The organism is Rugamonas sp. FW305-51, assembly GCF_058786935.1.
Genome location: NZ_JBYSZG010000002.1, coordinates 170,789 through 286,131, shown reverse-complemented (window position 1 = coordinate 286,131; position 115,343 = coordinate 170,789). Strand labels below are relative to the sequence as shown.

The window sequence follows — 115,343 nt, the reverse complement described above, 5'->3', positions numbered from 1 at the left end:
GCCAATGCGGCGCTGGCGGCGCTGCGGGCGGGCAGTTTTGACGGCGCCGCCGTGCTCGCGCCATGAACCCGCGCATCCAGGAATTGCTGGACCGGATACGCCAGATCGAGGAAGAACTGGAGCTGGAAATGCAGCGCCGCCGCCAGGAGCTGCACGCCGATTTCACCCACCGGCGCGTGATGTTTACGCGCGACATCGTGGAGCAGCAGCGCCGCTTCAAGACGGGCCTGCTGACCTATGTGCTGCACGCGCAATGGCGCCACATGCTGTCAGCCCCCTTCATTTACGCCGTGATCGTGCCGCTGCTGCTGCTCGACCTGTTCGTGTCGCTCTACCAGCTGGTCTGCTTTCCCCTGTACCGCATCGCACGGGTGCGGCGGCGCGACTACTTCCTGTACGACCGCTCGCACCTGGCCTACCTGAACGCGCTGGAGCGCTTCAATTGCCGCTACTGCGCCTACGCCACCGGCCTGATCGGCTATTGCCGCGAGGTGATAGGGCGCACCGAGCAGTATTGGTGCCCCATCAAGCATGCGCGGCGGGTATTGCAGGCGCACGAGCATTATCATGGTTTCGTCGACTTCGGCAACGCCGCCGCCTTCCGCAAGGAGCTGGCCAGCTTGCGGGCGGAACTGACGCGGCTTGAGAACGAGGATTCGCCATGATGCACTTAGTTATGACCGTGGCGCGGTTGCGGGCCACGTTGCCGGCGGCGGCGCTGGCCGCACTGGCCGGCTGCACGGCCTTCCGCCAGGTGCCGCCACCGCCGGCGCCGCCGCCATTCGTGGCGCCGGCCGCCTGGTCCGGGGCGCCGGGCACGCAGCCTGGCCATCCCAGCCTGGCCGACTGGTGGCGGCGCTTCCATGATCCCGTGCTGGACCGTTTGATCGCTGACGCACTGCAGGCCAACACCACGGTCGCCGTGGCGCGCGCGTCGCTGCTGCAGGCCCGCGCCACGCGCGATATCGCGGCGGCAGGGCTGGGCACCACCGTCTCGGTGTCCGCTTCGGCCCAGCGCAGCAAGACGGGTAGCGCCAATATCTCCGACAGCTATGCGGCCGGCTTCGATGCCAGCTGGGAGCCGGACGTGTTCGGCCGCAACGGCTACGCGCTGGCGGCCGGCGTGGCCACGGTCCGTGCCAGCGAGGTCAGCCTGGCCGACGTCCAAGTGACGGTGGCGGCCGAAGTGGCCCGCAACTACATCGAACTGCGCGGCGCCCAGGCCAGGCTGGCGATCGCCCGCGACAACGTGGCCAGCCAGGAATCGACCATGCAGATCACGGACTGGCGCGTGCAGGCCGGCCTGCTCACGTCGCTGGAACAGCAGCAGGCGCTGTCGGCCACGGAACTGGCCAAGGCGCAGCTGCCCGTGCTCGAAACCAGCGTGGCCCAGCTGACGCACAGCCTGGCCGTGCTGTGCGGTGAGGCGCCCGCCACGCTCGACACCTTGCTGGCGGCGTTCGCGCCCATTCCGGACGGCGGCGCCGACCTGGCCCTGAGCCTGCCGGCCGACACCTTGCGCCAGCGGCCCGACGTGCGGGCCGCCGAATTCCAGGTGCAGGCCGCCGTGGCGCGGGTGGGGCAGGCCGACGCGGCCCGCTATCCATCGTTCCGGCTGGAAGGCTCGATCGGCTTGCACGGCCTGGGCGTGGGCGGCACCGGCTCGACCATCTTACGGGCCTTGCTGGGCACGGTGTCGGGCAATGCCTTCGACGGCGGCGCCAGCGTGGCGCAGCTCAAGTTGCAGCAAGGCGCGCAGGCCCAGGCCCACGCCGCCTACCGGGCCACGGTGTTGGCGGCGCTGCAGGACGTGGAGGATGTCCTGAGCGCGCTGGCCGGCGACCGCCGCCGGCTCGAGCATTTACATCGGGCCGCCGGCGCGGCCAACAATGCGGCGCTGCTGGCGCGCCAGCGCTATGCCAGCGGCCTGGTCGATTTCCAGACGGTGCTGGAAACCCAGCGCACCCTGTATGCGGCGCAGGACAGCGTGGCCGCAACCAGTGTCAGCCTGAGCGGCGATCTGGTGCGTCTCTACAAGGCGCTGGGCGGCGGCTGGCAGCCGGATGGCGGCGCCGTACCGGCCGTCGCCCCCGCGCGCGCAGCCGCTGCCGGTGCGCCATCTGCTGTACCCACTTCCGTACCCGCGTCCGTACCCACATCCGTACCCACATCCGGGCCCGCTGCCGCACCCCCATCCGGCGCCGCCTCCCGGCCACAACCTCCCAATGGACCTAACGCGTCATGAACCTGGCCGAACCTGACATGCGACCGGTAGCCGGCACGCCCCCGATTGAAACGGCCGTCTCCGGTCAAACTTCCGCGACTGCCTCCGCCACTACCGCTACCGCTGCCGCTGCCGTTGCCGCTACTGCTGCCGCCCAGACTGTCGGCGCGGCTGCTGCCTCTGCCGCCTCTGCCGGCGCGGCTGCCCACCCGGCCAACCCGGGCAACCCGGGCAAGGGCAGCGCGGCGCCGGCGCTGGATGCAACCGATCCGTTCGGGGCACCGGAGGCCCGCCAGCGCTGGCGCCAGGCTCTGGTGTGGACCCTGCTTGGGCTGCTGCTGGTGGCGGCCGGCGCCCTGTTTGCCTGGCAGCGCCACCGCGCCGCGGCGCAGACCAGCGCCTTCGTGACCACGCCCGTCAAGCGCGGCAGCCTGGTACTGAGCGTGACGGCCAACGGCACCTTGCAGCCCACCCGCGCCGTCAACATCGGCAGCGAGCTGTCGGGCACCGTGTCGCGCGTGCTGGTCGACATCAACGACCAGGTGCACAAGGGCCAGGTGCTGGTGGAACTCGATACGGCCAAGCTGAACGACCAGATCGTGCGTTCGCGGGCCGCGCTGGCCTCCGCCCGGGCTGCCGTGGCCGTGGCCGCCGCCACCCAGTCGGAGGCCAGGACGGCGCTGGCGCGCCTGGAGGAAGTGGCACGCCTGTCGGACGGCAAGGTGCCTTCGCGGGCGGAAATGGACACGGGGCGGGCCACCCTGGCGCGGGCCGAGGCGGGCGTGCTGAACGCCAGGGCGGCTGTCGACAGCGCCCAGGCCGCGCTGTCGACCGACATGACCAACCTGTCTCGCGCCTCGATCCGGGCGCCCATCGATGGCGTGGTGCTGAGCCGCAGCGTCGATCCCGGCAACGCCGTGGCCGCCTCGCTGCAAGCCGTCACGCTGTTCCAGCTGGCCGAGGACTTGCACCACCTGCGGCTGCTGGTCAACGTGGACGAGGCCGACGTGGGCGCCGTGCGCGTGGGGCAGGCCGCCATGTTCACGGTGAGCGCCTATGCCAACCGGCCCTATCCGGCCACCATCACGCGGGTGGCCTACGGTTCCACCATCACCGACAACGTGGTGACCTACGTGGCCTACCTGGATGTCGACAATGCGGACCTGACCCTGCGCCCCGGCATGACGGCCACCGCCACCGTGCGCGCCGCCCAGCGCGACAACGTGCTGCTGATCCCCAACAGCGCGCTGCGCTTTTCGCCCCACGGCGGCGGCAAGGGCGCGTCGGGTGGCATCGTGTCGTCGCTGATGCCGCGCCTGCCCGCGCGGGCGCCGCGCCAGGCCGGCGTGGTCGGCGGCGGGCAGAGCCAGCGCCAGATCTGGGTGCTGCGCGGCGACACGCCCCAGGCCGTGACGGTGCAACTGGGCATCAGCGACGGGCGCAACACCGAGGTCAGCGGCGACGCCATCCAGGAAGGCATGCAGGTCATCACGGACCAGCGGGCCGCCGCGCAATGAACGGGCCGGACCAATTGGCGGCAGGGATCACGGGCGCCACAGCGTCCGGACAGCCCGCGCCGCCCCTGATCCGGCTGCGCGACGTGTCCAAGCGCTACGGCAGCGGCGCCACGGCGTTGATGGCGCTGGACCATGTGAGCCTCGACATCGCGCAGGGCGAATTCGTCGCCATCATGGGCCCTAGCGGCTCGGGCAAGTCCACGGCCATGAACATCCTCGGTGCGCTCGATACGCCCACGGGCGGCCACTACCTGTTCCGCGACGTGGACGTGGGCGCCACCACGCGCGACCAGCGGGCCCGCCTGCGGCGCAGTTCCATCGGTTTCGTGTTCCAGGGTTTTAACCTGCTGGCCCGCACGTCGGCCCAGGAGAATGTCGAACTGCCCTTGCTGTACCGGGGCGAGAGCGCCAGTGTGCGGCACGCGCTGGCGGCGGGCGCGCTGCAATCGGTCGGACTGGCCGGCTGGGAAGGTCACACCCCGGCCGAACTGTCGGGCGGCCAGCAGCAGCGGGTGGCCATCGCCCGCGCCATCGTCACGCAGCCGGCCCTGCTGCTGGCCGACGAGCCGACGGGCAACCTCGATAGCCAGCGCAGCCGCGAAATCATGGAACTGCTGGCGGCGCTGAACCGCGAGCAGGGCATCACCGTCGTCATGGTCACGCACGAGCCGGACATGGCGCTGTATGCGCACCGCATCGTGCGCTTCCTGGACGGGAAGATCGACAGCGACAGCGTCAATCCCCAGCCGGTGGGCGCGGCGGCGGAGGTGGCCTGATGCTGCTCAATACATTGCTGCTGGCCTTGCGTTCGATCCGGCGCAATTTGCTGCGTTCCTTCCTCACCATGCTGGGCATCGTGATCGGGGTGGGCGCCGTGATCACCATGGTCACGCTGGGCAATGGCGCGACCCAGGCCGTGCATGACCAGATCGCCAGCCTGGGCAGCAATCTGCTGATGGTGCGGCCCGGCCAGCGCCAGGGACCGGGCGGCGGCGGGGGCGGCGCGCCCGCCTTCAAGGAGGCCGACGCGGAAGCCATCGCGGCCCAGATCGGCGGCATCCGCGCCGTGGCGGCCGAGTCGCGCAGCGGCCAGACGGTGGTCGCCAACGGCCGCAACTGGTCGAGCAGCGTGATCGGCGGTAGCGCCGACTGGCTGACGGCGGCCAACTGGACGCTGGCGGCGGGCCGGCCGTTCGACGACGGCGAGCAGCGCGCCGGCGCCGCCGTGTGCGCCGTCGGCGCCACCGTGGCCCGCGAGCTGCTGGGACAGCGCGATCCGCTGGGCGAACGGCTGCGCATCAAGCAGTTCTCGTGCGTGATCGTGGCGCTGCTGGCCGCCAAGGGCCAGGGCGCGATGGGCAACGACCAGGACGATCTGGTGCTGCTGCCGCTGCACACCTTGCAGCGGCGCGTGACGGGCAACCAGCGCGTGGGCACCTTGCTGATTTCGATGGAGGAGGGCAGCGACAGCATGGCCCTGCAGGCCCGTCTGAGCCAGCTGCTGCGCGAGCGGCGCAAGCTGAGCGTGACGGAGGAAGACAATTTCAATGTGCTCGATACGCGTCAGCTGGCCGACACCATGTCCGGCGCCACCCGCGTGATGACGACGCTGCTGGGCGCCGTGGCGGCGGTGAGCCTGCTGGTGGGCGGCATCGGCATCATGAACATCATGCTGGTCAGTGTGACGGAGCGCACGCGCGAGATCGGCCTGCGGCTGGCCATCGGCGCGCTGGAGCGGGAAGTGCTGCTGCAGTTCCTGATCGAGGCCATGGTGCTGGCCGCGCTGGGTGGCCTGACGGGCGTGGTGCTGGCAGCCGGCGCCACGGCGCTGGCGGCCAGGGCCATGGAGTTGCCTTATCTGTTCAACCCCGGCATCAACCTGCTGTCGTTCGTGTTCTCGGCCGGCATCGGGGTGGTGTTCGGCTATGTGCCGGCGCGGCGTGCGGCCCGGCTTGACCCGATCGAAGCGCTGCGCCACGAGTAGCGTGCGGCCGGCATCTGCAGGCGGCGCGCAACGCGGCCGTTACGGCGGCGGGGCGGCCAGAGGACACAGGCAACGGCGGGCCGGCATCGAGGCCGCCGCGCCGCATCGGTCACGGCTGGCTGCCGTCACGGCCGCCACAGCAGATAGGGCAGCCAGGTGGCCAGCACCATCAGGAGCAGGCCCGGCGCCACGGCCAGGAAGAAGCGCCGGCCGCCGCTGGCCGCCGCCAGCAGCTTGCTGACGCTGTTGGCCGACAGGGCCAGCAGGAAGGTCAGCACCATTTCCGGCGGCTGCAGCGTGCCGCTGGCGGCCAGCGACAGGATGGAACTGGCCGCCGCATGGACATCGGCCAGCGCGGCCAGCATGGCGCCGGCCTTGGCCGCCGTCGGTCCCAGGTAGGCATTGGCGTAGGAGACGATGCCGGTCGCTGCGCTCAGCAGGGCGGCAAAGATCACCGCCTGGCGGATGCTGAAGGCGCGGCCGATGCGCTGGCCGCGCTTGGCCGTCCCGTCCGAGGCCCGGTGCAGGCGCCACGCGCTCAGCAGCAGCGTCGCCAGCAGGGCGCTGCCCAGGCTGGGCGCCAGGTGGCGTATGTGGCCCGGTGCGATGGTCAGCGTCACCACCAGCAGCAGCACATAGGTGGCGATGTTGGACAGGGTGGCGGCCGTGGCCGTCACACCGAGCAGGGCCGGTTCGTTGCGGTAGCGCTGGCCCATGGTGGCGATGGTGGCCGTGCTCGAGACAAAGCCCGAGGCCAGCCCCGTCAACGCCAGGCCCATGCCGGGGCCGGCCATGCGCAGCGCGATATGGGCCGCCCCCTGCATCGCCATGATGACCAGCACCAGCCCCCACATGCGGCGCGGATTGGCGCCCAGCAGCCAGGCGTTGGCGCTGTCGGGCAGCAGCGGCCACACGATGAGGGCGGCGCCGGCCAGGATCAGGGCGTCGCGCAGTTCGCCGCTCTTGAGCGTGACGCGCACGAAATGGTGCAGGGGGCCGCGCAGGTTGAGCAGCGAAGCGACGACCACGGCCGCGCCGGCCGAAATGGCGGGATTGTCGATCGCATTCACGCCCAGCAGGAAGGCCAGGAACAGGGCCAGTTCCGTCGTCACGCCGGGATCGTCGGAGCGGTCGCGCCAGTGCGAGATCAGGCTCAGGGCCAGCACCAGCGCCGCCGCCGCCAGCACCAGGCTGGCCGACAGGGTCTGCGCCAGCCCGCCCGTGAACGACACGAGGGCGAAGCTGCGCACGCCCACGAAGGCCCGGGTCGGGCCGCTGCCCTTGCTGCGTTCGCGCTCGACCCCGATCAGCAGGCCGCAGCCGAGCGCGACACCGAGTCCGGTCAGGGTAGAGGTTGAAAAAGTCATGCCCTGATTCTGCCAGCCATTGGCGGTAGCCGCAATGCAACGTCCATCAAAGCCCTGTTGCGTTGAAATATTTTGCAGTTTTTTGTAGCTTGATTGAGAATTATCAACAACTTGATCCAGCGCAAGGTTTTGACGTGTAAATCCGCTCATATTGCTCTGCATGGCCGGGTACGCCGGCCATGCATAGGACTAAGAAAGAAGGCGAACATGAAACTGACATTCCTCGGCGCAACCGGCACCGTGACCGGCTCCAAATATCTGCTGCAATCGGGCGCCCGCCGCATCCTGGTCGACTGCGGCCTGTTCCAGGGCTACAAGCAGCTGCGGCTGCGCAACTGGGAAGACTTCCCCGTCCCGCCGGACGAGATCGAAGCCGTGGTGCTGACCCACGCCCACCTGGACCACAGCGGCTACCTGCCGCTGCTGGTCAAGAACGGCTTTCGCGGCAAGATCTACTGCAGCGAGGCCACCTACGACCTGTGCAAGATCCTGCTGCCCGACAGTGGCCACCTGCTGGAAGAAGAAGCCATGCACGCCAACCGCCACGGCTATTCGGGCCACGCGCCGGCGCTGCCCCTATATTCGGAAGCGGACGCGCTGCGCGCGCTCGACTACTTCCAGCCCATGCCGTTCGACGTGGCGTTCGGTGTAGTGCCGGGGCTGACGGCGCAACTGGCGCTGGCTGGCCACATCCTGGGCGCGGCCATCGTCACGATACGGTCGGCCACCACCCGCCTCACTTTTTCCGGCGACCTGGGACGGCTGCACGACGCCATCATGGTCGCGCCCAGCATCATCGAGGAGACCGATTACCTGGTGCTGGAATCGACCTACGGCGACCGCACGCACGATCCGGCCGATCCCGCCATCCTGCTGGGCCAGACCATACGCGAGACCTCGAGCCGCGGTGGCGTCACCATCATCCCCTCGTTCGCCGTGGGGCGCGCCCAATCGCTGCTGTACGAGATCTACAAGCTCAAGAAAAAGGGCGAGATCCCGGACCTGCTGCCCGTCTACCTGAACAGCCCCATGGCCACCGACGCCACGGCGCTGTACATGCGCTACCGCCACCAGCACCGCCTGAACCGGCATGACACGGAAGCCATGTGCCACGCGGCCAAGATCGTCAACAGCGTGGAGGAATCGATCGCCCTCAACCAGCGCCAGGTGCCGATGGTGATCATCGCCGCCAGCGGCATGGCCACCGGCGGGCGCGTGCTGCACCACCTGACGGCGTTCGCCTCCGATTCCCGCAACACCATCCTGTTCGCCGGCTTCCAGGCCGGCGGCACGCGCGGCGCGGCCATGCTCGATGGTGTCCCGGCCATCAAGATCCACGGTGAATATGTGCCCCTCAATGCCCAGGTACGCCAGATCGATAACCTGTCGGCCCACGCCGACGGTAACGAAATCATGACGTGGCTGCGCCACTTCCGCAAGGCGCCCAAGCGCACCTTTATCACGCATGGCGAGCCGCCGGCGGCCGACGCGCTGCGCCGCCGCATCAAGGAAGAGCTGCACTGGGATTGCCGCGTGCCCGAGTACCGCGACCAGGTGGACCTGGCATGAGCCGCGCCCATGAAGCATTGCAGCTGCACCGGCTGGGCATCGACACCTACCAGGAGCCGGTGGTGTTCCTGCGCCGTGATTGCCCGATCTGCCGTTCGGAAGGCTTCGAGGCCCAGTCGCGGCTGGAGGTATGGCGCGGCGAGCGCCACATCGTCGCCACCCTCAATGTGGTGCACGGCAACCTGATCGAACGCTGCCAGCTGGGCTTGTCGGAGGCGGCCTGGCGCGCGCTGGGCGGCGCCAACGGCGATGCGGTGCGGGTGCGGCACGCGCCGCCGCTGCAGTCGTTTTCCGCCGTGCGGGGCAAGATCTACGGGCGTCCGCTGAGCGCCGACGCGGCCAACAGCATCGTGCAGGACATCGTCGAGGGCAAATATTCCGACATCGAGATGGCGGCCCTGATCACGGCTTGCTCCGGCAACCGCATGGACGTAGCCGAAACCATCGCGCTGACCCGTTCCATGATCGCCGTGGGCCAGCGCCTGCATTGGGACAGCGAGATCGTGGTCGACAAGCACTGCGTCGGCGGCCTTCCGGGCAACCGCACCACGCTGATCGTGGTGCCCATCGTGGCCGCCTGCGGCCTGACCATACCCAAGACCTCGTCGCGCGCCATCACCTCGCCGGCCGGCACGGCCGACACCATGGAGACGCTGGCGCCGGTGGGCCTGGACCTGGCGAAAATGCGCCAGGTGGTGCAGCAGGAAGGCGGCTGCATCGCCTGGGGCGGCGCCGTCTCGCTCAGTCCCGCCGACGACTTGCTGATCCGGGTCGAGCGTCCGCTGGGACTGGACAGCGACGGCCTGCTGGTGGCCTCGGTGCTGTCGAAAAAGATCGCCGCCGGTTCCACCCACGTGGTGATCGACATTCCTGTCGGCCGCACGGCCAAGGTGCGGTCGGCGGCGGCGGCCGAGTCGCTGGCCAAGCGGCTGGTGGATGTGGGCCAGGCGCTGGGCATCGCCGTCAGCACGGTGCTGACCGACGGTTCGCAGCCGGTCGGACGCGGCATCGGTCCGGCACTGGAAGCGTGGGATGTGCTGGCCGTGTTGCGCAACGAGCCGGGCGCACCGGACGATTTGCGCCAGCGCGCCTTGCTGCTCGCGTCGCGCCTGCTGGAGCTGGGCGGCAAGGCGGCGCCGGGGCAGGGCATGGCGCTGGCCGAATCCGTGCTGGCCAGCGGCGCGGCCTGGACCAAGCTGCAAGCCATCTGCGCGGCCCAGGGCGGCATGCGCGAGCCGCCCCGCGCGGCCTACACGCACGAGCTGGCGGCCCTGCACCAGGGCCAGGTGGTGGCCATCGACAACCGCAGCCTGGCGCGCCTGGCCAAGCTGGCCGGCGCCCCGCTGGCGCCCGCTGCTGGCCTGGTGATGCATGCGTCGCTGGGCAGCCGGGTCGCCGTCGGCCAGCCGTTGCTGACATTGCACGCTGAATCGCCCGGCGAACTGGCGTACGCGCTGGCCTACGCCGAATCGCAGGAAAACCTGTTTACCATCGAGGAGCCCCAATGAGTCCCATGTTGTTGGCGTTGCCGGGCGCGCAGGCGTTCGCGGCACGGCTGGCGGCCTGCCTGCCATACGAGACGGGCGAACTGGAGATCCACCGCTTCCCCGACGGCGAATCGTGCCCGCGCCTGCCGCCCGGCGTGGCCGGGCGCGATGTGCTGCTGGTGGCCGCGCTGGACCGGCCGGACGAGAAGTTCATGGCGCTCTACCTGGCGGCCGGCGTGGCGCGCGAACTGGGTGCGCGCAGCGTGGGCCTGGTCGCGCCGTATCTGCCCTACATGCGGCAGGACGCCATCTTCGCGCCGGGCCAGGGCGTGACGGCGCGCCATTTTGCGCGGCTGGTGTCGGGCTGCTGCGACTACATGGTGACGGTCGATCCGCACCTGCACCGCTTCCACAGCCTGGACCAGATCTACACCATCGCGACGGAAGTGGTGCCGGCCGCACCGGCCATCGCGGCCTGGATCGCGGCCAACGTGGCGCAGCCGGTGGTGGTGGGACCGGACGAGGAAAGCGGGCAGTGGGTGGCGCAGGTGGCCGCGCTGGCCGGCTGTCCGTCCACGGTGCTGAGCAAGGTGCGCAGCGGCGACCGGGCGGTGGCGGTGTCGGCGCCGGCGGCGCAGCTGCTGGCCGGCCGCACGCCGGTGCTGGTGGACGATATCGTGTCGACCGCCCGCACCATGATCGCGGCCAGCGGCCAGTTGCAGCGGGCCGGCGGCATGGCGCCCGTGTATGTGGGCGTGCATGCGCTGTTTGCCGATGATGCCTATGCCGCGCTGCAGGCTGCAGGGCCGGGCCGCATCGTCACGTGCAACACGGTGCAGCACGTCAGTAACGGCATCGATGTGGCGCCGGGACTGGCGGCAGCGGCCGCGCGCCTGCTGGCGGCCCGCGGCTGACGGACGGGCGCTGCCTGCGGGAGCGCCCGCAGGCAACCGGATGGCAGCGGCGCTTAGTGCGCCATCAGCACAGGCAGCGTCATTTCCGCCAGGATGGTTTTGGTGACGCCGCCCAGCACCACCTCGCGCACGCGCGAGTGGCCGTAGCCGCCCATGACGAGCAGGTCGACATCGATATCGGCCGCCAGCGACAGCAGGGCGTTGCCGATGTCCAGTTCCGTCGCCTGCTGCAGCACTTCGACCTTGATGCCGTGGCGGGCCAGGTACAGCGCCATGTCGGCGCCGGGCTGGGCGCCGTGCGTGTTGTATTCGGCGTAGGGGTTGAACACGGCCAGCGTGACCTTGCCGGCCCGGCGCAGCAGGGGAATGGCGCAGGTGATGGCGCGGGTGGCTTCGGCGCTGCCGTCCCAGGCCAGCAGTACATGCTCGCCCAGCTTGTCGAACTTGCCCGCGTACGGCACTACCAGTACCGGCCGCGCACAGTGCAGCATCACGTACTGCGGCAGGTCGCCGGCGATATTGGGGGTGGGCTCGTCCGGGTCCGTCTGGCCCACGATCACCAGGTCGGCGTAGCGCGCCTGCAGCGTCAGGCCGCTTTCGGATTCGTCGTCGATGCGGCGGTGCTCGAACGACTTTACGCCCAGGCGGCTCACTTCCGCCTCGAATTCCGCCAGGGCCCCGTCGGCACGCTCGTTCAGGAAGCTCAGGTCGGCGGGCGCGACGGGCGCTTCGGGCGACATGGAGGCGCACTGGTAAATGAATTGCGACAGCCCCGTCATGGCGGCGCCCACCAGATGGGCTTCCTCGCGGTTGGCCAGTTGCGCCGCCAGGTTTACCCGGCCAGCGAGGTGTTTCGATTTTTCGACGTGTACCAAGATCGTCTTGTACGACATGACTTTCCCCCTTGCTAGTGTTATGTCCGCAGCTGCGGCTTATTTGGCTGCCGGTGCGTGGTCCATGCGGTCCATCATCATTTGCATCATCATCTGCATCATGTCCATGCGCTGTTCCAAGTCGCGCCCCGGGCCGCGGCGCTCACCCATCATGCCGGGACCGCCCTGTGGACCACCCTGCGGACCGCCTTGCTGGCCGCAACCTGGTGCGCCACCTTGGCCACCCTGAGAACCGCCCATCATGCCGCAGCCACCCATGTGGTTCATCATCGTCATGCTGTCCTGCATCAGCTTCATGTTTTCGTTCATCAGGGCGCGCCGCTGTTCCGGCGTGGCGCGCATCATCTTGTCGTGCAGGTCGCGCATGGCTTTGATCTGGGCATCTACATTCTGCGCCGGTTGAGCCTGTTGAGGCGCTGGCTTGGCCGGCGGCGCCGAGGCGGGCGGGGCGGCGTTCGCCGCGGTGGCCAGCAACAGGGAAAGGGCGAGCGGGAGGGCGAAATTCTTCTTCATGACAGCTCCTGGTGGGTGAAATGCGGCGCCTGTGGCGCCCGGCAAGATTGATAGTAGTGACATAGCCCGTAAAAATGATTGATCCAAATCAAAATCCCCAAATGTCATGCTAGACAACGCAACCATGTTAACGCATGCCGAAGCGGCGGCTGAGCCAGCTTTTGATGGCTTGCGTCAATACCAGGTAGCCGCCCAGGATGAAGGGCAGGATGGTCCAATAGCGTCCCGGCATGGGCACGAAGCCTAGCACGGGCCCCAGCGGCGAGGATGGCAGCCACAGGCCCAGCAGGCAGATGCCCGAGGTCGTCATCAGCAGCGGCAGGCTGGGACGGCTTTGCAGGAAGGGGATGCGGGCCGTGCGCAGCACATGCACCACCAGTGTTTGCGACAGCAGCGATTCCAGGAACCAGCCGGTCTGGAACAGGGCCGGCGCGCCGGCGGCGCCGCAGGCATACCACAGCACGGCAAAGGTGACGTAGTCGAACAGGGAGCTGATCGGCCCCAGGCTCAGCATGGCGCGGCCGATGTTGGCGATGTCCCAGCGGCGCGGCCGCTTCAGGTATTCGCCGTCCACGTGGTCGCTGGCCAGCGTCGTCTGCGACACGTCGTACAGCAGGTTGTTGAACAGGATCTGCACCGGCGCCATGGGCAGGAAGGGCAGCAGCAGGCTGGCGCCCAGCACGCTAAGCATATTGCCGAAGTTGGAGCTGGCGCTCATGCGAATGTATTTGCTGATGTTGCCGAACACCTTGCGTCCCTCGATCACGCCGTCCTTCAGCGCCAGCAGGCTTTTTTGCAGCAGGATGATGTCGGCCGATTCCTTGGCGATATCGACGGCGCTGTCGACGGAGATGCCGACGTCGGCCGCCTTGAGGGCGGCGCCGTCGTTGATGCCGTCGCCCAGGTAGCCGATCACGTGGCCGCGCGCCTGCAGGGCGCGGATCACGCGCGCCTTCTGCTGGGGATTGAGCTTGACGAACAGCGACGCCTTCTCGGCCTGGCGCGCCAGGGCCGGCTCGTCCAGCGCGTCGATCTCGGCGCCATGCAGGATGGTGTGCACGGGCAAGCCGACGTGGCGGCAGACGTTGCGGGTGACGGCTTCATTGTCGCCCGTTAGCACCTTGACGGCCACGCCGTACTGCTTGAGGGCGTGGATGGCTTCCGCCGCACTGTCCTTGGGCGGATCGAGGAAGGCGATGTAGCCGACCAGTGTCAGCCCGGCCTCGGCGCTGTTGTCGAAGGCCTGTTCCTGCGGCGCCAGTTCGCGGCAAGCCACGGCGATGACGCGGAAGCCATCCTCGTTCAAGTCCTGCACCACCCGGCCCAGCGCGGCGCCGTGGTGTTCCTCCAGCGAGACGATGGCGCCCTGGCGCTCGGCCTGGGTGCAAACGCCCAGCACTTCTTCCACGGCGCCCTTGCAGATCAGCACCCGGCTGCCATCCCGGCGCTGGACGATGACGGACATGCGGCGCCGCTCGAAATCGAAGGGCAGTTCGTCGACCTTGGTGAAGGCGGTGTCGGCCTGGATGTGTTCATGTACGTCCACGTACTTGAGCACGGCCACGTCCAGCAGGTTTTTCAGGCCGGTCTGGTAGAAGCTGTTGAGGTAGGCATATTCCGTCACGCGGGCCGAATCCACGCCGTCGATGTCGACGTGCTTTTCCAGGATCACCCGGTCCTGGGTCAAGGTGCCCGTCTTGTCCGTGCACAGCACGTCCATCGCGCCCACGTTCTGGATCGCGTTCAGGCGCTTGACGATCACCTGCTTGTCCGACATGGCCAGCGCGCCCTTGGCCAGGTTGATGGTGACGATCATGGGCAGCATTTCCGGCGCCAGGCCCACGGCCACGGCCACCGCGAACAGCAGCGCCTGCAGCCAGTCGCCTTTGCTGTAGCCGTTGATGAGGAACACCAGTGGCACCATCACCAGCATCACGCGGATCATCAGCCACACGAATTTGTTGACGCCCAGGTCGAAGCTGGTCAGTTCGCGGGCGCCGGCCAGTTCGTCGGCGATGCGGCCGAAGCAGGTGCGGCTGCCGGTGGCGATCACGAGCGCGGTGGCGCTGCCGCTGAGCACATTGCAACCCATGAAGGCGATATTGCCCAGTTCCAGCGGCGGCACGGTGGCCGGCACGGCCTGGGCCAGCTTTTCCACCGGCATGGATTCGCCCGTCAGGGCCGACTGGCTGACGAACAGGTCGCGGCAGGCCAGGATGCGCACGTCGGCCGGTACGATGGCGCCCACGGACAGCTGGACCACGTCGCCCGGCACGATCTGGTCCAGCGGCAAGTCCACCGCCTGGGCCCCTACGGCATCGCTGCGCAGCACGTTGACGGTGGTGCGCACCATCGAGCGCAGCTTTTCCGCCGCCAGGTCGGAGCGGTGTTCCTGGACAAAAGCCAACAGGGACGACAACACCACCATCACGGCGATCAGCGTGGCGCCCCACGCTTCGCCGGTGGCGAAATTGATGGCCGACAGGGCCAGCAACAGCAGCGACAGCGGGCTGGCCAGCAGTTTGAGGAAGCGGGCCAGCACCCCGCGACGGTTTTCGTGGGCGACCACATTGGGGCCGTAACGTTGCAGGCGTTCCCGGGCTTGCTGTCCGGTCAACCCGGCCGCACGGCTTTCCAGGCGGGCCAGGGCGGCGTCGGGGCTGTCGGCGGCCACAGCCAGCAGCGTCGCGTTGGTGGACGGATCGTTGCTTGCGTCTGGCTGGCGCGGATGCGCAGGGCTTGGGGGCACGATGACGGGTCTTCTCTCAGAAGTCAGGTTGCCCGGTACGGAGGCGCTCCGGGGACATGTTATTCAGAATAACAATGTCAAACTGAAAAATGTTTGATCTGTGTCAAGTATTACCAGTCCGGGCGGCTGATCGTCGCGTTGGGCCGGATCGCAAGGAAATGCATGTTGTTAGAGCTGCGCCAATGTTCTATGCCGGGCGGCATGGTATCGCTATGGGCTGGCGGCGCAGCTGCCGTGACCCGCGCGGCAGCCGGCGCCTGGGCCAGCAGCCACGAAGGAGACCAGTCAGATGGCAAACGACATGCAGGTGGACGATACGATCAGCGTGCAGCCGCTCGATTTCGATGCCGTCAAGGCGCGCGAACACGCATTGTTGGGGCTGACGGCAGGCGGGACGGACGCCGGCGCCACCCGCGGCGCCGGCCTGGCCCTGTCCGGCGGCGGCATCCGCAGCGCCACGTTCGGGCTGGGCGTGCTGCAAGCGTTGGCCGCGCGCGAGGCGTTGGGCCATTTCGACTACCTGTCCACCGTCTCGGGCGGCGGCTACATCGGCGCCTGGCTCAGCGCCTGGATACAGAGGGCAGGGCTGGAGCAGGTGCAGGCCGCGCTGGGCCGCTCCGGCAGCGGCGGCGGCCCGGCCCCCCACACGCTGGAACCGGAACAGGTGAGCTGGCTGCGTCGCTACAGCAATTACCTGACGCCACGGGTGGGCCTGTTCTCCGTCGATTCACTCACCCTGATCAGCATCTGGACCCGCAATGTGACGCTGAGCCTGATTATCGTGCTGGCCTTCTTCGCCGTGCTGTTGCTGCTGCCCCGGCTGGCGCTGCTGTATGTGACGGACGTGATCGATGCGCCGCCCGTGGCGCTGGGCTACCTGGCCGGCCTGCTGGGCGGGGGCATTTTCCCGGCCGTGCTGGTGGCCAACATGGTGGAACTGGAACGGCCGGCCGGCGTGGCCCGCTTCCGGCTGGCCACCACGCCGGCCGTGCTGTGGACCGTGCTGCTGCCCGGCATACTGGCGGCCCTTAGCGGCAGCTTCTGGCTGTTCGGCCCGGATCAGCCGGCGCTGGCGGCCAAGCGCGGCGTGGCCCTGTGGTCGGCCGCCTGGCTGCTGCTGGTGGGCCTGGGCTGGCTGGCCTGCAAGCTCTACCATGCGCTGCGCTACGCCGACGGTCGCGCGCGCGCGGGCCGGGTGCGTACGGCGTTGCTGGAATCGGCTGTGTTCCTGCCGTCCGGCGCGGCCGGCATCGCGGCCGGGATGGGTGTGCTGGCCCTGGTCCACGGCTGCGTGGGCTGGGGGACGGGCACGGCCCATGCGGCGGCCGTGCTGACCTTCGGGCCGGCCCTGTTCCTGCTCGTGTTCGGGGCCGGCGGTTCCATCTTTGTCGGCCTGGTGGGGCGCAACTACTTCGAGCGATCGCGCGAATGGTGGAGCCGGATGAATGCCTGGTTCCTCATCATCGGCACCGGCTGGCTGACCTTGCACGTGTGCGCCTTTTACCTGCCGGCGCTGGCGGAATGGGCCTACGTCAACGCCGGCCCCTGGCTGCGCGGCATGGTGGGGGCCGGCTGGCTGGCCAGCGTGGCCGGCCTGCTGCTCACGCCGCGCCAGGGCGACGCCGATCCGCGCCGCCGCCTGCGCTGGCTGACGACCGCCAAGCTGGCCGCCGCCCTGTTCCTGTTTGGCTTCGTGGCGGCCGCCGCCAGCCTGACGGACTTCCTGCTCGCCAGCGCGGGCCGGCTGGCGCGCACGGCCGTCCAACTGCCGGCCGCTGTGGCCGAGCTGGACTGGCACATGCTGGGGCCGGCGGGGGAGCTGAGCCAGCGTATCGACGTGCCGGCCGGCGGCGTGCCGGGGCTGGGCGCCTACGTGGCGGCCCGGCTGGCCGACTTGCACGGCTTGCTGCAGGCCGGGGCCGGTCCCGTGCCGTTCCTGTGGCTGGCCTTCGCCGTCACGGTGGCCGTGCTGCTGGTGTTCGGGCTGCGGGTCGATGTCAACAAGTTCTCGCTCCACAATATGTACAAGACGCGGCTGATACGCTGCTACCTGGGCGCCAGCAATCCCCGCCGCCATGCCCAGCCGTTCACGGGCTTCGACGATGGCGACGACGTGCCGCTGTCCAGCCTGGCCGGCGGGGCGGCCGTACAGCGGCCCATGCACATCATCAACGCCACCTTGAACCTGTCGCAAGGCAAGAACCTGGCGTGGCAGGAGCGCAAGGCCGCGTCCTTCACGTTGACAGCGCTGTACTCTGGCTTTGCGCTGGGCCACACCCAGGGCGTGTCGTCGGAGCAGCAGGCGCGGGCGCGGCTGGTGCAGCCGGAGCGGGCCCTGGCCGGGGACGACGATGCGCTGGCCGGCTACCGGCCCACCCGGCTGTACGCGGCCAGCAACGGCGAGACGCGGGAATTCACGCTGGGCATGGCGGGCGCCACCTCCGGGGCCGCCGCCAGCCCCAACATGGGGGCCGCCACCAGCCCGGCGCTGGCGTTTTTGATGACCTTGCTTAACGTGCGCATCGGGCGCTGGAGCCCGAATCCGGCCCGCAAGCTGTGGCAGCGGGCCAGCCCCCGTTTTGGCTTGCTGTGCCTGCTGCAGGAATTGTTCGGCTATTCGAACGACGAATCGTCGTTTGTCTACCTGTCCGACGGCGGCCACTTCGACAACACGGGGATCTACGAGCTGGTGCGGCGGCGCTGCCGCCTGATCCTGCTGGTCGACGCCAGCGAGGATGGCCGGCGCGGCTTCGACGACCTGGGCCGCGCCATCCGCCAGTGCCGTGTCGACTTCGGGGTGGACATCCGGATCGACCTGGGCGCCTTGCGCGCCGGTGCCGGCCCCGGCTTGCCCGCCTGCGGTTACGCCAAGGGCGAGATACTGTACGGTTCCGGCGCGGCTGAGGGCGAGCTGCTCTACCTCAAGCCCACGCTGTGCGCCCAGCGCCGGGAACCGGTCGACGTGCTCAATTACAGCAGCAACCACCCGAGCTTTCCCCACCAGTCGCCGGCCGACCAGTTCTTCGATGAAAGCCAGTTCGAGAGCTATCGCCAGCTGGGCATGCACATCGCAGGCGCCTGCCTGGACCAGCATCTGCACCTGCTGCACAACGCCAGCAGCCGGCGTTAGCGCAACGTCGATTGCCGCACGATACGCCTATTGGCGAAATTTGCATGTTTAGCGTTTTGATCTAGACTAAGTCTATGACATCAGTGCGAGCAGTCGCGCGAGGTCGCGCCTGCCATTGTGGGGGAGACGGTCATGGAACTACATATGCATACACACCGCTGGGAGGCGCGCCTGCCTGACTGGGCGGCGGCCACGGCGGCCGGTTTCGGGGCCGGCGGTATCTTGATGCTGCTGGAAATCGTCATGGCGGCGGCCACGGGCCGCGATCCCTGGCTGACGTCGCACATGATCGCGGCCATGGTGCTGGGCTGGGATGCGCTGCAGACGAGCGGCTACAGCCTGGGCATCGTTGCGTGGGCGCTGGCGATCCACTACGTGCTGGGGATGGCGTTCGGCGTGCTGCTGGCCGCCATCGTGGCGCCGTTCCGGCTCGATTCCAGCGCCGGCATGGCGCTGGCGGCCGGCGCCGTGTTCGGCCTGCTGCTCTATCTGCTTGATTTCTATGGCATGGCGGGCGCCTTCACCTGGTTCCGCGAACTGCGGGGCTGGTCCACCGCCATCGGCCACATCGTGTTCGGCATGTCGGCGGCCTATATTTATCTGAAGCTGGAACGGCCCGAACAGTCACGTTAGGGCCGGCGTTGGGGGAACGCCGCCGTCCGGCGGCGTGCTTGGTCGTATTCACTGAGCCGCTGGGGATGGCGACATGGCGCTCGCTTGGGCATTGATACTGATCGTGGCGGGCGCGGTGGCTTTCCATTTGGCAAGCCCGTGGTGGCAGACGCCCATCGCCTCCAACTGGCAGCAGATGGATGACGCGCTGATGCTCACGCTGGTCATCACGGCCGTCGCCTTCGTCGCCATCAACCTGTTCCTGGCCTACGCCATCATGCGCTTCCGCCACCGGGACGGCGTGCGGGCCGCTTCCGAACATGGCAACAAGGCGCTGGAAGGGTGGCTGGTGGGCTTGACGACGGTAGGCATCGTCGCCTTGCTGGCGCCTGGCCTGTCCGTATATGCCAAGCTGATCAATCCGCCGGCCAATGCCATGGTGTTCGAAGTGCTGGGCCAGCAATGGCAGTGGCACTACCGGCTGCCGGGCAAGGACGGCAAGCTGGGCCGCACGGATGTGCGCTACATGGACCCGGCCAATCCCTTCGGCGTCAGTCCCGACGACCCGAACGGCCAGGACGATGTGCTGGTCGATGGGCAGGAAATCCACATTCCCGTCAACCGCCCCGTCAAGGTGATGCTGCGGGCGCAGGACGTGCTGCATGACTTCTTCGTGCCGCAGTTTCGCACCCGTATGAACATGGTGCCCGGCATGGTGACTTCGTTCTGGTTCACGCCCACTACCGTGGGCAAGTTCGAAGTGATGTGCGCACAGCTGTGCGGCATAGGGCACTTCAACATGCGCAGCTACGTGGTGGTGGAGAGCGCCGACGCGTATGCCAAATGGCTGGCGATGCAGCCCGTCTTTGCCGGCCGCGGCGCCGCGGCGGCTGGTGCCGGCGCCATTCCCGTTGCGGGCGGCGTCGCGAACGTCGCCTCCGCTGCCGGCACCTCCGCCGCGCCGCTGGCCGTGGCCGCGGTGGACCCCGCACACCAGGGCCGGCTGCTGGCACAGGCGCGCGGCTGCGTGGCTTGCCACAGCGCCGACGGCAGCCCCGGCGTGGGCCCTACCTGGAAGGGGCTGTACGGCAAGCAGGAGACACTGGCCGACGGCAAGGCGGTGCAGGCCGACCCGACCTACCTGAAGCAATCGATCACGGACCCCGCGGCCCGCATCGTACGGGGCTTTGCGCCGGTGATGCCGCAGCAGCAGTTCAGCCAGGACGAGCTGGACGCACTGGTGGCGTACATCAAGACGCTGGGTGCGCCCGCCGTGCAGTAGCGGTGTGCCCGGATCGACGGCAACGGCACGTGATGGAATGCAGGACGAGCGTGGCATAAGGAGGTTGGCATGAGGAGGACAGCATGACATATGGCAGCGAACATGGTCCCCACAGCTTCTGGACCCGTTATGTGTGGAGCCAGGACCACAAGGTGATCGCGGTGCAGTACACCATCACTGCCATCGTAGTGGGGCTGGTGGGACTGGTGTTGTCGGACCTGATGCGGCTTCAGCTGGGCTTTCCGGGCCGGTTCGCCTTCATCGACGCGCCGCGCTACTACCAGTTCATCACCATGCACGGCATGATTATGGTGATCTACCTGCTGACGGCGCTGTTCCTGGGCGGTTTCGGCAATTACCTGATCCCCCTCATGCTGGGCGCGCGCGACATGGTGTTCCCGTTCCTGAACATGCTCAGCTACTGGGTTTACCTGCTGGCCGTGCTGATCCTGCTGGGCAGCTTTTTCGTGCCGGGCGGGCCCACGGGCGCCGGCTGGACCCTGTATCCGCCGCAAGCCATCCTGGCCGGCACGCCGGGCGTGGAATGGGGCATCATCGTGATGCTGATCTCGCTGCTGGTGTTCATCGTGGCCGCCACCATGGGCGGCCTCAACTACGTGACCACGGTGCTGCAGGCCCGCACCCGGGGCATGACGCTGATGCGCATGCCGCTCACCGTGTGGGGTATCTTCGTGGCCACCATCCTGGCGCTGCTGGCCTTTCCGGCCCTGTTCGTGTCGGGCGTGATGATGCTGTTCGATAAGGCACTGGGCACCAGTTTCTTCATGCCCGCCATCGTCTCCATGGGCCAGCACCTGGCGCACAAGGGCGGCAGTCCCTTGCTGTTCCAGCACCTGTTCTGGTTCTTCGGCCATCCGGAAGTGTATATCGTGGCCTTGCCTGCGTTCGGCATCATTTCCGACCTGATCAGCGTACATGCCCGCAAGTGCATCTTCGGCTACCGCATGATGGTGTGGGCCATCGTCGCCATCGGCGGCCTGAGCTTTGTCGTGTGGGCGCACCACATGTACGTCAGCGGCATGCATCCGTACTTTGGCTTCTTCTTCGCCACCACCACCCTGATTATCGCCGTGCCCACGGCGCTCAAGGTGTACAACTGGACGCTGACGCTGTGGCGCGGCGACATACACCTGACTGTTCCGATGCTGTTTGCCATCGGTTTCATCAGCACCTTCCTGATCGGCGGGCTGACCGGGCTGTTCCTGGGCAATGTGAGCGTGGACATTCCATTGTCGAATACGTATTTCGTCGTGGCCCACTTCCACATGGTGATGGGGGTGTCGCCTGTGCTGGCCGTGTTCGGCGGCCTCTACCACTGGTATCCCAAGGTGAGCGGACGCATGTACAACGAGGTGCTGGCGCGGCTGCATTTCTGGGTGACCTTCATCGGCACCTACCTGATCTTCTTCCCCATGCATTACCTGGGCATCCTTGGCATGCCGCGCCGCTACTATGCCTACGAGAACTATTCCTTCATACCCCAATCGGCCCAGTCGCTGAACGCGTTCATCACGGTGGTGGCGCTGGTGGTGGGGGTGTTGCAGTTGCTGTTCGTGTTCAACCTGGCCTGGAGCGCCTTCCGCGGCAAAGTGGCGGACGGCAATCCGTGGCGGGCCGCCAGCCTGGAGTGGCATACGCCGCAGACGCCGCCCGCGCACGGCAACTGGGGGCCGGCGCTGCCGGTCGTGTACCGCGGCGCCTACGATTACGGCCACCAGGATGGCGACAGCGACTATAGCGCCCAGAATTGCGGACCGGAAGAGCCGGAGCCGCCCGAAGATGTGGTCCTGCCGGGCACGTTGCCGCCGCAGGGGGAGGTGCCATTATGACGACAACAACCACAATGCTGCTCGCGCCGCTTGGTGCCCGCTGGGAGGTTGTTACATGACAACCCTTAGTCCATTGCCGCCTGCGGGAGCAGTCTGGCCCGGGCCGGATCGGCAAGCCGTGCGCCGGGTCGGGCTGTGGGTGCTGATCGGCGTCGTCTCGATGCTGTTCTTCCTGTTCGGGGCCGCCTACGTGATGCGCATGGCCGTCTCCGACTGGCGCCCGTTGCCGGTGGTGCCGTGGCAGCTGTGGTGCAGCAGCGCCTTGCTGCTGGCCGCCAGCATGGCCTGGCAACTGGCATGGCGGGCCGCGTCGCACGCTATGCGGGCCGAGGCGCAACTGGCCGGCACCGTCGCCTGCGCCAGTTCCGTGCTGTTCCTGGGCGCCCAGCTGTGGGCCTGGCAAGCCATGCGCGGGCTCGATCTGACGGTGGCGGCCAATCCGGCCAACAGCTTCTTCTATCTGATCACGGGCTTGCATGGCGTGCATGTAATGGGCGGACTGGTGGCCGCCGCGCTGGCCACCTGGCCGCTGCTGCGTGGCGGCAGCGTGCTGCGCGCGAGCGGCAGCATCGAGCTGTGCGCCCGCTACTGGCATTTTTTGCTGCTGCTGTGGCTGGCCATGTTCGCCATGCTGTACCTGGTGACGCCGGCCGTGGTGCAAACGATCTGCAGCAGTTTTTAGGGCGGCGACGCCAGCGGGGTGGGCCATGGAGCAGCACACGCAAGTAGACAGTCCTTCCGGCGCAGGCTGGCAGGGCATGGTGGCGGACTGGTCGGGCGACCGGGTGGCGTTCCATGTGCCCTGGGGCAAGGCGATGATGTGGATCTTCCTGCTCAGCGACACCTTCATCTTCGGCAGCTTCCTGACCGGCTACATGTCGGTGCGCATCGCCGCCACGGCCGCCTGGCCCAATCCCAGCGAAGTGTTCTCGCTGACCATAGGCCACACCAGGTTGCCGCTGATCCTGATCGCCATCATGACGTTCGTTCTCATCAGCAGCAGCGGCACCATGGCCATGGCCGTCAACTATGCCTACCGGCGCGACCGGCGGCGCTGTGCGGCGCTGATGCTGGCGACGGCCGCTTTCGGCGCCACCTTCGTCGGCATGCAGGCATTCGAGTGGAGCAAGCTGATCGCCGAAGGCGTGCGGCCCTGGAGCAATCCCATGGGCGCGGCCCAGTTCGGCGCCTGTTTCTTCATGATTACGGGCTTTCACGGCCTGCACGTGTCGGCTGGCGTGGTCTACCTGAGCACCATCGCGCGCCGCGTGTGGCGCGGGCGCTATGAGCAGGCCGGCAATTACGACATCGTCGAAATCGCCGGTCTGTACTGGCACTTCGTCGACCTCGTGTGGGTCTTCATCTTTGCGCTGTTTTACCTGTGGTAGGAGGCATCATGGACACGGCGGGCGGCCAGCAGCATCCGATCGGCCTGTATCTCAAGGTGTGGGTGCTGCTGTTTGTGCTGAGCACATTGTCTTACCTGGTCGATTACTTCCACTTCGTCGGCTATCTGCGCTGGACCCTGATCCTGGTGCTGATGATGGCCAAGGCGGGACTGATCGTGGCCATCTTCATGCACATGCGGTGGGAGCGGCTGGCGCTGATGGTCGCCATCCTGCTGCCGCCACTGTGTCTGTTGGTGCTGAGCGGCATGATGATGGTGGAGTCGGACTACACCTTCCTGACCCGGCTGGCCAACTTCCGCTAGCGGCCGGCGCCGTCAGCGTTTGAGCCAGCGGGCGAACGGTTGCAAGTCGCGTCCCGGCGGCACGAACCAGGCGCGCCGCGTCAAATCGTATTCCGCGCCCAGCGCCTTGACCTGTTCCTTTTCATGGAAGGTGGCCGTCAGGTAGTGGCGGGTGGGGGCGGCGGCCGGCGGCGTCTCGTTGCGGGCCAGGGCCGCATCGGCGGCGGCCGCGCTGTTGGCCAGCTTCATCTGGGCGATGAAGGGACTGCGGCGGGCCGCTTCGTCCGGCGACAGCAGCGTCAGCCGGGCCTTGGCGCGGGTGGCGCCCACGTAGAACAGGTTTTCCTCTTCGCCGAGCCCGCACAGGGGCTGGGGGAATTCGCCCGTCTCCAGGAAGGGCAGGATGACGTGGGCGAATTCCTTGCCCTTGGCGTTGGCCACGCATTCGATCAGCACGAAGTCGCGCTCGCGCTTGCGGCTGGCGAACGCTTCGCCGGCGTTGAGCCAGCTCCAGAATTGGCCCAGGCTCTGGCCGGACCGGGCCGCCGCGTTGAGCAAGCCGGCCACGGAACGGGCCACCACGCTGGCATCGTAGGGACGCACGAAGATGCGCCTGGCGGCCGCCTCCAGCTGCATGCGCTCGCAAACCTCGCGCAGCACCACGGCGGCCGGCGCCTCGGGGCCCACGCCATGCAGGTAGGCCACCGTGTCCGTGACCAGGCGCTGGGCCGATTGCTGCTGGTCGCGGTCGATATAGGCGCTGAAGAAGTCGCCCAGGATCTGCGGGTCCTTGCCGATGGCGTACTTGGCCTGTTCCATTTTCTCCGGCGTCAGTTCCACCTCGGCGAAGATGGCCAGCGCTTCCACGATGGCCGTGCGCACCTCGTAGGACTTGACGGCAGCGAGGTCCTTGAGGGCGATGGCGATCATGCCGCGCAAGAACAGGATTTCGTCGCGCTGCAGATAGCCGGCCATGTCCGGCGTACGGTAGCCGATGCCGGCGGCCATCAGCGCATTTTCGATGGCGACGGACTGGTGGCGGTCCCGTATCAGCACGGCGCAGCCATCGAGGGGCAAGCCTTCGCGTTTCCACTGGCCGATGGCGGCCACCACCAGCGCGGCGCAGTCGTCGGCGGCGTAGTGGGCCTGGCGGATGTCCGTGTGCAGAGGCAGGCGCGAATCGACCGGCTTCTGCTTGAACGCGGCCATGGCATAGGCCAGGTGCGGCCCGTGGCGGTAGCTGTAGGTGAGGGGATAGCGCACCAGCTGCGGGTAGGTTTCCTTGAAACGGCGGTTCAGGAACGCTTCGCTGGCGCCCAGCTTGGCGTGGATCACCTGGTCCTTGTCGCCGGCGCCGACGAAGTAGCACTGGGGCTGGGCGATCAGCGCGTTGAGGATACGGAACGCGGCCTCGTTCAGGTCGTGCAGCTCGTCGCACACTACCACCCGGTAGGCCGGCAAGGCTTCGGCGGCGGCGCCGCCCGTGGCCAGGGCACAGGCCAGGTCGTAGGTGGCATCGAACGGGCCGCGGAACAGGGCGCCTTCGCCGCTGCCCACGCGCAGCCGCTCATATTCCGTGGTGATCAGGTAGTCGGTGACAGGCACGGCGAGCAGTTCGGCCGCCTCTTCCACGCCCAGGAATTCCACGTCCGCTTCCAGCGCCATGGTCGCCTTCAGGCCCAGCTGGACATCGAGGAACTGGCTCAGCGCGATGTTGTGGGTGCGCAGGTCCAGCCCGTCCACGGTGCCCGCGTAGCGTTCTCCCACCCGCTCGATGGCGTGCAGCGCGTATTTCTTCAGCTGCCGGACGGTAGGGCAGCGCTTGACGTCGTCAAAATCGCTGGGCGCCAGCAGCTGCTCGGCGAAGTCCTCGAAGGTCAGCACGGCGATCCGGGCCGCCGTCGCATACGGTATGCCCACGTCGCGCAGGCGCTGGCGCATCACGTCGCGCGCTTCGGGCGTGAAGGTCAGCGCCAGGATCTGTTCCGGCGCCAGCTTGCGGGCCAGCGCTTCACCGATGCGGATGGCCAGCGTCGTGGTCTTGGCCGCTCCGGCGTTGGCGTCGATCAGGACCACCTTGCTCTGGGCCAACTGGATCGCCATCTGCTCGGGCGTGGGCTGCAAGCCTTGCGGGGTGAAGCGGGGGGGATTGGTGTCGTTCATCGGCGCCATTATAACTGGCGCTGGGACACGGCCTGACGCGGCGGGAGAGGGTGATTATTTTTAATGCATTCTTGGCATTGCAGCATGCAAACAAACAAACTAACATTGTTGTAAAATCATGTTATACTTTAGCTAAGTAACGATTTGTCTATGTTTTTTGGAAGATAGACAAAGGGCAAATTCTGCATCGTTCATCCACATTCTGGAACCTTATGAAATCATCGACTATTGCGAAACTCGTCACCGCGGGCCTGCTTGCCGCCGGCTTGTTCAACGCGTCGTCCGCCTCGGCTGCGGCAACGACCCTGGACCTGGGTGACGGTTATGCCACCTTCGGCCATAACTACACGACTTCCACGTCCCATTTCGACGATGAATACCTGTTCGACGTCAACGCGGGCACGCAGGCTTTCCTGGCGGGCACCTACACTGAAGGCAACAGCAATATCGGCGGCCATGTGCAAGCCAACGCGCAAATCCTGAACATCAGCTGGTTCAAGATCAATGACGACCACACCCGAACCAGCCTGGGCGGCAGCTTTGGCAGCGGCTCGTTCGGCCTGTTCGCACCGCTCACGGCCGGTCATTATGGTTTCGACGTCGAGGGGCGTACGCTGCTGGCCAACCGCGGCGGCAATTACTCGGGTACGCTGAGCGTGGACGTGTCGCCGGTGCCGGAACCGGACGCCTACTCGCTGCTCTTGCTGGGGCTGGGCCTGATCGTCTTCCAGCGCCGTCCCAAGACCAACCCCAAGCTGGGCTGACCCCCGTTTTTTTATGCCGCCAGCATGTCGGGCGGCAAGGGGGCGAGGCGGGCCGTGGCGCCCTCGATGAACTGGGCGCTGAAGATGCGGTCCCCGGCTTCTGTCGTACGGCTGTCGATCTGGGCCGCCAGCAAGTCGGCGGCGGCGGCGGCCATTTGCTGCATGGGCTGGCGCAGCGTGGTCAGGTTGTAGCTGAGCCAGTTCGACGGTTCCACCGCATCGAAGCCGGCCACCGATAGCTGGCCCGGCACCTCGATGCCCAGCTCATGGCGTGCGCAGTCCAGGCAGCCGATGGCCATCACGTCGCTGGCGCAGATGACGGCATCGGGCACCCGGCCCAGCTGGCCGATGATGGCGCGCAGGCCACTGCCACCGCTGGCGTAGTCGTACTGGCCCGTCACCACCAGAGGCGCTGGCAAGCCCAGCTCCGTCAGCCGCTGGCAGGCCCCGCGCCGCCGCTCCTGCGAAATGAAGGAATCGGTCGGCCCTTCGATGATGGCGAACTGCCGGTGGCCGGCCGCCGCCAGACGCGACACCAAGGTGCGCGCCGCCTCTACCTGGTCGCAGCTGACAGTGTGGGCTTGTTGTCCGCCCGCGCTGCGGTTGAGCAGCACCAGCGGCACGCCGCGGCGGCGGAATTCGGCGATTTGCCCGTCCGACAGGCTGGCCACGGAAATGGCGCCATCCACCTGGTATTGCCACACGTCGGCCAGAACACGCCCGACGTCCGTCTCGCGCACCAGCGAAAACAGCAGCACGCGCTTGCCATGGCGGGCAATCTGCTGGCTCAGGGCCGACAGCACTTCCGGATAGTGCAGATTGGAGGTGTCGCTGATCAACACGGCGACCATATTGCTGCGCCGTGTAATCAGGCTGCGGGCGGCCGCATTGGGAATGTAGTCGAGACTGGCGGCCGCCTTCATCACCCGCGCGTAGGTGGCCTTGGAGACGCTGGCGCCCGGCTTGAAGCAGCGCGACACTGCCGACTGCGACACGCCGGCCAGCAACGCCACATCATACGAGGTGACGCGGCGCGGCTCGTGCGCCAGGGCGGCGGAATGCGGGGCCGGTTCGGCGCCGGCGGGCGGGTGGGTTTTTGCCATAGTCTCGTTATGACCGCGCAGCTGGCGCTGATCGGGGCCGCTGCCGGCCGGATATTTCCTTTAAGCATAACTTAAGATCTTACCTCGTGGCAATACGACTGGCGGCAATTACCGTACATTGATCAAGTCCGGGCGCGATCAGTCGGGCTGGTTGCAGGCCTTCGTTCCATACGGACTGGGCTGGCCGGGCGGCGACACGTCACTGTTGTCCAGGTCGGCGCTCAGGGCCGGCAGCAGATAGTTCGCCTTGGCGACCGCTTCGGTGCCGCTGACGATGGCGCGGGCCGTCAGTTCCAGCACCAGCCAGTTGCCGCGGTCGCGCGGATAGCTGACCGTAAACGTGGTCAGGCCCAGCTCGTCGGTCGGGCCCTGGACCGTGACGGTGACGGGTATCCCCGGGTCCAGCACGCCATTGGCATTGGTATCGAGCGCCCGGTCATACAGGCCCTTGCGCACGCTGTCCTCGTTCGGGCAGGTGTAGCTCACCACGGGCACCCACATGCCGACCGTGCCGTCGGCCGTGCTGGGCGCCCGCCATTCATAGTGGCCCTTGCGGTAGCCGCTGGCCCAGGCCGTGGCGCTGATCTGCTGGCCGGCGACGGCATTGCCGGCCGCATCGGCCAGCAAAACGGAAAACTGCTGTTGCAGCAGGCTGGGCGAATATTCCGTGAGGCGGTTGCCGGTGCCGAACTGGATCGACAGCGCTTGCCGGCTGACGGTGAGGCGGGTGCTGGCGCTGGTGCGGGCACCGCTCTGGCCGGCGATGGTGGCCTGTATCGTCACCCCGTCGCGCCCGCTGTCGGCGCTGCCGGCCACATAGGTTGCCACAGCCAGGCCGTCGCTGCCGGTGGTGACCGTGGCCGGCTGCAGCAGCGTGCCGCCACTGGCGTCGGCCACGATGGAGAACACGACGCCGGCGTTCTTGACCAGGTTGTTGGCGGCCGTGCCGTCCCGCACCACGGCCTGCAGCGTGCTGCGCTGGCTCTGCTGGCCGGCGCTGTTGCTGGTCATGGCGGGATGGTCGGCTTGCACGGTGAGGGTGGCGGCCGGCGTGAGCGGCGCGACGAATTCCACCTTGCTGACGGCGCCGGGCCCGCCCGGCATGGCCGCTGTCAGCGTGGCGACGCCGGCGTAGGCCGACGCCACGTAGGCCCGTTGCATGGCGCCTCCGGTCACGGGCAGGGGCGCCGCCAGTGGCGTGCGGCAGGCACTGTCGGCGTACACGCCGCCACGCGATGTGCTGAGCAGGACGGTGGCGGCCCCTCCCGTGGCCAGCCCCGTGTAGTGCCCGTCGACGGGCTGGCAACTGCCCGTGGCGACCTGCTGCACCACTTCGGCGCCGGCGGCGTCCACCGTCACGGCCGGGGTCAGCGTCAGTTCGCCATCGGCGATGGCAAGGGCATGGGCGGCGCTGGCGCCGGCTGCCGTGACGGTGACCGTCTCTCCGCCGGTACTGCTCGCCTGCACGACGACGACGGCCCGGCCCTGGCTGTCCGTCTGGGCGCCGGCCTTCGGGGCGACGGTATTGCCATGGGCCGCACTGACGGTGAACGGCGCGCCGGCGATGGGCTGGCCGCCGGCGTCGCGCAGGGTCAATGTCAGTTCGCCGCTCTTCCCCAGGGCCAGCACGGGCGGGCCGTCCAGCAGCAGGCTGGTGCCCACCACGGCGACGACGCCGCTGGCCGTCTGCGCTCCCACCCTGGCGCTGACGGTGATGTTGCGGTTGCTGCGCAAGCCGCCCGTATCGAGCACGGCTTTGGCGCGGCCGGAGGCGTCGGTGCTGACCTGCATCCCGCTCAGCAGCCCGGAGTCGGCCGCGAAGGCGATGGCGGCATTGGCCAGCGCTGCGTTGCCGGCATTCTTGACCAGGGCCGTGATGGTGACGGGCCCGCCGCCGGCGGACTTGAGCTCGTTGCTGCTGAAAACCAGGCTGAGCGAGGCGGCGTCGGCGGCCGGGTCGGCGGTGGGCGGGTCCGGCGTCACGATGGGCGGCGTGACGGGCGAGGCGGTGGGCGGCACGGGCAGGGTGCCGCCGCAGCCGGCCGAACTGCCCAGGGCGCAGCCGCTGCCACCGCCACCACCGCCACCGCAGGCGGCCAGAGCCAGCGTGCATGCCAGGGCCAGGCTGCCCAGCGTTGTGCGGTGTTGGATGTCCACGTTAGCCTCCGTCTGTCGAAATGGGCGCGCGCGCAGGGCGGCCGAACAGGCAGGTTAGCGCCGGCGCGGCGTGTGGCATTTGATCCGGGGCAATGTCTGGCGCCATGGAAAGAATGGCGTAATGCGGGCGGCGGATATTTCTTGCGGCCAGATTTGCCTGGCGCCGACTTTTCTGGTAACGATTTTTCTGGTAACATAGCGCCCCTTTAATTGCGTGAAGGGTCGACATGGCCAATGCTTGCGGTGTCGATTTTGGCACGTCAAATTCCACTGTGGGCTGGGTACGGCCTGGCCACCCCGTCATGCTGGCGCTGGAGGATGGCAAGGAAACCCTGCCGTCCGTCGTGTTCTTCAACGCCGAGGACGAGGACGTCGCCTTCGGCCGTGCCGCGCTGAGTCAATACCTGGCCGGCTACGAGGGGCGTTTGATGCGCTCGCTCAAGAGCTTGCTGGGCACCAGCCTGATCGACGGCCAGACGGAAGTGGGCGGCCGCGCCTTGCCGTTCCGCATGCTGCTGGCCCAGTTCATCGGCGAACTCAAGCGCCGCGCCGAACTGGCGGCCGGGCGCGAATTCACGTCGGCCGTGCTGGGCCGTCCTGTGTTCTTTATCGACGACAGCGCCGCCAACGACCAGCTGGCCCAGGACACGCTGGCCGAAGTGGCCCATTCCGTCGGCTTCAAGGACATTTCCTTCCAGTTCGAACCGATCGCCGCCGCCTTCGACTACGAATCCCAGATTACACGCGAAGAGTTGGTGCTGATCGCCGACATCGGCGGCGGCACGTCCGACTTCTCGCTGGTGCGGCTGTCGCCCGAGCGGGCCAGGCTGGCCGAGCGGCGCGACGACATCCTGGCCAATGGCGGCGTCCACATCGGCGGCACCGACTTCGACAAATACCTGAGCCTGTCGTCCGTGATGCCGCTGCTGGGCTATGGCAGCCGCCTGCGCAACAACAGCGAAGTGCCGTCCAGCTACTTCTTCAACCTGGCCACCTGGCACACCATCAACCAGGCTTACACCAAGAAGATGTGGGTGCAGCTGGCCGACATCAGCCGCGACGCGTCCGAGCCGGACAAGCTGGGCCGGCTGCAGAAACTGATCGACCACCGCGCCGGCCACTGGCTGGCGATGCGGGTGGAAGAGGGTAAGATCGCCCTGTCCGACGCCGCTACCGTGGCGCTGGAGCTGGACCGCCTGTCGCCGGCCGTCACCTTGCAGCTGGAGCGCCAGCAGTTCGACGACGCCATCGGCCACCTGGTGAGCTCCGTCGAACAGACCGTGCTCAAGCTGCTGGCCGACGCCGGCGTGCAGCCTGATGCCGTCGACACCGTGTTCTTCACGGGCGGCTCCAGCGGCGTGCGTTTGCTGCGCGAGCGGATCGCCGCGCTGCTGCCGTCCGCTCGCAAGGTCGAGGGCGACCGCTTCGGCAGCATCGGCGCCGGCCTGGCGCTGGACGCCGTGCGCAAGTTCGGCTGATACTTTCAAAACGTTGGGCAACCGTAAGGGATGGCACGATGCAAGTGTTTGACAAACCGATCGTCATGATCGACTTCGAGACGACGGGCCTGTCGCCCGACATGGGCGACCGCATTACGGAAGTGGCGGCCCTGCGCATCGCCGGTGGCCAGGTGGTGGACCGCTATGTATCGCTGATTAATTGCCGGGCGCGTATCCCGTCCTTCATCACGGGCCTGACGGGCATCACCCAGGCCATGGTGGACGGTGCGCCGCCGGTCGAACAGGTGCTGCCGGAGCTGCTGGCCTTCATAGGCAGCGACACCCTGTCGGCCCACAATGCCAGCTTCGACGAGAAATTCCTCAAGGCGGAAAGCGCGCGCCTGGGCCTGGCGCCCGCGCACCAGGGACTGGTGTGCTCGCTCAAGCTGTCGCGCCGCGTGTTTCCGCAACTGGCCAGCTACAAGCTGGGCAACCTGTCCGAACAGCTGGGCATACGCTTCAAGAGTGCGGCTCACCGGGCCGAGTCCGACGCGGAAGTGGCGGCCGAAGTGCTGCTGCACATCGGCCGCCACCTCGGGCGCAACTATGGCCTGGGGCCGGTCGATCCGGCCCTGCTGGTCTCGGTCAACAAGCTGGCCGCGGCCAAGGTGCATGGTTTCCTGCAGAAGCAGGGGCTGACCTCCTGACGCGGCATCCGATACAAAAAAACACGCAACAGCCATGCGGATCGCATTACAATACGGCCATTGTTTCCCGCTTGTTGCCTATTTGTGAACGTACGCCGCTCCCTTGCCTATGTGATGTTGTCGCTTCTGCTGGTGCTATCCCAGCAGATGGGGATATCGCACGCGCTGTCGCACTGGTCCGCCAGCGGCGCCGGTGGCGGCGCGGCGCAAGCGGCACGGGCCGGCGAACGGCAGGCCAGCGCATCGAAGTCGCTGGCACTGGACCAGAGCTGCGACCAGTGTCTGGCGTTTGCCCAGATCGGTTCCGCCCTCGATACTCCCGTCCATTCCTTTCCCGCCATGCGCAGCGATGCCGTGGCAGTCTTTGGTAGTGCCGAGCAGTCCTGCTGCCGGCGCACCGTCTGCGTCTTCCATTCCCGCGCGCCACCCGTCCTGGCCTGATTGAACCCTCATCGTCCCGTTGTCCTGCATGGCAGGCAGCGGTGCGTCACTCATTCAAAAAAGGACAATCATGCTGAAGCACAGCGTAATGGCGCTCGCCGTGGGCGCCGCCGTGGCCGCACCCATGGCCCATGCCGCCGACAAGACGGACAAGAAGGAACTGGCGGCGATCCGCGCCCAGATCCGCCAGATGCAATCCGATTACGAAGCCCGCCTGCAATCGCTGGAACAGCGCCTGCAGCAGGCGCAGGCCGCCACCGCGGCGGCCCAGGCACAATTGACGACGTTGGCGGGCGGGGCGCCGGCCGCCGCCATGGCCGGTGCCGGGGGCGCTTCCGGCGCCGTTGCCGGTGCCGCCGCCGGTACCTCCGCCGGTACCTCCGCCGGTGCCGCCGCCGGCACGGACAACGGCACCCCATCCGCGCTCGCCCAGCAGGGAACCAGCTCGCAGGCAACGGCGCCCGCGCCCTATGGCGAGCCGTCACCCGCAGCGCCGGCCGGCGGTGCCACCCCACCGGCCAACCTGTTCAATCCGAACATCTCCATGATCCTGGGCGGCACCCTGCAAAACCTGTCGCAGGACCCGAACCAATACCGGCTGCAAGGCTTCATCCCCAGCGGCGGTGAAGTCGGACCGGGCAGGCGCGGCTTCAGCCTGGGCGAATCCGAGCTGACCATGGCGGCCAACATCGATCCCCAGTTTGCGGGCCAACTGACGTTCTCCCTGGCAGGCGACAACACGGTCAGCGTGGAAGAGGCCTTCGTGCAGACGCGCGACATGCCCAACGGCGTGAACCTCAAGGCGGGCCGTTTCCTGTCTTCGATCGGCTACCTGAACGGCCAGCACGCTCACGCCTGGGACTTCGTCGATGCACCACTGGCCTACCAGGCTTTCCTGGGTGGCCAGTACAAGCCGGACGGCGTGCAAGCCAAATGGCTGGCCCCGCTAGACCAGTTCCTGGAGCTCGGCGTGGAAGCGGGCGACGGCGCCGCCTATCCTGGCAACGACCGCAACAAGAACGGCGCCGGGGCCTGGAGTGTGTTCGCGCACCTGGGCGACGACATCGGCGACTCGTCCAGCTACCGGGCCGGCGTGTCCTACCTGCATACGGGCGCGCAGCAGCGCAGCTATGAGGATGGCGGCCTGAGCAACGCGTTCAGCGGCAAGTCCGCCACCTGGATCGCGGACGCCGTGTACAAATGGGCGCCCAACGGCAATCCCACCCACACCAACTTCAAGCTGCTCGGCGAATATTTCCGCCGCAAGGAAGACGGCAGCCTGGCCTACGCAACCGGAACGCCCGACGCGGCCAGCGGCAGCTACCGCAGTGTGCAGTCCGGCTGGTATGTGCAAGGCGTCTACCAGTTCATGCCTTACTGGCGCGTGGGCGCGCGCTACGATCGCCTGTCGTCCGGCACGCCCCGCATCGGCCTGGTCGACAGCGGCGCCCTGGCACTGGCCAGCTTCCCCGTGCTGGAGAACTACAATCCGGCGCGCAGCAGCGTGATGGTCGATTACAGCCCGTCCGAATTCTCCCGCCTGCGGCTGCAGGTGGCGCGCGACCGCTCGCGCCCCGGCGTCACCGATAACCAGATTTTCCTGCAATACATCATGAGCCTGGGTACGCACGCTGCCCATGCTTTCTAAGGAGCTGTCATGTTTAAACAACGTCAATATCTGCTGCGGGCCGCTTTCGCGTGCGCGAGCGCCGTGTTCTGCCTGCCGTCTCACGCCACTGTCAACGTGCTGGCCTGCGAGCCGGAATGGGAAGCGCTGACCACCGAACTGGGCGGCGACAAGGTCAAGGTATCCAGCGCCACCAATGCGCTGCAGGACCCGCACCGCATCGAAGCGCGCCCCAGCCTGATCGCCCGCACCCGCAACGCCAATCTGCTGGTGTGCACGGGACTGGAGCTGGAAGTGGGCTGGCTGCCCGTGCTGGTGCAGCAGTCGGGCAACAGCAAGATCACGGCTGGCCAGCCGGGCAACTTTGAGGCCGGCGCCTACGTGCCGCGGCTGGACGTGCCGAACAAGGTCGACCGTAGCGAAGGGGACGTGCACGCGGCCGGCAATCCGCACATCCAGCAGAATCCGCACAACATCGCGCTGGTCGCGGTGGCGCTGTCCAAGCGGCTGGCCGAGCTGGACCCGGCCAACGCCGGCTACTACCAGGCACGCCAGAAGGATTTCGCCGCGCGCTGGGATGCCGCCATGCAGAAATGGGAAAAGCAGGCGGCGCCGCTCAAGGGCGTCGCCGTGGTCGAGCACCACAAGAACATGGAATACCTGATGAACTGGCTGGGCCTGCGCCAGGTCGGTACGCTGGAACCCAAGCCCGGCGTTGAGCCCAGCGCGGCGCACCTGTCCGGCTTGCTGAGCCAGCTGCAGCAAAAGCCGGCCCGCATGGTGCTGCGCGCGGCCTACCAGGATGGCCGCGCCTCGCAATGGTTGTCCGAACACGCGAAGATTCCCGCAGTCGTGGTGCCGTTCACTGTCGGTGGGGACGAGCGCAGCAAGGATCTGTTCGGCCTGTTCGATTCCACTGTCCAACGCTTGCTGGATGCCAACAAATGACGGCCGCATCGTTTGACTTGATGATTATCCTGCCAGCCTTGCTGGCGGGCCTGTTGGTGCTTGTGACCCACATTCCACTGGGCGCCCAGGTGCTCAAGCGCGGTATCGTGTTCATTGACCTGGCCATCGCCCAGATCGCCGCGCTGGGCGTGATCGTGGCCGGGGTGGCCGACCTCGATCCGCAGGGCTGGGCCGTGCAGGGCGCCGCCGCGCTGGCCGCCGTGCTGGGCGCCGTGCTGCTGACGTGGACGGAAAAGCGCTGGCCGGAAGTGCAGGAAGCCCAGATCGGCGTCATGTTCATCCTGGCCGCCACGGCCGGCCTGCTGCTGGTCGCGCACAATCCCCACGGCGGCGAGCATCTGCAAGACTTGCTGGCCGGCCAGATCCTGTGGGTGCGCTACGACCAGCTGCTGGTCCCAGCCATCGGCACGGCCGTCATCAGCATCCTGTTATTCCTGTTCCAGAACCGGCTCAGCCGGTTGGGCTTCTACCTGATCTTCGCCCTGGCCGTGACGGCGTCCGTGCAGCTGGTCGGGGTCTATCTCGTGTTCACCAGCCTGATCGTGCCCGGCCTGGCCGTGCGCCATTATGTGGGCAAGAAACGCATGGCGCTGGCCTACCTGGTCGGCGCGGCGGGCTACGCGAGCGGCCTGGTGCTCTCGACCCTGTTCGACCTGCCGTCTGGCGCGCTGATCGTCTGGTGCCTGACAGTGCTGGCCATGGCCGTCTATGCCGCCGGCCCCAAGCGCCACGGCGCCGCGCGCAGCCGGCACGGCTGACCGCCCGAACCGGCCTCGGCCGCACCGGACATCCCGCCGCGCAGACGCAGGCGGCATGTCCGGTTTTTTACGCCTAAAGATTTCCTCTGGAACAGCAAACGATAACAATTTGCCATGTAGTTTGAGCCTGCTCAAAGCCTTCGGCCTCCACCATTTTACAATTTAGACAACATTGTTGCGTTTTGCCGGCGGACGTTTGCATAGCGTGCGTCGGTGGCAACAAGCCAGACGAGGCAGCTGGAGGGACCGTATGAAGAACCAGAACTCAGCCAAGGACAGCTATGACAGCTACGTCTGGTTTCGCGACGCGGCCGAGCAAGGAAATCCGTACGGGCAATTCAATTTGGCCCTGATGTACAAGAAAGGGCAGGGCGTGGTGCGCGACGATGCCAGCGCCTTCCAGTGGATGCAGCAGGCCGCCTTGCAGGGCCTGGCATTTGCGCAGAACCACCTGGGCGCCATGTATTACAACGGCAGGGGCACGGCGGCCAGCGACCTCGAAGCGGTGCGCTGGTTCCGGCGCGCGGCCAACCAGGGCGACGCTTCGGCCCAGCAGAACCTGGGCATGCTCTACAAGAAAGGCCGTGGCGTGCCTCGCAGCGACGAGGCCGCATTCGCCTGGTTCTACCGGGCATCTGAACAAGGCGTGGCCAGTGCCCAGACCCTGCTGGGCGAAGCCTACGCCCAGGGCTGGGGCACGCGCCGCAACTATCCCATGGCCCTGGCCTGGTTCCGCAAGGCCGCCTTGCAGGGCGATTCCACGGCCCAGCTCAATCTGGGCCTGATGTACAAGCGCGGCCAGGGCGTGGTGCCGAGCGACGCCCTGGCCCTGGCCTGGTTCCGCCAGGCCGCGTCGCAAGGCGATGCCGTGGCACAACGGCAAGTGGGTGTGGCCTATGCGGAGGGGCGGGGCGTGGCCCAGGATCCGCTGCGGGCCTATGCCTGGTTGTCGCGGGCGGCGGAGCAGGACGATGCGGACGCCCAGTTCAACCTGGGCATCATGCTGGCCACTGGCAAGGGCGTCGAACAGGATGAGGCGCGTGCCTGTTCCTGGTATGAGCGGGCGGCCGGCGCCGGCCATGTGCTGGCCCAGTACAACCTTGGTGGGATGTACGCGCATGGGCGCGGCGTGGAGCGCGACCCGGCGCGGGCGCTGGAATGGTACAAGCTGGCCGCCGAGCAGGGCGCGCCGAATGCCCAGTTCAACGTCGGGGTGATCTACGCCAATGGCCATGGCGTGCCCAAGGATGAGGAACAGGCCGTCGTCTGGTATCGCACGGCGGCCGAGCAGGGCGACGCCAGCGCCCAGAACAACCTCGGCGTCATGTACGCCAATGGCCACGGCGTGGCGCAGGACGACGTGCAGGCCGTGCTGTGGTACCGCAAGGCGGCCGACCAGGGCCATCCGTTGGCGCAATACAACCTTGGCGGCATGTACAACAGCGGACGGGGCGTGCCGCGCGACCTGGTGCGGGCTCATATGTGGGTATCGCTGTCGGCCGAATCGGGCGACGAAACAGCCGACAGCAACCGCAAGCTGATCGCACGCGGCATGTCGCCGGCCGAGCTGGCGTCTTCCCACGAGTTGCGCCGGCGGTGGCGGGCCGAACACCGGGCATAGGCGGCCGGGGCACGATGAGCCGGGCGGCGCCTCACCGGGTCGGGCGGAGTAAGGCGCGTCGGGGAGCGTCGAACAGTATCGATCAGTGCTGAGTCAGCGCCGAGCCGGCGCCGAGCAGCACTGTGCCGAGCGGAGTCCGGGCTATCCTGGCCGCGCGGCGCCGGATCTGGCCGATCCTGAGCCCGCCGCTAGTAGTTGGCCTGCTGCCGGCGATCCAGGAACAGGCTGTTGCCGTGTATTTTCTTGGCCTGCTTCTTCGCCTCGGCCGCCGCCGTGGCGATCTGGTGGTGGGAGTAATACTGGTGCGGCTCGACCTTGATGGCGCCCAGCGACAAGCTCATCAGCGAATAAAACACTTTCTTGCCCTGGCGGTCCTCACTCAGGTAGCCGCCCCGGTCCCAGTCTTCCAGGCTGTAATAGTCGCGCACGCTCAGTTCGAACTCGGCCAGGATGGCCTGGCAGCGCAGTTCCCAGTCCTCGCTCTGGAACAGGATCATGAAGTCGTCGCCGCCGATATGGCCGACGAAGTCGCGGTTCGGATCGCTGTGCTCGCTGAGGATCTTGCCCGTGCACTGGATCACGTCATCGCCGCGGCGGTAGCCGTACACATCATTGAACGGTTTGAAATGGTCCAGGTCGCAATAGCAGACCCAGAACCGCGTGCCGCTCTCGAGCAGCCGGTCGATGTGCTCGTTGATGGGCACATTGCCGGGCAGCTGGGTCAGGGGATTGGCGTAGCGCGCCGCGTTGATCTGCATCTGGGTGATTTCGCGCATCAGGTCGTGGCCCGTGCCCATGCCCAGGTATTTGCCGTGCTCCGTGATGATGAAGCCGTTGAACAGGTGGTGGGCGTCGGCCTGCACCATGGTAAAGCTCAAGTCCTGCAGGCTGGTATCCTTGTCGGCGATCAAGGGCTTGCTGTCCATGAAGATGCGGCACGACTTCTTGCCATACAGCTCGCGCTGGTAGGGGCGGGCGAAGTGGTCGATCATGTCGAAGCGGCTGATCAGGCCCAGCGGCTGCCCATCCTCCACCACCGGAATGATCAGCAGCTTCGGTTCGCGCATGAAGAGTTCATACACGTCATTATTGGTCATGGCGGGCGGCACGGCGGCCACCTGGTGCAGCAGCTTGAGGATGCTGGCGCTGTTTTTTTCATTTCCGCGCTGGGGATAGACGGCCACGCCGTTGCGGGCCAGCGCCTTGGCCACCTCGGCCGGTACCGCCTTGGCCGGTTGCCCGTGCGGGCGGCCCAGGTGGTAGCCCTGGCCGTACGCCACGCCCAGGTCGCGCAGCACCAGCAGTTCGGCCTGGGTCTCTATGCCTTCGGCGATGACGAGGGTGTCGGACTTGTCGGCGATTTCCTGGATGGAGCGGACGAATTGCAGCTTGACCGGATCGTTGTTGATGCCCTGGATGAAGTGCATGTCGATCTTGACGAACTCGGGCCGCAGTTCGGACCACAAGCGCAGGCTGGAAAATCCTTCGCCCAGGTCGTCGATGGCGATCTGGAAGCCCATGTTGCGATAATGCAGCACAGCTTCCCGCATCAGTTCGTAGTCGTAGGTGGGCTGGTTTTCCGTCAGCTCGATGATGACGCGATCGGGCTGGATGCCGACCCGTTGGATGTATTCCAGCGTCTCGCCGTGGGGCGCGTCGCGCTGGAGCAGGCATTCCGGGCTGACGTTGAGGAACAGCTTGCCCGGCAGGTCCAGTTCCGCAAAGCGTTCCAGCACCACCTTGCGGCACAGGTGTTCCACTTGCACGGTCAGGTTGTTGGCGCGCGCCACCTTGAACAGGTTCATGGGCGCGTGCAGCGGACTGTCAGACGGCCCCCGTATCAAGCCTTCGTAGGCGATGATCTCGCCCGTCTGCATCTGCACAATGGGCTGGAACAGGGCGCTCAGCTGGCGATGGGCGATGATGTCGTTGAGGTGGAGGCGCAACATTTCCTCTTCTTCCATTGCGGCCTCGGCTGCCGGCGACAGCGGTTTGAGATAGGTGACGGTGGCGGACGGTGGTGCGGGACGGCTGGCGGGGAGCGCCTGGACTAGGGGATTCACGATGCTGACCATGGACGGGAGATTGCTTGCCATGCTAACCGGCAATTGTGACAGCGGTATGAAATGGCTGAAACATTAAGAGCAGCATTTGTTGCCTATATGCAGCGACTTATTGCTGAAATCGTTAGCGGGAACAATTTGGCAGGCGCTACAATGTAAGTTCCCCGTCCTCATCAGGCTTACCGATGTCGCAGAAATCCGCCTTGTCCTTTGCCGCGCTGGCCGCTGCTTGCTGTTGCGCGGCTGACGTTGTGGCCGCAGCGCTGACGGTCCATGTACAGGATGGCAACGGCGCCGCCCTGGCGGACACCGTCATCTACGCCGAGCCGGAAGGGGGACCGGCGCCCCGGACCATGGCGTCCGGCGAGATCGCGCAGAAGGGTTTGAAGTTCATCCCGCTGGTGACGGTGGTGCAGACCGGCAGCAAGATCTTCTTCCCCAACAACGACAAGGTCAGGCACCACATCTATTCCTATTCGCCGGCCCACAAGTTCGACCAGAAACTGTATTCGGGCGAGGCGGCGGCGCCGCAACTGTTCGACAAGGCCGGCACCGTGGTGCTCGGCTGTAATATCCACGACAAGATGCTGGCCTTTGTGAAAGTGGTCGATACCCCATATTTCGCCAAGACGGATGGCGGCGGCGGCGCGCGCCTTGAGCTGCCGGCAGGCAAATACACGGTCAAGGCGTGGCACTACAACACGGTGGGCGGCCTGACCCCGGAGCAGCTCGTGCAGTTCAAGACGGGCGACGGCCCGGCGCCGCTGGAGTTCCAGCTTACCATGAAGCAGGGTAGTGTCGACCCCGACGCGGCCGGCCGTCCCTATCCCTAGCCGGAGGCCAGCCAAATGCACTTTCGCAGCCTGGAAAGCCGGATCGTCACCCTGTTCCTGGCCCTGATCGTGGCGGTGCAGGTGATCGGCCTGCTGGTGATCCAGCGCGGCATCGACAGCAATGCCCGCCAGTCCATCAGCAGCGAACTCAATAACGGCGCTAAAGTGTTTAGCCGTCTGCTGGACCAGAACGCGCAAAGCCTGCGGTTCGGCGCCCGGCTGCTGGCGCGCGACACGGCCTTCGTGGCCGCCATCGGCAACAATGATGAAAGCGACCGCGCCACCATCGAGTCGGCCCTGGTCAACAGCGGGCGCCGCATCAAGGCCACGCTGACCATGCTGATCAGCGCCGAACGCCATATCAGTGTGTCGACCAACAATGCCCAGGCGGCAGCGCTGGAAAAGCTCGTGCTGAGCATGCTCGACCAGGCCGAGCAGGGCGACGGCGCCAACGGCATCGCCATTGTTGAGCGGCGCCCGTACCAGATCGTCGTCATGCCGGTCAAGGCGCCCATCACCATCGGCTGGATCGTGATGACCTTCCCCATCGACCGCCAGCTGGCCACCGACATGCGCGAAGTGTCCTCGCTGCACACCACCATCCTGACCCACGACCCCAAGGGCGGCTGGCAGGCCGTCGGCTCGACCTTCCTCGCGCCCTCCGCGAGCGCCGCCGTGGCCCAGTTGCAAGCCTTGCCCCAGACGCCCGCCGGCCCCTTCGACCTGACGGTGGAGGCCAACAAATACAGCGCCCGCTTGCTGCTGATCGGCCAGGACGGGCCGCAAACGGCCAGCGTGATGCTGGCCCGTTCCATCGACGAGGCGACGGAAGACTACCAGCGGCTGGAGCGCTGGCTGATCGGCCTGACCCTGGCCGGCATCGCCGTCTCGGCCGTCGCCAGCGTGCTGACGGCCAAGCGCATCGCCCAGCCCCTGAGCGCGCTGGCCGTCACGGCCAAGCGGCTGGAGCAGGGCGACTATCAGGGCCAGATCGACGTCAGCCGCCAGGACGAGATCGGCGCCCTGGCCCACGCCTTCGACAGCATGCGCGACGGGATCGCCCGCCGCGAACAGGAAATCAGCCGGCTGGCCTACCGCGACACGCTGACCAACCTGCCCAACCGGGCCCAGTTCCTGCGCATGCTCGAGGAGGCGCTGGCCGAGGCGCGCAAGCTCGATGGCACCGTGTTCGTGCTGATGATGGACCTGGACCGTTTCAAGCACGTCAACGACGTCATGGGCCAGAGTTTCGGCGACGCCCTGTTGCGCCAGGTGGCGGACCGGCTGCAAAAACTGCTGGCCGGCTACCACCACGCCTCGCCCCAGGTGGCGCGGCTGGGCGGCGACGAGTTTGCCGTCCTGCTGCCCGGCGCCAGCCAGGAGCAGGCCAGGAACCTGGCCGGGGAAATCGCCCAGACGCTGGAAACGCCGCTGTCGCTGGAAGACCAGATGGTCGACATCGGAGCCGGCATCGGCATCGCCGGCTATCCGGCCCACGCCCTGGATGCGGAAACACTGCTGAGCATGGCGGAAGTGGCCATGTACGCGGCCAAGCTGCGCAACGACGGCGCCGTGGTCTACGACAGCTCGATCGACAAGGGCAGCGAGCAAAGCCTGTCGCTGCTGACGGAATTGCGCGGCGCCATTGAGCGCAACGAATTCCGTCTGTTCGTGCAGCCGAAGATACGCTTCGACACGGGTGAAGTGGTGGGGGCCGAGGCGTTGGTGCGCTGGGTCCACCCGGAGCGGGGCAATGTATTCCCGGACGAATTCATCCCGTTCGCCGAGCAGACCGGCTTCATCCGCAAGCTCACGCGCTGGGTGCTGGAGCAGTCCGCGGCCCTGTGCCAGAACCTGGACGCGGCCGGCATCCACTTGAAAATTTCCGTCAACCTGTCCACCCGCGACCTGATGGACCAGGACTTGCCGACCAAGTTCCGCGAGCTGCTGGAACGGCGCCGGTTGTCGGCCTCGTCGTTCTGCCTGGAGATCACGGAGAGTGCCATCATGGACGACCCCGTGCGCGCCCAGCAGACGCTGGAGCGGCTCCATGCCATGGGCCTGGAACTGTCGATCGACGATTTCGGCACCGGCTATTCCTCGCTGGCCTACCTCAAGCGCCTGCCAGTCAACGAACTGAAGATCGACAAATCCTTCGTGCTGAACATGGAAAGCGATGCGGGCGACGTGATGATCGTGCGTTCCACCATCCAGCTGGGCCACAACCTGGGCTTGCGCGTGGTGGCCGAAGGGGTGGAGAGCGAGGCCGTGTGGCACCAGCTCAAGAGCATGAAGTGCGACCAGGGGCAGGGCTATTACATGAGCCGCCCCATCCCGGCCGACCAGCTGCTGCTGTGGATGCAGCAATGGCGGGCGCCCGCGCCGCCCACCATGCCCGTGCCGGCCCCTGCCAGCCTGACACTTGCCAAATAAAAAATGTATTGTCAACGTTGCTAACATTTTAAATTTGCATCGAGACACGTTATCATCGTTCCGCGCGCACGCCATCGATCTTGCGCCGCCATCTACAACGTTGACACGGAACCCTACATGCAAATACGACGCGCATCCCTTCTTTTCACCCTGATCGCCGGCCTGGGCGGCAGCGCTGTGGCGCAGCAATGCCCGGCCAACGGCCAGGGCCTGCAGTATCCGCTCACCCGCACGGTGGAACAGCAGGACAATTACCACGGCACCACGGTGGCCGATCCCTACCGCTGGCTGGAGGATGCCAACAGCGCCGATACCCACGCCTGGGTCGAAGCCCAGAACACCCTGACGCAAGGTTACCTGGCCCAGATTCCCGGCCGTGACGCGATCCGCCAGCGGCTGACCAAGCTGTGGAATTTCGAGCGCTTCTCGGTGCCGTTCAAGGAAGGCGGCCGCTATTTCTACAGCCGCAACGACGGCCTGCAAAACCAGGCAGTGCTCTATACGGTCAAATCGCTGGCCGACACGCCGCGCATGCTGCTGGATCCGAACACGCTGGCCGCCGACGGCACCGTGGCGCTGGCCGGCCTGGCCGTCAGCCCGGACGGCAAATACCTGGCCTACAGCACGGCCGCATCGGGCTCGGACTGGAACGAAATCCGGGTGCGCGACATCGAAACGGGCAAGGACACGAGCGACCATATCCGGTGGGTCAAGTTCTCCAACACGGCCTGGCTGCGCGACGGTTCCGGCTTTTTCTACAGCCGCTACGACGAACCCAAGGAAGCGACCAAGCTGGCCGACGTGAACTACTTCCAGAAGCTGTACTTCCACAAGATGGGCACGCCGCAAGGCAGCGACACCCTGGTCTACGAACGTCCCGACCACAAGGACTGGGGCTTCGGCGGCGAGGTAAGCAATGACGGTCGCTATCTCATCATCACGGCCTCGCAAGGCACCGAGCGCAAGAACCGCCTCTACTACAAGGACCTGCGCGCCAAGGACAGCAAGGTGGTGCCCCTGCTGGAGGACTTCGACGCGGCCTACAACTTCATCGACAACGACGGCCCCGTATTCTGGTTCCGCACCGACCTGAAGGCGCCGCGCGCACGCATCATCACCATCGACACCCGCAAGCCGCAGCCGGCCAACTGGAAGGAAATCGTGCCGGAGAGCGCGCAGACGCTGGTGTCGGCCAACATCGTCAACCAGCAACTGGTGGCTGACTACCTGAGCGATGCCCATAGCCAGGTCACCGTCTACGACCTGCACGGCAAGCGCCTGCACGACGTGGAACTGCCCGGCATCGGTTCGGCGGGCGGCTTCCAGGGCAAGCGCACGGATACGGAAACGTTCTACTCCTACACCAGCTTCACCACGCCATCGACCATCTACCGCTACGATATGAAGACGGGCAAGAGCAGCGTCTACCGCCAGCCCAAGGTGGACTTCGACCCGTCCGCGTACGAGACGCGCCAGCAGTTCTTCACCAGCCGCGACGGCACGCGCGTGCCCATGTTCATCGTGTCCAAAAAAGGGCTGAAACTGGATGGCAACAACCCGACCTACCTGTACGGCTACGGCGGCTTCAACATCTCGCTCACGCCATCGTTCTCGGTGGCCAACCTGGCCTGGGTCGAAATGGGCGGTGTGTACGTGATGGCTAACCTGCGCGGCGGCGGCGAATACGGCGAGGCGTGGCACGCGGCCGGCACCAAGCTGCAAAAGCAGAACGTGTTCGACGACTTCATCGGCGCCGCCGAGTGGCTGGTGCAGAACAAGGTTACCTCGCCAGCGCGCCTGGCGATCGGCGGCGGCAGCAACGGCGGCCTGCTGGTGGGCGCGGTAATGACCCAGCGGCCCGACCTGTTTGCCGCCGCGATCCCGCAAGTGGGCGTGCTGGACATGCTGCGCTTCCACAAGTTCACCATCGGCTGGGCCTGGACGTCGGACTACGGCTCGTCCGATAACGCCGACGAATTCAATGCGCTGCTCAAATACTCGCCGCTGCACAACCTGAAGAAGGGCACCTGCTACCCGGCCACCATGATTACCACGGCCGACCATGACGACCGCGTGGTGCCGGCGCACAGCTTCAAGTTCGCCGCCACGGCGCAGGCTGACCAGGGCGGTGCGGCCCCCATCCTGATCCGCATCGACACCAAGGCGGGGCACGGCGCCGGCAAGCCCACCACCAAGCAGATCGAGGAGGTGACCGATCGCTGGGGCTTCCTGACCCGCGCGCTGCATATGGAACAGCCGACCCAGGTTGCTGGAAAATAATCGCACCAATCTTGTGCGTGCGCGCCGAACGCGCACGCTTTTGATCCACGCGACTCGCCGCCCGTGCGCCACTTGCTGGTGCGCGGGCGGTCGCTGGAAAGCCAGGCGCGCATCTATCGCACAAACATAGTGCTACCCGTCCTACCTACTCACCGTCAAATGCATCATTATGGTGCGCAATTAGTGTGGCAATCAGGTCTAAAAAATAATATTCAATAAAATCAAATACTTGAAAAACTGCACCAAAATGGTACGGTTATTGCTTAAAGGAATACATCTTTACTTTTTGATGCATTCTTTTGGGGAGTAGTTTGATGGGTGGATACAAAGAAGGCGCCGACGCACTGTTTATCTTGCTCGGTGCAATCATGATTTTGGCGATGCATGCCGGTTTTGCTTTCCTGGAGCTGGGCACGGTAAGAAAGAAGAACCAGGTTAACGCCCTGGTCAAGATCCTGGTCGATTTTGCCATTTCGACCATCGCTTATTTTTTCGTCGGTTACAGCATCGCCTATGGCATTAATTTCTTCTCGGCCGCGGACGTGCTGGCGGCCAAGAACGGCTATGAACTGGTCAAGTTCTTCTTCCTGCTGACTTTTGCCGCCGCTATCCCCGCCATTATTTCCGGCGGCATCGCCGAGCGGGCCCGCTTTCATCCGCAACTGATCGCCACCGCCTTGCTGGTCGGCCTGGTCTATCCTTTCTTCGAGGGCATGGTGTGGAACCATCGCTTCGGCCTGCAGGAGTGGCTGGCGCAAGCGTTCGGCGCCGAGTTCCATGACTTTGCCGGCTCCGTCGTGGTGCACGCCGTCGGCGGCTGGGTTGCGCTGCCGGCCGTGCTGCTGCTGGGCGCGCGCCGCGGCCGCTACATGAAGAACGGCGCCATCGCCGCCCACCCGCCATCGTCGATTCCCTTCCTGGCGCTGGGCGCGTGGATCCTGACGGTGGGCTGGTTCGGCTTTAACGTCATGAGCGCCCAGGCGCTGGACAAGATGAACGGCCTGGTCGCCGTCAATTCGCTGATGGCCATGGTGGGCGGCACGCTGGTTGCACTCCTGCTGGGCAAGAACGACCCGGGCTTCGTCTACAACGGTCCGCTGGCCGGCCTGGTGGCCGTGTGTGCCGGTTCCGACCTGATGCACCCGCTGGGCGCACTGGTTACGGGCGCCATCGCCGGCGCCATCTTCGTGGCCATGTTCACGCTGGCGCAGAACAAGTGGAAGATCGACGACGTACTGGGCGTATGGCCGCTGCATGGTTTGTGCGGCGCCTGGGGCGGTGTGGCGGCCGGCATCTTCGGCCTCAAGTCGCTGGGCGGCGTGGGCGGGGTGTCGTTCGGTGCGCAATGCATAGGCACCGGCTTGGGTGTGGTGATTGCGCTGGCCGGCGGCTTTGCCATCTACGGTGTACTGAAGGCCACGCTGGGCCTGCGCCTGGATCCGGAAGACGAATTCCAGGGCGCCGACCTGGCCATCCACCGCATCTCCTCCACGCCGGAGCGTGAATCTAACTGGTAATTGCCAGCCGCATCGGGCGCGCCATGCGTCCGATGCGTGTCCTCCAGATCAGCGGTGGATCACCACCAGCAGCGCCTTGGCTTCCGTCTTGCCCGCGTTGCGGATCGCATGGGGCACGTCGGCCGGGTAGCGTGCCGTCCCGCCCAGTTTCACTTTCTTCTTGTGGACGCCAGCTTCCACTTCCACCGCGCCGTGCAGTAGCGTCAGGTGCTCGCTCGCGCCCGGGTCATGTGGCTGCGAGACCAGCTCGCCGCCCGGCGCCAGCGTCAATTCATACCATTCGTATTTCCCCGCCAGTTCCATCGGCCCCAGGATGCGCAGCACATAGCCGGCATGCTGGCCGGGCAGGGTGGGCGTCTCGTGCGCGTCCACCACGCGGATGGTTTCCGTATCCTTGTTGTCCACGCTGGCCAGCAGTTCTCCGATCTGCACGCCCAGCGCATTGGCCAGGCGCCAGGTGATGGCGATGGTAGGGTTGGCTTTCTCGCGCTCGATCTGCGACAGCATCGATTTCGAGACGCCGGCGATGCGCGACAAGTCTTCCAGGGTCAGTCCGCGGGCCAGGCGCAGGCGCTGCAGCGCCGCACCGACTTCCGGTGGTGCGTTCGTCGAAACAGGTGTTTTCATTGTTTTATTCGGCGGAAGGGGTAAATTTTGCGTAAATCTGTCGGAAAAGGGCGGCAAGAACCGCACGTGAACGGGTTGCCAAGTTCACTGGCCTTCGGTAATATTCGATATATTGAATTTTAGTTCGAGATAGCGGATTTCGATGGCGACTCGGGAAACAGGAGTAAACTTCCTGTCAGAGATGCCCTGCGGAACACGGTACAACATAGTGCAAGGACAGGTCAAGCGGCCGTCCGCGCCACCCATACGAGGACCATCATGACCGACCAAGCAAAAGACGCCTTCTTCAGCGGCCTGCAGCAGAACCTGGATCAACTGCGCGAACAGGGCCTGTACAAGCCGGAGCGTGTGCTGTCGTCGCGCCAGGGGGCGGAGGTCATGGGCCAGGACGGGCGCAAGCTGATCAATATGTGCGCCAATAACTACCTGGGCCTGTCGGGCGAGGAATGGGTGGCCCAGGCTTCCATCGCCGCCACCGAGAAATATGGTTATGGCCTGTCGTCGGTGCGCTTCATCTGCGGCACCCAGACCGTGCACAAACAGCTGGAACAGGCCATCTCGAAGTTCCTCGGCACCGAAGACACCATCCTGTACGCGGCCGCCTTCGACGCCAACGGCGGCGTATTCGAGCCGCTGTTCGACGAGAACGACGCCATCATCTCCGACGCGCTGAACCACGCCTCCATCATCGACGGCATCCGCCTGTGCAAGGCGGCCCGCTTCCGCTACGCCCACAACGACATGGCCGACCTGGAAGCGCAATTGCAGGCCGCCGCCGGCAAGCGCCACAAGCTGATCGTCACCGACGGCGTGTTCTCGATGGACGGCACCATCGCCCAGCTCGACAAGATCTGCGACCTGGCCGACAAGTACGGCGCGCTGGTCATGATCGACGAGTGCCACGCCTCCGGCTTCATGGGCGCCACCGGCCGCGGCACGCACGAGCACCATAACGTCATGGGCCGCATCGACATCATCACCGGCACCCTGGGCAAGGCCCTCGGGGGCGCCATGGGTGGCTTTACTTCGGCGCGCAAGGAAGTGATCGACATGCTGCGCCAGAAATCCCGTCCTTATCTGTTCTCGAATACGCTGGCGCCGTCGATCGCCGGCGCCTCGCTGGCCGTGCTGGAGCGCCTGTCGGCGTCGACCGAACTGCGCGACCGCCTGCACGAGAACACTGCCTATTTCCGCAAGGAGATCGAACGCATCGGCTTCACCATCAAGCCGGGTACCCACCCGGTGGTGCCGGTGATGCTGTTCGATGCGCCGGTCGCGCAAAAGTTCGCTGCACGAATGTATGAGCTGGGTGTTCTGCTCAGCGGCTTCTTCTACCCGGTGGTCCCCATGGGCCAGGCGCGCGTGCGCGTGCAGCTGTCCGCTGCCCACACCCGCGAGCAGCTCGACACCGTACTCAAGGCATTCGAACAGGCAGGCCGCGAACTGGGCCTGCTGCCGACCCAAGCACAATGAAAATAGTCAGGAACAACAACATGGAACGAATTCTCGTCATCGGCGCCAACGGCCAGATCGGCAGCGAGCTGGTGGAAGCGCTGGCAGCCCAGCACGGCGCCAACAATGTGATCGCCAGCGATGTCAGCCCTGCCAACCTGCACAAGGCGGCGCGCTACATCCAGCTCAACGTGCTCGATAAGGACACCCTGGCCGGCCTGGTCGCGCAAGAGGGCATCACCCAGGTCTACCAGCTGGCGGCCATGCTGTCGGCCACGGGCGAAGCGGCGCCGCTCAAGGCCTGGACGCTCAACATGGACGGCCTGCTCAACATCCTGGAAGTGGCGCGCGAGCGCGGCGCGGTCGGCAAACCGCTGCGCATCTTCTGGCCATCGTCGATCGCCGCCTTCGGCCCCAACACGCCGGCCGACCAGACCCCGCAACTGACGGTGATGGACCCGACCACCATCTACGGCATCAGCAAGCTGGCCGGCGAGCGCTTGTGCGAATACTACTTCCTGAAATACGGCGTGGACGTGCGCAGCATCCGCTACCCCGGCATCATCAGCTACAAGTCGCCTCCGGGCGGCGGCACCACCGACTATGCCATCTCGATCTTCCATTCGGCCCTGCGCGGCGAATGTTACGAGTGCTTCCTCGGCCCGCAGTCCACGCTGCCGATGATCTACATGCCCGACGCCATCCGCGCCACCATCGAACTGATGGACGCGCCGGCCGCACAGATCAAGGTGCGTTCGGCCTACAACGTGGCCGGGGTGTCGTTCAACCCGGAACAGCTGGCCGCCGCCATCACGCGCAAGGTGTCCAACTTCCGCATCGCCTACAAGCCCGACAGCCGCCAGGCCATCGCCGACACCTGGCCCAAGAGCCTGGACGACAGCGCCGCCACGGCCGACTGGGGCTGGACCGCCCGGATCGGCATCGAGCAGATGGTGGAAGACATGCTGGCCAACGTGGACGTCAGCCTGGGCAAGGCGGCCTGATCGCGGACCGGCAGCAAAACAATACAAATAATATAAAACAAAGCGAGACAAACGATGGACATGAGCGTATTTGACCTGTTTAAGATCGGCATCGGGCCATCCAGTTCCCACACCGTGGGGCCGATGGTGGCTGCGCGCCGCTTCCTGGTCGAATGCGGTGCGCTGGACGACGTCGTGTCCGTCGAAGCGGCGCTGTATGGTTCGCTGGCCCTGACGGGCGTGGGCCACGCCACCGACAAGGCCGTCATCCTGGGTCTGATGGGCGAAACGCCGCAGGGCGTGGAGCCTACCCGGGTCGACGCCATGCTGGCCGCGGCCGAGGCGGCGGGCGAACTGGCGCTGCTGGGCAGTCACAAGGTACCGTTCAGGATGGCCTCCGGCCTGCTGTTCCACAAGACCGAATCGCTGCCCGAGCACCCGAACGGCATGCGCTTTACCGTCAAGCGGGCCAACGGCAGCACCGTCAGCAAGGTGTACTACTCCGTCGGCGGCGGCTTTATCCGGGAGGAGGGCGAAGGGCAGGAAGCGGATGCGAGCCGTCCGGCCAGCGCCATCCCTTACCGTTTCGACACCATGGCCCAGCTGCTCGAACATGGCCAGGCCAGCGGCCTGACCATCCCGCAGATGTTGCGCGCCAACGAGTGCGTCAAGATCAGCAGCGAGGAACTGGACGCGGGCGTGGACCGCATCTGGCAGGTGATGCGCGACTGTATCGCCAAGGGCCTCGACACGCCGGGCCAGCTGCCGGGCGGCCTGCACGTCAAGCGCCGCGCCGCCAATCTGTGGCGCCAGGCCACCGATACCAAGGCGTCGGGCAACCATGCCAACGACTTGCCGCACGACGCGCTGCACCAGGTGTCGCTGTACGCCATGGCCGTCAACGAGGAAAACGCGGCCGGCGGCCGCGTGGTGACGGCGCCCACCAACGGCGCGGCCGGCATCATCCCGGCCGTGCTGCGCTACTACGCGGAAGACTGCCGGCCCAGCGATCCCGTGACGGGGGTGCGCAACTTCATGCTCACGGCGGCCGCCATCGGCATGCTGTGCAAGCGTAACGCCTCCATCTCCGGCGCCGAAATCGGTTGCCAGGGCGAGGTGGGCGTGGCCTGCGCCATGGCGGCGGCCGGGCTGGTTGCGGCCCTGGGCGGCAGCAACCAGCAGATCGAAAACGCGGCCGAAATCGGCATCGAGCACCACCTGGGCATGACTTGCGACCCGATCGGCGGCCTGGTACAGATTCCCTGCATCGAACGCAACGGCATGGGCGCCGTCAAGGCCATCACGGCCGCCTCGCTCGCGCTGAAGGGCGACGGCACCCATTTCGTCAGCCTGGACGAAGTGATCGAGACCATGCGCCAGACGGGCGCCGACATGCAGGCCAAGTACAAGGAAACGTCGCTGGGCGGGCTGGCGATCCACGTCATCACCGTCAATCACGCCGCATGTTGACGTACTTTCAATACCCGTAAAACAACGCGGATTTCACGGGAAAGGTCCGGTCGCACTATAATATGTGCCCAACGCATCGTTTTGCCACACGCTGTTCGCTCAACTGGACCTTTCTAATCTATGCAATACGTGTCTACCCGCGCCGCCGCATCGGCCGCCGCCTCGTCTTCCCAACAATTTTCCGACATCCTGCTGGGCGGCCTCGCGCCGGACGGCGGCCTGTACCTGCCGACCTCCTATCCGCAAGTGACCGGCGCCGAGCTCGATGCATGGCGCCAGCTGTCCTATGCCGACCTGGCCTACGAGATCCTGCGGAAGTTCGCGACCGACATTCCCGAAGCGGACCTGCGCGCGCTGACCGCCAAGACCTACACCAAGGAAGTCTATTGCAACGCCCGCAAGGGTGAGAAGGCCAGCCAGATCACGCCGCTGCGCGTGCTGGAAGAGCGCGAGGACGGCACGCGCCTGGTGCTGCAAGCCCTGTCGAACGGCCCCACGCTGGCCTTCAAGGACATGGCCATGCAATTGCTGGGCAACCTGTTCGAATACACGCTGGCCAAGCATGACGCACAACTGAACATCTTCGGCGCCACCTCGGGCGACACCGGCAGCGCGGCCGAATACGCCATGCGCGGCAAGAAGGGCATCCGCGTCTTCATGCTGTCGCCGCACAAGAAGATGAGCGCGTTCCAGACGGCCCAGATGTTCAGCCTGCAGGACCCGAACATCTTCAACATCGCCGTCGAGGGCGTGTTCGACGATTGCCAGGACATGGTCAAGGCGGTCTCCAACGACCTGCCGTTCAAAGCCAAACAGAAGATCGGCACCGTCAACTCCATCAACTGGGCGCGCGTCGTGGCGCAGGTGGTGTACTACTTCCGCGGCTACCTGGCCGCCACCACCAGCAACGACCAGAAAGTCTCGTTCACCGTCCCATCGGGCAATTTCGGCAACATCTGCGCTGGCCACATCGCCCGCATGATGGGCCTGCCGATCGACAAGCTGGTGGCCGCCACCAACGAAAACGACGTGCTGGACGAATTCTTCCGCACCGGTGTGTACCGCGTGCGCAAGTCGGCCGAGACCTACCACACCAGCAGCCCGTCGATGGACATCTCCAAGGCGTCCAACTTCGAGCGCTTCGTGTACGACCTCGTTGGCCGCGACGGCGACCGCACCCGCGCCCTGTTCCAGAAAGTGGAAACCCACGGCGGCTTCGACCTGTCGGGCAAGCCTGGCAGCGACGGCGACGAATTCAAGCTGGTGTCGAAGTACGGCTTCAAGTCCGGCAAATCGACCCATCAGGACCGGCTGGACACCATCCGCGACGTGTCCGACGACTTCGGCATCACCATCGACACCCACACGGCCGACGGCATCAAGGTCGCCCGCGAGAACCTGGAGCCGGGCGTGACGATGATCGTGCTGGAGACGGCGCTGGCCGCCAAGTTCAACGAAACCATCCTCGACGCGCTGGGCGTGGACGCCGAGCGTCCGGCCGGCTTCGAAAACATCGAGGCGCTGCCGCAGAAGTTCGTCGTCATGCCGGCCGACGTGGAGAAGATGAAAGCCTACATCGCCGCCAACACCGGCCTGTAACGCGGCATCAGGGAGCAAAGGAGTACGCCAACCATGAGCGAATACAAGCCCAAACCGATGCTGGCGGTGAGCGAGGCGCTGGCCTTCATGCTGTCGGCCGCGCGCCCGGTCGCGGAAATCGAAACCATCCCCACGCTGGCCGCCAACGGCCGGGTGCTGGCCAAGGCCCAGGTGTCGGAGATGAACGTGCCGGCGCGGGACAACACGCAAATGGACGGCTACGCCGTGCGCTCGGCCGATTGCGCCGACGGCGCGGCCACGCTGACGGTGTCGCAGCGGATACCGGCCGGCCACGTCGGCCAGCCGCTGCTGCCCGGCACGGCGGCCCGCATCTTCACCGGCGCACTGATACCGGAAGGGGCGGACGCCGTCGTCATGCAGGAGCAATGCGAAGCGACGGAAACCGTCGTCACCGTGCGCCATGCGCCCAAGCCGGGCGAGTGGATACGGCGCGCCGGCGAGGACATCACCAACGGCAGCATCATCCTGCCGGCCGGCACCCGGCTGCGCAGCCAGGAGCTGGGTCTTGCCGCTTCCGTCGGGCTGGCGCAGCTGCCGGTGCGGCGCAAGCTCAAAGTGGCCGTGTTCTTCACCGGCGACGAACTGACCATGCCGGGCGAACCGCTGGCGCCGGGCGCCATCTACAATTCCAACCGTTTCACGCTGCGCGCGCTGCTGGAGAATCTGGGCTGCGAGATCAGCGACTTCGGCATCGTGCCCGATTCGCTGGACGCCACCCGCGCCGTGCTGCGCGACTGCGCGCGGCAGAACGACCTGATTATCACTTCCGGCGGCGTGTCCGTCGGCGAGGAAGACCACATCAAGCCGGCCGTGGAAGCGGAAGGCAAGCTCAATATGTGGCAGATCGCCGTCAAGCCGGGCAAGCCGCTGGCCTTCGGCGAGGTGCAGCAGGCCTTCTTTATCGGCCTGCCGGGCAATCCGGTGTCGAGCTACATCACCTTTTTGATGTTCGTGCGGCCCTTCATCCTGCGCCTGCAGGGCGTGGAAGACAGCCGCGCGCTCACGCCGCGCGCCTATCCGATGCGGGCCGATTTCGACTGGACCAAACCGGATCGCCGCAACGAATTCCTGCGGGCCCGCTTCAACGACAAGGGCGGCCTTGATCTGTTTACCAACCAGAGTTCCGGTGTGCTGACCTCCACGGTGTGGGGCGACGGCGTGATCGACAACCCGCCTGGCCGCAGCATCATGGCCGGCGACACCGTACGATTTATACCGTTTAGCGAATTGCTGCACTAGCAGCGCGCTGGACCAACCAGAAGACAGAAATGACGATGAATATTACGCTGCGATTCTTTGCCAGCGTGCGCGAGACCCTCGGCACCTCCACCGAAACGCTGACCCTTCCGGCCGGCGCGGCCACCGTGGGCGACGTGCGCGCCCACCTGGTGGCGCGCGGCGGCAAGTGGGCCGCCGCACTGGGCGAAGGCCGCGCGCTGCGCATGGCCTGCAACCAGGTGATGTGCGCCGCCGACACGGCCGTCAGCGATGGCTGCGAAGTGGCCTTCTTCCCGCCGGTAACGGGCGGCTGAGCGCATCGGCCCCGGCATCATCTGCCGTTTCGCCACCCGACCTGGACCTGCCGCCTTAGCCATCCTTCCCGGACTGACAGCCGCCACGCCAGCATCGGGCCCCGGCTTTCAGTAACAGTTTTCAGATCGGTGACATGCAGTCCAGTATTCCACAATTTCGCGTTGCCGTAATCGGCGGCGGTCCCGCCGGCCTGATGGCGGCCCAGACTCTGGCGCAGGGCGGGGCGCACGTCGACCTGTACGACGCCATGCCTTCCGTCGGCCGCAAGTTCCTGCTGGCCGGGCGCGGCGGCATGAACATCACCCACGCGGAACCCTATCCCGACTTCGTCACCCGCTACGGCAAGGCTGCCGCGGCCCTGCGTCCCATGCTGGACGCGTTCGGCCCGCAGGACGTGCGCGACTGGGTGCACGGCCTGGGCGTGGACACCTTCGTCGGCACTTCCGGCCGCGTGTTCCCGACCGATATGAAAGCGGCGCCGTTGCTGCGGGCCTGGCTGCACCGGCTGCGCGAGCAGGGCGTGCAGTTCCACATGCGCCATCGCTGGCTGGGCTGGCGCGACGGCGCCTTGCTGCTGGCCGGCCCGGACGGCGAAGTAACGCCGCAAGCGGACGCGGTGGTGCTCGCCCTCGGCGGCGGCAGCTGGGCCAGGCTCGGTTCCGACGGCGCATGGCTGCCGCTGCTGGCCGAACGTGGCGTGGCGCTGGCGCCGCTGGTGGCGGCCAATTGCGGCTTCGATGTCGACTGGAGCGAGCATTTCAGCAGCCGCTATGCCGGCCATCCGCTGACCACGGTCGCCATCCTGTCGACGGACGCGCAGGGCCAGCCGCTGCGCAAGCAGGGCCAGTTCGTGGTCACGGCCGGCGGGGTGGAGGGAAGTTTGATCTATGCCCTGTCGGCCGCGCTGCGCGACCAGATCGCGGCCGACGGCGGCACCACCATCTTCCTCGACCTGTTGCCGGATCTGACCGGACAGCGGGTGCTCGATGAAGTGCAGCGCCCGCGCGGTGCCCGCTCCATGTCCAGCCATCTGCAAAGCCGGCTGGGACTGAAGGGCGTGAAAGCGGGTCTGCTGCGCGAATGCCTGGGCGCCGATGACTACGGCGATCCGCAACCGCTGGCGGCCGCCATCAAGGCGCTGCCGGTGCGCTTGCTGCGGCCCCGTCCCATCGACGAAGCGATCAGCAGCGCCGGCGGCGTGCGTTTCGACGCACTCGAGGGCACGATGCTGAACGCGCTGCCCGGCGTCTTCGTGGCTGGCGAGATGGTCGATTGGGAGGCGCCCACGGGCGGCTATCTGCTGACGGCCTGCCTGGCCGGCGGCCAGGCGGCGGGGCGGCAAGCGCTGGCCTGGTTGCAGGCGGCGCCGGAGCGCGCGACGCACTGAGGACTCGCTGCGCCAGGTTGACGACTGCCTGCCGCCAGGCTGAGGATTGCCGGCGGCACCGCCGGCTGGAGCCGGCATAGCTGCCCGAAGCGGTGACGATCGATGCGTCGTCAGGCGCTTACTGATCCCACGTCACTTCGCCGGAGCCCGTGCGGCTCACGTTGCGGTTGTCTGGATTGCCGTGCACGCGGATGTCGCCGCTGCCGCGCAGGGTCAGGTCGGCCTTCTGCTTGGCGAAGACGGCCGTCGTGCCCGAACCGTTCAGGTTCACGCTGACCTGGTCCGACGCCAGGTGCTGGGCATCCAGGTCCCCCGATCCCGTCAGTTCTGCGTTCAGCGTCTTGCAACTGCCGGTGGACGTGATCTGCCCCGAGCCGACCATTTCCAGCGCCACGTTCTCGCTGTTGCCCGCGTTGAGGTTCAAGTCGCCCGTGCCATGCACGCCGGCCGCCAGCTGCTTGTAGCGGCCATTGAACGTCACGTTGCCCGAGCCGTGCAGGGCCAGCTTGAACTTCTCGCCGCTGAAGCCGTTGACGGTGGCGTCGCCGCTGCCGTGCACATTCAGTTCCTGTAGCGCCGGCAGCACCATCACCACTTGCAGCGGCAGGCGATGGTGCAACAGCATGCCCTTGGGGCCGATGTGGACCGTGTTGCCGTCGAGCGCAGTCTCCACGTTGCCCAGCAGGCGCTGTTCGCCCCGCACCTTCATGTAGGGCGTGTCGCCCTGGGTCAGCGTCAGGTCGATGGGGCCGTTCAGCACGACCACCGTGATGTCCTTGCCGATCTTGCGCACCTCGCTGCCCGGCGCGCGGCCGGCGGCGCTGGACGGATTGCTGCGCCCATAGGAACGCAGCATGCTGTACGACACCCCGATCAGCAGGAACGCCAGCAGCAGCAGGCTGGTTGCAACTTTAAGTAATCCACGCATTCTGTACTCCGATTCCTTGCTTGCGACGGGGGCGGTGGCCTCAGCGGCCCCGCAGCAGCGACATATTCATTTGCGCGTAGCGTTTCAGGCCCGCCACCGTGAAGCGCGTGATGACCAGGCTGACGAGGCACAGGGCAATGCCGGCCAACACCATGCCCAGCCCCACCAGCGTCTGGGTGGTGCGCGCGCCGTGATCGAAATCGGTGGTGACCCGCAGGTCGCCGTTGGCCACGGCCTCGGCCCGCTCCAGCAGGTGAGGCGCGCGCGGCTCCGGATCGCCATCTTCGGCCGGCGCCGGGTCGACAAACAACCGTATGCCCATCTTGTTGATGGCCATGCGTGCTTCCAGCGCCGGATCGTCCGAGCCGTCGTGGTCGAGCGGGGCCAACTGGCGCAGCGGGCCTTCCAGCGCCAGTTCGTTCTGGCCCGACAGGCCGCTGGCCGTGACGGCGATGCCGCAAATATAGAAGGCGAACGCGCTGGCGTAGAGGGCCATCAGCAGCGCGCCGTAGACCATGGCGGGAATGACCATGAACAGATTGAACAGGGCCAGGCCGGCGAACGACATCGTCATGCGCAGCAGGGTGGCTGGGTTCTTGCTTTGTTCATAAGCATGCAGATGCCGGCTGGCGCGCAGCGTCATGGCAACCTTGCGCGGCTCGTCGAGCTCGCGCGCGATCTCGGCCTCGCTGCGGCCCACCGTCAGTCCGTCGATAAACTGCTGCTCGTAGTACGCCAGGGTCTTGGCCACCGTGTCCGGCGGCAAGCCCGTCATGGCCCGCCTGAGGGTGTCCAGATATTCCTGTTTGTTCATCTCGATGCTGCTCTCGTTATCTGTTGTGCAATGCCGGCTCCCCCGCGGCCATCGCGGCCTGCGCCTGCGGATGGTGGCGGTTCTGGCCCTCGCCCGGCACCAGTCCCGGCTCCGTCTGCACGATGGCCGCGGTGCTGGCCGCCACCAGGGCCAGCACGGCGATGATCTTGATGCTCAGTGCAATGTTCATTTCTACCCCCCGCAATGCTCCTGCTGCCGATGATGCGACTGTACGCAAGTAGCATCGCGCCAGCCAGTGGCGTGCGACAGGATGCGCATTTGACGGGGCAGGCGACCGAATCCGGGGATCAGGGCGGGGTATTCCACAGGCCGGACGCGGCGCCGGCGCCGCTGCGCACGGCCGATTCCAGGGTGGCCGGGTAGTCGCTGGCCGTGTAATCGCCGGCAATGGCCAGCCGCGCCAGGCCCGTGGCGTTGCCCGGGCGGTCCAGTCCCGGCACGCAGGCGAAGGTGGCCCGCTTTTCCGTGATCACCCTGAACCACTTGGGCAGGCCCAGTTCCGGGCGCTGGAACACGTCGGCCAGCTGCACGGCGACCGCTTCGGCCAGCAATGCCTGCCCCTGTTCGGCGGCGGCGCCGGACGCGCTCACCACCACCGCCAGCAGGCCCGCATTGCGCGCATCGAGCTGGCCGCGGTCGAATACGAACTGGCCCCACTGGTAGCGCTCCGGCGCATCGAGCAGGGCGAAGAAGGGCAGGTCCAGCCGCACGGCGCTGTCGTATTGCAGGTAGCAGGTGGTGATGGCCTCCGGCTCGAACGCCGTCAGGCGGGCGCACAGGGCGGTCAGGTCGGCGTCCGGGATCCCGTGCAGCAGCACGGCCGCCTGGCTGGCCGAGGTGGCCAGCACCACGCCGTCGAACGGTTGCTCCAGCTGGCCGCCCACGGCTTCGCCGCTGGCGCTCACTTGCCAGCGTCCGTCGGGCAGCCGGGCCAGGCCCTGGACCTTGGCCCCCGTGCGGACGGCGCCGCCGCGGCTTTGCAGATAGCTTTGCGCCGCGGCCGGGAACAGGGCCGTCAGGTCGGCGCGGGGCAGCAGCATGTCCGAGGCGCGACGGCGGGCGCCCAGGCTGTCGCGCAGCACGTTGAGAAAGACCTGGGCCGAAGCCCGCTCCGGCGGCGTGTTCAGCGCCGCCAGGCACAGGGGGCGCCACATCAGCTGGATCAGGCGCGGCGTCTGGTCGAAGCGCGCCAGCAGCTCGGTCACGCTGCAATCGTTGTGCAGCTGCCAGCCCATCCAGCGGGCCGTGGTGGAAAAGCGGGCCAGGCTCAGCTTGTCGTCGCGCTGCAAGCCCTTGGCCCGCAGCAGGGCGCCCAGCAGGTGCAGCGGGGCGGGCAGGCGCGGGGCGACAAAGTCCATGCCGCCGGTGCCGGCCGGATAGCGCATCTGCAAGGGCAGCTTGAGCAGTGCCTGCTGCTCGCTGATGCCCACCGTTTTCAGCAGGCGCAGCGTTTCCTGGTAGGCGCCCAGCAGGATGTGCTGGCCGTTGTCGAGCAGGGCTTGCTCGGTGACGACGCGGCGCGCCCGTCCGCCCAGCACGCGGGCGGCCTCGAACAGGGTGACCTTGTGGCCACGGCGCGCCAGTTCCACGGCGGCGGGGCAGCCGGCCCAGCCGCCGCCGACGACGGCGACGCTGCGCTCGGCTACGCCAGGTGCCTGCTTAGCCACGGATATACGTCTTCCACGCCAGCCACAGCTTGCGGATGGGGGTGAGCGAAATGCGCTGCTTGAGCACGTGGTAACCGTCCGCTTCCACTTCCGTCAGCAAGGTGCGGTAGATGGCGGCCATCATCAGCCCGGGACGCTGGGCGCGCCGGTCTTCCTTGGGCAGCAGGGCGAACGCTTCGTCGTAGGCGGCCTGGGCCCGGGCGACCTGGAACTTCATCAGCTGTTCGAAGTTTTCGCTGTGCTTGGCGTTGAGCAGGTCGGCCGCCGTCACGTTAAATTGCTGCAGTTCGCTGATGGGCAGGTAGATGCGGCCCTTGCGCGCATCTTCGCCCACGTCGCGGATGATGTTGGTGAGCTGGAAGGCGTGACCCAGCTTTTCCGCGTATTGCAGCGTTTCCGGCCGGGTGGCGCCGAAAATGCTGGCCGACAGGATGCCCACCACGCTGGCCACATGCCAGCAATAGCGCTGCAGGGCCACATAGTCGAGGTAGCGGCTCTGGTTCAAGTCCATTTCCATGCCATCTATGATGGCCTGCAAGTGTTTTTCCTGCAGATTGTAGGGCGCCAGGTGCGGCTGCAGGGCCTGGGTAACAGGGTGCGATTGCTTGCCCTCGTACATGCCGGCAATTTCCTTGCGCCACCAGGCCAGCTTGATGCGGGCCACGGATTCGTCCGTGCACTCGTCGACCGTGTCATCCACTTCGCGGCAGAACGCATACAGCGCCGTGATGGCGCGGCGCCGCTCGGGCGGCAGGAACAGGAAACTGTAGTAGAAACTGGAGCCGCTCTGGGCGGTCTTTTGTTGGCAGTATTCGTCGGGGGACATGGTCTTTGTTGCAAGATGAGACTATCGAAGGCGCTATTCTATAGGCACGGCGCCCGTTGCGAAGGCTGTTGGCGCAGATTCTTACGCCAGTGCCAAGGTTTTCAGCGTTTTTTTCATGCGCACGGCACGCCAGAACACGGCCAGCCAGTCGCGCCTGACCAGCTGGGGGCGGCGCCGGAACACGTCGTAGTCCACCGCCTCGATCGCTTCCAGGATGCGCAGCCCGCCTTGCACCACCATGCGCAGCTCGAAGCCGATACGTCCGTTCAGGCGCAGCGCCAGCGGGGCGCCGCTCAGCATCAGGGCGCGGGCCCGTGCCACTTCCATCTTCATCATGGCGCGCCAGCGGGGGCGGGCGTCCGGATGGTCGAGCGCGGCCGGCGAGATGGCGTAGCGGCTCAAGTCTTCCAGCGGGATATAGATGCGTTCCTTGTGGGTGTCGATGGCCACATCCTGCAGGAAGTTAATCAGCTGCAAAGCGGTGCAGATGGCGTCCGAGTCGCGCACGTTCTCTTCGTCGGCCTGGCCGTACAGGGTCAGCATCAGCAGGCCGACCGGATTGGCCGAGCGCGCGCAATAGTCGAGCAGGGCGTCGTAGCTGGCGTAGCGGCTCACCAGCACGTCCTGCTTGAACGCCGACAACAAGTCGTAGAATGGCCGCATCGGCAACTGGTGCTGGCGGATGGTGGCCGCCAGCCGGGCAAACATGGGCTCATGCGTCTCGGCTCCCTGTTCTATGCGGCCCAACGCCGCCTCGTAGCCAGCGAGCGCGGCCAGGCGCTGCTCGGGGGCGGCGTCGCCCTCGTCGGCCAGGTCGTCGGCGCTGCGGGCGAAGGCGTAAATGGCTTCCACCGCAGGGCGCAGCCGGCGCGGCAGCAGCACCGATGCGACGGGGAAGTTCTCGTAATGTTCTACAGGCATAGAGGGACTATTCAAATTAATGACGCAAAAGTCATTTGCAAACGAAAGAGAGCGGTTTATAATTACTTAACGGAAAGTCATTAATTTCCAACACGTAATAGTAGTGGCATCTTGAATCCACAGCAAGTATTTGGCTGGGCGCTCATGCACCGATGAGACAGGATGTACGAAGCAAGATGCACCAGGTGTTGCCGTTAGACAAAATCGAACAGCCCGCATAGTAAAGGAAAACATCGTGTCCGCCCTGAAATACCTGCGATTTCCCCATCCCATACCGCTCGCCGCGCTGATGGTTCTGTCCGTCGTGCTGAGCGCCTGTTCCAGGCCCGCCGAGAAGACGGAAGATATCCGGCCCGTGCGCGTCATGGTGCTCGCCAGCAGCGACATCGACGTCAATGCCGAATTTTCCGGGGAGGTGCGGGCCCGGGTGGAATCGCGCCTGGGCTTCCGCGTGGGCGGCAAGATCGTCAGCCGCAAGGTGGACGTGGGCACGCTGGTCAAGCATGGCCAGGTGCTGATGGAACTGGACCCGCAGGACTTGCAGCTGGCCCAGGCGCAGGCGCTGGCCGGCCTGCGCGCGGCTGAAACCAATCGCGACCTGGCCAGCGCTGAACTGAAACGCTATCAGGAATTGCGGGCCAAGAACTTCGTCAGCCAGGCCGTGCTCGACGCCAAGGATTCCGCCTACAAGGCGGCCCAGGCCAATGTGGACTCGGCCCATGCCGCCTACCGCGGCCAGTCCAACCAGGCCGGTTACGCCAGCCTCGTGTCCGACATCGATGGCGTGGTCACGGCCGTGGATGCGGAAGTGGGCCAGGTGGTGGCGCCCGGCACGCCCGTGGTGCGGGTGGCCAAGGCGGGCGACAAGGAAATTGTCATCGGCCTGCCGGAAGATAAGGTGGAAACCCTGCGCCACGTTCCCGACGTGCAAGTGCGGCTGTGGGCCGATCCCGGCAAGGCGGTGGCGGGCAAGATCCGCGAGATCTCGCCGGTGGCCGACCCGTCCACCCGCACCTATACGGTCAAGGTCTCCATTCCCGACAGCCTGACGGAAGCCAAGCTGGGCATGACGGCCGTGGTGCAGTTCGCCTCCAAGACGCCGGTGCCCCAGATCAAGGTGCCGCTGACGGCTCTGTTCTATGAAAAAGCGGCCACTTCCGTGTGGGTGGTGGAAAACGGCGCCGTCAAGCTGGTGCCGGTCGCCATCGGCGGCGTGGCCGGCAACGAACTGGTGCTCAGCAAGGGCGTGACGGCGGGCCAGACTGTCGTCACGGCCGGCGTCAACCTGCTCAAGCCGGGCCAGAAGGTCAAGATCCTCGGCAATGACTTGCCGGCCAAGCCGGTGCGTCCGGCCGGCGCCAGCGCCGCCCTGGGCAGTGGCGAGGCGGCCATATGATGAAGGGCGGCTTCAATCTTTCGCGCTGGGCGCTCGAACATATTCCCCTCACACGCTACCTGATCGCCGTGCTGCTGATCGGCGGCATGCTCAGCTACACCAACCTGGGCCAGGACGAGGATCCGCCGTTCACCTTCCGCGCCATGGTGGTGCGGGCCATGTGGCCGGGCGCCACGTCGCTGCAGATGGCCGAGCAGGTGACGGACAAGCTGGAGAAAAAGCTCCAGGAAACCCCGGACATCGACGAGATATCCAGCTATTCCAAGCCGGGCGAGACGGTCATCATCCTCAAGCTGCGCGAATCGGCCTCGCCCAAGGATACGACCGCTTCCTGGTACCAGGTGCGCAAGAAGATAGGCGACATCCGCGGCACCTTGCCGCCCGGCGTGATCGGCCCCTTCTTCAATGACGAGTTCGGCGACACCTACGGTTCCATCTTCGCCCTGTCCGGCGACGGCTTTACCTACGCGGAAATGAAGGATTACGCCGACTTCGTGCGCCAGCAGCTGCTGGGCGTGCCGCTGGTGTCCAAGGTCGAACTGTTCGGCGTGCAGGACGAAAAGATCAACATCGAGTTCTCGCACAAGAAGTTTGCCCAGCTGGGCATTCCGTTCGAAGCCATCGTCAACCAGATCGCCACCCAGAACTCGGTGGAGTCGACCGGCGTGCTGGTGACGCCCACCGACAACCTGCAGGTACGGGTGACGGGTGCCCTGAAAACGGTCAAGGACCTGGAGGAGCTGGAGCTGCGCGCCAACGGCACCACCTTCCGCCTGGGCGACTTTGCCACCGTCAAGCGGGAATACAAGGATCCGCCGCAGGACAAGATGCGCTTTAACGGCAAGGAAGTGATCGGCCTGGGCGTGTCGATGGAGAAGGGCGGCAACATCATCCGCATGGGCGAGGGCTTGCAAAAGACGGTCGACCAGATGAAGGCCAAGCTGCCCGTCGGCATCGAACTGGCGCGGGTATCGAACCAGCCGGCGGCCGTGACCGCTTCCGTGGGCGAGTTCGTGCATACGCTGATCGAAGCCGTGCTGATCGTGCTGGCCGTCAGCTTCCTGTCGCTGGGCCTGCACAGCAAGCCGTTCCGGCTGGACGCCCGCCCAGGCCTGGTGGTGGCGCTGACCATCCCGCTGGTGCTGTCCGTTACCTTCCTGTTCATGCGCGTGCTCGACATCGACCTGCACAAGATTTCGCTGGGCGCCCTGATCATTGCCCTGGGCCTGCTGGTCGACGACGCCATCATCGCCGTGGAAATGATGGTACGCAAGATGGAGGAGGGCATGTCGCGCTTCGAGGCGGCCACCTTCGCCTACACCTCCACGGCGCTGCCCATGCTGACGGGCACGCTGATCACAGTGGCCGGCTTCCTGCCCATCGGCCTGGCCAAGTCGGCGGCCGGCGAGTACACCTTCTCGCTGTTTTCCGTCAACGCATTGGCGCTCGTCATTTCGTGGGTGGTGGCCGTCGTGTTCACGCCTTACCTGGGCTACGTGCTGCTCAAGGTCAAGCCTCATGCGAACGGCGACCACGAACTGTTCGATACGCCCGGCTTCCGCAAGTTCCGCGCCCTCGTCAACTGGTGCGTGGAATACCGCAAGACCACCATCGCCGCCACCTTGCTGGTGTTCGCGCTGGGCGTGTATGGCTTCAACTTTATCGAGAAACAATTCTTCCCCGATTCCAGCCGGCCGGAACTGATGGTGGAAATGTGGACGCCGGAAGGCACCACCTTCGCCGCCAACGAGGCGCAGGTGAAGAAGTTCGAAGCCTTTATTTCGAAACAGGAGGGCGTGGTCAGCGTGACCAGCTATGTGGGTACGGGCAGCCCCCGTTTCTACCTGCCGCTGGACCAGATCTTCCCGCAGACCAACGTGTCGCAGATCGTCGTGCTGCCCAAGGACTTGCATGCCCGTGGCGTGCTGCGCGACAAGATTGTCGATATCTTCAAGAACGATTTCCCCGAGGTGCGGGGCCGCGTCAAGCTGCTGCCGAACGGTCCGCCCGTGCCATACCCCGTGCAGTTCCGCGTGACGGGCGAGCAGGTGGAAAAGGTGAGGGCGATCGCCGACGAGGTCAAGGACATCATGCGTGCCAACCCCAACACGGTGGGCGTGAACGATAACTGGAACGAGTCGATCAAGGTGCTGCGGCTGGACCTGGACCAGGACAAGATGCGGGCACTGGGCGTGACGTCGCAGACGGTGATGCGGGCCGCCAACACCATCCTGTCCGGCACCACGGTCGGCCAGTTCCGCGAAGACAACAAGCTGATCGACATCCAGGTGCGCCAGCCGCTGGAGGAGCGCAACACGATCGCCGTGCTGAACGACACCAATATTCCCACGGCCAACGGCAAGTCCGTCACCATCAGCCAGCTGGCGCGGGCCCATTTCGTGTGGGAGCCGGGTGTCGTGTGGCGCGAAGGGCGCGAATGGGCCATCACGGTGCAGACCGACGTGGTCGACGGCATCCAGGGACCGACCGTTTCCGGCCAGATCAATCCCAAGCTCGAGGTCTTGCGGGCCCGCCTGCCGGCCGGCTACGCCATCACCGTCAAGGGTGCTGCGGCCGACAGCGGGGCGGCCGAAGCGTCGATCGCGGCCAACTTGCCGCTGGCCATCTTCATCATCTTCACTTTGTTGATGTTGCAGCTGCACAGTTTCTCGCGGGCCTTGCTGGTGTTCCTGACGGGGCCGCTGGGCGTGGCTGGCGCGGCCATGGCCTTGCTGTTGCTGCACCGTCCGCTGGGCTTTGTGGCCAACCTGGGCATCATCGCGCTGTTCGGCATGATCATCCGCAACTCCGTGATCCTGGTGGACCAGATCGAGCAGGACATCGCGGCCGGGCACGAACCGTGGGATGCGGTGGTGGAATCGGCCGTGCGCCGTTGCCGCCCCATCATCCTGACGGCGGCCGCCGCCGCGCTGGCCATGATCCCCTTGTCGCGCTCCGTGTTCTGGGGGCCGATGGCCGTGGCGATCATGGGCGGCCTGGTATTGGCCACGGCCTTGACCTTATTATTCTTGCCGGCATTGTATGCGGCCTGGTTCCGGGTGAAAAAACCGCTGCCGGCCACAGAGAAATTAACGGCAAATAAAGAGTAAATTAACGAAAGTAAGCGCGATGTTGGTGATAAGTTAAAAAACGCCACATTTCGCCGAAAAACCCGTTAAAATACCGCGTTGAAGTTGAAAGCTCCCACTGCGAGGCGGGATAGGGCGACCGTTTTCACTTACGGGTCGCCCTTTGCTTTTGTGCAAACATGCCGCGAGGATGGCGAAATTGGTAGACGCACCAGGTTTAGGTCCTGACGCCAGCAATGGTGTGGGGGTTCGAGTCCCCCTCCTCGCACCAACTGTATCTATAAATTTTTTGGACGATTTTTAAACATGGCAACTGCAGTCGAAACCTTGGGCAAACTCGAACGTCGTATCACGATCTCCTTCCCGCTGACTGATGTCCGCTCGGAAGTTGAGAAGCGCCTGAAAGTGCAAGCCAAGTCGGCTAAGGCACCTGGCTTCCGTCCGGGCAAAGTTCCTTTAAAAATGGTCGCAGCACAATACGGTTATCAGATCGAAACCGAAGTGCTGAATGACAAAGTGGGCCGCGCCTTCAACGATGCCGCCAACGAAAACAACCTGCGCGTCGCCGGCTACCCACGCATCGAACCGAAAAACGATGCACCGGAAGGCCTGCTGACCTTCGACGCTACGTTCGAAGTGTACCCGGACGTGGTGATCGGCGACCTGACCGCCGTCGAAATCGAGACCGTGAAGTCGGAAGTGACCGACGCCGAAATCGACAAGACCATCGAAATCCTGCGCAAGCAGCGCGTGCACTTCCACACCAAGGGTGAAGCCGGTGAGCACGGCGACGGTGGCGCAGCCATTGCCGCCAACGGCGACCGCGTGACCGTGGACTTCGTCGGTTCGATCGACGGCGTGGAATTCCCAGGCGGCAAGGCTGACGACTACGCCTTCGTGCTGGGCGAAGGCCGCATGCTGCCTGAGTTCGAAGCAGCCACGATCGGCCTGAAAGTGGGCGAGGCCAAGACCTTCCCGCTGGCTTTCCCAGAGGACTACCATGGCAAGGACGTGGCCGGCAAGACGGCATCGTTCACCATCACCCTGAAGAAGCTGGAATGGGCGCACCTGCCGGAAGTGGACGCTGAGTTCGCCAAATCGCTGGGCGTGGCCGATGGCGACGTCGCCAAGATGCGCGACGACATCAAGGTCAACCTGGAACGCGAAGTGGCCGGCCGCATCAAGGCCCGCAACAAGGAAGCCGTGATGGAAACCCTGGTCAAGACCGCCACCCTGGACGTGCCACAGGCACTGATCGCCCAGGATACCGAGCGTCTGGCCGAAATGACCCGTCAGGACATGGCCCAGCGCGGCATGAACGTCAAGGACGTGCCTTTCCCACCGGAACTGTTCAAGGACAAGGCTGAGCGTCGCGTACGCCTGGGCCTGATCCTGTCGCAACTGGTCGGCGAGCAGAAGCTGCAAGCGACCCCTGAGCAAGTCAAGGCCCAGGTGGAAGATTTCGCCCAGAGCTACGAAGATCCACGCGAAGTGCTGAAGTACTACTACAGCGATCGTCGTCGCCTGGCCGAAGTGGAAGCCCTTGTATTGGAAGAAAACGTCGTCAACTATGTCCTGGGCCTGTCGAAAACGTCGTCCAAGGCTGTCGCCTTCGACGAACTGATGGGAAGCAACGCTCAAGCGTAATTCAGCTCAGGCTGGTCCTTGTGGCCAGCCTGTCTGCTTCACAAGGAAAAGGAATGACTGGAATGAACCGAAATCCGGCGCTGGACACTGAAATGCTCGGCCTGGTGCCGATGGTGGTGGAACAGAGCGGCCGCGGCGAGCGCTCCTATGACATCTACTCGCGTCTGCTGAAGGAGCGTGTGGTCTTCATGGTCGGCCCCGTCAACGACCAGATGGCGAACCTGATCGTCGCCCAGTTGCTGTTCCTGGAAAGCGAAAATCCTGACAAGGATATCTCGCTGTACATTAACTCCCCTGGCGGTTCCGTCTCGGCCGGCCTGGCGATCTTCGACACGATGCAGTTCATCAAGCCCGACGTGTCCACGCTGTGCACCGGCATGGCCGCCTCGATGGGCGCCTTCCTGCTGGCCGCCGGCGCCAAGGGCAAGCGCTTCTCGCTGCCGAACTCGCGCATCATGATCCACCAGCCGTCCGGTGGTTCCCAGGGCCAGGCTTCGGACATCGAAATCCAGGCCAAGGAAATCCTCTACCTGCGCCACCGCCTGAACAGCATCCTGGCGGAACGCACGGGCCAGACGATAGAGCAGATCGCCAAGGACACGGACCGCGACCGCTTCCTGTCCGCGGACGAGGCCACCGAGTACGGTTTGATCGACAAAGTGTTGACTTCCCGCGCTTGATGCGTCCCAAGCGGAATTGCTAAAAAAACGCCCGGACGCTCAAACGTTCGGGCGTTTCGTTTTTATTTCGGGTAGCATGTAGTTGTGGGCGGGTTTTTTCCAGGCCGCACACGCTAGCACCGGACACAACCTGGTAAACCAAAGAAAACTGCCCCATGTCAGACAAAAAATCCTCCAGCGGCGAAAAATTACTGTACTGCTCGTTTTGCGGCAAGAGCCAGCACGAGGTAAAGAAACTCATCGCCGGCCCGTCGGTGTTCATCTGCGACGAGTGCATCGACTTGTGCAATGACATCATCCGCGACGAAACGTCGGCCATCGAGTCCGTCACGGGCGCCAAGTCGGACTTGCCGACCCCGCAAGAAATCAAGGAGTTGCTGGATCAATACGTGATCGGGCAGCAGACCGCCAAGCGCATCCTGTCGGTGGCGGTGTACAACCACTACAAGCGTCTGAAGCACCTGGGCAAGAAGGACGACATCGAACTGGCCAAGAGCAACATCCTGCTGGTCGGTCCTACCGGCTCGGGCAAGACCCTGCTGGCCCAGACCCTGGCGCGCATGCTCAACGTACCGTTCGTCATCGCCGACGCCACCACGCTGACGGAAGCGGGCTATGTGGGCGAGGACGTCGAGAATATCATCCAGAAGCTGTTGCAAAGCTGCAACTACGATGTGGACAAGGCGCAACGCGGCATCGTCTACATCGACGAGATCGACAAGATTTCCCGCAAGTCCGACAATCCGTCCATCACGCGCGACGTGTCGGGCGAGGGTGTGCAGCAAGCCCTGCTGAAACTGATCGAAGGCACCATGGCATCCGTGCCGCCCCAGGGCGGGCGCAAGCACCCGAACCAGGACTTCGTCCAGATCGACACCACCAACATCATGTTCATCTGCGGCGGCGCCTTCGACGGCCTGGCCAAGGTGATTTCCAACCGTTCCGAAAAGAGCGGCATCGGCTTCTCGGCCAGCGTCAAGAGCAAGTCCGAGCGTTCGGCCAGCGACGTGTTGCTGGAAGCGGAACCGGAAGACTTGATCAAGTTCGGCCTGATCCCCGAGCTGGTGGGCCGTCTGCCCGTGGTCGCCACGCTGTCGGAGCTGACGGAAGAGGCGCTGATCCAGATCCTGATCGAGCCGAAGAACGCCCTCGTCAAGCAGTACTCCAAGCTGCTCGACATGGAAGGGGCGGAGCTGGAAATCCGTCCGGCCGCCTTGCACGCCATCGCCCGCAAGGCCCTGGCCCGCAAGACCGGCGCCCGCGGCCTGCGTTCCATCCTGGAACATGCGCTGCTCGACATCATGTACGAATTGCCGAATCAGCAAAACGTCACCAAGGTGGTAATTGATGAAAACACCATCACCAGCGGCGCCAAACCATTATTGATTTATCAGGAACCGGCAAAAGTTTCTGGAGAAAATTAATTAATCTCAATACCCTGGAGACACAAATGCGAAAAAAGGGTTTCGCATCTCCGGGGCGAGGCGGTACAATTTAAATCAATAAAAGATGCAGGCTTCATTCGAAAAGCCACTCGCGACACCGACGCCGCGCGTGGCTTTTTTATTTGAAGCGCACGCTTTTAGAGCACGGCCTCCAGTTTCCCGGCCAATAGTGAACGCCTGGAATTTTTTCTGGACGCCGGTCTTGTGATAAGGCTACACAGCGCCCACATCATAAACACGCTTTCACATAAGGTACGCCATGACAACTTCCAAATTAACTGAGCAAACTCAACTGCCGTTATTGCCGTTGCGGGACGTTGTAGTTTTCCCGCATATGGTGATACCGCTGTTCGTAGGGCGCCCAAAATCGATCAAGGCGCTGGAAGCCGCGATGGAGCAAGGCAAGAGCATCATGCTTGCCGCGCAAAAAGCCGCTGCCAAGGACGAACCTTCTGCTTCCGATATCTATGAGATCGGCTGCGTGGCCAATATTCTGCAAATGCTGAAGCTGCCCGACGGCACCGTCAAGGTGCTGGTGGAGGGGGCGCAGCGCGCGCGCATCAAGCGCATCACCGACACGCCGTCGCACTTCGTGGCCGAACTGACGCCGCTCGAATCGGAGTTGGGCGATGAGTCGGAAATCGAAGCCATGCGGCGCGCCATCGTTCAGCAGTTCGACCAGTACGTCAAGCTGAACAAGAAAATCCCGCCCGAGATCCTCGCTTCGCTGTCGGGCATCGACGATGCCGGCCGCCTGGCCGACACGGTGGCTGCCCATCTGCCGCTCAAGCTCGAGCAAAAGCAAGTGATCCTGGAAATCTTCAGCGTCTCCAAGCGCCTCGAACACCTGCTGGGCCAGCTCGAAGGCGAGCTCGACATCCTGCAAGTGGAGAAGCGCATCCGTGGCCGCGTCAAGCGCCAGATGGAAAAGTCGCAGCGCGAGTACTACCTGAACGAACAGGTCAAGGCCATCCAGAAGGAGCTGGGCGAAGGCGAAGAGGGCGCCGACCTGGACGAACTGGAGAAGAAGGTCGCGTCAGCCAAGATGCCCAAGGAAGCGCTGGACAAGGCCACGGCCGAGCTCAAGAAGCTCAAGCTGATGTCGCCCATGTCGGCCGAGGCGACCGTCGTGCGCAACTACATCGACACCCTGGTCAGCTTGCCATGGAAGAAGAAGTCCAAGGTCAACAACGACCTGAGCAACGCCGAGAAAGTGCTGGAAGGCGACCACTATGGCCTCGAGAAGGTCAAGGAACGCATCCTGGAATACCTCGCAGTGCAACAGCGCGTCGACAAGCTGAAAGCGCCCATCCTGTGCTTCGTCGGTCCACCGGGCGTGGGCAAGACCTCGCTGGGCCAGTCCATCGCCCGCGCCACGAACCGCAAGTTCGTGCGCATGGCCCTGGGCGGCGTGCGTGACGAGGCCGAGATCCGCGGCCACCGCCGCACCTACATCGGCTCCATGCCGGGCAAGATTTTGCAATCGCTGGCCAAGGTCGGCGTGCGCAATCCCCTGTTCCTGCTGGACGAGGTCGACAAGATGGGCGCGGACTTCCGCGGCGATCCGTCGTCGGCCCTGCTCGAGGTGCTCGATCCGGAACAGAACCACACGTTCTCCGACCACTACATCGAAGTCGATTTCGACCTGTCCGATGTGATGTTCGTGGCCACGTCGAACTCGTACAACATTCCGCCGGCCCTGCTGGACCGGATGGAAGTGATACGCTTGTCCGGTTACACGGAAGACGAAAAGACCAGCATCGCGCAGCGCTACCTGCTGCCGAAGCAGATCAAGAACAACGGCCTGAAGGAAGAGGAAATCTCGGTGGCCGAGTCGGCCCTGCGCGACATCATCCGCTACTACACCCGGGAAGCGGGCGTGCGTTCGCTCGAGCGCGAAGTGTCCAAGATCTGCCGCAAGGTGGTCAAGATGCTGCTGCTGAAGAAGTCGGACAAGAAGGTGACCGTCACCGGCAAGAACCTGGACAAGTTCCTCGGCGTGCGCCGCTACGACTTCGGCGTGGCCGAGAAGGACAACCAGATCGGGCAGGTGGTGGGGCTGGCGTGGACCGAAGTGGGCGGCGATCTGCTGACCATCGAGGCCGTGCAGATGCCAGGCAAGGGTAACGTCATCCGTACCGGTACGCTGGGCGATGTGATGAAGGAATCGATCGAAGCGGCCCGCACCGTCGTGCGCAGCCGGGCAGCCCGGCTGGGCATCAAGGCCGAGGTGTTCGAGAAAAGCGACATCCACATCCACGTGCCGGAAGGCGCCACGCCGAAGGACGGTCCGTCCGCCGGCGCCGCCATGACGGTGGCCATGGTGTCGGTCTTCACGGGCATCCCCGTGCGTGCCGACGTGGCCATGACCGGCGAGATCACCTTGCGCGGCGAAGTGTTGCCGATCGGCGGCCTGAAAGAGAAGCTGCTGGCGGCCCAGCGCGGCGGCATCAAGACGGTGCTGATCCCTGAGCAGAACGTCAAGGATCTGGCCGATATTCCGGACAATGTGAAGAACAAGCTGGAAATCGTGCCCGTGCGCTGGATCGACAAGGTGCTGGAAATCGCCTTGGAACGCCTGCCCGAACCGTTGACGGAAACGGCTGCCGTGGAAACGGTGGCGGCTGTTGCGGCCAAGGTGGATGGCCAGACGGAAGTAGTAAAACACTAAGCTTTTGTCTCTTGTAACGAACAAACAAGCGCCCTCGAGGCGCTTGTTTGTTATTTAAAGCGCTATTCCCGGCCTAAAGCCTTGACATAAAGCGAGTGCCGCTTGTTTAATACGGCCTGAGATTTTTTCTCTGCCGCAATTAGCGCCACATTCGATAGGCGATTAATAGGCGGTGCAACGATATAAACCTTTGTGACGGGGAAGCTAGTGAATAAGACTGAATTGATCGACCATATTGCCCAATCCGCTGATATCTCGAAAGCGGCTGCGGCGCGCGCACTCGATGCGGTGATCGACGGTGTAACAACAACCTTGCAAAAGAACGACAGCGTCACCCTGGTCGGCTTTGGCACCTTCTCCGTGAGCGAACGCGCTGCCCGTACCGGCCGCAATCCGCGCACCAAGGAAGAGATCACCATCGAGGCGGCGAAAGTCCCTAAATTTAAAGCTGGCAAAGCTTTGAAAGATGCTGTAAACTAATGCACTTCGGTGAGCAGACACTCACCGATTTGTTTGATGTGGGGCGCTTAGCTCAGTTGGTAGAGCGGAGCCCTTACAAGGCTTAGGTCGGGAGTTCGAGCCTCTCAGCGCCCACCAGTCAAGCAGTACCAGCATTTGCAGGAGTGGTAGTTCAGTTGGTTAGAATACCGGCCTGTCACGCCGGGGGTCGCGGGTTCGAGTCCCGTCCGCTCCGCCAGAACAAGATACCCCGTAGCTGTTACCGGCTGCGGGGTTTTTCTTTTTCGGCCGCCGATTATCGCGCGCCGCCTGTCTATCTCCATCCGTTTGAATCGCTGCGTACCGGCGGCGCTTGCTTTGTGTTCGTTCATTTAAACTTCAACTGATTTATCGCGCGGCTAAAATGGCCGTTGCCGCTCACCGCCCGGACCTGTCCGCCGGGCCGCAATGTGGCCTGTGTTGCCATTGATTTACTCTTGCTATCGACGGGGCCGCACTGTAAAATCGCGTGATACCGATTTATTCGGCAGGTTTTTCGTTCACTGTGCCGCATAACTCGTTGAATTTAAAGGGGAAGTGGACTGCGATTCTGTAGTCCCGTCCACTCCGCCAGAAACAGAAGAGGCGAACGAAAGTTCGCCTTTTTTTGTATGTGCAAGTTCCACTCAATCCGAATTGGCTGACCATGTTTGAATTTATACGCACCCATCAACGCTTGATGCAGTTTTTCCTGATGCTGCTCATCATTCCGTCATTCGCGCTGGTCGGTATCAGCGGCTACAAGAGCTTCGGTGACGATGCCAACACGATCGCCAAGATCGACGGCCGCGCGCTGACGCAGCAGGAGTTCGAGTCGGCCTTGCGCGGTCAGCTGGAAAGCTATCGCCAGCGTCTGGGCGCCCAGTTCGACCAGAAGCTGTTCGACACCCCGGAATTCAAGCAGAACATCCTGGACCAGATGATCGCCGAGCGCGCCCTGAGCGCGGAAGTGGCGCGCGCCCACCTGACCGTGACTGACGCCGCCCTGCAGAAAGCCATCCTCGAAGTGTTCGGTGGCGAGGGCAAGTTCGACATGGAGCACTACAAGGCCATCCTGGCAGCGCAGGGCATGACCCCGGCCATGAACGACCAGCGCATGCGCCGTGACATGGCCTTCCAGCAGCTGAGCGGCGCCATCCAGAACACCGGCTTCGCCCCGCGCACCATCGCCAAGACCGTGTCCGACATCGGCGCGCAGGAACGCGAAGTGCAGGAACTGGTGCTGCCGATCAGCGAATTCGCCGCCCAGGTCAAGGTCACGGACGACATGGTCAAGGCCTACTACGACAAGAACGCCAAGATGTTCGAAGTGCCGGAGCAGGCCAAGATCGAATACGTGGTCTTCAACAGCGACGCCGTGATGTCGCAAGTGTCCGTCAGCGACGCCGATGTCGCCGCCTACTACGCCCAGAACCAGAAGCGCTACACGAGCGAAGAAACCCGCCGCGCCAGCCACATCCTGGTGGCCGTGAAGAAGGACGCCAGCGCCGCCGACAAGGCTGCCGCCAAGGCCAAGGCCGAAGCCATCCTGGCCGAAGTGCGCAAGAACCCGGCCGATTTCGCCAGGATCGCCAAGGCCAAGTCGGAAGACCCCGGTTCGGCCCCGCAAGGCGGCGACCTGGACGTGATCGAAAAGGGCACGATGACCAAGCCGGTGGAAGACGCCATCTACAAGCTCAAGCAGGGCGAAATCAGCGACGTGGTGGCATCGGAATTCGGCTACCACATCCTGACCGTGACCTCGCTCAAGCCAGCCACCGTCAAGCCGCTGGATGAAGTGAAGAACGACGTCGCCGCCGAACTGAAGAAACAGAAAGCGGCCAAGAAGTATTCGGAAATGGCCGAAGCGTTCACCAACACCGTGTACGAGCAGGCCGAAAGCCTGAAGCCTGTGGCCGACAAGCTGGGCCTGAAGATCGAAACGGCCGCCAACATCTCGCGCGTACCGTCGCCGGCAGCCGGTACGGCGCCCTACAACAACGCCAAGTTCCTGGCCGCCCTGTTCACCAACGACTCGCTGCAGAACAAGCGCAACACGGAAGCGGTGGAAGTGGCGCCGAGCACCCTGATCGCCGGCCGCATCGTCGAGTTCAAGCCGGCCGCCAAGCGGCCGCTGGCCGAAGTGGACGCCGCCATCCGTCAGCGCGTGACGATGGAAGAAGCGCTGAAACTGGCCAAGAAAACGGGCGACGAGAAACTGGCCGCCTTCAAGAAGTCGGGTGAAGCGACCGGTTTCGGCGCCGCCAAGCTGGTATCGCGTTCCAAGGCCGACGGCATCAACGGCCTGGCCATGGCCCAGGTGATGCGTGCCGACACCAGCAAGCTGCCAGCCTACGTCGGCGTGGAAGTGCCTGGCATGGGTTATGGCATCTACCGTATCGGCAAGGTGCAGCAGCCGGCCGAGCAGGACGAAGCGCGCCGCAAGGCCGAAGCCGACCAGATCGCCAACATCGTTGCCCAGCAAGAGATGTTCGACTACGTAGAAGCGCTGAAGCAGAAAGCCAAGGTCAAGATCGTCAAGCCGCTGGCCGTGGCCAGCAGCGAAGCGAAGACCGACACCGACGCCAAGTAAGAAGGGCGTCACAACAAAACAAAAGCCGCAATCCGCGGCTTTTGTTTTTTCTGGACAGGGCAGCGACCTCCAAAAAAATGGAAGAAAATGGGGACGTACCCCATTTCTAAAAAGCGGGGTAAAAAAGGGGTACGTCCCCATTTCTTCGATTTCTGGACAGGGCAGCGGCGCCCGAAAAAAATGGGGACGTACCCCATTTCTAAAAAAGGGTACGTCCCCATTTCTTCTTGGCCGCTTATTCTTGGTTGGAGGCTTGCAGTTGGCGGGCGGCGGCGAGGAAGGCGGTGGGGGTGATGTCTGCCAGTTCCAGCACTTCGGCCTTGTCGAACTGGACGAAATTGCGGTCGATCGAGCGTAGGTAGGCCGGGTCGTAGTGCTCGGCCAGCAGTTCTTCGACCAGCAGCTCCATCTGGCCTGAGTTGGCCAGTTCATGCCAGCGCTTGATCTTCTCGTGGCCGTGCAGGCTCACCAGGCAGTCGAGCTGCGCGTTCAGCGTGGCCGGGTCCTGCGTGAAGTGGGCGTAGTCTTCCATCAGCAGCCGTACCCGGTTGGCGCGCGACAGCGTCAGCGAGATGCAGGGCGAGGCGCGCATGGTATCCATCAGCGCAGCCGGCACCCGCAGCTGGCCGACTTTCTTGCTTTCCGATTCGACGAACACGGGACGGGTGGGATCGAACTTGCGCAGGCGATCCCAGACCATCGTTTCAAACGCTTTCTGGGTGGGCTGCGGCTGGCTGGGCAGGTTGCCCAGCACGGAGCCGCGGTGGGCGGCCAGCTGCTCCAGGTCGAGCACCTGCGCGCCGTCGGCGTCCAGCACTTCGAGCAGGCGGCTCTTGCCGCTGCCCGTGGTGCCGCAGATGACCCGGAACGACAGCGCCGGCGCTAGTTCCAGCGCGCCGTTGACGTAGTTGCGGAAGGCCTTGTAGCCGCCGTCCAGCTGCGCCACGGGCCAGCCTATCTTGGCCAGGATGTGGGCCAGCGAGCCGCTGCGGTTGCCGCCGCGCCAGCAGTAGACCAACGGCTTCCAGTCGCGCGGCTTGTCGAGGAACTGCGCTTCGATGTGCTGCGCGATATTGCGGGCGACCAGCGCCGCGCCGACCTTCTTGGCCTCGAAGGCGTTGACCTGCTTGTACATGGTGCCGACCTGGATGCGCTGCTCGTCGTCCAGCACCGGGCAGTTGATGGCGCCGGGCAGGTGGTCGAGCGCAAATTCGGACGGGCTGCGCACGTCGATGATGGTGTCAAACTGTTCCAGCCGCGGGAGTGCATCTTCAAAGCGCAGTATTTCAGGGTACTTCATCGTGTTTTGATAATTTTCTGTAGAGAGGGCCAGATATTGGCCAGGATGGTTGGATGGGCCTCGGCCGTCGGGTGCAGGCGGTCGGCCTGGAACAGCTGGGGCTTGTCGGCCACGCCTTCCAGCATGAAGGGCACCAGCGGCGCCTGGATCTCCTTGCTCAGCGTGGCGTACATGGCGAAGAACTGGTCGGCGTACTGGCGCCCGTAGTTGGGCGGCATGCGCATGCCCACCAGCAGCACGCGGGCGTTGGCCTGGCGCGCCGCGGCGGCCATGGCGCGCAGATTGTTTTCGGCGGCGGCCACGGGCAGCCCCCGCAAGCCATCGTTGGCACCCAGTTCGATCACCAGCACTTGCGGGTGATATTTTTCCAGCAGGGCCGGCAGCCGGGTGCGCCCGCCGCTCGTCGTCTCGCCGCTGACGCTGGCGTTGACGATGTCGGCGCCGATATTTTGTTCCTTGATCTTCTGCTCGGCCAGGGCCACCCAGCCGCTGCCCCGGCTCAGGCCATATTCGGCCGACAGGCTGTCGCCGAGCACGAGCACGGTTTTTGGTGCAGAATAGGCGCTCGCGGCGCCGCACAGCATGAGCAGGGCGGCGAACGCGAGCCGGTATGCCCTTGCAGTGTCACGACATTTTTCTAATAAATTCAGCATGCCCGATCTTCCAACGACGCCTTCCATTCAATTGACTCCCGCCGCCCACGCCGCAAATACCGCCGCTGCGGGGGCTGCCGCCATCGAAGTGACGGGCCTGACCAAGCGGGTGGCGGACGCCGGCGGCGAGCTGACGATATTGCACCAGGTCGATTTTACCGTGCAAAGGGCGGAAACGCTCGCTATTGTAGGCGCTTCCGGCTCCGGCAAGTCCACTTTGCTGGGATTGCTGGCCGGTCTGGACAGCCCCAGCGGCGGCCGCGTGCTGCTCGACGGCGTCGATATCTACGCGCTCGACGAGGATGGCCGGGCCGCGCTGCGCAAGGAGAAGCTCGGTTTCGTGTTCCAGTCCTTCCAGCTGCTGCCGCACCTGACGGCGCTCGAGAACGTGATGCTGCCGCTGGAACTGCGCGGCGAAGCGGGCGCGCGCGACAAGGCCCAGGCCATGTTGCGGCGGGTGGGGCTGGGCGAACGGCTGCGCCATTATCCCAAGTACCTGTCCGGCGGCGAGCAGCAGCGCGTGGCGCTGGCGCGCGCCTTTGTCACGGAACCGCCGCTGCTGCTGGCCGACGAGCCGACCGGCAGTCTCGATGCGGCCACCGGCGAAGCCGTGATCCAGCTGATGTTCGAACTCAATCGCGAACATGGTTCGACCCTGGTGCTGGTCACCCACGACGCCACCATCGCGGCCCGCTGCGGCCGCACCATCACCATCGCGGCCGGCCGCCTGGTGTGAGGCGGCCAACGCGCCTTAGCGCGCGTGCTGCTGCACCAGGCGGTTGATGGCGGCGCGGATGGCCGGCACCAGTTCGCCGGCCGTCAGGCCGATGGGTCCCGTGCCGTCGGCCACCAGCACGTCGGCCGCCATGCCATGCAGCCAGACGCCGGCCAGCGCCGCCTCCCATTGCGGCCAGCCTTGCGCCAGCAGGCTGCCACACAGGCCGGCCAGCACGTCGCCCGTGCCGGCCGTGGCCAGGGCCGGATTGCCCGTCGTGTTGATGACGGCGTGGCCGCCGGGTGCGGCGATCACGCTGCCCGATCCCTTCAATACCACCGTCGCGTTCAGCAGCACCGCCAGCTTGCGGGCCGCCGCCACGCGGTCGGCCTGCACGGCGCCGACCGGGATGCCCAGCAGCCGCGCCGCCTCCAGCGGATGGGGCGTGACGATACTGGCGCCGCTGCGCTGCGCCATGGCCGCCTGCAGGGCGGGATCGGCGCCGATCAGGTTGAGCGCATCGGCATCGGCCACCAGCGCGCTGCCGCTGGCCAGCGACCGCGTGAGCAGCTCCACCGCCTGCGGCGCCGTGCCCAGGCCGGGCCCAAGCACCAGCACGGCACTATCGAGATCGAAGCCGGCCGCGGCGCGGCACATCAATTCCGGTTGGGCGCTGTCGTAGGCCGGCGCGTCGTCCGCGAACACCGCAAAGACGCGGCCCGCGCCCGCATGCAGGGCGGCGCGCGCCGCCAGGATGGGCGCGCCCGCCATGCCGCGCGCGCCGCCCACCACGGCCACGTTGCCGTAACTGCCTTTGTGGCTGTTCTGGCGCCGCGCGCGCAGATGGCGCGCAAAGAAATCCACCTCGTTCAGGTGCAGGCGGGCGGGCTTGAAGCGGGCCGGGTCCAGGTCCAGCCGGGCCACAGTCACCTGGCCGGCGTGGTCGCGGCCGTCGCAGGTATGCAGGCCCGGCTTGTCGCCGATGAAGGTGATGGTGTGCGTGGCGCGCACGGCCACGCCGTCCGGCGCGACGATGGCGCCCGTGTCCGCATCGAGTCCGCTGGGCACATCGAGCGCCAGCACGGGGCAGGACAGGGCATTGACGGTATCGACCAGGGTGCGCAGGGCGCCGCTCACGGGGCGCGCCAGCCCGATGCCGAACAGGCCGTCGATCACCAGGTTCCAGTCGGTGGCGGCCAGCGCGCTGGTACCGATGTCGTTGAAACTGGCGTCGCTTTGCTGGGCGCGCTGCTGGGCCGCGGCCCGTTCCGCCGATTGGGCCCCGGCCGGCGGGAAGTGCAGCACGTCCACCTGGGCGCCCGAGTAGGTCAGGTTGGCGGCCGCCTCCAGCGCGTCGCCGCCATTGTTGCCAGGGCCGGCCAGCACCAGCACCTTGGCGTGGCTGGTGGAGAAGGGCAGCATGTCGAGCGCCGCGTTGGCCGCGGCCTGGCCGGCGCGCTGCATCAGCGTACCTGGCGGCAGCGCTGCCGCCGCCTGCTGTTCGATGGCGCGGATCTCGGCGGTGGAATAGAGTGGGTTCATGGGCGTGCCTGGGCTAGTGGATGGAACGGCAGGTCCTGCCTGCGCGGCGCGTCGGTTCGGGCCGCCGATTGATGTTCGTACAATTTTAGCATCGAAATAATCTCGTCAAGCGTGTCGCGTGTATCGCGGGGCACACACTACAATATGCGCTTCTTGTATAGCAATGAGGTTGGCATGGATTGGCAATTCTGGATAGACCGCGGCGGCACGTTTACGGACATCGTGGCGCGCCAGCCGGACGGTCGGCTGCGCACCCACAAGCTGCTGTCGGAAAATCCGGAACAGTACCGCGACGCGGCCATCGCCGGCATCCGTCACCTGATGGGATTGGGGCCGCGCACAGCCATTCCCGTGGCCCAGATCGAGGCCGTCAAGATGGGCACCACCGTGGCCACCAACGCGCTGCTCGAGCGCAAAGGCGAACCGACGGCGCTGGCCATCACGCGCGGCTTCCGCGACGCCCTGCGCATCGCCTACCAGAACCGGCCACGCTTGTTCGATCGTCACATCGTGCTGCCGGAACTGCTCTACGGCCACGTGATCGAGATCGACGAGCGCATGGGCGCGCACGGTGACGTCGTCATGCCGCTTGATGCCGAGGGCGCGCGCGCCGGCCTGCAGGCGGCCTACGATCAGGGCTTGCGGGCGCTGGCCATCGTCTTCATGCATGGCTACCGTTACCATGAGCACGAACAGCGCGTGGCGCAGCTGGCGCGCGAGATTGGCTTTACCCAGGTATCCGTTTCGCACCAGGTCAGTCCCTTGATGAAACTGGTGGCGCGCGGCGACACCACGGTGGTCGATGCCTACCTGTCGCCCATCCTGCGCCGTTACGTGGACCAGGTGGCCGCCGACATGCCGGGCGTGAACCTGCAGTTCATGCAGTCGAACGGCGGGCTGGCGGATGCGCGCGCCTTCCAGGGCAAGGACAGCATCCTCAGCGGCCCGGCCGGCGGCATCGTCGGCATGGTGCGGGCCAGCCGGCTGGCCGGCTTCGAGCGCGTCATCGGTTTCGACATGGGCGGCACCTCGACCGACGTGTCGCATTACTCGGGCGAATTCGAGCGCGTGTTCGAGACCCAGGTGGCCGGCGTGCGCATGCGCGCGCCCATGATGAGCATCCATACGGTGGCCGCCGGCGGCGGCTCCATCCTGCATTTCGACGGCAGCCGCTTGCGCGTGGGGCCCGACAGCGCCGGCGCCAATCCCGGCCCGGCCAGCTACCGGCGCGGCGGCCCGCTGGCCGTCACCGACTGCAACGTCATGTTGGGCAAGATCCAGCCCGCCCACTTCCCGCAGCTGTTCGGCGCCGAAGGGCGCCAGCCGCTCGACGCGCAGACCGTACGGTCACAATTCGCACAGATGGCCGAACGTATCCAGTCGGCCACCGGCAAACCCACCACCGCCGAACAGGTGGCCGAAGGATTCATCGAAATCGCGGTCGGTAACATGGCCAACGCCATCAAGCAGATCTCCGTCCAGCGCGGCCACGATGTGACTGAATACACGCTGACCAGTTTCGGCGGCGCCGGCGGCCAGCACGCCTGCCTGGTGGCCGATGCATTGGGCATGAAGACCGTCTTCATCCACTCGCTGGCTGGCGTCATGTCGGCCTACGGCATGGGCCTGGCCGACCAGAGCGTGATGCGCGAGGCGGCCGTGGAAGAAAAGCTGCTGCCCGAGGCCGAGACGGCGCTGGAGGCGCGCCTGCACGCGCTGGGCGAGCAGGCGCGCGCGGAATTGCAGCGCCAGGGCGTGGCTGGCGAACGCATCACGCTGCTGCGCCGCGTCCACCTGCGTTACGACGGCACGGACTCCGCCCTCATCGTCCTGTTCGATACGGCGGCCCGCATGCAGGCCCAGTTCGAAGCGGCCTACAGGAAGCGCTTCTCCTTCCTCATGCCGTCCAAGGCCTTGATCGTGGAGGCGGTGTCGGTGGAGGCCGTGGGCCGCTCGGAGGCGCCGGCGGAAATGGTCACGCCGGCGCCGCGCCGCGTTTCCGGCCTGACGCCGCAAGCCGTGGTGCAGATGTACAGTGGCGGGCAGTGGCGCAACACCAAGCTCTATCAGCGCTCGGCCACGCGCATCGGCGACATCATCAAGGGCCCGTCCATCATCGCCGAAGCCAACGCCACCACCGTGGTGGAGCCGGGCTGGCAGGCCGAAGTCACGCCGCAAGACCATCTGGTGCTGACGCGGGTGGAGGCGTTGCCCCAGCGCCGCGCCATCGGCACCACGGCCGATCCGGTCATGCTGGAGATCTTCAACAACCTGTTCATGTCGATCGCCGAGCAGATGGGGCTGCGGCTGCAGAACACGGCCTACTCCGTCAACATCAAGGAACGGCTGGACTTCAGCTGCGCCATCTTCGACGCCGAGGGCAACCTGATCGCCAACGCGCCCCATATGCCGGTGCACCTCGGTTCCATGGGCGAGAGCATCAAGACCGTGATGCAGGCCAATGCGGGCCGCATGCACGCGGGCGATGTCTACATGCTCAACGATCCTTACCACGGCGGCACCCATTTGCCCGATGTGACGGTGATCTCGCCCGTGTTCGACGTGTCGGGCGAACGGATACTGTTCTACGTCGGCTCGCGCGGCCACCATGCCGACATCGGCGGCACCACGCCGGGTTCGATGCCGCCCGATTCGCGCAGCATCGAGGAGGAGGGTGTCCTGATCGATAACTTCAAGCTGGTGGACGGCGCCACCGGCGGCCAGCTGCGCGATGCGGAAGCGCGGGCCTTGCTGGCCGGCGCCGCCTGGCCGGCCCGCAATCCGGACCAGAACATGGCCGACCTGCGGGCCCAGGTGGCGGCCAACCAGAAGGGCGTGGACGAGCTGCGCAAGATGGTGGCGCATTTCGGGCTCGACGTGGTGCAGGCTTACATGGGCCACGTGCAGGACAACGCCGAGGAAGCCGTGCGGCGCGTCATCAGCGCACTGCACGACGGCAGCTACACGGTGGAACTCGACAACGGCGCGCGGATCGAGGTGGCGGTGCGGGTCGACCAGGCCAGCCGCAGCGCCGAGATCGACTTCAGCGGCACCTCGGCGCAGCTGGACAACAACTTCAACGCGCCGTCCGCCGTCTGCATGGCGGCCGTGCTGTATGTGTTCCGCACGCTGGTCGATGACGAGATCCCCCTCAACGCGGGCTGCCTCAAGCCGCTCAAGGTGCTGATACCGCCGGGCTCCATGCTCAATCCGCACTATCCGGCCTCGGTCGTTTCGGGCAATGTGGAGACGTCGACCTGCATCACCAACGCCCTGTATGGCGCGCTGGGCGTGATGGCGGCGGCGCAGGGCACGATGAACAATTTCACGTTCGGTAACGCCAAATACCAGTATTACGAAACCATCAGCGGCGGCTCGGGGGCGGGGCCGGGCTTCGACGGCACCAGCGTGGTCCAGACCAACATGACCAATTCGCGACTGACGGACCCGGAAATCCTCGAGTTCCGCTTCCCGGTGCGGCTGGAAAGTTACGCCATCCGCGCCGGCTCGGGCGGCGCGGGGCGCTGGCGGGGCGGCGACGGCGGCGTGCGCAAGGTGCGCTTCCTGGAGCCGATGACGGCGGCCATCCTGTCCAACAACCGCATCCACGCGCCGTTCGGCATGGCCGGCGGGGCGCCGGGCGCGCTCGGACGCAACAGCGTGGTGCGGGCCGACGGCAGCGTCGAACAACTGGGCCATATCGGCAAGACGGAGATGGGCCCCGGCGACCTGTTTGTGGTGGAAACGCCGGGCGGCGGCGGCTACGGCCAGCCTGAGTAGCCGCGCAGGCTGGTCAGGCCGTGGTGGAAATACCGTACTTGCGCTGCGTGGCCGTGTACTGGTTGAGCAGGATGGGCAGGGCAGGGTGGCCGGGGTCCAGCCTGCGGATGCGTTCCAGCAGATGGCTGCACTGTTCGGCCACCGGCGCTTCCCAGCCCAGGTCGTCGAGCTGCTTGAGCATGGCCGAAGCGGCCGCCGGCAGCAGGGCCATGTTGGACGGCGCCTTGCGCAGCGCGCCGTTGAGCGTGTCGATGGCGGCCCGCAGGTCGCCATGGGCGCGCTTTTCGGCCGCATCGAGCAGCAGGTCGTCGAGCTGGCGCGAGATCGTCTCGCCCACGCCTTGCGCCAGGTCGTGGCGGCCGGCCTTTTCGAACACGGCCACCGCATCGTCCATCGAGATGCCGCTTTCCGTGTCGTTGGTCAGCTCCACCATCAGCGACGTGGCTTCATGATCGAGCTTGTTTTTCAGGCAGCTGTGGGCCAGGCCCACCTTGAGGCTGGTGGACAGGCCGCGCGTCATGCTCATGGCCCGTACCGCGTTGCGCAGTTCCGCGGCGGCCGCGATCGGATTGTCCATCAGTTCGGCCAGCAGGCCGGCCGCCACGGAGCGGCACACTTCCGTGTTGGCGTTGCCGCGCAGGGAACGTTCGAGGTCGCGGATCACGCCGCTGGCCTGGGTGGCATCGCCTTTCCTGACCAGCGTCTTGACCAGGTTGACGTGGTCTTCCGGGTCGCGGAACTCCGAGTATTTCGCCTTTTGCACCACTTGCTTGAATGCCTTCTCCGCCACGGTCACGTCGCCCGTCTCGAAAGCGACTTCGCCCAGGTGGCGCAGGCGCCGAACCATGTGCGGGGAAATGGCGACGGCGTCTTCCAGGATGCGCTTGGCCAGCACGTTCTGGCCCATGGCTTCGTGGGTCTGCGCCAGCAAGTCGTAGGCGGCCATGAATTTCGGATTGTGGGCCACCAGGTTATCCAGCGTTTGCTGCGCTTCCGGATATTTCTGCAGCCCGAACTGGCAGCGGGCCAGGCCCAGGTGGGCCCAGCCGATGGGACGGGTGAGCAGGATGGTCTGGTAGATCAGTTCCGCCTCTTCCAGCTCGTCCAGGCGCAGGTGCAGTTCGGCGCGCAGGCGCGCGAATTCGATCGCGTGGCGCGCATGCTGGGCTTCGCATTCCAGGCAGGTGGTGATGGCCTTGCGGATATTGCCCATGCCGATCAGCTGGTACACGGGCAGGAAATAGGAACGCCGCTCGACGGCGCGGGCGATGCGCTGCTGCAGCACGTCGACCGTGAACGGCTTGAGCACGTAGTCGTTGGGCGTCAGTTCGGCCGCGCTGATCACTTTGCTGTACACGCCCTCGGACGTGAGCATGATGAAAATGGTCCACTGGGCGATCAGCTTGTGGTGGCGCAGGTCTTCCAGCAGCTGCTGGCCATCCTGGCCGCTGTCGCCGCTGCCGTTGCCGAGGTCGTACTCGCACAGGATGATGTCGTAGCTCTTCTTGTTCAACTGGCCAATGGCCGTGCCCGAGCTCACCGCCTCGTCAACGCGGGTGATGCCGGACTGGTTCAGCATGTTGCGCAGCGTGGCGCGCATGCCGGGATTGGGGTCTACCAGCAGGACAGAAAGTTCGGCGTAATCTTGCATTTATGTGCTTCCAAGCGTGGCCGCTGCGGCCGAAGGTGAAGGTGAAGGTGAAGGTGAAGGATGGGCCGGCGCCGGCGCAGCCACCGCGGCGATATGGGCGCCATGCTGCTTCCGCACAGCCACATACTGGGCCAGCAGGCCAGGCAGCAACGGATGGGCCGCATTGTGCTCCCGGATGCGGCGCAGCAGGGCGGTGCATTGGCCAAACAGGGCCGCGTCCCAGCCCCCGTCGGCCAGGCGGCGCAGCACGGCGGTGGCGGCGGCCGTCCACAGGCCGGTGTGGTCGGGATTGCGCTGCAAGGCGTCGAGCAACACCTCGACGGCGCCGCGCAGGTCGCCCTGGCGGCTCTTTTCCGCCGCCTTGCGCACCATGGCATCGACCGCCGAATCGACCCGCGCGTGATGCTGCTTGACCAGTTCCGGCCGGTCTGCCTGTTCGTACAGGGACAGCACCTGCGACTCGCTCACGCCGCTGGCGGGATCGGCCGTCAGTTCGGCGAACAGGGTATGGGCCTGCTCGTCCAGGCGGTTGACCAGGCAGCTGTGGGCCAGTCCCAGCTTGACGTTGCTCGACATGCCGGTCGCCTCCGACAGCTTGTCCATGGCCTTGGCCAGTTCCACCGCCGCGCCGCTGGCGTCGCCCTTGAGCTCCAGCACCATGGCGGAGGCGTAGGCGCGGCACACCTCGGTACCGGCCGTGCTGCGCAGCGAGCGCTCCAGGTCGCGCACGACGGCACTGGCGGCGGTGGCGTCGCCCTTCTTGACAAGCGTGCGCACCAGGTTCACATGGTCGGCCGGATCGCGAAATTCGGAATGCCTGGCCTTGGCCACCACCTGCTTGTAGGCTTGCTCGGCGCCGGCCACGTCGCCCACGGCCAGCGCCACGTCGCCCAGGTGGCGCAGCCGCCGCACCATGTGAGGCGAGATGGCGACGGCGTCCTGCAGCACCACCTTGGCTTCCTCGTCCTTGCCCTGGGCGCGCAGGGTCTGGGCCAGCAGGTCGTAGGCGGCCATGAACTTGGGATTGTCGGCCACCAGCGCCTCCAGCATGGCCTGCGCTTCGCCGTAGCGGCGCAACTGGTGGACGCAGCGGGCCTGGCCCAGCTGGGCCCAGCCCAGCGGCTTGGCCTGGACGATGGCCGCATAGGCTTGTTCGGCCTCGGCCTGGCGGTCCAGGCTGACGAGCAGCTCGGCCCGCAGCCGGGCATAGTCGGTGGCATAGCGGGGCTGGCTCGCTTCGGCCGCCAGGCAGGCGGCGATGGCGTCGCACGCCTTGCCCTGGCCTATCATCTGGTAGACGGGCAGGAAGTTGGCGCGCCGCTCGAGGGCGCGGCCGATACGCTGGGACAGCACGTCCACCGTGAATGGCTTGAGGATGTAATCGGTGGGCAGCAGCTCGGCCGCGCTCACCACCTTGCTGTACACGCCTTCGGCCGTAAGCATGATGAAGATGGCCCACTGGCTGATGACACGGTGGTGCCGCAAGTCCTCCAGCAGCTGCTGGCCGTCCTGGCCCGCGTTCTCGGCGCTGCCGCCCAGGTCGTACTCGCACAGGATCACGTCGTAGCTCTTGGTGCTGAGCTGGCGAATGGCGGTGGCCGAACTGACGGCATGGTCGACCTTGGTGATGTTCACCTGGGTCAGCATGTTGTGCAGACTGGCGCGCATGCCCTGGCTGGGATCGACGATCAGGACCGACAGGTTGCTATAGTCTGGCATGGTGGACTTTCGTGGGCCGGGCCGCAGGAGGCGGTAAGTCCTTATCGGCAGGCGTCAGCAAAATTTGAAACAAGCATACTCCAAGCATAGGCAAAATTGCAGTGGAAGCAGCTGTTTCCCCCGCGGCAGGGGCGTTTTTGCCTCGGATTGGGCAAAAAATGTTGCTCTGACGGCACTTTTTGCGCCGAATTAGGGCTGTGGGGACAGGGGCGAAAGCGGTATAATGCGCGCAAAGGAAATCTTGCAAAACCGCTTCCGACCAGTTTCGTGCCCACTCGTGCCATTTCTACCTTTAATCCGCAGCCTCGCTGCATCAACCATCTCCCAACCATGTTGATTCTGCCGGGCTCCAACGCCCTGTCCGCATTCCGTAGCCAACGCCTGTTAACCCAACTGCAAACGGTGCTGCCCGCCGTGGCCGCAGTGCAGGCCCGATATGTCCACTTCATCGACGCCGCCGCACCCCTGTCGGCCGACGAGACCAGCCGCCTGGGCGCGCTGCTGACCTACGGCGAACCGGCCCAGGCCGAACACGCCGAAGGCGCCGTCGAAGAGTTCTTCGTCATTCCCCGTTTCGGCACCATTTCGCCGTGGGCTTCCAAAGCCACCGACATCGTCCATAACTGCGGCATGGCGCACATCAAGCGCGTGGAGCGGGGCGTGGCCTTCCGTATCAACCTGAAGGCGGGTTTCCTGGGCACCGGCATCGGCGCCGTCAAGAAGCTGACGGAAGCCGAAACCCAGGCCGTGGCGGCCCTGCTGCACGACCGCATGACCGAATCGGTGCTGCGCCACCCGGACGAAGCGGCGGCCCTGTTCCGCACCCTGGACGCGCGTCCGCTGGAGACGGTGGACGTGCTGGGCGCCGGCAAGCAGGCGCTGGAAAAGGCCAACACGGACCTGGGCCTGGCCATGTCGGACGACGAGATCGAGTACCTGGACGCCGCCTTCACCAAGGCCGGCCGCAATCCGACGGACGTGGAACTGATGATGTTCGCACAGGCGAACAGCGAGCATTGCCGCCACAAGATCTTCAACGCCGACTGGACCATCGACGGCGTGGCGCAGGACAAGTCCCTGTTCCAGATGATCAAGAACACCCACCAGCTGCAGCCCAAGGGCACCATCGTGGCCTACAGCGACAACTCGTCCATCATGGAAGGCGCGGAAGTGGCGCGCTTCTTCCCCCGTGGCGAGAACCACGAATACGCCGCCTCGACCGAGCTGACCCACACGCTGATGAAGGTGGAGACCCACAACCACCCGACCGCCATCTCGCCATTCCCCGGCGCCTCCACGGGCGCGGGCGGCGAGATCCGCGACGAAGGCGCGACCGGCCGCGGCGCCAAGCCCAAGGCCGGCCTGACCGGCTTTACCGTCTCCAACCTGATGCTGCCGGGCGCCGTGCAGGCCTGGGAAAACGCGGCCAGTGTGACGGCCGCCGCCGGCCACCGCGACAGCGCCAAGGTATACGGCAAGCCTGACCGCATCGCCTCGCCGCTGCAGATCATGATCGAAGGCCCGCTGGGCGGCGCCGCGTTCAGCAATGAATTCGGCCGTCCCGTGCTGGGCGGTTACTTCCGCACCTACGAACAGAACATCGGGCGCCAGTTCGCCGGCGCCAGCGACACCGTGTACGGCTACCACAAGCCCATCATGATCGCCGGCGGCATCGGCAACATCTCGGCCCAGCACACCCACAAGGACGACATTCCCGTCGGCAGCCTGCTGATCCAGTTGGGCGGCCCCGGCATGCGCATCGGCATGGGCGGCTCGGCCGCCTCGTCGATGGCCACCGGCACCAACACGGCCGACCTGGACTTCGACTCGGTCCAGCGCGGCAATCCGGAAATGGAACGCCGCGCCCAGGAAGTGATCAACGGCTGCTGGCAGCTGGGCACGGCCAACCCCATCATCTCGATCCACGACGTGGGCGCGGGCGGCCTGTCGAACGCGTTCCCGGAAATCACCAACGACGCCAAGCGCGGCGCCATCTTCGACCTGCGCAAGGTGCCGCTGGAAGAAAGCGGCATGGCGCCCAAGGAGATCTGGTCCAACGAATCGCAGGAACGCTACGTGCTGGCCATCGCGCCCGACAGCCTGCCCGTGTTCCAGGCCCTGTGCGAGCGTGAGCGCTGCCTGTTCGCCGTGGTCGGCGTGGCCACGGAAGAGCGCCAGCTCAAGCTGGTCGATCCTGAACTGGGCAACAACCCGGTCGACATGCCGATGGACGTCCTGCTGGGCAAGCCGCCCAAGATGCAGCGCGACGTGCACCACGTGCAGAACGAATTCCCCGCCATCGACCTGACCGGCATGGACCTGGAAGAAGCGGCCAAGCGCGTGCTGCTGCTGCCTACCGTGGGCGACAAGTCCTTCCTGATCACCATCGGCGACCGCAGCGTGGGCGGCATGAGCGTGCGCGACCAGATGGTCGGTCCGTGGCAGGTGCCGGTGGCCGATTGCGCCGTCACCGCCATGAGCTTTGAAGGCTACCTGGGCGAAGCGATGTCCATGGGCGAGCGCACCCCGCTGGCCGTGATCGACGCGCCGGCATCGGGCCGCATGGCCGTGGGCGAGGCGATCACCAACATCGCCGCCGCCGCCATCGGCGACATCTCCGACATCAAGCTGTCGGCCAACTGGATGGCCGCCTGCGGCCAGCCCGGCCAGGACGCGGCCCTGTACGACACCGTGAAAGCGGTCGGCATGGAGCTGTGCCCGGCACTGGGCATCAGCATCCCGGTCGGCAAGGACTCGCTGTCCATGCGCACCACCTGGCGCGACGAAGCGGAAGAATCGAAGGCCGTCACCAGCCCTGTCTCGCTGATCGTGTCGGCGTTTGCGCCCGTGCATGACGTGCGCAAGTCGCTCACGCCGCAGATCAAGACCGATGCCGGCGACACTTCCATCATCCTGATCGACCTGGGCCGCGGCAAGAACCGCCTGGGTGCATCGGCGCTGTCGCTGGTCATGGGCCAGCTGGGCAACGAGACGCCGGACGTGGACAGCGCGGAAGACCTGAAAGGCTTCTTCGCCGCCATCCAGCAACTGAACAACGACGGCAAGCTGCTGGCCTACCACGACCGTTCCGACGGCGGCCTGTACGCCACGCTGGCCGAGATGGCCTTCGCCGGCCGCGCCGGCCTGTCGATCAACCTCGACATCCTGACGCTGGAGCAGGGCCACGGCGCCGACCAGGGCGACGCCAAGAACTGGGCCGGCCAGATCGCCGAGCGCCGCAACGAGCAAACCATCCGCGCCCTGTTCTCGGAAGAGCTGGGCGCCGTGATCCAGGTCCGCGCCGACGAAAAGTCGCTGGTGATGGATGTGCTGCGTGCCTTTAACCTGGGCGCCTGCAGCCACATCATCGGCAAGCCGAACGACCGTGGCGTGATCGAATTCACGCGCGACGCCAAGACCATCTACAGCCAGCCGCGCGCCGCGCTGCACCGCCTGTGGAGCGAAACGAGCTGGCGCATTGCCCGCCTGCGCGACAACCCGGCCTGCGCCGACGCCGAATACGACCGCATCCTGGACGAAACCGATCCCGGCATCTCGCCCAAGGTCACCTTCGACCTGGCCGACAACGTGGCCGCGCCGTTCCTGGCCACGGGCGTGCGTCCGCGCGTCGCCATCCTGCGCGAGCAGGGCGTGAACTCGCACATTGAGACGGCGTACGTGATGCACCAGGCAGGCTTTACGGCCGTCGACGTGCACATGAGCGACCTGATCGCCGGCCGCGTCAAGCTCGACGACTTCCAGGGCATCATCGCCGTCGGCGGCTTCTCGTACGGCGACGTGCTGGGCGCCGGCGAAGGCTGGGCCAAGACCATCCTGTTCAACGCCGCGCTGGCGGAACAGTTTGCGCGCTTCTTCGCCCGCACCGACAGCTTCGGCCTGGGTGTGTGCAACGGCTGCCAGATGATGAGCAACCTGAAGTCCATCATCCCCGGCGCCCACGCCTGGCCCAAGTTCACCACCAACAAATCGGAGAAATTCGAGGCGCGCTTCGCGATGGTGGAAGTGCTCGATTCGCCATCCATCTTCTTCAACGGCATGGCCGGCACCCAGACTGCCATCGCCATCGCCCACGGCGAAGGTTATGCGGACTTCACCCAGACCGGCAACATCAACGAAGCCGTGGCCGCCATGCGCTTTGTCGACAACCGCGGCGCCGCCACGGAAGCCTATCCGTACAATCCTAACGGTTCGCCGCAGGGCTTGACGTCGGTCACGACGGCGGACGGCCGCTTCACCGTGATGATGCCGCACGCCGAGCGCGTGTTCCGCACCGTGCAGCAGTCGTGGCACCCGGAAGCGTGGGGCGAGGATTCGCCATGGATGCGCATGTTCCGCAACGCGCGCAAGTTCGTCGGCTAAGCCGATAGCCTCCGGCAAAAAGCCCGGCCCCGTTTCAGCGATGAAACGGGGCCGGGCTTTTTTACTGTGACCGTCAGGTCGTCAGATTGTCAGATCGTCAGATCCAGTGCAGTACGCCCGCGAACAGCCCCATGGCGCCGGCCACGGTGACGCCCAGGCCGGATACGACGGCGACCTGGCGCCGGCGCGAACGCATGTCGTGCACCAGGTAGGCGACGACGAAGAAGGGCATGTAGCCCACCAGCCAGATCAGCAGCGGCGTGCCCACGTTCCAGCCGCGCCATTCCCAGGTCAGGGCACCGATGTGGTTGAGCCAGTATTCGACGCCCACGCACAGGACGGAGTTCACGGCGGCGATCACCCAGCGGTTATTGATGCCCAGGATCTTCGCCTTGGCGTCGGCCGGCAGCATGCGGGCGGCGTACAGGCCCATGATGGCGAACATGAACGTGATTTCGACATTGAGACCGATCAGTATCACGTAGGCGGAACTGCCCGGCGTGCCCCAGGCGGGCGCGAAGCCGGAAAAATGGAACAGCAGGCCGTTCCAGATCTCGTTGACCCAGTCCATCAGCCAGAACGCCAGGCCGGCCAGCACCACGTTCCAGCGCCGGGCGGCGGCCTGTTCGCCATAGGCCTGGATCACCAGCAGCAGCAGGGGAATCACATACCACTGGAAATGCGACGCATTACGTACCAGCGCTTGTGCCTGGGCGGCGGAATCTGCGATCATCTGTGTTGTCTCCCTTGTATGTAAAACGCAGATTGTAGATACCGCACCGTGCGCAGGCTTGACCGCGCAGGTCATAATTTTTGACATTTCAGGCCATGCCCGACCACACCCGCGTTCTACCTTCCCTTGCCGGCGCGCCGGCCGGCAGCGTGCCCGGCGCCTACGTCCGGCTGTTGTTCGACTATCTTGCCCAACATGGCGCCGACGCCGAGGCTATTCTGGGCGAGGCGCCGCCGCCCGCGCCGGCATCCCAGTCCTATCCCGCAGCGCGCTGGGCCGGCATGCTGGCACTTGCCGCGCGCCGTCTTGGCGATCCGGCCCTGGGCCTGCGGGTGGGCGCCGCCATCACGCCGGCCCACCTGGGGCCGCTGGGTTATGTACTGCTGGCGTCGCCGTCCGTGCTGGCGGCGATGCAATGTTATTTGCGCTGCCAGCGCCTGGTCCATGATGTCAGCCCGGTCCGGCATTTTGTCGCGGATGGCCGGCTGATCCTGGAATGGAGCGAGGAATCGCGCCACATGGGCCTGCTGGCCAACCAGTGCGGCCTGGCTGCGCTGGTGCAGTTTGCCCGTGACATCGCCGGACGCGAGGTCGATCCGGCGGCCATCCACTTCGTCGAGCCGGCGCCGGCCGACGTTGCGCCCTATGCCGAACTGTTTCGCTGCCCGGTCCTGTTCGGGCAGGCGGCCACCCGGGTCTGCTTTCCGGTGGAGCTATTGGACCTGCCGCTGCGGCGTGCCGATCCGGCCCTGGTTGCCTTGCTCGAGCAGCAGGTGCAGGCCAGCCTGGACGCCATGCCCGGCCCGGATCACGTGCTGCAGGCCATACGGCGCCGCATTTCCAGCCACCTCATGGGCGGCGAAGCGATGCTCGAGCAGGTGGCGCAGGAGCTGCACGTCTCGGGCCGTACGCTGCGGCGCTGGTTGCAGGCCCGCGGCTGGAGCTTCCGCGCCTTGTTGGAAGACACGCGGCGCCGCCTGGCCGAACATTATCTGCGCGACACGCGCCTGTCCTTGCCCGAGGTGGCCTTGTTGTTGGGGTATTCGGAACAGAGTGCGTTCAATCGCGCCTTCCTGCACTGGTCCGGCATGACGCCGCGCCGCTGGCGTCTGTCGGCCAGTCAGGGCAAATAGCCGTCCCACCCCGTGCCGGATGACGGCAGGGTGCGGTCATCCAGCCCGGATGTGCTTGTTCGCTTCGCGATAGCTGAGCGGCGCCAGCCGGTCTTTTTCCGCTCGCAGAAAATCGCGGACGGCTTGCGGATTATGGTGCGCATAATCCCGTAAAGCCCAGCCGATCGCTTTTTGGATAAAGAATTCCTGTTCCGGCGCCAGCGTACGCGCATAGGCAAACAGCCGGGCAGTGTCGGTGTTGTCGCGCCAGCCCAATTGATGCAGCATGGCGATCCTGCGCAGCCACATATTGGGGCTGATTAATGCGGCGTCCATGCCATCATGCCGGCCGGCGAGTATATCGCCGATTATCGAGGCCAGTCCATCCACGCTGTCCCACCAGGATTTTTCCTGCGCCAATGACAGTAATGCGGGAATATCCTGAATATCCAAATCCTTATGCCGCGAAGCCAGCAGGTCCAGTGCCGCATATTGATATTCCCGTTCCGGCAATGCCCATAATTGCCGGGCCAGCGCCATTAACTGGCCGGCATCGCCGCCTTTCAATTCCTTGAATAATGGACGCAAGGCCTTGCGTCGTAACGGGGTGGGAATCCCGATGAATGGGAACTGATTGCGCATATATGCACGCATCGGTTCCGCACGCCCGGGTTCCGCGATGGCGGTCAGTGTTTCCTTGATTCTATCCAGCATGGTCTGGCTCATGGCACTCCGCACAGATGTCGGCCGGGAACGGAATGTCCGGGCGCGGGAGTGAAGTATAAGCGACTTGTGTAGTGGCCACTCAGGAAGCGGCCGCGCCCCCCTCGGAAGCGCCCGGGACGCTGTCGGCAAGCTGGCCCGGCCCGGTTGGCCGCTTGCCGGCAACCGTTCGCCGCGCCTCTCATGCTCGTTTCTGGTCTTTTTGCGCCAAATTCTGGCGTGCTTGGCTATGCCCGTGGCAAGCCGCCGGAGCGCGGAGCAGGGCGTTTCCAACTTCTCATACAGACCCACCGGCTGCTTTCCAACTATTCATACGCGCCGCCGCCGCTGGCACGGTATGACAAGAATTTAATCCCAGCAAAACAATGACTTAGCGCTGCGGCGATTTATTTTTGCAGCAGGCACGGCGATTGCTATTACCCCCACCAGACTGAGTCATTAGTCGCCCTCGATAACAACGGAGCAGGCCCAAGACGCCCACTTCAATTCATAGGCTGGAGGAACAACATGAAACAAAAACGCCCGTTAACCATCTATATTCTGATTGCGATGGTGCTAGGTATTCTGGTGGGTTATGCATGCCACGAAACTTTCCTCGATCAAAAAGTCACTACAGACATCGCCGCGCATATTTCGATTGCGACGGACGTATTTCTGCGCCTGATTAAAATGATTATCTCGTTGCTGGTCTTTTCCACGCTGACGATCGGTATTGCCCATATGGGCGACGGCAAGGCCGCAGGCCGTATCGGCGCCAAAGCCATGAGCTGGTTCATTATTGCCTCGCTGGTGTCGCTGACGCTGGGCATGGTGCTGTCGAATTTCTTCCAATTGGGCGCGCATCTGGGCCTGCCATTGCCGGCAGTCGATGCGTCGACCGGTTTGAAGACGGCGGCATTCACCTTGAAAGACTTCGTCGCCCATATGGTGCCCAAGTCGCCGATCGAGGCAATGGCCAACAATGAAATCCTGCAGGTCCTGGTATTTGCCATCTTCTTCGGCAGCGCCCTGGGCGCCATGGGCGACGCCGGCCGCAAGCTGACGGCCGTGATCGACCAGCTGGCGCAAGTCATGCTGCGCATCACCGGCAGCATCATGAAACTGGCGCCTCTGGCAGTGTTTGCCGCCATGGCATCCGTCGTTACCACCAACGGCCTGGCCATCCTGGGCACGTTCGCCAAGTTCATGGGCGGTTTCTATCTGGGCCTGTTCTGCCTGTGGGTACTGCTGATCGCCGGTGGTTTCGCCTTCATCGGCCGCCGCGTGTTCACGCTGATCGGCCTGATCAAAGAACCGTTCCTGCTGGCCTTCTCCACGGCCAGCTCGGAAGCGGCTTACCCCAAGCTGCTCGATGCGCTCGATAAATTCGGCGTGCAACGCAAGATTTCCAGCTTCGTCTTGCCCATGGGCTACTCCTTCAATCTGGATGGCTCGATGATGTACTGCACGTTCGCCGTGCTGTTCATTTCCCAGGCGTATGGCATCGATCTGTCCATCGGCACCCAGATCACGATGCTGTTGCTGCTCATGCTGACCTCCAAGGGCATGGCCGGCGTGCCGCGCGCATCGCTGGTGGTGATCGCCGCCACCCTCAACCAGTTCCACATCCCGGAAGCGGGCTTGCTGCTGTTAATGGGCATCGACCAGTTCCTCGACATGGGCCGTTCGGCCACCAACGCCGTCGGCAATGCCGTCGCCACTGCCGTTGTGGCCAAGTGGGAAGGGGCATTGCACGACCCGCAGCAAGCCAGCGACCTGAACGTGGCAGCAGCACAAATTCGCAGCGCATAACAACTACATAAGACTAATCGGAGATTACAAATGAAAGCAGCAATCAAATCGGCAACCTTCACCGCAGCGGCCCTGAGCATGGTATCGGGCCTGGCCATGGCGCAATCGAACGTCACGATTTACGGCGTGGCCGATGCCGGCCTGGTACTGGAACGCGGCGGCCCTGCCGGCAGCGTCAACAACGTCAGCAGCGGTGTCGCCTCCGGTTCGCGCCTGGGATTCAAGGGCAAGGAAGACCTGGGCAACGGTCTGGCCGCCAATTTTGTCGTTGAAAATGGCTACAGCATCGATACCGGCGCGGCCGGGCAGGGTGGCCTGCTGTTTGGCCGCCAAGCCTGGGCCGGCCTGTCCGGCAGCTTCGGCGCCGTGGCGCTGGGTCGTCAGTACTCGCCGTTTTACAAGACGATGCGCGATGTTGCTGATCCGTTCTGCGACGGTCTGGCAGGCACGGCCACCAACATCTTCGCCGCCAACACCCGTGTCGACAACATGGTGAGCTATGCCTCGCCCAAGCTGCAAGGCTGGTCCGGTGAACTGGCCTATGGCGCCGGCGAGGTGGCCGGCGACACGGCAGCCAACCGCACGCTGGGCGCCAGCGCGACCTACGGCGAGGGCCCGCTGACGGTGGTCCTGGCCCACCATCAGCGTGAGAACGGTACGGCCACCGCCCATAGCCGCAACACGGTCCTGACGGCCCGTTACATGTTCGCCAACGGCTTCACGGGACACGTGGCCCATGCCCGTAACCGCGATCTGGCTGGCGTGGGCAGCAAGGACACGCTGGTGGGCGGCACCGTGCGCTTTGCGGCCAATAAAGTGGTCGCTTCGATGGTGTACCATCAGGATGATTCCGGCGCCGGCCGCGACGCGCGCCAGTATGCCGTGGCCTACCTTTATTCCCTCTCTGCCCGTACTGACCTGTATACTGCCTACGGTCACGTCAACAACCGCAACGGCGCGAGCTTCAAGATCGGTAATGCTACCGGTTCCGGCTCGGGTCCCACCGGCGTCAATCTGGGCATGCGACACGTCTTCTGATGCCAGGTGTGCCGCCTGTGGCGGCACTGGCGGCGCAGTTGCGTGACGAACGTAATGTGCTCCGCCCTGAATCTTGAAGAAAGCACTATGCCCGAAGCGGTAACAACTGAATCGCCCGGCCCGGAGCGCTCCGCCCGGCGGCGCTGGACCGGCCGCACCATCGTCTGGTGGGGCGCAGTCGTCGCCGTGGGCCTGGTGCTGGCCTGGCTGGCCTACCTGTGGGCCGAACGTATCACCATCGAGCGCTTGCGCGTCAACGGCGCGCAACGGCTGGATGTGTACGCCAGCAGCCTGGACAACCTGCTCGGCAAGTACGACTTTCTTCCGAGCACGCTGGAGTTGAGCGATGATGTGATCGATTTGTTGCAGAAGCCCGACAATGCGGACCTGCAGTTGGCCGTCAATCAGCATCTGGAACGCTTGAATATCCAGGCGGGGTCGACCACCATTTACGTCAGCAATTTACGGGGAATCACCCTGGCCGCCAGCAATTGGCGGGAACCCGGCACCTTTGTCGGTGATAACGTCGCTTTTCGCCCCTATGTTCGCGATGCCTTGCGCGGCAAGCCGGCCGGATTCTATGGTGTCGGCACCAGCTTGCGCGAGCCGGGCTACTTTTTCGCCCATGGCATATTTCACAATGGCCGCATGCTGGGCGTGGCGACCGTCAAGGTCAATATCGAAAAACTGGAAAAGGCGTGGAGCCAGGGCGCGGACAAAGTGTTGCTATGCGACGAGAATGGGGTGATCTTCCTGACCTCCGTACCGGCCTGGAAATACACGACGCTCGCGCCCTTGTCGGCCGCCGTGCAGCGCGAGCTGGCGGCTACCCGGCAGTACTATTCCCATGCACTGACGCCACTCGACATCCGCTACACGCCGGTAGGCCGGGATGGACTGCAATTTGCGACCGTCCACGCGGCCGCCTCCAATGGCAGGCCGGGTACGGCGCGCCGTATGTTGAGCCAGAGTCTGGCCCTGACTCCCCGACACTGGGAATTTATCTACCTGTCGGACTTGAGTCCGGCCCGGTCGAACGCCCAGACTGCGTTTTTGCTGGCTTGCCTGCTGCAAGGCTTCCTGGTCGTGCTGTATTTATATGTACGCCAGCGCCGGCGCAGCCTCAGGCTCAAGCTCAAGGCCAAGGAAGACTTGCAGCATGCCTACGCCAACCTGGAATTGATGGTGGCCGAACGCACCTACAACCTGAAACAGATGACGCGCAGCCTGAGCGAGGAAATTGCTGTGCGCCAGTGGGCCGAGGACCAGTTGCGGGTGACCCAGAACGAACTGGTCCAGGCCGGCAAGATGGCCGTCCTGGGGCAAATGTCGGCCGGCATTACCCATGAGCTGAACCAGCCGCTGACGGCCTTGCGCACCATGTCCGACAACGCTGCCGTGCTGCTGGACCGCGGCCGGATCGACGATGCCAAGGCCAACCTCGGCATTATTTCCCAGATTGTCGGGCAAATGGGGACGATTACGGGGCAACTGAAGGCATTTTCGCGCAAGTCAGCGGGCAGCCCGGCGCCCGTTGCGCTCCAGGCGGCAGTCGCCAACGCCCTGTTCCTGGTCGAACGCCGGCTGGAACAGGAGCGCGTCGATTTCCGTCTGCAAGTGCGTTATGCCGATGCCTATGCCTTGTGCGAAGGCAACCGCCTGGAACAGGTGCTGGTCAACCTGTTCAACAATGCGCTCGATGCCATGGGTGGCATGCCTGACCGCCAGCTGACGGTCACCATAGACCGCCAAGGCGCCCGGGTGCTGGTCGTCGTCGCCGATACGGGGCCGGGCATACCGGATGACGTGCGCGAGCACTTGTTTGAGCCGTTCTTCACCACCAAGGAGCAGGGGGCCGGACTGGGGCTGGGCCTGGCCATCTCCGAGCGGATTGTGGTGGAGTTCGGTGGTATATTGAGAGCCGGTCCGGCGCCCGGTGGCGGCGCGGAATTTACCGTTGAGCTGCCGGTTTCAGAGCAAGGAGCGGGGAATGACAGATAGTTTGCGTGTGTTGTTGGTGGAAGATGACGCCACGGTGCGCGCCGGTAGTGTGCAAGCCTTGCAGTTGGCCGGGCTGGACGTGCAAGGCTTTGCCTCCGCCGAGCCGGCCCTGAAGGCGTTGGCGCCGCACTTTCCCGGCATCGTCGTGACCGACGTCAAACTGCCCGGCATGAGCGGACTCGAGTTGCTGACGGCCGCCAAGGCCGTCGATCCGGAATTGCCGGTGATCCTCGTCACCGGCCACGGCGACATCACGATGGCCGTGCAGGCCATGCGCGATGGCGCCTACGATTTCATCGCCAAGCCGTATTCGTCCGAACAACTGGTGGAGGTAGTGCAACGCGCGTTGGCCACCCGCAGCTTGATGCTGGAAGTGCACAGCCTGCGCCGCAGGCTGGAGCAAAGCGCGGGCATCGAGGCGACCTTGCTGGGCGATTCGCCCGCCATGCGCGAGCTGCGGCGCCTGATCCTGGACCTGGCCGACGAGCCGGCCGATGTGCTGGTCTTTGGCGAGACGGGTACCGGCAAGGAAATGGTGGCGCGCAGCCTGCATCAGCACAGCATCCGCCACAAGCACCATTTTGTCGCCATCAATTGCGGGGCGATACCGGAAAATATCTTCGAAAGCGAGGTGTTCGGGCACGAACCGGGCGCTTTCACGGGCGCGGCCAAACGCCAGATCGGCAAGATCGAACACGCCGACCGCGGCTCCCTGTTCCTGGACGAGGTGGAAAGCCTGCCGCTGGCCATGCAGGTCAAGCTGCTGCGGGTATTGCAGGAGCGCTATGTGGAGCGGCTGGGCTCGAATCAGCCGGTGCCGGTCGACGTGCGCATCATTGCGGCCACCAAGGTCGACCTGAAGGAACTGTCGGACCAGCAAAAATTCCGCAGCGACCTGTATTACCGCCTCAACCTGATTGTGCTGCATCTGCCGCCCCTGCGCGAGCGGCGCGAAGACATTCCCTTGCTGTTCGAGCATTTCGTGCTGGGCGCCGCGGCCCGCTACAAGCGCGAAGTGCCTGTCATGCCCGGCGTCCTGATGCAGCGCTTGATGGCGCACACCTGGCCCGGCAATGTACGCGAGCTGCGCAACATCGCCGACCGCTTCGTGCTGGGCCTGTCCAGCGGCGCCGACGGCTTGCTGGCGGCGCCACCTGCCGTGCCGCTGGCCTTGCCGGAACAGGTGAGCCGTTTCGAGCGGGCCCTGATCGAGCAGGAACTGCGCAACTACGCCGGCAACGTAGCCGAAGCGTGCCTGACGCTGGGCCTGCCCAAGCAGACCCTGTATCACAAGATGCAGAAATACAATCTGGTGGCCGAGGACTTCAAATAGCGACCGGCCATGAAAAAAGCGCTTTAATGAGAAGCGCTTTCTTTTATTGCCGGGGTGTTGCAGCCAGTCTTACTGGATCTTGGCTTTCTTCATCAGCTCGTCGCGGTAGGCGGCGATCTTACGCTGCTGCAGCGACTCGGCGACCTGGCCTTTGACTTCTTCCAGCGCCGGCAGCTTCACAGGACGCGATTCTTCCAGCTTGATCACGTGGTAGCCGAATTCCGTCTTGACGGGGGTGTCGGTGGTCTGGCCGTTCTTCAGCGCCACCATGGCATCGGCGAATGGCTTGACCAGCTTGGCAGGAGTCATCCAGCCCAGGTCGCCGCCGTTGTTGGCCGAACCGTCTTTCGACACCTTGGCCAGTTCTTCGAACTTGCCGCCGGCCTTCAGCTTGGCGATGATGTCCTTGGCTTCCGCTTCCGTGCCGACCAGGATGTGGCGGGAATGGTATTCCTTCTCGCCCATGGCAGCCTTGTACTTGTCGTATTCGGCCTTGATGTCGGCATCCTTGACGGGGTTCTTCTTCACGTAGTCGGCCAGCATGGCATTGATGATGATGCTCTGGCGCGCGTTTTCGATGGCGGCCTTGACGTCGGCGTGGGTGCCGAAGCCTTGCTTGTCCGCTTCCTGGATCAGCACTTCGCGGCCGATCAGGTCTTTCTTGATGGCTTCGCGCAGCTGTGGCGAATCGGTCTGCTGACCCTGGGCCACCACTTGCTTGACGATCTGTTCAACGCGCGCGGCGGGAATGGCCTTGCCGTTGACGGTGGCGGCGTTCTGCGCGAATGCCGGAGCTGCTACAACAGCGATCAGGGCTAACAACAGGCGAGCTGGCTTCAAAATCATTATCACATCCTATAAAAAAACAAGAGATCGCGCCTGGCGGGCAGTGCGCATTGTTGAACGCAGAACTAAAACCGGCGCCCAGTGGGCGCCGGTCACAGCTATATTACTGAATCTTTGCTTTCTTGACCATTTCTTGTTGGTAAGCTTGCAGTTTCTTCTGGGTCAGCGCTTCGGCGATCTGCGGCTTCACTTCTTCCAGGGTAGGCAGCTTGGCTGGACGGATGTCGTCCACCTTGATCACGTGGAAACCGTTCGGGGTCTGCACCGGCTTGTCGGTGAACTGACCTTTCTGCAGACCCACGAAGGCGTCCGAGAAGGCAGGCGGGAAGGACGATGGGGTAGCCCAGTCCAGGTCGCCGCCGCTGCCGGCGGAGCCGGTGTCTTTCGAATTCTTGGCCAGGTCTTCGAACTTGCCGCCGGCTTTCAGCTTGGCGATCACGTCGTTCGCTTCAGCTTCCGTGCCCAGCAGGATGTGACGCACGTGGTATTCCTTGTCGCCGGCTTGTTTGGTGAAGCGGTCGTATTCGGCCTTGATATCGGCGTCCGACACGGGGTTCTTCTTCACGAAGTCGCCGACCAGGGCGTTGATGATGATGGCCTGGCGGGCGTTTTCCAATTGCTGCTTGACGTTCGCATCCTTGGCAAAACCTTGCTTTTCCGCTTCCTGCATCATGACTTCGCGACCGATCAGGTCTTTCTTGATCAGTTCACGCAGCTGCGGGGAATCTTGCTGCTGGCCTTGCGCTACCACTTGCTTGACGACGGCGTCGACGCGGGAGGTGGGAATAGCCTTGCCATTGACGACAGCGATGTTTTGAGCAAAAGCAGGTACGGCAGCAACGGCGAGAAGTGCAATCAGCAAACGGGCTGGCTTGAAAGTCATTATTAATTCCTGTAAAGGGAAAGTTTAAGCTAAAAGTAGTTGGTTTAGGTCAGACCGTCATTGTGTCATTTTGTTTCACGACTATTCTATGTCTTCCCTATACCTTGCGCTACATCATACTTCGGACGGTGCCAATGCGGTAATGGCCAATGCATGAATTTCTTTATGCATCATATCGTGCACGGAATCATACACGAGTCGATGTCGCATGACGAGTTTGACACCTTCGAAACGGGGCGACACTATACGCACCGTGTAATGGCCGCCACCGGAGGCGGCGCCGGCATGCCCGGCATGCAGGGCCGACTCGTCGCCGACGTCGATTTCCACCGGCGCCAGCGCCGCCTGCAGCAGGGTACGGATCTTATCGAGGCGCGGATCGCTCATGCTTCATCCTTCATGTGTTTGGACAGATACAGCGTCTGGCCAACGATAAAGACGAACATGATGGAGGTGGAACCGAAGGCCTTGAAGCTGACCCATGCGCCGGTATCGCCCTTGAACAGCACAAAGGCGACAAACAGATTCAAAAAGCCCATGGCCACAAAGAAACAGATCCACGCCAGGTTAATCCGGTTCCAGATGATGTCCGGCAAATGAATGATGTGTTCCATCGATTTGCGCATCAGGTTCTTCTTGAATGCCAGCTGGGAAACCATCAGGCCAATGGCGAAGCACCAATAAACGATGGTCAGCTTCCATTTGATGAAGTTATCGTCGTGGAAGTAGATGGTCAGGCCGCCGAAGAAAATAAACATGAATAAGGACAACCACAGCACGAAGTCGACTTTACGCCCGCGCAGTTTGATATAGGCAATCTGGCCCATGGTGGCCAGGATGCCGATCAGGGTGGCGATAATAATGGGGGACTGTGCCGCCGTGACCACGCCGCCGGAGACCAGGGCGCTCAGGTGGGTGTTGATGAAGGTTTGCGCCGCATCGGCGTTGTTGCCGGCCAGTTTGTAGGCGGCAAAGAACATCAGCAGCGGCAGGAAGTCGAACAGGAATTTCATGGTCTTAGGGTCGTGGTCGGTGGATCAAGCTTCGGGGTCAAACCGCAGCGAGGCGGAATTGATGCAGTAGCGCAGTCCGGTGGGCGGCGGGCCATCGGGGAAAACATGGCCCAGGTGCGCATCGCAGACGGCGCAAAGAATTTCGGTGCGCAGCATACCATGGGAGCGGTCCACTTTCTCCGTCACGTTCGCCGGGTCCAGCGCCTCGAAGTAACTGGGCCAGCCGCAGCCGGAATCGAACTTGGCGTCGGAGCGGAACAGCGGCGTGTTGCAGCACACGCAGGTATAGATGCCGGCTTCGTGATGGTCCCAGAACTGGCCGCTGAAGGCGCGCTCGGTGGCCGCGTGGCGCGTCACTTCGAACTGCATCGGATCCAGCTGGGCGCGCCATTCGGCCTCGCTCTTGTGTACTTTATCGGTCATGATATTCCTCAGGAAGAACAGCTCACTTCAAGATGGCTTGCCCAATCGGGCGGCAAGGCGGCATATTGTTCATGCTCAGGCTGTTCGTCGAACGGGCGCTGCAAAACTTTCATCAAGCGTGCCACTTCAGTAAAGTCCTTATTTTGCGCCTTTTCAATGGCTAGCTGCGCAAGATAGTTGCGCAAAACGTACTTGGGGTTGACAGCGTCCATGGCCACCTTGCGCGCGGCATCCAGGCTCGCTTCCGTGCGCAGGCGCGCGCGGTAGCGGGCGGCCCAGGCGTCAAAGGCGGGGCGCTCCAGGAACAGGTCGCGCAGCGGCGCGTCGGCGCCCGGGTCGTCCACCTTGAGCTGGCCCAGGGTACGGAAGAACTGGGTGAAATCGACGCTGTTCTCTTGCATTAGCGTGAACATGGCGTCAAACAGGGCCTGGTCGCTGTCGTGCTCGGCGCGCAGGCCAAGCTTGGCGCGCAGCAGGGCGCCGATGCTGGCGGCAAACGCGGGCTGGTAGACATCCAGCGCCGCCTGGGCCGCCTCCACTTCGCCGATCAGCGGCAGCAGGGCCTGGCCCAGCGCATAGCAGTTCCAGTGGCCGATCTGCGGCTGCATGGCGTAGGAATAGCGCCCTTGCTGGTCGGTGTGGTTGCAGATGTGCTGGGCGTCGAACGCTTCCATGAAGCCGAACGGGCCATAGTCCAGGGTCTGGCCCAGGATGGACATATTGTCGGTGTTCATCACCCCATGCATGAAGCCGACAGCCTGCCATTGGGCGATCATGTGCGCCGTGCGGCGCGTTACTTCTTCCAGCAAAGCCTGGTAAGGGTTGGCAGCCTCGCGCAACTGAGAATAAAAACGGTCGATCACATAGTCGGCCAATTGTTTCAGCTGGTCCGGCTTGTTCTGGTAGAACCAGTGTTCGAACGAGCCAAAGCGAACGAAAGTAGGCGCCATACGCACCACGACGGCAGCCGTTTCCGGGGTTTCGCGCATCACGCCCTGGTCCGATCCGGTCACCGACAAGGCGCGCGAAGTGGGAATGCCCAGCGCATGCATCGCTTCCGAACAAAGGAATTCGCGGATCGAGGAGCGCAGTACGGCACGGCCGTCGCCCATGCGGGAATAGGGCGTCAAGCCGGCGCCTTTCCATTGCAGCTCCATGGGACCGGCGGCACTGTCCATGTTGCCCAGCAAGATGGCGCGGCCGTCGCCGAGCTGGCCGGCCCAGACGCCGAACTGGTGGCCGGAATAGACGGCCGCCAGCGGCTGGGCCTGTTCCGGCACCAGATTGCCCGTCAACAGTTCGACGTAGTCGGGCCGGGCCAGCTGCGCAGGGTCAAGTCCGACCAGCGCGGCGGCCGCTTCGCTCACGCCGACCAGGTAAGGGGCGGGCAGCGGGGTAGGCATCAGCCGCGTGTAGAAGGCGGGTGGCAAGGACGCAAATGAGTTGTCCAGCGGCAGTTTGGCGGCAGTAATGGTCGTTCCAGTCGTTGGTCAGGATAAGTATGCCTGCTCGGACGCAGGCTGTCGGATTTTACCCCACTGCGCCGATTCTATTGGGGCAAACAGGCAAAAGACATGGCGGTTACACTCGGTAACGGATAACAGGCAAGCTGCTCCGTTGTTTATTGCAATGCAACATTGAAAAATGTTGACGGATTTCGCACGGGCGTTCCAAACTTGACCGCAACGCCAACCGCTCCAGGAGTGTCGATGTCCTATCCGCAAAGCCCCGTCATGGGGCAAATGATGAACCAGCCCCTGCTGATTTCCAGTATTGTCGAATTTGCCTCACGCCACAATGGCGGCAGCGAGATCGTGTCGCGCCGGGTGGAGGGCGACCTGCACCGCTACACCTTCCGCGAATGCCACCAGCGCGCGCGCCGCCTGGCCAATGCGCTGCAGGGCCTGGGCGTGAAAATGGGTGAACGGGTGGCTACCCTGGCCTGGAACGGCTACCGCCATCTGGAAGCCTATTATGCCGTGTCCGGTTCCGGCGCCGTCCTGCACACCATCAATCCGCGCTTGCACCCGGAGCAGGTGGCGTACATCGTCAATCACGCGGAAGACCAGTACCTGCTGTTCGACCTGACCTTCCTGCCCGCCATCGAGGCCATGGCCGCCCATTGCAAGATGATCAAGGGCTATATCCTGATGTCCGACCGCGCCCACATGCCGGCCGACAGCAAGGTGCCCAACCTGATGTGCTATGAAGATCTGATCAATTCCCATTCGGATGACTACACTTGGCCGCAGTTCGATGAAAATTCGGCCGCCACGCTGTGCTACACGTCCGGTACCACGGGCAATCCCAAGGGCGCGCTCTATTCGCACCGCTCCACCGTGCTGCATGCCTACGCGTCGGCCTTGCCGAACGCGCTCAACGTCACTTCGCACGACACGGTGCTGCCGGTGGTGCCCATGTTCCACGTCAATGCCTGGGGCTTGCCGTATTCGGTGCCGCTGACGGGGGCCAAGATGGTGTTCCCCGGCCCGGCGCTGGATGGCAAGTCGCTGTACGAGTTGTTCGAGAGCGAGGGCGTGACCATGTCGGCCGGCGTACCCACCGTCTGGCTGGGCCTGATCAATCATGCCTTGCAGAACAAACTGAAGTTTTCCACTTTCCGCCGCACCGTGATCGGCGGCTCGGCCTGCCCGCCGGCCATGATGAACACCCTGATCGACGAATTCGGGGTCGAAGTGGTGCATGCCTGGGGCATGACGGAGATGTCGCCGCTGGGTACGGCTTGCGTGCTGTCGAGCAAGCACAAGGACTTGCCCAAGGAGGAGCAGCGCAAGATCTTGCAGAAACAGGGGCATGCCATCTTCGGCGTCGACATGAAGATCGTCGACGACGATGGCAAGGAGTTGCCGTGGGATGGCGTCGGTTACGGCCACTTGCTGGTCAAGGGGCCGTGGATCATCAGCAGCTATTTCAAGGGTGAGGGCGGCAATGTGCTGCAGGATGGCTGGTTCCCCACCGGCGACGTGGCCACCATCGACCCCGACGGCTACATGCAGATCACGGACCGCAGCAAGGACGTGATCAAGTCCGGCGGTGAATGGATAGGCACGATAGACCTGGAAAACATCGCCATGGCCCATCCGGCCGTCATGCAGGCAGCCTGCATCGGCGTCTACCATCCCAAATGGGACGAGCGACCGCTATTGATCGTGGTGCGCCGCCCGGGCCAGGATGTCAGCCGCGAGGAATTGCTGGCGTTTTATGAAGGCAAGATTGCCAAGTGGTGGACGCCCGACGACGTCGTATTCGCCGATACGCTGCCGCTGGGCGCGACCGGCAAGGTGCAAAAGAACAAGTTGCGCGAACACTACAAAGACCACAAGTTGCCCACGGTGTAAGGCCTGCGGCGCGGTAACCACACCCCGGCCAGGCACGGAAGGCCGGGGTGGACCGCGATTCAATACGGCATCAATGCGGCATCAATACGGCCGCACGCCGATCAGCCAGCCGTGCAGCAGGAAGGCGAAGGCTGCCCAGCCGGCCAGGCCGGCCACCACCGTCGTCACGGTCGCTGCCGTCGTGCCGGCCAGATACACCGTCCCTTCGGCATCGTCGCGCCGGCGCGCGGCCCGGAAGCAGAGAATGGCCCACACCAGGAAACTGCCGAACAGCACCACGTCATGCAACTTGCCGTTGGCCAGCAAATGGGCCAGGGCCCAAACTTTCACGCCCAATAGCATGGGATGGTGGACGCGGGCCTTGATGGCGTTGCGCGGGATGTCCTTGGCCGTCAGCAGGATAAACGCCACGGCCGTCAGCAGGCCGGCCACGTGGCGCATGGCCAGCGGCGGCGTCCACAGCACCACCGGCTGCTGGCGCGCCATGCCGAAACCCCACACGATCAGGATCAGCCCCGCCAGCGACAGCAGGCTGTAGAACACCTTCCACCTGGCTTCTCCCAGCCTGGCGCGCATGGCGCTGCGCCAGTCGTCGGCCACGATGCGCACGGAGTGCACGCCCAAAAACAGCACCAGTCCCAGTATTAAAATGGCCATCGTTGTCCCTTGTCGAGTGTGATTGTGGTGGCGCGGGCACAGTGTTGCCAGCGCCAATAAGGCAATGTTGATTATACGTTCAGACCGCACCGGCTTTACAATTCCGCCATTGCCTTGCGCCCGCTACAAAAAAATAATACGACCGTTCTTTTCTGCGGTATAGTTAGATTTTCCGCAGCAAGCCCCTTACCACTACAACTAGGAAGAGACATGACCGCCGAATATCAAGTCAACGGTTCCGTTGCCGTCATTACCCTGAACAATCCGCCGGTCAACGGCCTGGGCCTGGCCACGCGCACGGCCGCCGTCGCCGGCATCAAGCAGGCGCTGGCCGACGACGCCGTCAAGGCCATCGTCATCACGGGCGCCGGCAAGGCCTTCTCCGGCGGCGCCGACATCAAGGAATTCAATTCGCCCAAGGCGCTGGCCGAACCGAGCCTGCATACGCTGATCGCTACGATCGAAAACGCCACCAAGCCGGTGGTGGCCGCCATCCACACCGTCTGCATGGGGGGCGGGCTGGAGCTGGCCCTCGGTTGCCACTACCGCGTGGCCATGCCGGGTGCGCAGATCGCCCTGCCGGAAGTGAAGCTGGGCCTGCTGCCCGGCGCCGGCGGCACGCAGCGCCTGCCGCGCGTGCTGGGCCTGGAAATGGCGCTGAACATGATCGTATCCGGCACCCCCGTCCTGTCCGACAAGCTGGCCAAGACGGCCCTGTTCGATGAGGTGCTGGCGGCCGATGCCGACCTGCTGGGCGCGGCCGTGGCCTTCGCCGGCAAGGTGGCCGACGTGCGTCCGCTGCCCAAAGTGCGCGACCGCAAGGTCGACTACCCGAACCACGAAGCCTTCCTGCAGTTCTCGCGCAACACGGTGAAGGCCATGTCCGGCCCGTTCCCGGCGCCGCTCGAGTGCGTGGAAACGGTGGGCGCTGCCGTCGACAGGAAGTTCGAGGATGGCTTGAAATTCGAGCGCGAGCGCTTCCTGCACCTGATCCAGACCACGGAATCGAAGTCGCTGCGCCACGCCTTCATCGGCGAGCGCCAGTGCAGCAAGGTGCCGGACGTGCCAGCCGACACGCCGGTACGCGCCATCAAGGCGGCGGCCGTGATCGGCGCCGGCACCATGGGTGGCGGCATTGCGATGAACTTCCTCAACGCCGGCATTCCCGTCACGCTGCTGGAAACGAAGCAGGAAGCGCTGGACAAGGGCATGGCCACCATCCGCAAGAATTACGAAAACACCATGAAGAAGGGCAAGCTGACGCAGGAGAAGTTCGACCAGCGCATGGCCCTGCTGAGCGGCACCCTGTCGTATGCGGACATCGGCCAGGCCGACATCGTGGTCGAAGCCGTGTTCGAGGACATGGGCGTGAAGGAAACCGTGTTCCGCAAGCTCGATGAGGTGATGAAGCAGGGCGCCATCCTGGCCAGCAACACCTCGACGCTGGACGTGGATAAGATCGCCGGCTTCACCCAGCGTCCGCAGGACGTGATCGGCCTGCACTTCTTCAGCCCGGCCAACGTGATGAAGCTGCTCGAGATCGTGCGCGGCGCCAAGACCGGCAAGGACGTGCTGGCCACGGGGCTGGCCCTGTCGAAAAAATTGAAGAAGACGGGCGTCGTGTCCGGCGTGTGCGATGGCTTCATCGGCAACCGCATGATCGAACAATACAGCCGCCAGGCCGGCTTCCTGCTGGAAGAGGGCTGTTTGCCGGAGCAGGTCGACAAGGCAGTCGAGAAGTTCGGCTTCGCCATGGGCCCGTTCCGCATGGGCGACCTGGCCGGCAACGACATTGGCTGGTACATCCGCAAGCGCCGCTACGTGGAATCGCCCGAGATCAGCTACTCGAAGACCGCCGACCTGTTGTGCGAGCTGGGCCGGTTCGGCCAGAAGACAGGCGCCGGCTGGTATGACTACAAGGCGGGCGATCGCAAGGCTTACCCTTCGGACGTGGTCAACGACATGATCGTCAAGCACTCGGCCGATATCGGCGTGGCGCGCCGCAAGATCAGCGACCAGGAAATCGTCGAGCGCCTGGTGTTTGCGATGGTCAATGAAGCGGCCCTGATCCTGGAAGAGGGCATCGCCATGCGCGCCTCCGACATCGATATGGTCTACCTGACCGGCTACGGCTTCCCCCTGTTCCGCGGCGGCCCCATGTTCTATGCCGACACGGTGGGTTTGCCCAACGTGCTGGCGGCCATCGAAAAGTATGCCCGTGGTCACCACGGCGAAGCGTGGAAACCGGCGCCGCTGCTGCAGCGCTTGGCCGCGGAAGGCAAGACCTTCAACGGCTGAACTTGAAATACGGGCCGCCGCCAAGGGCGGCCCGCTCCGGAACGGCTACCTGTGCCGTTCCGGCCGGTTCCCGCCCCGGGGACCTTGCTTCGTCCTGGCCACTATGCCAGGCATCACTGCCAGCCATCATCCCGGCGTCGGGCTGCGGTTGCGCACTGGCCCATTCGAGCCGCCGCGGCGCAGCTACCATATCAAAAGTGTTGCCATGTTAAAACAACCGGAAAAAAACGGCAGAGACGGCCCACGTCCCATTGTCCCACCTTGAAAACCATGTAAGACTGGCCACAGACGCACCGCTTCCACCTACCCTTGAGGACAAGTCCGCATGAGAGTCTGGCACCATGGCCGCCGCCGCTAACCCCCGCAACGACATCAACCGGCTCAGCCTGCGGGCCCGGTTACTCCTCTGTTTTTCCGCGCTGGTGCTGCCGGCCTTGCTGGCGGCCCTGGCGTCGCTGCTGGTGCACGAGCGCATGGCGGCGACCATGGGTGTCTATCTGGACCAGGACGCCCGCATCGTCGAGCTGGCCTTGCGCAGCAGCGCCGCGCTGGCCGGCGCCGGCGCCACGCCGGCGGGCCTGAAGTCCGCCCAGGAAGAGGTGCGCAACAACATGCGCAGCGCCGCCTCCCTGGCCACCGATGCGCTCAAGCAGGAAGCGATCGATATCGGCTTGCTCACCTACGACAGCGGCCCGCCGGACAAGCTGGCCGCCCGCCTGGCCACGCTGACCCAGCACGCCAGCGACGCCAGCGCCGGTACGGAAGCGAGCCTGCGCCAGCTGCGCGCCCTGTCCAAGGTGGTGCTGGTGCTGGCGCCGGCACTGGCCCTGACGCTGGGCATGGTGCTGGCCTACAGCATCGCCCGCGGCATGTACCGCACGCTGGCCGACTGTATCGCCTTCGCGCGCGACATCGCGGAAGGCAAGATGCCGTCGCGCCTGGTCCCGGACAGCAAGAATGAATTCGACGTGCTGGTGGTCGCCGTCAACGACCTGATGTTGGACGCCCGCCACAATTCACAAGTCCGGCACGAACAGGAAGTGCGCATCGCCTTGCTGGAGCGCTCCGCCGTGCTGCACGCGGCCTGCAACCAGGCGCTGGCCGGCAGCGCCAGCGAGCAGGCCATGCTGGCCGCCTTCTGCGGCGGCCTGGTCGACGCGGGCGGCTACAAAGCGGCCTGGATAGGCTACGCCCGCCAGGATGCCGGCCACAGCATCGAACTGGCCGCCCACGCCGGCAGCGACCGCGACTTCATCGAGAGCCTGGACCTGAGCTGGGGCCAGGACTTGCGCCGCCATGCGGCCTGCGGCGGCGCCATCCTCCTGAAAAAGCCGCAGGTGGTGCGCGACATGGCCGATACGCCCGCCTTCGCCACCTGGCGCGGCGCGCTGCTGATGCGCAACCTGGTCAGCTGCATCGCCGTACCGCTGTTGAGCGGCGGCGAAGTGCTGGGCGTGCTGACCGTCTACGCCGGCGACGCCAGCCCCTGCAACGACGAGGAAGTGGCCCTGCTGCAGGAAATCAGTCACGCGCTGGCCACCGGCCTGGAGCGTTATCGCGAGCTGGCCGCCCGCCAGCGTGCCGAGCAGTTACTGGAACGGCGCGCCAACTACGACGAGCTGACCGGCTTGCCCAACCGCGCCACGCTGGAGGAAAAGCTGGCGCAGATGGCCGCCGGCGCCCAGGCCAGCGGCAAGCGGCTGGCGGCCCTGTACGTGGACCTGGACCGCTTCAAGGAAGTGAACGACAACCTGGGGTACAAGGTGGGCGACACCATGCTGGCCGAAGTGGCGCAGCTGCTCGAGCGCGCGGCGGGCGAGGGCAACCTGGTGGCCCGTCCCGGCAACGACGAGTTTGTCGTCCTGCTGCAGGACCTGGATGCGGGCGCCGATGCCGCCGCCGTCGCCGCCGCCATCGTGGCCCGGCTGGGCGAACCGCTGCCGAGCGGACCGGCCCAGGTCAGGCCGCTGGCCTCGATCGGCATCAGCGTGTTCCCGGACGACGGCGCCGATGCCAGCGCCCTGTTGCGCCTGGCCGACCTGGCCATGCAGGACGCCAAGGGCCAGGGCGGCAATACTTTCCGCTACTACGCGCCGGCCATGAATGCGCGCATGGCGGCCCGCTTCGCCATGGAGGCCGACCTGCGCCAGGCGCTGGAAAAGGGTGAGTTGCTGATGCATTACCAGCCCCAGGTGAGCCTGGTGAACGGCGCCATCACGGGCGCGGAAGCGTTGCTGCGCTGGCGCCATCCCACCCGCGGCATGGTGGCGCCCAACGAATTCATCCGCCTGGCCGAGGAAACGGGGCTGGTGCTGCCGCTGGGCGAGTGGGCCATCGGCCATGTCTGCGCGCAGCTGGCCCGCTGGCGCACGGCGGGGCTGGCCGTGCCCACCGTGGCCATCAACCTGTCGGCGCGCCAGTTCCACCAGCCGGGACTGGTGGAGGTGGTGCGCAAGGCCCTGACGGCCAACGGCCTGACGGCGCGCATGCTGGAACTGGAAATGACGGAAAGCGCCGTCATGCACGACGTGGAAGCGGCCGTCGCCATCCTGCGCCAGCTGGAGCAGATGGGCGTCGGGGTCACGCTGGACGACTTCGGCACCGGCTATTCCTCCTTGTCCTACCTTAAGCGCTTCCCCATCAGCCATCTGAAGATAGACCGCTCCTTCGTGCGCGACGTCACCACCTCGCCCGACGACGCGGCCATCTGCAACGCCGTGATCAGCCTGGCGCACAGCCTGCACATCACCGTGATTGCGGAAGGCGTGGAGACGGAAGGGCAGATGAACTACCTGCGGCGGCGCCAGTGCGACCAGATGCAGGGCAGCCACTTCAGCAAGGCCCTCTCGGGCGATGCCTTCGCCCAGTTGCTGACGGACGGCAAGCGCCTGCTGCTGCCGGCCGACCGCAGCCAGCGCACCTTGCTGATACTGGACGATGAACCGAACATCGTGCGCTCGCTGGCGCGCTCGCTGCGGGCCGAAGGCTACAAGCTGCTGCTGGCCACGTCGGCGGCCGAAGCGCTGGCCCTGCTGGCCGTCAACGAGGTGCAGGTGGTGCTGTCGGACCAGCGCATGCCGGAAATGAGCGGCACGGAGTTCCTGGCCAAGGTCAAGGATCTGTACCCGGAGACGATACGGATGATCCTGTCCGGCTATGCCGACCTCGAATCGGTGATCGACGCCATCAACCGTGGCGCCATCTACCGCTTCTTCACCAAGCCGTGGGAAGACGAGCCGCTGCGCCGCTGCATCGCGGAGGCGTTCCGCCAGCAGCAGCTGGAATACGGCGCGGACGCGCCGGCCGTCGCCTGAGCGATGGGACGAAAAAAATAGCCGCCATCGCTGGCGGCTATTTGCTTGATGACGAGGTAGAAGCTCAGTCGCCCGCGTAGATGTCGTTGTCGCGGGTTTCCTTGACGAACAGGGTACCGATTACGACAGTGACCAGCGAGATGACGATCGGATACCACAGGCCGTAGTAGATGTCGCCTTTGAACGCCACCAGCGCGAACGCCGTGGTCGGCAGCAGGCCGCCGAACCAGCCGTTGCCGATGTGGTAGGGCAGCGACATCGACGTGTAGCGTATGCGGGTGGGGAACATTTCCACCAGCATGGCGGCGATGGGGCCGTAGACCATGGTCACGTACAGCACCAGGATGAACAGGATCAGCACCATCATCGGACGGTTGATCTGGTCTTCGTCGGCCTTGGCGGGATAGCCGGCGGCCTTGACGGCGGCGGCCGCATCTTTTTTCAGGGCCGCTTCGGCCTTCTTGCTGTCGGCGTCGAAGTTCAGGCCGTCCGGCGTCATGACGGCGTTAAACGACGCGATTTCCTTGTCGCCCACCTTGATGATGGCAACGCTGCCGGCCGGCGCATCGACCTTGGTGTAGGCGACCGAGCTGTTCGACAGCAGGCCGGTGGCGATGTCGCACGAGGACGGGAACTTCTTCTGGCCCGTCAGGTTGAACTGGAAGTGGCAGGAGGCGGGATCGGCCACCACCGTCACGGGCGAGTTCTTCAGTGCCGTTTCCAGCGCCGGATTGCCGTAGTGGGTCAGCGCGCCGAACAGGGGGAAGTAAGTGGCCGAGGCCAGCAGGCAGCCGCCCAGGATGATGTACTTGCGGCCCACGCGGTCCGACAGGCTGCCGAAGAAGATGAAGAACGGGGTGGCCAGCGCCAGCGCCACGGCGATCATCAGGGTGGCGTTGACGATGTCGATCTTGAGCGTCTGCTGCATGAAGAACAGGGCGTAGAACTGGCCCGTGTACCACACGACAGCCTGGCCCATGGTCAGGCCGATCAGGGCCAGCACCACGATCTTCAGATTACGCCACTGCCCGAACGCTTCGCTCAGCGGTGCTTTCGAGGTCTTGCCTTCCGCTTTCATCTTGGCGAAGGCCGGCGATTCATTCATCGACAGGCGGATCCACACGGAGATACCGAGCAGCAGCACCGAGACCAGGAAAGGCACGCGCCAGCCCCAGGCATTGAAGGCATCTTCGCCGATGGCCTTGCGGGTGCCGAGGATCACCAGCAGCGACAGGAAGAAGCCCAGCGTGGCCGTGGTCTGTATCCACGACGTGAAGGCGCCGCGCTTGCCGTTGGGCGCATGTTCGGCCACGTAGGTGGCGGCGCCGCCGTATTCGCCGCCCAGGGCCAGGCCCTGCAGGATGCGCAGCGAGACCAGGATGATGGGCGCGGCGATGCCGATTGCGCCATACCCGGGCAACAGGCCGACAATGAAGGTGGAGCCACCCATGATCAGGATAGTGATCAGGAAGGTGTATTTACGGCCTATCATGTCGCCGAGACGGCCGAACACGAGTGCGCCGAACGGGCGCACGATGAAGCCGGCGGCGAACGCCAGCAGGGCGAAAATGAAGGTGGTGGTCGGGTCGCCGATGAAAAATTGCTTGGCGATGATGGAAGCGAGCGAGCCGTACAGGTAAAAGTCGTACCATTCGAAAATGGTGCCCAGCGAGGATGCAAAGATGACCTTGCGCTCCTCCGGTGTGATCGCGCCGGCCTTAGGAGGCTGGTTGCGCAGATCGGCGGTCGTGCCGGTTGATACTGCCATGATTTGTCTCCTGGTTTTATTGTGGTGTGCTACAGCCGACCAGATACAACATTGTCAGCTTGTCCTGAGTCTGAACGCTTAACCTTACGTCAAACTTGCACCAAACTTACACGAATCTGACATTGTTGTCACAAAAAAAGAAATGTCCAGGACGGCAGATTATGGGCACCGAGACATCTGACTTAGACCGGGCAATTCAGCATCCACTGCACGCCAAACTGGTCCGTCAACTTGCCGAAGTAGTCGCCCCAGGGCTGTATGGCCAGTGGCGTGGTGACGTTGCCATCCTGTGCCAGGCGGGCGAAGAGCTGCTCCGTTAGAGCGCGGTCGGTCATCTGCAGGATATGGGCGGAGCCGCGCATCGGTTCGGCGTCATCGTTATCCGAGGCAAAGAACAACACCCCGGGTCCTTCGAACCTGGCATGCATGATACGGCCGCGCATCGCTTCGTTATGGACCGGCATGCCGTTCATGCCGTAGCGCAGGATATCGGTCACCTGGCCTAGTCCGCAGCGGGTATAGAAGTCCAGCGCCTGTTCGCATGTCGTCGTAAAAAACAGATAATTGGAAAGTTGCATGAGTTTGCTCCTGGGTTCGCGGTTGGTGACGCTGTGTGATTCGTCGCAGCGGCACGACAAATCTCCGGTGGGGCTGTGGGACGGCGGATTGACATTACATGGACACGATAATGTTGTCAATTTGTATATTTCCAAGACCGGCGAGGCGCTTGAAATTCGTTAATGAGTGGCCCCGCAAAAGTACGGGCGCACCCCGCTGGAAAAATTTGCGAACGGTCGTACTAAAATATGCTATTCTCATTTTTATCGCTGTACACACCGCGGCCGCCATGGGGTTGGCATGCGGATCAAAAACACTACCCATCAGGAGACTCACATGACAGATGCCGTCATCGTATCGACCGCCCGCACCGCCCTGGCCAAATCGTGGAAGGGCGCGTTCAACATGACGCACGGCGCCACCCTGGGCGGCCACGCGCTGCAGGCGGCCATCGCCCGCGCCAACATCGAAGCGGGTGAAGTGGAAGACGTGCTGGTGGGCTGCGCCAATCCTGAAGGCGCCACCGGCGGCAACATCGCGCGCCAGATCGCCATCCGCGCCGGCTGCCCCGTCACCACGGGCGGCATGACGGTCAACCGGTTCTGCTCGTCGGGCCTGCAGACCATCGCCCTGGCGGCCCAGCGCATCATCGCCGGCGAAGGCGACATCTACGCGGCCGGCGGCGTCGAATCGATCTCCTGCGTGCAGCAGGAAATGAACCTGCATATGTACAAGGAAGTGTGGCTGTCCGAGCACAAGCCGGAAATCTACTGGCCCATGCTGCAGACGGCGGAAACGGTGGCCAAGCGCTACAACATCAGCCGCGAGCGCCAGGACGAATACGGCGTGC

Annotated in this window: 87 protein-coding genes and 3 tRNA genes (2 of these 90 running past the window's edge); 59 read left to right on the top strand and 31 right to left on the bottom strand. The window is 65.0% G+C overall.

Annotated features, from left to right (window positions below; genetic code table 11):
* The 6 genes in view from AC3WOS_RS02465 to AC3WOS_RS02440 are tightly spaced (at most 17 nt apart) and all read left to right on the top strand, a layout consistent with a single transcriptional unit that may run on beyond the window.
* A protein-coding gene (locus tag AC3WOS_RS02465) for a zinc-dependent alcohol dehydrogenase family protein (protein ID WP_492714256.1) crosses the window boundary here: on the top strand, window positions 1-66 show its final stretch. Its footprint begins 921 nt before the window's first position; 66 of the gene's 987 nt are visible here — the last part of the coding sequence; its start codon lies off the left edge, out of view; the stop codon is at window positions 64-66.
* Complete coding sequence (locus tag AC3WOS_RS02460) at window positions 63-665, top strand: hypothetical protein (RefSeq protein WP_492714235.1); 603 nt, start codon at window positions 63-65, stop codon at window positions 663-665. The genes AC3WOS_RS02465 and AC3WOS_RS02460 overlap by 4 nt, the downstream gene beginning before the upstream one ends.
* A complete protein-coding gene (locus tag AC3WOS_RS02455; RefSeq protein WP_492714234.1) occupies window positions 662-2,245 on the top strand; it encodes an efflux transporter outer membrane subunit in 1,584 nt (527 codons plus the stop codon). The genes AC3WOS_RS02460 and AC3WOS_RS02455 overlap by 4 nt, the downstream gene beginning before the upstream one ends.
* 17 nt (window positions 2,246-2,262) lie before the next feature.
* Window positions 2,263-3,741 carry an efflux RND transporter periplasmic adaptor subunit gene (locus AC3WOS_RS02450; RefSeq protein ID WP_492714233.1) on the top strand — a complete coding sequence of 493 codons (1,479 nt, stop codon included), beginning with the start codon at window positions 2,263-2,265 and terminating at the stop codon, window positions 3,739-3,741.
* Entirely contained in the window at window positions 3,738-4,517 is a 780-nt protein-coding gene (locus tag AC3WOS_RS02445) for an ABC transporter ATP-binding protein (protein WP_492714232.1), read from the top strand. The genes AC3WOS_RS02450 and AC3WOS_RS02445 overlap by 4 nt, the downstream gene beginning before the upstream one ends.
* A complete protein-coding gene (locus tag AC3WOS_RS02440; RefSeq protein ID WP_492714231.1) occupies window positions 4,517-5,725 on the top strand; it encodes an ABC transporter permease in 1,209 nt (402 codons plus the stop codon). Before AC3WOS_RS02445 ends, AC3WOS_RS02440 begins: the two co-directional genes overlap by 1 nt.
* A gap of 125 nt (window positions 5,726-5,850) precedes the next feature.
* Here AC3WOS_RS02440 and AC3WOS_RS02435 read toward each other — a convergent pair whose 3' ends face one another.
* Window positions 5,851-7,092, bottom strand: coding sequence for an MgtC/SapB family protein (locus AC3WOS_RS02435; protein WP_492714230.1), 1,242 nt, complete (start codon window positions 7,090-7,092; stop codon window positions 5,851-5,853).
* 207 nt (window positions 7,093-7,299) lie between these two features.
* Between AC3WOS_RS02435 and AC3WOS_RS02430 the strand changes: the two genes are divergently transcribed.
* Genes AC3WOS_RS02430 through AC3WOS_RS02420 form a run of 3 tightly spaced genes read left to right on the top strand, consistent with a single transcriptional unit; the run spans window position 7,300 to window position 11,062 of the window.
* Window positions 7,300-8,661 carry an MBL fold metallo-hydrolase RNA specificity domain-containing protein gene (locus AC3WOS_RS02430; protein ID WP_492714229.1) on the top strand — a complete coding sequence of 454 codons (1,362 nt, stop codon included), beginning with the start codon at window positions 7,300-7,302 and terminating at the stop codon, window positions 8,659-8,661.
* Window positions 8,658-10,169: a thymidine phosphorylase family protein gene (locus AC3WOS_RS02425; RefSeq protein ID WP_492714228.1), complete on the top strand. Its 1,512-nt coding sequence runs from the start codon at window positions 8,658-8,660 to the stop codon at window positions 10,167-10,169. The genes AC3WOS_RS02430 and AC3WOS_RS02425 overlap by 4 nt, the downstream gene beginning before the upstream one ends.
* A complete protein-coding gene (locus AC3WOS_RS02420; RefSeq protein WP_492714227.1) occupies window positions 10,166-11,062 on the top strand; it encodes a ribose-phosphate diphosphokinase in 897 nt (298 codons plus the stop codon). Before AC3WOS_RS02425 ends, AC3WOS_RS02420 begins: the two co-directional genes overlap by 4 nt.
* Before the next feature lie 53 nt (window positions 11,063-11,115).
* Here AC3WOS_RS02420 and AC3WOS_RS02415 read toward each other — a convergent pair whose 3' ends face one another.
* From AC3WOS_RS02415 to mgtA, 3 genes are all read right to left on the bottom strand, one after another.
* A complete protein-coding gene (locus tag AC3WOS_RS02415) occupies window positions 11,116-11,955 on the bottom strand; it encodes a universal stress protein (RefSeq protein WP_492714226.1) in 840 nt (279 codons plus the stop codon).
* A gap of 39 nt (window positions 11,956-11,994) precedes the next feature.
* Entirely contained in the window at window positions 11,995-12,468 is a 474-nt protein-coding gene (locus AC3WOS_RS02410) for a hypothetical protein (protein ID WP_492714225.1), read from the bottom strand.
* A gap of 127 nt (window positions 12,469-12,595) precedes the next feature.
* Window positions 12,596-15,217 carry a magnesium-translocating P-type ATPase gene (gene mgtA, locus AC3WOS_RS02405; protein WP_492714224.1) on the bottom strand — a complete coding sequence of 874 codons (2,622 nt, stop codon included), beginning with the start codon at window positions 15,215-15,217 and terminating at the stop codon, window positions 12,596-12,598.
* Between the two features lie 289 nt (window positions 15,218-15,506).
* On the opposite strand from mgtA, the gene AC3WOS_RS02400 reads away from it, so the two are divergent.
* From AC3WOS_RS02400 to AC3WOS_RS02370, 7 genes are all read left to right on the top strand, one after another.
* The gene (locus AC3WOS_RS02400) at window positions 15,507-18,347 is read left to right on the top strand and encodes a patatin-like phospholipase family protein (protein WP_492714223.1); all 2,841 of its coding nucleotides are present in this window, start codon (window positions 15,507-15,509) and stop codon (window positions 18,345-18,347) included.
* 144 nt (window positions 18,348-18,491) lie between these two features.
* A complete protein-coding gene (locus AC3WOS_RS02395; RefSeq protein WP_492714222.1) occupies window positions 18,492-18,980 on the top strand; it encodes a hypothetical protein in 489 nt (162 codons plus the stop codon).
* Window positions 18,981-19,053: 73 nt separating this feature from the next.
* Entirely contained in the window at window positions 19,054-20,241 is a 1,188-nt protein-coding gene (locus AC3WOS_RS02390) for a c-type cytochrome (protein WP_492714221.1), read from the top strand.
* An 83-nt stretch (window positions 20,242-20,324) separates the two neighbouring features.
* The gene (gene ctaD / locus AC3WOS_RS02385; protein WP_492714220.1) at window positions 20,325-22,091 is read left to right on the top strand and encodes a cytochrome c oxidase subunit I; all 1,767 of its coding nucleotides are present in this window, start codon (window positions 20,325-20,327) and stop codon (window positions 22,089-22,091) included.
* A gap of 118 nt (window positions 22,092-22,209) precedes the next feature.
* A complete protein-coding gene (locus AC3WOS_RS02380; RefSeq protein ID WP_492714219.1) occupies window positions 22,210-22,773 on the top strand; it encodes a cytochrome c oxidase subunit 3 in 564 nt (187 codons plus the stop codon).
* A 25-nt stretch (window positions 22,774-22,798) separates the two neighbouring features.
* Entirely contained in the window at window positions 22,799-23,479 is a 681-nt protein-coding gene (locus tag AC3WOS_RS02375; RefSeq protein WP_492714218.1) for a heme-copper oxidase subunit III family protein, read from the top strand.
* A gap of 8 nt (window positions 23,480-23,487) precedes the next feature.
* Entirely contained in the window at window positions 23,488-23,802 is a 315-nt protein-coding gene (locus AC3WOS_RS02370) for a cytochrome C oxidase subunit IV family protein (protein WP_492714217.1), read from the top strand.
* Window positions 23,803-23,814: 12 nt separating this feature from the next.
* Here AC3WOS_RS02370 and AC3WOS_RS02365 read toward each other — a convergent pair whose 3' ends face one another.
* Entirely contained in the window at window positions 23,815-25,944 is a 2,130-nt protein-coding gene (locus tag AC3WOS_RS02365) for an ATP-dependent helicase (protein ID WP_492714216.1), read from the bottom strand.
* Window positions 25,945-26,156: 212 nt separating this feature from the next.
* On the opposite strand from AC3WOS_RS02365, the gene AC3WOS_RS02360 reads away from it, so the two are divergent.
* Window positions 26,157-26,708 carry an FxDxF family PEP-CTERM protein gene (locus AC3WOS_RS02360; protein WP_492714215.1) on the top strand — a complete coding sequence of 184 codons (552 nt, stop codon included), beginning with the start codon at window positions 26,157-26,159 and terminating at the stop codon, window positions 26,706-26,708.
* Window positions 26,709-26,719: 11 nt separating this feature from the next.
* On the opposite strand, the gene AC3WOS_RS02355 is transcribed toward AC3WOS_RS02360, so the two are convergent.
* Together AC3WOS_RS02355 and AC3WOS_RS02350 are read right to left on the bottom strand one after the other, a co-directional pair.
* A complete protein-coding gene (locus AC3WOS_RS02355) occupies window positions 26,720-27,811 on the bottom strand; it encodes a LacI family DNA-binding transcriptional regulator (RefSeq protein ID WP_492714214.1) in 1,092 nt (363 codons plus the stop codon).
* 138 nt (window positions 27,812-27,949) lie between these two features.
* Window positions 27,950-29,968 carry an Ig-like domain-containing protein gene (locus tag AC3WOS_RS02350; protein ID WP_492714213.1) on the bottom strand — a complete coding sequence of 673 codons (2,019 nt, stop codon included), beginning with the start codon at window positions 29,966-29,968 and terminating at the stop codon, window positions 27,950-27,952.
* 227 nt (window positions 29,969-30,195) lie between these two features.
* Between AC3WOS_RS02350 and AC3WOS_RS02345 the strand changes: the two genes are divergently transcribed.
* The 7 genes from AC3WOS_RS02345 to AC3WOS_RS02315 all read left to right on the top strand — a co-directional run bounded on the left by AC3WOS_RS02345 (window position 30,196) and on the right by AC3WOS_RS02315 (window position 37,530).
* The gene (locus tag AC3WOS_RS02345) at window positions 30,196-31,446 is read left to right on the top strand and encodes an Hsp70 family protein (protein ID WP_492714212.1); all 1,251 of its coding nucleotides are present in this window, start codon (window positions 30,196-30,198) and stop codon (window positions 31,444-31,446) included.
* 38 nt (window positions 31,447-31,484) lie between these two features.
* Window positions 31,485-32,114 (top strand): 3'-5' exonuclease, encoded by a 630-nt coding sequence (locus AC3WOS_RS02340; protein WP_492714211.1) that lies wholly within the window; start codon window positions 31,485-31,487, stop codon window positions 32,112-32,114.
* Between the two features lie 114 nt (window positions 32,115-32,228).
* The gene (locus AC3WOS_RS02335) at window positions 32,229-32,555 is read left to right on the top strand and encodes a hypothetical protein (RefSeq protein ID WP_492714210.1); all 327 of its coding nucleotides are present in this window, start codon (window positions 32,229-32,231) and stop codon (window positions 32,553-32,555) included.
* A 70-nt stretch (window positions 32,556-32,625) separates the two neighbouring features.
* On the top strand, window positions 32,626-34,203 hold the full coding sequence (locus AC3WOS_RS02330) for a hypothetical protein (protein WP_492714209.1): 1,578 nt from the start codon (window positions 32,626-32,628) through the stop codon (window positions 34,201-34,203).
* A 9-nt stretch (window positions 34,204-34,212) separates the two neighbouring features.
* Window positions 34,213-35,130 carry a metal ABC transporter substrate-binding protein gene (locus AC3WOS_RS02325; RefSeq protein ID WP_492714208.1) on the top strand — a complete coding sequence of 306 codons (918 nt, stop codon included), beginning with the start codon at window positions 34,213-34,215 and terminating at the stop codon, window positions 35,128-35,130.
* Complete coding sequence (locus tag AC3WOS_RS02320; protein WP_492714207.1) at window positions 35,127-35,909, top strand: metal ABC transporter permease; 783 nt, start codon at window positions 35,127-35,129, stop codon at window positions 35,907-35,909. Before AC3WOS_RS02325 ends, AC3WOS_RS02320 begins: the two co-directional genes overlap by 4 nt.
* A 250-nt stretch (window positions 35,910-36,159) precedes the next feature.
* Window positions 36,160-37,530, top strand: a complete 1,371-nt coding sequence (locus tag AC3WOS_RS02315) for a tetratricopeptide repeat protein (RefSeq protein WP_492714206.1) — start codon at window positions 36,160-36,162, stop codon at window positions 37,528-37,530.
* A gap of 188 nt (window positions 37,531-37,718) precedes the next feature.
* Here AC3WOS_RS02315 and AC3WOS_RS02310 read toward each other — a convergent pair whose 3' ends face one another.
* Window positions 37,719-39,494, bottom strand: a complete 1,776-nt coding sequence (locus AC3WOS_RS02310) for a GGDEF domain-containing protein (RefSeq protein ID WP_492714255.1) — start codon at window positions 39,492-39,494, stop codon at window positions 37,719-37,721.
* A gap of 284 nt (window positions 39,495-39,778) precedes the next feature.
* On the opposite strand from AC3WOS_RS02310, the gene AC3WOS_RS02305 reads away from it, so the two are divergent.
* The 4 genes from AC3WOS_RS02305 to AC3WOS_RS02290 all read left to right on the top strand — a co-directional run bounded on the left by AC3WOS_RS02305 (window position 39,779) and on the right by AC3WOS_RS02290 (window position 46,656).
* Window positions 39,779-40,426, top strand: coding sequence for a methylamine utilization protein (locus AC3WOS_RS02305; RefSeq protein ID WP_492714205.1), 648 nt, complete (start codon window positions 39,779-39,781; stop codon window positions 40,424-40,426).
* A gap of 15 nt (window positions 40,427-40,441) precedes the next feature.
* On the top strand, window positions 40,442-42,859 hold the full coding sequence (locus AC3WOS_RS02300) for a putative bifunctional diguanylate cyclase/phosphodiesterase (RefSeq protein ID WP_492714204.1): 2,418 nt from the start codon (window positions 40,442-40,444) through the stop codon (window positions 42,857-42,859).
* A 117-nt stretch (window positions 42,860-42,976) separates the two neighbouring features.
* Window positions 42,977-45,139: a prolyl oligopeptidase family serine peptidase gene (locus AC3WOS_RS02295; RefSeq protein ID WP_492714203.1), complete on the top strand. Its 2,163-nt coding sequence runs from the start codon at window positions 42,977-42,979 to the stop codon at window positions 45,137-45,139.
* A gap of 314 nt (window positions 45,140-45,453) precedes the next feature.
* A complete protein-coding gene (locus AC3WOS_RS02290; protein WP_492714202.1) occupies window positions 45,454-46,656 on the top strand; it encodes an ammonium transporter in 1,203 nt (400 codons plus the stop codon).
* 48 nt (window positions 46,657-46,704) lie between these two features.
* Here the strand turns inward: AC3WOS_RS02290 and AC3WOS_RS02285 are convergent, their stop codons facing one another.
* Window positions 46,705-47,283, bottom strand: coding sequence for a helix-turn-helix domain-containing protein (locus AC3WOS_RS02285; RefSeq protein WP_492714201.1), 579 nt, complete (start codon window positions 47,281-47,283; stop codon window positions 46,705-46,707).
* A 258-nt stretch (window positions 47,284-47,541) separates the two neighbouring features.
* On the opposite strand from AC3WOS_RS02285, the gene kbl reads away from it, so the two are divergent.
* The 7 genes from kbl to AC3WOS_RS02250 all read left to right on the top strand — a co-directional run bounded on the left by kbl (window position 47,542) and on the right by AC3WOS_RS02250 (window position 55,728).
* Window positions 47,542-48,756, top strand: a complete 1,215-nt coding sequence (kbl, locus tag AC3WOS_RS02280) for a glycine C-acetyltransferase (RefSeq protein WP_492714200.1) — start codon at window positions 47,542-47,544, stop codon at window positions 48,754-48,756.
* Window positions 48,757-48,776: 20 nt separating this feature from the next.
* A complete protein-coding gene (locus AC3WOS_RS02275) occupies window positions 48,777-49,739 on the top strand; it encodes an NAD-dependent epimerase/dehydratase family protein (RefSeq protein WP_492714199.1) in 963 nt (320 codons plus the stop codon).
* A 54-nt stretch (window positions 49,740-49,793) separates the two neighbouring features.
* Window positions 49,794-51,188, top strand: a complete 1,395-nt coding sequence (locus AC3WOS_RS02270) for an L-serine ammonia-lyase (protein WP_492714198.1) — start codon at window positions 49,794-49,796, stop codon at window positions 51,186-51,188.
* 120 nt (window positions 51,189-51,308) lie between these two features.
* Window positions 51,309-52,787, top strand: a complete 1,479-nt coding sequence (gene thrC, locus AC3WOS_RS02265) for a threonine synthase (protein ID WP_492714197.1) — start codon at window positions 51,309-51,311, stop codon at window positions 52,785-52,787.
* A gap of 33 nt (window positions 52,788-52,820) precedes the next feature.
* Window positions 52,821-54,047, top strand: a complete 1,227-nt coding sequence (locus AC3WOS_RS02260; protein ID WP_492714196.1) for a molybdopterin molybdotransferase MoeA — start codon at window positions 52,821-52,823, stop codon at window positions 54,045-54,047.
* A gap of 35 nt (window positions 54,048-54,082) precedes the next feature.
* Window positions 54,083-54,340, top strand: coding sequence for a molybdopterin converting factor subunit 1 (gene moaD / locus AC3WOS_RS02255; protein ID WP_492714254.1), 258 nt, complete (start codon window positions 54,083-54,085; stop codon window positions 54,338-54,340).
* Window positions 54,341-54,474: 134 nt separating this feature from the next.
* A complete protein-coding gene (locus tag AC3WOS_RS02250; RefSeq protein ID WP_492714195.1) occupies window positions 54,475-55,728 on the top strand; it encodes a TIGR03862 family flavoprotein in 1,254 nt (417 codons plus the stop codon).
* A 118-nt stretch (window positions 55,729-55,846) separates the two neighbouring features.
* Here the strand turns inward: AC3WOS_RS02250 and AC3WOS_RS02245 are convergent, their stop codons facing one another.
* From AC3WOS_RS02245 to hpnC, 6 genes are all read right to left on the bottom strand, one after another.
* Window positions 55,847-56,656, bottom strand: coding sequence for a head GIN domain-containing protein (locus tag AC3WOS_RS02245; protein ID WP_492714194.1), 810 nt, complete (start codon window positions 56,654-56,656; stop codon window positions 55,847-55,849).
* 40 nt (window positions 56,657-56,696) lie between these two features.
* On the bottom strand, window positions 56,697-57,470 hold the full coding sequence (locus AC3WOS_RS02240; protein ID WP_492714193.1) for a DUF1700 domain-containing protein: 774 nt from the start codon (window positions 57,468-57,470) through the stop codon (window positions 56,697-56,699).
* A 16-nt stretch (window positions 57,471-57,486) separates the two neighbouring features.
* Window positions 57,487-57,660, bottom strand: coding sequence for a hypothetical protein (locus AC3WOS_RS02235; RefSeq protein ID WP_492714192.1), 174 nt, complete (start codon window positions 57,658-57,660; stop codon window positions 57,487-57,489).
* A gap of 118 nt (window positions 57,661-57,778) precedes the next feature.
* Complete coding sequence (hpnE, locus tag AC3WOS_RS02230) at window positions 57,779-59,158, bottom strand: hydroxysqualene dehydroxylase HpnE (protein WP_492714191.1); 1,380 nt, start codon at window positions 59,156-59,158, stop codon at window positions 57,779-57,781.
* Complete coding sequence (gene hpnD, locus AC3WOS_RS02225; RefSeq protein WP_492714190.1) at window positions 59,151-59,984, bottom strand: presqualene diphosphate synthase HpnD; 834 nt, start codon at window positions 59,982-59,984, stop codon at window positions 59,151-59,153. Before hpnD ends, hpnE begins: the two co-directional genes overlap by 8 nt.
* Window positions 59,985-60,065: 81 nt before the next feature.
* Window positions 60,066-60,905, bottom strand: a complete 840-nt coding sequence (hpnC, locus tag AC3WOS_RS02220; protein WP_492714189.1) for a squalene synthase HpnC — start codon at window positions 60,903-60,905, stop codon at window positions 60,066-60,068.
* 235 nt (window positions 60,906-61,140) lie between these two features.
* On the opposite strand from hpnC, the gene AC3WOS_RS02215 reads away from it, so the two are divergent.
* The 11 genes from AC3WOS_RS02215 (at window position 61,141) to AC3WOS_RS02165 (ending at window position 74,903) form a co-directional block, all read left to right on the top strand.
* Window positions 61,141-62,301 (top strand): efflux RND transporter periplasmic adaptor subunit, encoded by a 1,161-nt coding sequence (locus AC3WOS_RS02215; protein ID WP_492714188.1) that lies wholly within the window; start codon window positions 61,141-61,143, stop codon window positions 62,299-62,301.
* Window positions 62,301-65,411, top strand: a complete 3,111-nt coding sequence (locus AC3WOS_RS02210) for an efflux RND transporter permease subunit (protein ID WP_492714253.1) — start codon at window positions 62,301-62,303, stop codon at window positions 65,409-65,411. Before AC3WOS_RS02215 ends, AC3WOS_RS02210 begins: the two co-directional genes overlap by 1 nt.
* A gap of 163 nt (window positions 65,412-65,574) precedes the next feature.
* Window positions 65,575-65,661 (top strand) — tRNA-Leu (locus AC3WOS_RS02205).
* Window positions 65,662-65,696: 35 nt separating this feature from the next.
* Window positions 65,697-67,037: a trigger factor gene (gene tig / locus AC3WOS_RS02200; RefSeq protein WP_492714187.1), complete on the top strand. Its 1,341-nt coding sequence runs from the start codon at window positions 65,697-65,699 to the stop codon at window positions 67,035-67,037.
* Between the two features lie 62 nt (window positions 67,038-67,099).
* The gene (gene clpP / locus AC3WOS_RS02195; protein WP_492714186.1) at window positions 67,100-67,717 is read left to right on the top strand and encodes an ATP-dependent Clp endopeptidase proteolytic subunit ClpP; all 618 of its coding nucleotides are present in this window, start codon (window positions 67,100-67,102) and stop codon (window positions 67,715-67,717) included.
* Window positions 67,718-67,872: 155 nt separating this feature from the next.
* On the top strand, window positions 67,873-69,141 hold the full coding sequence (gene clpX, locus AC3WOS_RS02190; RefSeq protein WP_492714185.1) for an ATP-dependent Clp protease ATP-binding subunit ClpX: 1,269 nt from the start codon (window positions 67,873-67,875) through the stop codon (window positions 69,139-69,141).
* Between the two features lie 280 nt (window positions 69,142-69,421).
* Entirely contained in the window at window positions 69,422-71,833 is a 2,412-nt protein-coding gene (gene lon / locus AC3WOS_RS02185; protein WP_492714184.1) for an endopeptidase La, read from the top strand.
* A gap of 192 nt (window positions 71,834-72,025) precedes the next feature.
* A complete protein-coding gene (locus AC3WOS_RS02180) occupies window positions 72,026-72,313 on the top strand; it encodes an HU family DNA-binding protein (RefSeq protein ID WP_492714183.1) in 288 nt (95 codons plus the stop codon).
* 41 nt (window positions 72,314-72,354) lie between these two features.
* Window positions 72,355-72,430, top strand: a tRNA-Val gene (locus AC3WOS_RS02175).
* 23 nt (window positions 72,431-72,453) lie between these two features.
* Window positions 72,454-72,530: transfer RNA gene (locus AC3WOS_RS02170), tRNA-Asp, on the top strand.
* 447 nt (window positions 72,531-72,977) lie between these two features.
* Window positions 72,978-74,903, top strand: coding sequence for a SurA N-terminal domain-containing protein (locus AC3WOS_RS02165; protein WP_492714182.1), 1,926 nt, complete (start codon window positions 72,978-72,980; stop codon window positions 74,901-74,903).
* A 235-nt stretch (window positions 74,904-75,138) separates the two neighbouring features.
* Here the strand turns inward: AC3WOS_RS02165 and mnmH are convergent, their stop codons facing one another.
* Together mnmH and AC3WOS_RS02155 are read right to left on the bottom strand one after the other, a co-directional pair.
* On the bottom strand, window positions 75,139-76,203 hold the full coding sequence (gene mnmH, locus AC3WOS_RS02160) for a tRNA 2-selenouridine(34) synthase MnmH (protein WP_492714181.1): 1,065 nt from the start codon (window positions 76,201-76,203) through the stop codon (window positions 75,139-75,141).
* Window positions 76,200-76,856 carry an arylesterase gene (locus AC3WOS_RS02155; RefSeq protein ID WP_492714180.1) on the bottom strand — a complete coding sequence of 219 codons (657 nt, stop codon included), beginning with the start codon at window positions 76,854-76,856 and terminating at the stop codon, window positions 76,200-76,202. Before AC3WOS_RS02155 ends, mnmH begins: the two co-directional genes overlap by 4 nt.
* Between AC3WOS_RS02155 and AC3WOS_RS02150 the strand changes: the two genes are divergently transcribed.
* The gene (locus AC3WOS_RS02150; RefSeq protein WP_492714179.1) at window positions 76,855-77,592 is read left to right on the top strand and encodes an ABC transporter ATP-binding protein; all 738 of its coding nucleotides are present in this window, start codon (window positions 76,855-76,857) and stop codon (window positions 77,590-77,592) included. The two genes, AC3WOS_RS02155 and AC3WOS_RS02150, sit on opposite strands and share 2 nt — an antisense overlap.
* A gap of 15 nt (window positions 77,593-77,607) precedes the next feature.
* Here the strand turns inward: AC3WOS_RS02150 and AC3WOS_RS02145 are convergent, their stop codons facing one another.
* The gene (locus AC3WOS_RS02145; protein WP_492714178.1) at window positions 77,608-79,113 is read right to left on the bottom strand and encodes an NAD(P)H-hydrate dehydratase; all 1,506 of its coding nucleotides are present in this window, start codon (window positions 79,111-79,113) and stop codon (window positions 77,608-77,610) included.
* A 174-nt stretch (window positions 79,114-79,287) separates the two neighbouring features.
* On the opposite strand from AC3WOS_RS02145, the gene AC3WOS_RS02140 reads away from it, so the two are divergent.
* On the top strand, window positions 79,288-82,893 hold the full coding sequence (locus tag AC3WOS_RS02140; RefSeq protein ID WP_492714177.1) for a hydantoinase B/oxoprolinase family protein: 3,606 nt from the start codon (window positions 79,288-79,290) through the stop codon (window positions 82,891-82,893).
* A gap of 13 nt (window positions 82,894-82,906) precedes the next feature.
* Here AC3WOS_RS02140 and AC3WOS_RS02135 read toward each other — a convergent pair whose 3' ends face one another.
* The gene (locus AC3WOS_RS02135) at window positions 82,907-84,544 is read right to left on the bottom strand and encodes a tetratricopeptide repeat protein (RefSeq protein ID WP_492714176.1); all 1,638 of its coding nucleotides are present in this window, start codon (window positions 84,542-84,544) and stop codon (window positions 82,907-82,909) included.
* Window positions 84,545-86,263: a response regulator gene (locus tag AC3WOS_RS02130; protein WP_492714175.1), complete on the bottom strand. Its 1,719-nt coding sequence runs from the start codon at window positions 86,261-86,263 to the stop codon at window positions 84,545-84,547.
* Window positions 86,264-86,593: 330 nt separating this feature from the next.
* Between AC3WOS_RS02130 and purL the strand changes: the two genes are divergently transcribed.
* On the top strand, window positions 86,594-90,643 hold the full coding sequence (purL, locus tag AC3WOS_RS02125; RefSeq protein WP_492714174.1) for a phosphoribosylformylglycinamidine synthase: 4,050 nt from the start codon (window positions 86,594-86,596) through the stop codon (window positions 90,641-90,643).
* Window positions 90,644-90,740: 97 nt separating this feature from the next.
* Here the strand turns inward: purL and AC3WOS_RS02120 are convergent, their stop codons facing one another.
* Complete coding sequence (locus AC3WOS_RS02120; RefSeq protein WP_492714173.1) at window positions 90,741-91,376, bottom strand: hypothetical protein; 636 nt, start codon at window positions 91,374-91,376, stop codon at window positions 90,741-90,743.
* A gap of 95 nt (window positions 91,377-91,471) precedes the next feature.
* Here AC3WOS_RS02120 and AC3WOS_RS02115 point away from each other — a divergent pair, with 95 nt between their 5' ends.
* The gene (locus AC3WOS_RS02115; protein ID WP_492714172.1) at window positions 91,472-92,509 is read left to right on the top strand and encodes an AraC family transcriptional regulator; all 1,038 of its coding nucleotides are present in this window, start codon (window positions 91,472-91,474) and stop codon (window positions 92,507-92,509) included.
* Window positions 92,510-92,545: 36 nt separating this feature from the next.
* Here the strand turns inward: AC3WOS_RS02115 and AC3WOS_RS02110 are convergent, their stop codons facing one another.
* Entirely contained in the window at window positions 92,546-93,214 is a 669-nt protein-coding gene (locus AC3WOS_RS02110) for a DNA alkylation repair protein (RefSeq protein WP_492714171.1), read from the bottom strand.
* A gap of 504 nt (window positions 93,215-93,718) precedes the next feature.
* Here AC3WOS_RS02110 and AC3WOS_RS02105 point away from each other — a divergent pair.
* From AC3WOS_RS02105 to AC3WOS_RS02090, 4 genes are all read left to right on the top strand, one after another.
* Window positions 93,719-95,002 (top strand): dicarboxylate/amino acid:cation symporter, encoded by a 1,284-nt coding sequence (locus AC3WOS_RS02105; protein ID WP_492714170.1) that lies wholly within the window; start codon window positions 93,719-93,721, stop codon window positions 95,000-95,002.
* Between the two features lie 42 nt (window positions 95,003-95,044).
* Complete coding sequence (locus tag AC3WOS_RS02100; protein WP_492714252.1) at window positions 95,045-96,040, top strand: porin; 996 nt, start codon at window positions 95,045-95,047, stop codon at window positions 96,038-96,040.
* An 87-nt stretch (window positions 96,041-96,127) separates the two neighbouring features.
* A complete protein-coding gene (locus AC3WOS_RS02095; RefSeq protein ID WP_492714169.1) occupies window positions 96,128-98,041 on the top strand; it encodes a sensor histidine kinase in 1,914 nt (637 codons plus the stop codon).
* Window positions 98,031-99,374, top strand: a complete 1,344-nt coding sequence (locus AC3WOS_RS02090) for a sigma-54-dependent transcriptional regulator (RefSeq protein ID WP_492714168.1) — start codon at window positions 98,031-98,033, stop codon at window positions 99,372-99,374. The genes AC3WOS_RS02095 and AC3WOS_RS02090 overlap by 11 nt, the downstream gene beginning before the upstream one ends.
* 69 nt (window positions 99,375-99,443) lie before the next feature.
* Here AC3WOS_RS02090 and AC3WOS_RS02085 read toward each other — a convergent pair whose 3' ends face one another.
* The 6 genes from AC3WOS_RS02085 to AC3WOS_RS02060 all read right to left on the bottom strand — a co-directional run bounded on the left by AC3WOS_RS02085 (window position 99,444) and on the right by AC3WOS_RS02060 (window position 103,942).
* Window positions 99,444-100,220 carry a peptidylprolyl isomerase gene (locus tag AC3WOS_RS02085; protein WP_492714167.1) on the bottom strand — a complete coding sequence of 259 codons (777 nt, stop codon included), beginning with the start codon at window positions 100,218-100,220 and terminating at the stop codon, window positions 99,444-99,446.
* 103 nt (window positions 100,221-100,323) lie between these two features.
* Complete coding sequence (locus AC3WOS_RS02080) at window positions 100,324-101,103, bottom strand: peptidylprolyl isomerase (RefSeq protein WP_492714166.1); 780 nt, start codon at window positions 101,101-101,103, stop codon at window positions 100,324-100,326.
* 114 nt (window positions 101,104-101,217) lie between these two features.
* Window positions 101,218-101,490: a BolA family protein gene (locus AC3WOS_RS02075; protein WP_492714165.1), complete on the bottom strand. Its 273-nt coding sequence runs from the start codon at window positions 101,488-101,490 to the stop codon at window positions 101,218-101,220.
* Window positions 101,487-102,116, bottom strand: a complete 630-nt coding sequence (locus tag AC3WOS_RS02070; protein WP_492714164.1) for a septation protein A — start codon at window positions 102,114-102,116, stop codon at window positions 101,487-101,489. The genes AC3WOS_RS02075 and AC3WOS_RS02070 overlap by 4 nt, the downstream gene beginning before the upstream one ends.
* A 24-nt stretch (window positions 102,117-102,140) precedes the next feature.
* Window positions 102,141-102,539, bottom strand: coding sequence for a peptide-methionine (R)-S-oxide reductase MsrB (gene msrB, locus AC3WOS_RS02065; RefSeq protein ID WP_492714163.1), 399 nt, complete (start codon window positions 102,537-102,539; stop codon window positions 102,141-102,143).
* Window positions 102,540-102,547: 8 nt separating this feature from the next.
* The gene (locus tag AC3WOS_RS02060; RefSeq protein WP_492714162.1) at window positions 102,548-103,942 is read right to left on the bottom strand and encodes a protein adenylyltransferase SelO; all 1,395 of its coding nucleotides are present in this window, start codon (window positions 103,940-103,942) and stop codon (window positions 102,548-102,550) included.
* A 306-nt stretch (window positions 103,943-104,248) separates the two neighbouring features.
* Here AC3WOS_RS02060 and AC3WOS_RS02055 point away from each other — a divergent pair, with 306 nt between their 5' ends.
* Window positions 104,249-105,898 (top strand): 3-(methylthio)propionyl-CoA ligase, encoded by a 1,650-nt coding sequence (locus AC3WOS_RS02055; protein ID WP_492714161.1) that lies wholly within the window; start codon window positions 104,249-104,251, stop codon window positions 105,896-105,898.
* Between the two features lie 81 nt (window positions 105,899-105,979).
* Here AC3WOS_RS02055 and AC3WOS_RS02050 read toward each other — a convergent pair whose 3' ends face one another.
* Complete coding sequence (locus tag AC3WOS_RS02050; protein WP_492714160.1) at window positions 105,980-106,555, bottom strand: NnrU family protein; 576 nt, start codon at window positions 106,553-106,555, stop codon at window positions 105,980-105,982.
* A gap of 210 nt (window positions 106,556-106,765) precedes the next feature.
* Between AC3WOS_RS02050 and AC3WOS_RS02045 the strand changes: the two genes are divergently transcribed.
* Window positions 106,766-108,853 (top strand): 3-hydroxyacyl-CoA dehydrogenase NAD-binding domain-containing protein, encoded by a 2,088-nt coding sequence (locus tag AC3WOS_RS02045; RefSeq protein ID WP_492714159.1) that lies wholly within the window; start codon window positions 106,766-106,768, stop codon window positions 108,851-108,853.
* Between the two features lie 341 nt (window positions 108,854-109,194).
* Complete coding sequence (locus AC3WOS_RS02040; protein ID WP_492714158.1) at window positions 109,195-112,167, top strand: EAL domain-containing protein; 2,973 nt, start codon at window positions 109,195-109,197, stop codon at window positions 112,165-112,167.
* Window positions 112,168-112,231: 64 nt separating this feature from the next.
* Here the strand turns inward: AC3WOS_RS02040 and AC3WOS_RS02035 are convergent, their stop codons facing one another.
* On the bottom strand, window positions 112,232-113,935 hold the full coding sequence (locus AC3WOS_RS02035) for an MFS transporter (protein ID WP_492714157.1): 1,704 nt from the start codon (window positions 113,933-113,935) through the stop codon (window positions 112,232-112,234).
* 182 nt (window positions 113,936-114,117) lie between these two features.
* Window positions 114,118-114,513 carry a VOC family protein gene (locus tag AC3WOS_RS02030; protein ID WP_492714156.1) on the bottom strand — a complete coding sequence of 132 codons (396 nt, stop codon included), beginning with the start codon at window positions 114,511-114,513 and terminating at the stop codon, window positions 114,118-114,120.
* On the opposite strand from AC3WOS_RS02030, the gene AC3WOS_RS02025 reads away from it, so the two are divergent.
* Together AC3WOS_RS02025 and AC3WOS_RS02020 are read left to right on the top strand one after the other, a co-directional pair.
* On the top strand, window positions 114,512-114,676 hold the full coding sequence (locus tag AC3WOS_RS02025; protein WP_492714155.1) for a hypothetical protein: 165 nt from the start codon (window positions 114,512-114,514) through the stop codon (window positions 114,674-114,676). The two genes, AC3WOS_RS02030 and AC3WOS_RS02025, sit on opposite strands and share 2 nt — an antisense overlap.
* A gap of 153 nt (window positions 114,677-114,829) precedes the next feature.
* Window positions 114,830-115,343, top strand: the beginning of a protein-coding gene (locus tag AC3WOS_RS02020) for an acetyl-CoA C-acyltransferase (protein ID WP_492714154.1). The gene runs 665 nt beyond the window's last position; the window shows 514 of its 1,179 coding nt (coding positions 1-514); it begins with the start codon at window positions 114,830-114,832; the stop codon falls past the right edge of the window.

Excerpts from the sequence above, each read along its gene's own strand:
- tig (WP_492714187.1), top strand. The coding sequence starts at position 65,697 with ATGGCAACTGCAGTCGAAACCTTGGGCAAACTCGAACGTCGTATCACG.
- AC3WOS_RS02040 (WP_492714158.1), top strand. The coding sequence starts at position 109,195 with ATGGCCGCCGCCGCTAACCCCCGCAACGACATCAACCGGCTCAGCCTG.
- kbl (WP_492714200.1), top strand. The coding sequence starts at position 47,542 with ATGACCGACCAAGCAAAAGACGCCTTCTTCAGCGGCCTGCAGCAGAAC.
- AC3WOS_RS02240 (WP_492714193.1), bottom strand. The coding sequence starts at position 57,470 with ATGAACAAACAGGAATATCTGGACACCCTCAGGCGGGCCATGACGGGC.
- AC3WOS_RS02095 (WP_492714169.1), top strand. The coding sequence starts at position 96,128 with ATGCCCGAAGCGGTAACAACTGAATCGCCCGGCCCGGAGCGCTCCGCC.
- AC3WOS_RS02390 (WP_492714221.1), top strand. The coding sequence starts at position 19,054 with ATGGCGCTCGCTTGGGCATTGATACTGATCGTGGCGGGCGCGGTGGCT.
- AC3WOS_RS02070 (WP_492714164.1), bottom strand. The coding sequence starts at position 102,116 with ATGAAATTCCTGTTCGACTTCCTGCCGCTGCTGATGTTCTTTGCCGCC.
- AC3WOS_RS02445 (WP_492714232.1), top strand. The coding sequence starts at position 3,738 with ATGAACGGGCCGGACCAATTGGCGGCAGGGATCACGGGCGCCACAGCG.
- AC3WOS_RS02030 (WP_492714156.1), bottom strand. The coding sequence starts at position 114,513 with ATGCAACTTTCCAATTATCTGTTTTTTACGACGACATGCGAACAGGCG.
- AC3WOS_RS02315 (WP_492714206.1), top strand. The coding sequence starts at position 36,160 with ATGAAGAACCAGAACTCAGCCAAGGACAGCTATGACAGCTACGTCTGG.
- AC3WOS_RS02155 (WP_492714180.1), bottom strand. The coding sequence starts at position 76,856 with ATGCTGAATTTATTAGAAAAATGTCGTGACACTGCAAGGGCATACCGG.
- AC3WOS_RS02360 (WP_492714215.1), top strand. The coding sequence starts at position 26,157 with ATGAAATCATCGACTATTGCGAAACTCGTCACCGCGGGCCTGCTTGCC.
- AC3WOS_RS02270 (WP_492714198.1), top strand. The coding sequence starts at position 49,794 with ATGGACATGAGCGTATTTGACCTGTTTAAGATCGGCATCGGGCCATCC.
- AC3WOS_RS02050 (WP_492714160.1), bottom strand. The coding sequence starts at position 106,555 with ATGGCCATTTTAATACTGGGACTGGTGCTGTTTTTGGGCGTGCACTCC.
- clpP (WP_492714186.1), top strand. The coding sequence starts at position 67,100 with ATGAACCGAAATCCGGCGCTGGACACTGAAATGCTCGGCCTGGTGCCG.
- AC3WOS_RS02060 (WP_492714162.1), bottom strand. The coding sequence starts at position 103,942 with ATGCCTACCCCGCTGCCCGCCCCTTACCTGGTCGGCGTGAGCGAAGCG.
- moaD (WP_492714254.1), top strand. The coding sequence starts at position 54,083 with ATGAATATTACGCTGCGATTCTTTGCCAGCGTGCGCGAGACCCTCGGC.
- AC3WOS_RS02320 (WP_492714207.1), top strand. The coding sequence starts at position 35,127 with ATGACGGCCGCATCGTTTGACTTGATGATTATCCTGCCAGCCTTGCTG.
- AC3WOS_RS02235 (WP_492714192.1), bottom strand. The coding sequence starts at position 57,660 with ATGAACATTGCACTGAGCATCAAGATCATCGCCGTGCTGGCCCTGGTG.
- AC3WOS_RS02435 (WP_492714230.1), bottom strand. The coding sequence starts at position 7,092 with ATGACTTTTTCAACCTCTACCCTGACCGGACTCGGTGTCGCGCTCGGC.
- AC3WOS_RS02430 (WP_492714229.1), top strand. The coding sequence starts at position 7,300 with ATGAAACTGACATTCCTCGGCGCAACCGGCACCGTGACCGGCTCCAAA.
- AC3WOS_RS02120 (WP_492714173.1), bottom strand. The coding sequence starts at position 91,376 with ATGATCGCAGATTCCGCCGCCCAGGCACAAGCGCTGGTACGTAATGCG.
- AC3WOS_RS02340 (WP_492714211.1), top strand. The coding sequence starts at position 31,485 with ATGCAAGTGTTTGACAAACCGATCGTCATGATCGACTTCGAGACGACG.
- AC3WOS_RS02285 (WP_492714201.1), bottom strand. The coding sequence starts at position 47,283 with ATGAAAACACCTGTTTCGACGAACGCACCACCGGAAGTCGGTGCGGCG.
- thrC (WP_492714197.1), top strand. The coding sequence starts at position 51,309 with ATGCAATACGTGTCTACCCGCGCCGCCGCATCGGCCGCCGCCTCGTCT.
- AC3WOS_RS02410 (WP_492714225.1), bottom strand. The coding sequence starts at position 12,468 with ATGAAGAAGAATTTCGCCCTCCCGCTCGCCCTTTCCCTGTTGCTGGCC.
- AC3WOS_RS02365 (WP_492714216.1), bottom strand. The coding sequence starts at position 25,944 with ATGAACGACACCAATCCCCCCCGCTTCACCCCGCAAGGCTTGCAGCCC.
- AC3WOS_RS02370 (WP_492714217.1), top strand. The coding sequence starts at position 23,488 with ATGGACACGGCGGGCGGCCAGCAGCATCCGATCGGCCTGTATCTCAAG.
- AC3WOS_RS02140 (WP_492714177.1), top strand. The coding sequence starts at position 79,288 with ATGGATTGGCAATTCTGGATAGACCGCGGCGGCACGTTTACGGACATC.
- AC3WOS_RS02260 (WP_492714196.1), top strand. The coding sequence starts at position 52,821 with ATGAGCGAATACAAGCCCAAACCGATGCTGGCGGTGAGCGAGGCGCTG.
- AC3WOS_RS02145 (WP_492714178.1), bottom strand. The coding sequence starts at position 79,113 with ATGAACCCACTCTATTCCACCGCCGAGATCCGCGCCATCGAACAGCAG.
- AC3WOS_RS02290 (WP_492714202.1), top strand. The coding sequence starts at position 45,454 with ATGGGTGGATACAAAGAAGGCGCCGACGCACTGTTTATCTTGCTCGGT.
- AC3WOS_RS02165 (WP_492714182.1), top strand. The coding sequence starts at position 72,978 with ATGTTTGAATTTATACGCACCCATCAACGCTTGATGCAGTTTTTCCTG.
- mnmH (WP_492714181.1), bottom strand. The coding sequence starts at position 76,203 with ATGAAGTACCCTGAAATACTGCGCTTTGAAGATGCACTCCCGCGGCTG.
- AC3WOS_RS02080 (WP_492714166.1), bottom strand. The coding sequence starts at position 101,103 with ATGACTTTCAAGCCAGCCCGTTTGCTGATTGCACTTCTCGCCGTTGCT.
- AC3WOS_RS02425 (WP_492714228.1), top strand. The coding sequence starts at position 8,658 with ATGAGCCGCGCCCATGAAGCATTGCAGCTGCACCGGCTGGGCATCGAC.
- msrB (WP_492714163.1), bottom strand. The coding sequence starts at position 102,539 with ATGACCGATAAAGTACACAAGAGCGAGGCCGAATGGCGCGCCCAGCTG.
- AC3WOS_RS02460 (WP_492714235.1), top strand. The coding sequence starts at position 63 with ATGAACCCGCGCATCCAGGAATTGCTGGACCGGATACGCCAGATCGAG.
- AC3WOS_RS02250 (WP_492714195.1), top strand. The coding sequence starts at position 54,475 with ATGCAGTCCAGTATTCCACAATTTCGCGTTGCCGTAATCGGCGGCGGT.
- AC3WOS_RS02295 (WP_492714203.1), top strand. The coding sequence starts at position 42,977 with ATGCAAATACGACGCGCATCCCTTCTTTTCACCCTGATCGCCGGCCTG.
- AC3WOS_RS02375 (WP_492714218.1), top strand. The coding sequence starts at position 22,799 with ATGGAGCAGCACACGCAAGTAGACAGTCCTTCCGGCGCAGGCTGGCAG.
- lon (WP_492714184.1), top strand. The coding sequence starts at position 69,422 with ATGACAACTTCCAAATTAACTGAGCAAACTCAACTGCCGTTATTGCCG.
- AC3WOS_RS02150 (WP_492714179.1), top strand. The coding sequence starts at position 76,855 with ATGCCCGATCTTCCAACGACGCCTTCCATTCAATTGACTCCCGCCGCC.
- AC3WOS_RS02300 (WP_492714204.1), top strand. The coding sequence starts at position 40,442 with ATGCACTTTCGCAGCCTGGAAAGCCGGATCGTCACCCTGTTCCTGGCC.
- AC3WOS_RS02450 (WP_492714233.1), top strand. The coding sequence starts at position 2,263 with ATGCGACCGGTAGCCGGCACGCCCCCGATTGAAACGGCCGTCTCCGGT.
- AC3WOS_RS02415 (WP_492714226.1), bottom strand. The coding sequence starts at position 11,955 with ATGTCGTACAAGACGATCTTGGTACACGTCGAAAAATCGAAACACCTC.
- AC3WOS_RS02310 (WP_492714255.1), bottom strand. The coding sequence starts at position 39,494 with ATGGAAGAAGAGGAAATGTTGCGCCTCCACCTCAACGACATCATCGCC.
- AC3WOS_RS02210 (WP_492714253.1), top strand. The coding sequence starts at position 62,301 with ATGAAGGGCGGCTTCAATCTTTCGCGCTGGGCGCTCGAACATATTCCC.
- AC3WOS_RS02090 (WP_492714168.1), top strand. The coding sequence starts at position 98,031 with ATGACAGATAGTTTGCGTGTGTTGTTGGTGGAAGATGACGCCACGGTG.
- AC3WOS_RS02305 (WP_492714205.1), top strand. The coding sequence starts at position 39,779 with ATGTCGCAGAAATCCGCCTTGTCCTTTGCCGCGCTGGCCGCTGCTTGC.
- AC3WOS_RS02245 (WP_492714194.1), bottom strand. The coding sequence starts at position 56,656 with ATGCGTGGATTACTTAAAGTTGCAACCAGCCTGCTGCTGCTGGCGTTC.
- AC3WOS_RS02395 (WP_492714222.1), top strand. The coding sequence starts at position 18,492 with ATGCATACACACCGCTGGGAGGCGCGCCTGCCTGACTGGGCGGCGGCC.
- purL (WP_492714174.1), top strand. The coding sequence starts at position 86,594 with ATGTTGATTCTGCCGGGCTCCAACGCCCTGTCCGCATTCCGTAGCCAA.
- AC3WOS_RS02355 (WP_492714214.1), bottom strand. The coding sequence starts at position 27,811 with ATGGCAAAAACCCACCCGCCCGCCGGCGCCGAACCGGCCCCGCATTCC.
- AC3WOS_RS02420 (WP_492714227.1), top strand. The coding sequence starts at position 10,166 with ATGAGTCCCATGTTGTTGGCGTTGCCGGGCGCGCAGGCGTTCGCGGCA.
- AC3WOS_RS02440 (WP_492714231.1), top strand. The coding sequence starts at position 4,517 with ATGCTGCTCAATACATTGCTGCTGGCCTTGCGTTCGATCCGGCGCAAT.
- AC3WOS_RS02325 (WP_492714208.1), top strand. The coding sequence starts at position 34,213 with ATGTTTAAACAACGTCAATATCTGCTGCGGGCCGCTTTCGCGTGCGCG.
- AC3WOS_RS02025 (WP_492714155.1), top strand. The coding sequence starts at position 114,512 with ATGAGTTTGCTCCTGGGTTCGCGGTTGGTGACGCTGTGTGATTCGTCG.
- clpX (WP_492714185.1), top strand. The coding sequence starts at position 67,873 with ATGTCAGACAAAAAATCCTCCAGCGGCGAAAAATTACTGTACTGCTCG.
- AC3WOS_RS02085 (WP_492714167.1), bottom strand. The coding sequence starts at position 100,220 with ATGATTTTGAAGCCAGCTCGCCTGTTGTTAGCCCTGATCGCTGTTGTA.
- AC3WOS_RS02275 (WP_492714199.1), top strand. The coding sequence starts at position 48,777 with ATGGAACGAATTCTCGTCATCGGCGCCAACGGCCAGATCGGCAGCGAG.
- AC3WOS_RS02135 (WP_492714176.1), bottom strand. The coding sequence starts at position 84,544 with ATGCAAGATTACGCCGAACTTTCTGTCCTGCTGGTAGACCCCAATCCC.
- AC3WOS_RS02335 (WP_492714210.1), top strand. The coding sequence starts at position 32,229 with ATGTTGTCGCTTCTGCTGGTGCTATCCCAGCAGATGGGGATATCGCAC.
- AC3WOS_RS02035 (WP_492714157.1), bottom strand. The coding sequence starts at position 113,935 with ATGGCAGTATCAACCGGCACGACCGCCGATCTGCGCAACCAGCCTCCT.
- AC3WOS_RS02045 (WP_492714159.1), top strand. The coding sequence starts at position 106,766 with ATGACCGCCGAATATCAAGTCAACGGTTCCGTTGCCGTCATTACCCTG.
- AC3WOS_RS02055 (WP_492714161.1), top strand. The coding sequence starts at position 104,249 with ATGTCCTATCCGCAAAGCCCCGTCATGGGGCAAATGATGAACCAGCCC.
- AC3WOS_RS02345 (WP_492714212.1), top strand. The coding sequence starts at position 30,196 with ATGGCCAATGCTTGCGGTGTCGATTTTGGCACGTCAAATTCCACTGTG.
- AC3WOS_RS02400 (WP_492714223.1), top strand. The coding sequence starts at position 15,507 with ATGGCAAACGACATGCAGGTGGACGATACGATCAGCGTGCAGCCGCTC.
- AC3WOS_RS02115 (WP_492714172.1), top strand. The coding sequence starts at position 91,472 with ATGCCCGACCACACCCGCGTTCTACCTTCCCTTGCCGGCGCGCCGGCC.
- AC3WOS_RS02455 (WP_492714234.1), top strand. The coding sequence starts at position 662 with ATGATGCACTTAGTTATGACCGTGGCGCGGTTGCGGGCCACGTTGCCG.
- hpnD (WP_492714190.1), bottom strand. The coding sequence starts at position 59,984 with ATGTCCCCCGACGAATACTGCCAACAAAAGACCGCCCAGAGCGGCTCC.
- AC3WOS_RS02330 (WP_492714209.1), top strand. The coding sequence starts at position 32,626 with ATGCTGAAGCACAGCGTAATGGCGCTCGCCGTGGGCGCCGCCGTGGCC.
- AC3WOS_RS02130 (WP_492714175.1), bottom strand. The coding sequence starts at position 86,263 with ATGCCAGACTATAGCAACCTGTCGGTCCTGATCGTCGATCCCAGCCAG.
- hpnC (WP_492714189.1), bottom strand. The coding sequence starts at position 60,905 with ATGCCTGTAGAACATTACGAGAACTTCCCCGTCGCATCGGTGCTGCTG.
- AC3WOS_RS02105 (WP_492714170.1), top strand. The coding sequence starts at position 93,719 with ATGAAACAAAAACGCCCGTTAACCATCTATATTCTGATTGCGATGGTG.
- AC3WOS_RS02075 (WP_492714165.1), bottom strand. The coding sequence starts at position 101,490 with ATGAGCGATCCGCGCCTCGATAAGATCCGTACCCTGCTGCAGGCGGCG.
- AC3WOS_RS02110 (WP_492714171.1), bottom strand. The coding sequence starts at position 93,214 with ATGAGCCAGACCATGCTGGATAGAATCAAGGAAACACTGACCGCCATC.
- ctaD (WP_492714220.1), top strand. The coding sequence starts at position 20,325 with ATGACATATGGCAGCGAACATGGTCCCCACAGCTTCTGGACCCGTTAT.